118 protein-coding genes and 1 pseudogene (2 of these 119 cut by a window edge) are annotated in these 111,517 nt (G+C 68.5%); 76 read left to right on the top strand and 43 right to left on the bottom strand.

All coding sequences use genetic code 11. The features are described 5' to 3' along the window. Positions 1-525, top strand: partial view of an isocitrate lyase/phosphoenolpyruvate mutase family protein gene (locus HQ306_RS14015; RefSeq protein WP_027506251.1) — the 3' portion only. Its footprint begins 225 nt before the window's first position; only the last 525 of its 750 coding nucleotides appear in the window; its start codon lies off the left edge, out of view; its stop codon occupies positions 523-525. Between the two features lies 1 nt (position 526). On the opposite strand, the gene HQ306_RS14010 is transcribed toward HQ306_RS14015, so the two are convergent. Further along, positions 527-2,719: an AAA family ATPase gene (locus HQ306_RS14010; RefSeq protein ID WP_222632071.1), complete on the bottom strand. Its 2,193-nt coding sequence runs from the start codon at positions 2,717-2,719 to the stop codon at positions 527-529. A gap of 75 nt (positions 2,720-2,794) precedes the next feature. On the opposite strand from HQ306_RS14010, the gene HQ306_RS14005 reads away from it, so the two are divergent. Beyond that, entirely contained in the window at positions 2,795-3,505 is a 711-nt protein-coding gene (locus HQ306_RS14005; RefSeq protein WP_222632068.1) for a type 1 glutamine amidotransferase, read from the top strand. Here the strand turns inward: HQ306_RS14005 and HQ306_RS14000 are convergent. The 7 genes from HQ306_RS14000 to HQ306_RS13970 form a co-directional block, all read right to left on the bottom strand. Continuing rightward, positions 3,502-4,356: a phosphatidylcholine/phosphatidylserine synthase gene (locus HQ306_RS14000; protein WP_231476405.1), complete on the bottom strand. Its 855-nt coding sequence runs from the start codon at positions 4,354-4,356 to the stop codon at positions 3,502-3,504. The two genes, HQ306_RS14005 and HQ306_RS14000, sit on opposite strands and share 4 nt — an antisense overlap. A gap of 83 nt (positions 4,357-4,439) precedes the next feature. Further along, a complete protein-coding gene (locus tag HQ306_RS13995) occupies positions 4,440-5,153 on the bottom strand; it encodes a phosphatidylserine decarboxylase (RefSeq protein ID WP_222632066.1) in 714 nt (237 codons plus the stop codon). A gap of 110 nt (positions 5,154-5,263) precedes the next feature. After that, positions 5,264-5,536 (bottom strand): GlsB/YeaQ/YmgE family stress response membrane protein, encoded by a 273-nt coding sequence (locus HQ306_RS13990; RefSeq protein ID WP_056073977.1) that lies wholly within the window; start codon positions 5,534-5,536, stop codon positions 5,264-5,266. A gap of 141 nt (positions 5,537-5,677) precedes the next feature. After that, positions 5,678-6,892, bottom strand: coding sequence for a sorbosone dehydrogenase family protein (locus HQ306_RS13985; RefSeq protein WP_222632064.1), 1,215 nt, complete (start codon positions 6,890-6,892; stop codon positions 5,678-5,680). Beyond that, complete coding sequence (locus HQ306_RS13980) at positions 6,892-7,359, bottom strand: SRPBCC family protein (RefSeq protein ID WP_222632062.1); 468 nt, start codon at positions 7,357-7,359, stop codon at positions 6,892-6,894. Before HQ306_RS13980 ends, HQ306_RS13985 begins: the two co-directional genes overlap by 1 nt. Before the next feature lie 43 nt (positions 7,360-7,402). Beyond that, positions 7,403-7,855 carry a hypothetical protein gene (locus HQ306_RS13975; RefSeq protein ID WP_222632060.1) on the bottom strand — a complete coding sequence of 151 codons (453 nt, stop codon included), beginning with the start codon at positions 7,853-7,855 and terminating at the stop codon, positions 7,403-7,405. Then, positions 7,846-8,385, bottom strand: a complete 540-nt coding sequence (locus tag HQ306_RS13970; RefSeq protein ID WP_231476391.1) for an RNA polymerase sigma factor — start codon at positions 8,383-8,385, stop codon at positions 7,846-7,848. Before HQ306_RS13970 ends, HQ306_RS13975 begins: the two co-directional genes overlap by 10 nt. 122 nt (positions 8,386-8,507) lie before the next feature. Between HQ306_RS13970 and HQ306_RS13965 the strand changes: the two genes are divergently transcribed. Genes HQ306_RS13965 through HQ306_RS13940 form a run of 6 tightly spaced genes read left to right on the top strand, consistent with a single transcriptional unit; the run spans position 8,508 to position 11,261 of the window. Further along, positions 8,508-8,993, top strand: coding sequence for an Asp23/Gls24 family envelope stress response protein (locus HQ306_RS13965; protein ID WP_222632058.1), 486 nt, complete (start codon positions 8,508-8,510; stop codon positions 8,991-8,993). Continuing rightward, positions 8,990-9,376 carry a hypothetical protein gene (locus HQ306_RS13960; protein WP_231476392.1) on the top strand — a complete coding sequence of 129 codons (387 nt, stop codon included), beginning with the start codon at positions 8,990-8,992 and terminating at the stop codon, positions 9,374-9,376. Before HQ306_RS13965 ends, HQ306_RS13960 begins: the two co-directional genes overlap by 4 nt. Beyond that, entirely contained in the window at positions 9,373-9,693 is a 321-nt protein-coding gene (locus tag HQ306_RS13955) for a hypothetical protein (RefSeq protein ID WP_037186113.1), read from the top strand. Before HQ306_RS13960 ends, HQ306_RS13955 begins: the two co-directional genes overlap by 4 nt. 23 nt (positions 9,694-9,716) lie before the next feature. Then, a complete protein-coding gene (locus tag HQ306_RS13950; protein ID WP_027506261.1) occupies positions 9,717-9,896 on the top strand; it encodes a DUF2273 domain-containing protein in 180 nt (59 codons plus the stop codon). Then, positions 9,889-10,713 carry an Asp23/Gls24 family envelope stress response protein gene (locus tag HQ306_RS13945; RefSeq protein ID WP_222632056.1) on the top strand — a complete coding sequence of 275 codons (825 nt, stop codon included), beginning with the start codon at positions 9,889-9,891 and terminating at the stop codon, positions 10,711-10,713. The genes HQ306_RS13950 and HQ306_RS13945 overlap by 8 nt, the downstream gene beginning before the upstream one ends. Continuing rightward, the gene (locus HQ306_RS13940) at positions 10,710-11,261 is read left to right on the top strand and encodes a hypothetical protein (RefSeq protein ID WP_222632054.1); all 552 of its coding nucleotides are present in this window, start codon (positions 10,710-10,712) and stop codon (positions 11,259-11,261) included. The genes HQ306_RS13945 and HQ306_RS13940 overlap by 4 nt, the downstream gene beginning before the upstream one ends. 10 nt (positions 11,262-11,271) lie before the next feature. Here HQ306_RS13940 and HQ306_RS13935 read toward each other — a convergent pair whose 3' ends face one another. After that, positions 11,272-11,652, bottom strand: a complete 381-nt coding sequence (locus HQ306_RS13935) for a DUF1304 domain-containing protein (RefSeq protein ID WP_222632052.1) — start codon at positions 11,650-11,652, stop codon at positions 11,272-11,274. Between the two features lie 205 nt (positions 11,653-11,857). Between HQ306_RS13935 and HQ306_RS13930 the strand changes: the two genes are divergently transcribed. Next, positions 11,858-12,187, top strand: coding sequence for a hypothetical protein (locus tag HQ306_RS13930; protein ID WP_155957051.1), 330 nt, complete (start codon positions 11,858-11,860; stop codon positions 12,185-12,187). 25 nt (positions 12,188-12,212) lie between these two features. Here HQ306_RS13930 and HQ306_RS13925 read toward each other — a convergent pair whose 3' ends face one another. Further along, positions 12,213-12,623, bottom strand: coding sequence for a DUF5997 family protein (locus tag HQ306_RS13925; protein WP_056441446.1), 411 nt, complete (start codon positions 12,621-12,623; stop codon positions 12,213-12,215). A gap of 178 nt (positions 12,624-12,801) precedes the next feature. On the opposite strand from HQ306_RS13925, the gene HQ306_RS13920 reads away from it, so the two are divergent. The 8 genes from HQ306_RS13920 (at position 12,802) to HQ306_RS13885 (ending at position 20,550) form a co-directional block, all read left to right on the top strand. Continuing rightward, a complete protein-coding gene (locus HQ306_RS13920) occupies positions 12,802-13,728 on the top strand; it encodes a LysR family transcriptional regulator (RefSeq protein WP_222632050.1) in 927 nt (308 codons plus the stop codon). A gap of 38 nt (positions 13,729-13,766) precedes the next feature. Further along, on the top strand, positions 13,767-15,458 hold the full coding sequence (locus tag HQ306_RS13915) for an FAD-dependent oxidoreductase (protein WP_027506267.1): 1,692 nt from the start codon (positions 13,767-13,769) through the stop codon (positions 15,456-15,458). A 31-nt stretch (positions 15,459-15,489) separates the two neighbouring features. Next, positions 15,490-16,944, top strand: coding sequence for an ATP-binding protein (locus HQ306_RS13910; RefSeq protein WP_222632049.1), 1,455 nt, complete (start codon positions 15,490-15,492; stop codon positions 16,942-16,944). Next, positions 16,941-17,285, top strand: coding sequence for a UBP-type zinc finger domain-containing protein (locus tag HQ306_RS13905; protein ID WP_222632046.1), 345 nt, complete (start codon positions 16,941-16,943; stop codon positions 17,283-17,285). The genes HQ306_RS13910 and HQ306_RS13905 overlap by 4 nt, the downstream gene beginning before the upstream one ends. A 75-nt stretch (positions 17,286-17,360) precedes the next feature. Beyond that, positions 17,361-17,936, top strand: a complete 576-nt coding sequence (locus tag HQ306_RS13900; RefSeq protein WP_261769894.1) for a DUF6764 family protein — start codon at positions 17,361-17,363, stop codon at positions 17,934-17,936. 5 nt (positions 17,937-17,941) lie between these two features. After that, the gene (locus HQ306_RS13895) at positions 17,942-18,829 is read left to right on the top strand and encodes a DMT family transporter (RefSeq protein ID WP_222632044.1); all 888 of its coding nucleotides are present in this window, start codon (positions 17,942-17,944) and stop codon (positions 18,827-18,829) included. Between the two features lie 18 nt (positions 18,830-18,847). Beyond that, positions 18,848-19,642: an HAD-IIA family hydrolase gene (locus tag HQ306_RS13890; protein WP_222632042.1), complete on the top strand. Its 795-nt coding sequence runs from the start codon at positions 18,848-18,850 to the stop codon at positions 19,640-19,642. Further along, positions 19,642-20,550, top strand: a complete 909-nt coding sequence (locus HQ306_RS13885; protein ID WP_222632040.1) for a serine/threonine-protein kinase — start codon at positions 19,642-19,644, stop codon at positions 20,548-20,550. Before HQ306_RS13890 ends, HQ306_RS13885 begins: the two co-directional genes overlap by 1 nt. Here the strand turns inward: HQ306_RS13885 and HQ306_RS13880 are convergent. Then, a complete protein-coding gene (locus HQ306_RS13880; protein WP_197027817.1) occupies positions 20,547-21,998 on the bottom strand; it encodes an amino acid permease in 1,452 nt (483 codons plus the stop codon). The genes HQ306_RS13885 and HQ306_RS13880 overlap by 4 nt on opposite strands. Before the next feature lie 403 nt (positions 21,999-22,401). On the opposite strand from HQ306_RS13880, the gene groL reads away from it, so the two are divergent. Both groL and HQ306_RS13870 read left to right on the top strand, forming a co-directional pair. After that, on the top strand, positions 22,402-24,027 hold the full coding sequence (groL, locus tag HQ306_RS13875; RefSeq protein WP_027506274.1) for a chaperonin GroEL: 1,626 nt from the start codon (positions 22,402-22,404) through the stop codon (positions 24,025-24,027). A gap of 99 nt (positions 24,028-24,126) precedes the next feature. Continuing rightward, the gene (locus tag HQ306_RS13870; RefSeq protein ID WP_222632038.1) at positions 24,127-24,618 is read left to right on the top strand and encodes an alpha/beta hydrolase; all 492 of its coding nucleotides are present in this window, start codon (positions 24,127-24,129) and stop codon (positions 24,616-24,618) included. Positions 24,619-24,674: 56 nt separating this feature from the next. On the opposite strand, the gene HQ306_RS13865 is transcribed toward HQ306_RS13870, so the two are convergent. Together HQ306_RS13865 and HQ306_RS13860 are read right to left on the bottom strand one after the other, a co-directional pair. After that, complete coding sequence (locus HQ306_RS13865; protein ID WP_222632036.1) at positions 24,675-25,520, bottom strand: DUF559 domain-containing protein; 846 nt, start codon at positions 25,518-25,520, stop codon at positions 24,675-24,677. 172 nt (positions 25,521-25,692) lie between these two features. Then, positions 25,693-26,610, bottom strand: a complete 918-nt coding sequence (locus HQ306_RS13860) for an oxygenase MpaB family protein (RefSeq protein WP_222632034.1) — start codon at positions 26,608-26,610, stop codon at positions 25,693-25,695. Between the two features lie 53 nt (positions 26,611-26,663). Between HQ306_RS13860 and HQ306_RS13855 the strand changes: the two genes are divergently transcribed. Together HQ306_RS13855 and HQ306_RS13850 are read left to right on the top strand one after the other, a co-directional pair. Further along, complete coding sequence (locus HQ306_RS13855) at positions 26,664-27,242, top strand: TetR/AcrR family transcriptional regulator (protein ID WP_222632026.1); 579 nt, start codon at positions 26,664-26,666, stop codon at positions 27,240-27,242. 7 nt (positions 27,243-27,249) lie between these two features. Beyond that, positions 27,250-28,146 (top strand): alpha/beta fold hydrolase, encoded by an 897-nt coding sequence (locus HQ306_RS13850; RefSeq protein ID WP_222632023.1) that lies wholly within the window; start codon positions 27,250-27,252, stop codon positions 28,144-28,146. Here the strand turns inward: HQ306_RS13850 and HQ306_RS13845 are convergent. Next, a complete protein-coding gene (locus tag HQ306_RS13845) occupies positions 28,143-28,466 on the bottom strand; it encodes a putative quinol monooxygenase (protein WP_222632022.1) in 324 nt (107 codons plus the stop codon). The two genes, HQ306_RS13850 and HQ306_RS13845, sit on opposite strands and share 4 nt — an antisense overlap. A gap of 71 nt (positions 28,467-28,537) precedes the next feature. On the opposite strand from HQ306_RS13845, the gene ligD reads away from it, so the two are divergent. Continuing rightward, positions 28,538-29,491: a non-homologous end-joining DNA ligase gene (gene ligD / locus HQ306_RS13840; RefSeq protein ID WP_222632020.1), complete on the top strand. Its 954-nt coding sequence runs from the start codon at positions 28,538-28,540 to the stop codon at positions 29,489-29,491. On the opposite strand, the gene HQ306_RS13835 is transcribed toward ligD, so the two are convergent. Together HQ306_RS13835 and htpG are read right to left on the bottom strand one after the other, a co-directional pair. Further along, the gene (locus HQ306_RS13835) at positions 29,472-30,803 is read right to left on the bottom strand and encodes an NAD(P)/FAD-dependent oxidoreductase (protein ID WP_222632018.1); all 1,332 of its coding nucleotides are present in this window, start codon (positions 30,801-30,803) and stop codon (positions 29,472-29,474) included. The two genes, ligD and HQ306_RS13835, sit on opposite strands and share 20 nt — an antisense overlap. A gap of 69 nt (positions 30,804-30,872) precedes the next feature. Further along, positions 30,873-32,786, bottom strand: a complete 1,914-nt coding sequence (gene htpG, locus HQ306_RS13830) for a molecular chaperone HtpG (protein WP_222632016.1) — start codon at positions 32,784-32,786, stop codon at positions 30,873-30,875. A 146-nt stretch (positions 32,787-32,932) separates the two neighbouring features. On the opposite strand from htpG, the gene HQ306_RS13825 reads away from it, so the two are divergent. Continuing rightward, a complete protein-coding gene (locus tag HQ306_RS13825; RefSeq protein WP_222632014.1) occupies positions 32,933-33,229 on the top strand; it encodes a hypothetical protein in 297 nt (98 codons plus the stop codon). A gap of 120 nt (positions 33,230-33,349) precedes the next feature. Next, positions 33,350-34,033, top strand: coding sequence for a hypothetical protein (locus HQ306_RS13820; protein WP_222632012.1), 684 nt, complete (start codon positions 33,350-33,352; stop codon positions 34,031-34,033). Positions 34,034-34,039: 6 nt separating this feature from the next. Here the strand turns inward: HQ306_RS13820 and HQ306_RS13815 are convergent, their stop codons facing one another. Then, a complete protein-coding gene (locus HQ306_RS13815) occupies positions 34,040-34,642 on the bottom strand; it encodes a hypothetical protein (protein ID WP_222632010.1) in 603 nt (200 codons plus the stop codon). Positions 34,643-34,720: 78 nt separating this feature from the next. Between HQ306_RS13815 and HQ306_RS13810 the strand changes: the two genes are divergently transcribed. Then, positions 34,721-36,160, top strand: coding sequence for a glucose-6-phosphate dehydrogenase (NADP(+)) (locus HQ306_RS13810; RefSeq protein WP_222632008.1), 1,440 nt, complete (start codon positions 34,721-34,723; stop codon positions 36,158-36,160). A 148-nt stretch (positions 36,161-36,308) separates the two neighbouring features. After that, positions 36,309-36,458 carry a hypothetical protein gene (locus HQ306_RS13805; RefSeq protein WP_222632006.1) on the top strand — a complete coding sequence of 50 codons (150 nt, stop codon included), beginning with the start codon at positions 36,309-36,311 and terminating at the stop codon, positions 36,456-36,458. A 22-nt stretch (positions 36,459-36,480) separates the two neighbouring features. On the opposite strand, the gene HQ306_RS13800 is transcribed toward HQ306_RS13805, so the two are convergent. Continuing rightward, positions 36,481-36,711 (bottom strand): PspC domain-containing protein, encoded by a 231-nt coding sequence (locus tag HQ306_RS13800; protein WP_037186123.1) that lies wholly within the window; start codon positions 36,709-36,711, stop codon positions 36,481-36,483. A gap of 162 nt (positions 36,712-36,873) precedes the next feature. On the opposite strand from HQ306_RS13800, the gene ppk2 reads away from it, so the two are divergent. Further along, complete coding sequence (ppk2, locus tag HQ306_RS13795; protein ID WP_222632634.1) at positions 36,874-37,746, top strand: polyphosphate kinase 2; 873 nt, start codon at positions 36,874-36,876, stop codon at positions 37,744-37,746. A 1-nt stretch (position 37,747) separates the two neighbouring features. On the opposite strand, the gene HQ306_RS13790 is transcribed toward ppk2, so the two are convergent. Next, positions 37,748-39,811, bottom strand: a complete 2,064-nt coding sequence (locus tag HQ306_RS13790) for a prolyl oligopeptidase family protein (protein ID WP_222632004.1) — start codon at positions 39,809-39,811, stop codon at positions 37,748-37,750. Positions 39,812-39,863: 52 nt separating this feature from the next. Between HQ306_RS13790 and HQ306_RS13785 the strand changes: the two genes are divergently transcribed. Beyond that, entirely contained in the window at positions 39,864-40,481 is a 618-nt protein-coding gene (locus HQ306_RS13785) for a TMEM175 family protein (protein ID WP_222632001.1), read from the top strand. Continuing rightward, positions 40,478-41,437 carry a dipeptidase gene (locus tag HQ306_RS13780; RefSeq protein ID WP_027506297.1) on the top strand — a complete coding sequence of 320 codons (960 nt, stop codon included), beginning with the start codon at positions 40,478-40,480 and terminating at the stop codon, positions 41,435-41,437. The genes HQ306_RS13785 and HQ306_RS13780 overlap by 4 nt, the downstream gene beginning before the upstream one ends. A 21-nt stretch (positions 41,438-41,458) precedes the next feature. Here the strand turns inward: HQ306_RS13780 and HQ306_RS22770 are convergent. Further along, positions 41,459-41,881 (bottom strand): annotated as a pseudogene (locus HQ306_RS22770) (nitroreductase/quinone reductase family protein). 179 nt (positions 41,882-42,060) lie between these two features. Here HQ306_RS22770 and HQ306_RS13770 point away from each other — a divergent pair. Together HQ306_RS13770 and lpdA are read left to right on the top strand one after the other, a co-directional pair. Beyond that, a complete protein-coding gene (locus HQ306_RS13770) occupies positions 42,061-42,909 on the top strand; it encodes an aldo/keto reductase (RefSeq protein ID WP_222631999.1) in 849 nt (282 codons plus the stop codon). A 98-nt stretch (positions 42,910-43,007) separates the two neighbouring features. After that, a complete protein-coding gene (gene lpdA, locus HQ306_RS13765) occupies positions 43,008-44,411 on the top strand; it encodes a dihydrolipoyl dehydrogenase (RefSeq protein ID WP_027506300.1) in 1,404 nt (467 codons plus the stop codon). A 59-nt stretch (positions 44,412-44,470) separates the two neighbouring features. On the opposite strand, the gene HQ306_RS13760 is transcribed toward lpdA, so the two are convergent. Beyond that, entirely contained in the window at positions 44,471-45,007 is a 537-nt protein-coding gene (locus HQ306_RS13760) for a carboxymuconolactone decarboxylase family protein (protein WP_027506301.1), read from the bottom strand. A gap of 92 nt (positions 45,008-45,099) precedes the next feature. On the opposite strand from HQ306_RS13760, the gene HQ306_RS13755 reads away from it, so the two are divergent. Next, positions 45,100-45,333 (top strand): helix-turn-helix transcriptional regulator, encoded by a 234-nt coding sequence (locus HQ306_RS13755; protein WP_027506302.1) that lies wholly within the window; start codon positions 45,100-45,102, stop codon positions 45,331-45,333. Then, the gene (locus HQ306_RS13750) at positions 45,330-45,824 is read left to right on the top strand and encodes a DUF2029 domain-containing protein (protein WP_222631997.1); all 495 of its coding nucleotides are present in this window, start codon (positions 45,330-45,332) and stop codon (positions 45,822-45,824) included. Before HQ306_RS13755 ends, HQ306_RS13750 begins: the two co-directional genes overlap by 4 nt. Position 45,825: 1 nt before the next feature. Here the strand turns inward: HQ306_RS13750 and ramB are convergent, their stop codons facing one another. Beyond that, complete coding sequence (gene ramB / locus HQ306_RS13745) at positions 45,826-47,238, bottom strand: acetate metabolism transcriptional regulator RamB (protein ID WP_222631994.1); 1,413 nt, start codon at positions 47,236-47,238, stop codon at positions 45,826-45,828. 176 nt (positions 47,239-47,414) lie between these two features. On the opposite strand from ramB, the gene HQ306_RS13740 reads away from it, so the two are divergent. From HQ306_RS13740 to HQ306_RS13685, 12 genes are all read left to right on the top strand, one after another. Beyond that, a complete protein-coding gene (locus tag HQ306_RS13740) occupies positions 47,415-47,777 on the top strand; it encodes a hypothetical protein (RefSeq protein ID WP_037186125.1) in 363 nt (120 codons plus the stop codon). 350 nt (positions 47,778-48,127) lie between these two features. Next, complete coding sequence (gene aceA / locus HQ306_RS13735; protein WP_027506305.1) at positions 48,128-49,417, top strand: isocitrate lyase; 1,290 nt, start codon at positions 48,128-48,130, stop codon at positions 49,415-49,417. Positions 49,418-49,568: 151 nt separating this feature from the next. Next, positions 49,569-50,453, top strand: coding sequence for a 3-hydroxybutyryl-CoA dehydrogenase (locus HQ306_RS13730; protein WP_222631992.1), 885 nt, complete (start codon positions 49,569-49,571; stop codon positions 50,451-50,453). A gap of 131 nt (positions 50,454-50,584) precedes the next feature. Continuing rightward, a complete protein-coding gene (locus HQ306_RS13725; protein WP_051613460.1) occupies positions 50,585-51,388 on the top strand; it encodes an ABC transporter permease in 804 nt (267 codons plus the stop codon). Positions 51,389-51,392: 4 nt separating this feature from the next. Beyond that, entirely contained in the window at positions 51,393-52,262 is an 870-nt protein-coding gene (locus HQ306_RS13720) for an ABC transporter permease (protein ID WP_056441517.1), read from the top strand. A 6-nt stretch (positions 52,263-52,268) separates the two neighbouring features. Continuing rightward, a complete protein-coding gene (locus HQ306_RS13715) occupies positions 52,269-53,315 on the top strand; it encodes an MlaD family protein (protein ID WP_222631990.1) in 1,047 nt (348 codons plus the stop codon). After that, positions 53,312-54,337 (top strand): MCE family protein, encoded by a 1,026-nt coding sequence (locus tag HQ306_RS13710; protein ID WP_285184305.1) that lies wholly within the window; start codon positions 53,312-53,314, stop codon positions 54,335-54,337. Before HQ306_RS13715 ends, HQ306_RS13710 begins: the two co-directional genes overlap by 4 nt. Next, a complete protein-coding gene (locus tag HQ306_RS13705; protein WP_156380447.1) occupies positions 54,334-55,314 on the top strand; it encodes an MlaD family protein in 981 nt (326 codons plus the stop codon). The genes HQ306_RS13710 and HQ306_RS13705 overlap by 4 nt, the downstream gene beginning before the upstream one ends. Before the next feature lies 1 nt (position 55,315). After that, positions 55,316-56,380, top strand: a complete 1,065-nt coding sequence (locus tag HQ306_RS13700; protein ID WP_056441526.1) for an MCE family protein — start codon at positions 55,316-55,318, stop codon at positions 56,378-56,380. After that, positions 56,377-57,444 (top strand): MlaD family protein, encoded by a 1,068-nt coding sequence (locus HQ306_RS13695; protein WP_222631988.1) that lies wholly within the window; start codon positions 56,377-56,379, stop codon positions 57,442-57,444. The genes HQ306_RS13700 and HQ306_RS13695 overlap by 4 nt, the downstream gene beginning before the upstream one ends. Beyond that, the gene (locus HQ306_RS13690; RefSeq protein WP_222631986.1) at positions 57,441-58,391 is read left to right on the top strand and encodes an MlaD family protein; all 951 of its coding nucleotides are present in this window, start codon (positions 57,441-57,443) and stop codon (positions 58,389-58,391) included. Before HQ306_RS13695 ends, HQ306_RS13690 begins: the two co-directional genes overlap by 4 nt. A 40-nt stretch (positions 58,392-58,431) precedes the next feature. Continuing rightward, a complete protein-coding gene (locus HQ306_RS13685; protein ID WP_051613463.1) occupies positions 58,432-59,013 on the top strand; it encodes a hypothetical protein in 582 nt (193 codons plus the stop codon). Here the strand turns inward: HQ306_RS13685 and HQ306_RS13680 are convergent. Next, a complete protein-coding gene (locus tag HQ306_RS13680; RefSeq protein ID WP_261769890.1) occupies positions 58,986-59,843 on the bottom strand; it encodes a class I SAM-dependent methyltransferase in 858 nt (285 codons plus the stop codon). The two genes, HQ306_RS13685 and HQ306_RS13680, sit on opposite strands and share 28 nt — an antisense overlap. A gap of 104 nt (positions 59,844-59,947) precedes the next feature. Between HQ306_RS13680 and HQ306_RS13675 the strand changes: the two genes are divergently transcribed. Further along, positions 59,948-60,208 carry a hypothetical protein gene (locus HQ306_RS13675; protein ID WP_027506312.1) on the top strand — a complete coding sequence of 87 codons (261 nt, stop codon included), beginning with the start codon at positions 59,948-59,950 and terminating at the stop codon, positions 60,206-60,208. Positions 60,209-60,272: 64 nt separating this feature from the next. Next, positions 60,273-61,313 (top strand): NAD(P)-dependent alcohol dehydrogenase, encoded by a 1,041-nt coding sequence (locus tag HQ306_RS13670; RefSeq protein WP_027506313.1) that lies wholly within the window; start codon positions 60,273-60,275, stop codon positions 61,311-61,313. Between the two features lie 72 nt (positions 61,314-61,385). Here HQ306_RS13670 and HQ306_RS13665 read toward each other — a convergent pair whose 3' ends face one another. Genes HQ306_RS13665 through HQ306_RS13655 form a run of 3 tightly spaced genes read right to left on the bottom strand, consistent with a single transcriptional unit; the run spans position 61,386 to position 63,502 of the window. Beyond that, positions 61,386-62,252 carry a PPK2 family polyphosphate kinase gene (locus tag HQ306_RS13665; protein ID WP_056441540.1) on the bottom strand — a complete coding sequence of 289 codons (867 nt, stop codon included), beginning with the start codon at positions 62,250-62,252 and terminating at the stop codon, positions 61,386-61,388. A 30-nt stretch (positions 62,253-62,282) separates the two neighbouring features. After that, positions 62,283-63,074, bottom strand: a complete 792-nt coding sequence (locus HQ306_RS13660) for a SigB/SigF/SigG family RNA polymerase sigma factor (protein WP_027506315.1) — start codon at positions 63,072-63,074, stop codon at positions 62,283-62,285. Continuing rightward, positions 63,071-63,502 (bottom strand): ATP-binding protein, encoded by a 432-nt coding sequence (locus tag HQ306_RS13655; protein WP_056442299.1) that lies wholly within the window; start codon positions 63,500-63,502, stop codon positions 63,071-63,073. Before HQ306_RS13655 ends, HQ306_RS13660 begins: the two co-directional genes overlap by 4 nt. Before the next feature lie 347 nt (positions 63,503-63,849). Between HQ306_RS13655 and HQ306_RS13650 the strand changes: the two genes are divergently transcribed. From HQ306_RS13650 to HQ306_RS13640, 3 genes are all read left to right on the top strand, one after another. Beyond that, on the top strand, positions 63,850-64,215 hold the full coding sequence (locus HQ306_RS13650; RefSeq protein WP_222631984.1) for an STAS domain-containing protein: 366 nt from the start codon (positions 63,850-63,852) through the stop codon (positions 64,213-64,215). 120 nt (positions 64,216-64,335) lie between these two features. Continuing rightward, a complete protein-coding gene (locus HQ306_RS13645) occupies positions 64,336-65,370 on the top strand; it encodes a PHP domain-containing protein (RefSeq protein WP_222631982.1) in 1,035 nt (344 codons plus the stop codon). 119 nt (positions 65,371-65,489) lie between these two features. Then, positions 65,490-67,739 (top strand): EAL domain-containing protein, encoded by a 2,250-nt coding sequence (locus tag HQ306_RS13640; RefSeq protein WP_222631974.1) that lies wholly within the window; start codon positions 65,490-65,492, stop codon positions 67,737-67,739. Here HQ306_RS13640 and HQ306_RS22605 read toward each other — a convergent pair. After that, entirely contained in the window at positions 67,665-68,696 is a 1,032-nt protein-coding gene (locus HQ306_RS22605) for a GGDEF domain-containing protein (protein ID WP_222631972.1), read from the bottom strand. The two genes, HQ306_RS13640 and HQ306_RS22605, sit on opposite strands and share 75 nt — an antisense overlap. 126 nt (positions 68,697-68,822) lie before the next feature. Between HQ306_RS22605 and HQ306_RS13630 the strand changes: the two genes are divergently transcribed. Beyond that, positions 68,823-69,311 carry a PPOX class F420-dependent oxidoreductase gene (locus HQ306_RS13630; RefSeq protein ID WP_037186134.1) on the top strand — a complete coding sequence of 163 codons (489 nt, stop codon included), beginning with the start codon at positions 68,823-68,825 and terminating at the stop codon, positions 69,309-69,311. Positions 69,312-69,318: 7 nt separating this feature from the next. On the opposite strand, the gene HQ306_RS13625 is transcribed toward HQ306_RS13630, so the two are convergent. Continuing rightward, complete coding sequence (locus HQ306_RS13625) at positions 69,319-69,894, bottom strand: type 1 glutamine amidotransferase domain-containing protein (protein ID WP_155957057.1); 576 nt, start codon at positions 69,892-69,894, stop codon at positions 69,319-69,321. 204 nt (positions 69,895-70,098) lie between these two features. Between HQ306_RS13625 and HQ306_RS13620 the strand changes: the two genes are divergently transcribed. Together HQ306_RS13620 and HQ306_RS13615 are read left to right on the top strand one after the other, a co-directional pair. Next, a complete protein-coding gene (locus HQ306_RS13620; protein ID WP_155957058.1) occupies positions 70,099-70,353 on the top strand; it encodes a hypothetical protein in 255 nt (84 codons plus the stop codon). A gap of 44 nt (positions 70,354-70,397) precedes the next feature. Continuing rightward, a complete protein-coding gene (locus HQ306_RS13615; protein WP_222631971.1) occupies positions 70,398-70,580 on the top strand; it encodes a hypothetical protein in 183 nt (60 codons plus the stop codon). Positions 70,581-70,586: 6 nt separating this feature from the next. Here HQ306_RS13615 and HQ306_RS13610 read toward each other — a convergent pair whose 3' ends face one another. Then, positions 70,587-71,288: a TetR/AcrR family transcriptional regulator gene (locus tag HQ306_RS13610; RefSeq protein ID WP_027506322.1), complete on the bottom strand. Its 702-nt coding sequence runs from the start codon at positions 71,286-71,288 to the stop codon at positions 70,587-70,589. 276 nt (positions 71,289-71,564) lie between these two features. On the opposite strand from HQ306_RS13610, the gene HQ306_RS13605 reads away from it, so the two are divergent. From HQ306_RS13605 to HQ306_RS13590, 4 genes are all read left to right on the top strand, one after another. Next, positions 71,565-72,836 (top strand): DUF445 domain-containing protein, encoded by a 1,272-nt coding sequence (locus tag HQ306_RS13605; protein WP_027506323.1) that lies wholly within the window; start codon positions 71,565-71,567, stop codon positions 72,834-72,836. A gap of 207 nt (positions 72,837-73,043) precedes the next feature. Then, complete coding sequence (locus HQ306_RS13600; RefSeq protein ID WP_037186255.1) at positions 73,044-73,511, top strand: helix-turn-helix domain-containing protein; 468 nt, start codon at positions 73,044-73,046, stop codon at positions 73,509-73,511. Next, positions 73,508-74,377, top strand: a complete 870-nt coding sequence (locus HQ306_RS13595) for a heparin-binding hemagglutinin (RefSeq protein ID WP_056441562.1) — start codon at positions 73,508-73,510, stop codon at positions 74,375-74,377. Before HQ306_RS13600 ends, HQ306_RS13595 begins: the two co-directional genes overlap by 4 nt. Before the next feature lie 67 nt (positions 74,378-74,444). Beyond that, positions 74,445-74,738: a DUF2516 family protein gene (locus HQ306_RS13590; RefSeq protein ID WP_027506325.1), complete on the top strand. Its 294-nt coding sequence runs from the start codon at positions 74,445-74,447 to the stop codon at positions 74,736-74,738. Here the strand turns inward: HQ306_RS13590 and HQ306_RS13585 are convergent, their stop codons facing one another. The 3 genes from HQ306_RS13585 to HQ306_RS13575 form a co-directional block, all read right to left on the bottom strand. Beyond that, positions 74,739-75,995 carry an Nramp family divalent metal transporter gene (locus HQ306_RS13585; protein WP_222631969.1) on the bottom strand — a complete coding sequence of 419 codons (1,257 nt, stop codon included), beginning with the start codon at positions 75,993-75,995 and terminating at the stop codon, positions 74,739-74,741. A gap of 68 nt (positions 75,996-76,063) precedes the next feature. Beyond that, complete coding sequence (locus HQ306_RS13580; protein ID WP_027506327.1) at positions 76,064-76,276, bottom strand: helix-turn-helix transcriptional regulator; 213 nt, start codon at positions 76,274-76,276, stop codon at positions 76,064-76,066. Next, positions 76,276-76,755, bottom strand: coding sequence for a DUF2975 domain-containing protein (locus HQ306_RS13575; protein ID WP_222631967.1), 480 nt, complete (start codon positions 76,753-76,755; stop codon positions 76,276-76,278). The genes HQ306_RS13580 and HQ306_RS13575 overlap by 1 nt, the downstream gene beginning before the upstream one ends. Before the next feature lie 76 nt (positions 76,756-76,831). On the opposite strand from HQ306_RS13575, the gene HQ306_RS13570 reads away from it, so the two are divergent. From HQ306_RS13570 to HQ306_RS13560, 3 genes are read left to right on the top strand one after another with little or no spacing between them, the layout of a single operon-like run. Further along, positions 76,832-77,761: a MerR family transcriptional regulator gene (locus HQ306_RS13570; RefSeq protein ID WP_308115354.1), complete on the top strand. Its 930-nt coding sequence runs from the start codon at positions 76,832-76,834 to the stop codon at positions 77,759-77,761. Continuing rightward, positions 77,758-78,774: an alpha/beta fold hydrolase gene (locus tag HQ306_RS13565; protein WP_261769887.1), complete on the top strand. Its 1,017-nt coding sequence runs from the start codon at positions 77,758-77,760 to the stop codon at positions 78,772-78,774. Before HQ306_RS13570 ends, HQ306_RS13565 begins: the two co-directional genes overlap by 4 nt. After that, on the top strand, positions 78,771-79,364 hold the full coding sequence (locus HQ306_RS13560) for a bifunctional 2-polyprenyl-6-hydroxyphenol methylase/3-demethylubiquinol 3-O-methyltransferase UbiG (protein ID WP_222631965.1): 594 nt from the start codon (positions 78,771-78,773) through the stop codon (positions 79,362-79,364). The genes HQ306_RS13565 and HQ306_RS13560 overlap by 4 nt, the downstream gene beginning before the upstream one ends. 13 nt (positions 79,365-79,377) lie before the next feature. On the opposite strand, the gene purU is transcribed toward HQ306_RS13560, so the two are convergent. Beyond that, the gene (gene purU / locus HQ306_RS13555; protein WP_027506331.1) at positions 79,378-80,268 is read right to left on the bottom strand and encodes a formyltetrahydrofolate deformylase; all 891 of its coding nucleotides are present in this window, start codon (positions 80,266-80,268) and stop codon (positions 79,378-79,380) included. 75 nt (positions 80,269-80,343) lie between these two features. Here purU and deoC point away from each other — a divergent pair, with 75 nt between their 5' ends. Then, positions 80,344-81,021, top strand: a complete 678-nt coding sequence (deoC, locus tag HQ306_RS13550) for a deoxyribose-phosphate aldolase (RefSeq protein WP_222631963.1) — start codon at positions 80,344-80,346, stop codon at positions 81,019-81,021. Between the two features lie 18 nt (positions 81,022-81,039). On the opposite strand, the gene HQ306_RS13545 is transcribed toward deoC, so the two are convergent. Then, complete coding sequence (locus HQ306_RS13545) at positions 81,040-81,777, bottom strand: DUF2993 domain-containing protein (RefSeq protein WP_027506333.1); 738 nt, start codon at positions 81,775-81,777, stop codon at positions 81,040-81,042. 114 nt (positions 81,778-81,891) lie between these two features. Here HQ306_RS13545 and HQ306_RS13540 point away from each other — a divergent pair, with 114 nt between their 5' ends. Both HQ306_RS13540 and pabB read left to right on the top strand, forming a co-directional pair. Continuing rightward, a complete protein-coding gene (locus HQ306_RS13540) occupies positions 81,892-82,467 on the top strand; it encodes a hypothetical protein (RefSeq protein WP_222631959.1) in 576 nt (191 codons plus the stop codon). Between the two features lie 15 nt (positions 82,468-82,482). Beyond that, positions 82,483-84,555, top strand: coding sequence for an aminodeoxychorismate synthase component I (pabB, locus tag HQ306_RS13535; RefSeq protein WP_222631957.1), 2,073 nt, complete (start codon positions 82,483-82,485; stop codon positions 84,553-84,555). On the opposite strand, the gene HQ306_RS13530 is transcribed toward pabB, so the two are convergent. Genes HQ306_RS13530 through HQ306_RS13515 form a run of 4 tightly spaced genes read right to left on the bottom strand, consistent with a single transcriptional unit; the run spans position 84,514 to position 87,558 of the window. Further along, positions 84,514-85,305 carry a class I SAM-dependent methyltransferase gene (locus HQ306_RS13530; protein WP_373428253.1) on the bottom strand — a complete coding sequence of 264 codons (792 nt, stop codon included), beginning with the start codon at positions 85,303-85,305 and terminating at the stop codon, positions 84,514-84,516. The genes pabB and HQ306_RS13530 overlap by 42 nt on opposite strands. Before the next feature lie 54 nt (positions 85,306-85,359). After that, positions 85,360-85,863, bottom strand: coding sequence for a DUF2505 domain-containing protein (locus tag HQ306_RS13525; protein WP_027506337.1), 504 nt, complete (start codon positions 85,861-85,863; stop codon positions 85,360-85,362). Between the two features lie 22 nt (positions 85,864-85,885). Beyond that, positions 85,886-86,404 carry a DUF2505 domain-containing protein gene (locus HQ306_RS13520; protein ID WP_056441577.1) on the bottom strand — a complete coding sequence of 173 codons (519 nt, stop codon included), beginning with the start codon at positions 86,402-86,404 and terminating at the stop codon, positions 85,886-85,888. 44 nt (positions 86,405-86,448) lie between these two features. Beyond that, positions 86,449-87,558 carry a beta-mannosidase gene (locus HQ306_RS13515; RefSeq protein WP_261769886.1) on the bottom strand — a complete coding sequence of 370 codons (1,110 nt, stop codon included), beginning with the start codon at positions 87,556-87,558 and terminating at the stop codon, positions 86,449-86,451. 297 nt (positions 87,559-87,855) lie between these two features. On the opposite strand from HQ306_RS13515, the gene HQ306_RS13510 reads away from it, so the two are divergent. The 4 genes from HQ306_RS13510 to HQ306_RS13495 are packed head-to-tail and all read left to right on the top strand — an operon-like array spanning position 87,856 to position 94,503. After that, a complete protein-coding gene (locus HQ306_RS13510) occupies positions 87,856-89,886 on the top strand; it encodes a hypothetical protein (RefSeq protein WP_222631949.1) in 2,031 nt (676 codons plus the stop codon). Next, positions 89,883-91,343, top strand: coding sequence for a hypothetical protein (locus tag HQ306_RS13505; RefSeq protein ID WP_222631947.1), 1,461 nt, complete (start codon positions 89,883-89,885; stop codon positions 91,341-91,343). Before HQ306_RS13510 ends, HQ306_RS13505 begins: the two co-directional genes overlap by 4 nt. Beyond that, positions 91,340-92,842, top strand: coding sequence for a glycosyltransferase (locus HQ306_RS13500; RefSeq protein WP_222631944.1), 1,503 nt, complete (start codon positions 91,340-91,342; stop codon positions 92,840-92,842). Before HQ306_RS13505 ends, HQ306_RS13500 begins: the two co-directional genes overlap by 4 nt. Further along, on the top strand, positions 92,839-94,503 hold the full coding sequence (locus HQ306_RS13495; protein WP_308115353.1) for a glycosyltransferase family 39 protein: 1,665 nt from the start codon (positions 92,839-92,841) through the stop codon (positions 94,501-94,503). Before HQ306_RS13500 ends, HQ306_RS13495 begins: the two co-directional genes overlap by 4 nt. Here HQ306_RS13495 and HQ306_RS13490 read toward each other — a convergent pair. Then, complete coding sequence (locus HQ306_RS13490) at positions 94,476-96,065, bottom strand: MBL fold metallo-hydrolase (RefSeq protein WP_222631942.1); 1,590 nt, start codon at positions 96,063-96,065, stop codon at positions 94,476-94,478. The two genes, HQ306_RS13495 and HQ306_RS13490, sit on opposite strands and share 28 nt — an antisense overlap. A gap of 103 nt (positions 96,066-96,168) precedes the next feature. On the opposite strand from HQ306_RS13490, the gene HQ306_RS13485 reads away from it, so the two are divergent. Continuing rightward, positions 96,169-97,257 (top strand): UDP-N-acetylmuramate dehydrogenase, encoded by a 1,089-nt coding sequence (locus tag HQ306_RS13485; protein WP_222631938.1) that lies wholly within the window; start codon positions 96,169-96,171, stop codon positions 97,255-97,257. A 37-nt stretch (positions 97,258-97,294) separates the two neighbouring features. Further along, a complete protein-coding gene (locus tag HQ306_RS13480; RefSeq protein WP_222632617.1) occupies positions 97,295-98,476 on the top strand; it encodes an Ig-like domain-containing protein in 1,182 nt (393 codons plus the stop codon). 22 nt (positions 98,477-98,498) lie between these two features. On the opposite strand, the gene HQ306_RS13475 is transcribed toward HQ306_RS13480, so the two are convergent. Then, complete coding sequence (locus HQ306_RS13475; RefSeq protein ID WP_222631935.1) at positions 98,499-99,266, bottom strand: SDR family NAD(P)-dependent oxidoreductase; 768 nt, start codon at positions 99,264-99,266, stop codon at positions 98,499-98,501. Positions 99,267-99,286: 20 nt separating this feature from the next. Continuing rightward, positions 99,287-100,174: a TauD/TfdA family dioxygenase gene (locus HQ306_RS13470; protein ID WP_222631933.1), complete on the bottom strand. Its 888-nt coding sequence runs from the start codon at positions 100,172-100,174 to the stop codon at positions 99,287-99,289. A gap of 319 nt (positions 100,175-100,493) precedes the next feature. On the opposite strand from HQ306_RS13470, the gene HQ306_RS13465 reads away from it, so the two are divergent. Together HQ306_RS13465 and HQ306_RS13460 are read left to right on the top strand one after the other, a co-directional pair. Next, the gene (locus tag HQ306_RS13465; protein WP_222631930.1) at positions 100,494-101,822 is read left to right on the top strand and encodes an ROK family transcriptional regulator; all 1,329 of its coding nucleotides are present in this window, start codon (positions 100,494-100,496) and stop codon (positions 101,820-101,822) included. Positions 101,823-101,844: 22 nt separating this feature from the next. Beyond that, positions 101,845-102,573, top strand: coding sequence for a hypothetical protein (locus tag HQ306_RS13460; RefSeq protein WP_222631927.1), 729 nt, complete (start codon positions 101,845-101,847; stop codon positions 102,571-102,573). On the opposite strand, the gene HQ306_RS13455 is transcribed toward HQ306_RS13460, so the two are convergent. Further along, positions 102,574-103,797, bottom strand: coding sequence for an alkane 1-monooxygenase (locus tag HQ306_RS13455; RefSeq protein WP_307108226.1), 1,224 nt, complete (start codon positions 103,795-103,797; stop codon positions 102,574-102,576). 89 nt (positions 103,798-103,886) lie between these two features. Between HQ306_RS13455 and HQ306_RS13450 the strand changes: the two genes are divergently transcribed. Continuing rightward, positions 103,887-104,714 (top strand): alpha/beta fold hydrolase, encoded by an 828-nt coding sequence (locus HQ306_RS13450; RefSeq protein ID WP_027506347.1) that lies wholly within the window; start codon positions 103,887-103,889, stop codon positions 104,712-104,714. A 19-nt stretch (positions 104,715-104,733) separates the two neighbouring features. On the opposite strand, the gene HQ306_RS13445 is transcribed toward HQ306_RS13450, so the two are convergent. Further along, positions 104,734-106,230, bottom strand: coding sequence for a DUF222 domain-containing protein (locus HQ306_RS13445; protein WP_222631924.1), 1,497 nt, complete (start codon positions 106,228-106,230; stop codon positions 104,734-104,736). A 176-nt stretch (positions 106,231-106,406) separates the two neighbouring features. Between HQ306_RS13445 and mshA the strand changes: the two genes are divergently transcribed. The 4 genes from mshA to HQ306_RS13425 all read left to right on the top strand — a co-directional run. Further along, complete coding sequence (mshA, locus tag HQ306_RS13440) at positions 106,407-107,753, top strand: D-inositol-3-phosphate glycosyltransferase (RefSeq protein ID WP_222631922.1); 1,347 nt, start codon at positions 106,407-106,409, stop codon at positions 107,751-107,753. Then, positions 107,750-108,307, top strand: a complete 558-nt coding sequence (locus HQ306_RS13435) for a YbjN domain-containing protein (RefSeq protein WP_037186136.1) — start codon at positions 107,750-107,752, stop codon at positions 108,305-108,307. Before mshA ends, HQ306_RS13435 begins: the two co-directional genes overlap by 4 nt. A 130-nt stretch (positions 108,308-108,437) precedes the next feature. Continuing rightward, a complete protein-coding gene (locus HQ306_RS13430) occupies positions 108,438-110,039 on the top strand; it encodes an AMP-binding protein (protein ID WP_027506349.1) in 1,602 nt (533 codons plus the stop codon). Positions 110,040-110,137: 98 nt separating this feature from the next. Beyond that, on the top strand, positions 110,138-111,517 hold the 5' portion of the coding sequence (locus HQ306_RS13425) for a carboxylesterase/lipase family protein (protein ID WP_222631918.1). 87 nt of this gene lie beyond the right edge of the window; only the first 1,380 of its 1,467 coding nucleotides appear in the window; it begins with the start codon at positions 110,138-110,140; its stop codon lies beyond the right edge, outside the window.

Genomic DNA, 111,517 nt, shown 5'->3' with positions numbered 1-111,517 from the left:
GCCGTCGACGTGCCGATCTCCGTCGACATCGAGTCGGGCTACGGCGAGGACCCGAAGCGTCTCATCGAGGGACTGATCGACGCGGGTGCGGTGGGCCTGAACATCGAGGACACCGTGCACAGCGAGGGCGGCCGTCTGCGTGAGGCGCAGGAGCACGCCGACTTCGTCGGTGCACTGCGCGCAGCCTCGGATGCCACCGACGTCCACGTGGTGATCAATGCCCGTACCGACCTCTTCGTCAAGCAGATCGGTGACGAGAACGATCGCGTGGATCGCGCCATCGCCCGCCTGAAGCTGGCGGCCGCTGCCGGTGCCGACGTGCTCTACCCGGTCGGCTTCCACAGCGACGACGATCAGAAGCGACTCACCGCGGAGCTCCCGTTGCCGGTCAACGCCATCGGCCACCCGGTGAAGAACTCGAAGTCCGCCCTCGCGCAGCTGGGTGTCGGCCGTGTCAGCTTCGGCCCGATCTTCCAGATGGTGCTCGCCGAGCGCGCGAACGAGGTGCTCGCCGACTGGGCGTGACCTAGTCCCTCGTGCTGTAGGCCTCGAGAGCGGCCACCTGCACCGGATCGAGTGACGGCCGGACGGCGTCGCGCGCAGTCGCGACGTCGTCCGCTGTCACGACGGCGGTGTCGACGTCGCGGCGCATCGCGGCGAGAGCCGCCTCGCGCAGCAGTGCCGCACAGTCCGCGGCGGAGTACCCGTCGAGATCCTCGGCCAGAGAGTCGAGATCGACGTCGTCCGCCAGCGGCACCGAGGCTCCGGCCGTCGCGAGGATCGCGCGACGCGCCTCGGCGTCGGGCGGCGGTACGAACACCAATTTCTCCAGTCGTCCGGGCCTCAGCAGTGCCGGGTCGATGAGCTCGGGCCTGTTGGTCGCGCCGAGGATCACGACGTCCTGCAGCGGCTCGACGCCGTCCATCTCCGTGAGCAACGCGGCCACCACGCGATCTCCGACGCCGGAATCGCTGCTCTGCCCGCGGCGCGGTGCCAGGGCGTCGACCTCGTCGAGAAAGATGAGCGACGGTGCCGAGTCTCGTGCTCGCCGGAACAGTTCGCGGACGGCCTTCTCCGACGAGCCGACCCACTTGTCCATCAACTCCGCGCCTTTGACGGCGTGCACGCTGAGTTGCCCCGAGCTGGCGAGTGCCCGGACGACGAACGTCTTGCCGCACCCCGGCGGGCCGTAGAGCAACACGCCCCGCGGCGGCTCGACACCGAGCCGCGCGAAGGAGTCGGGATGGCGCAGCGGCCACAACACCGCTTCGGTCAGCGCACGCTTCGTCTCCACCATGTCGCCGACGTCGTCGAGGGTCAGGCTGCCGACCGCGAGTTCCTCGGTGCCCGACCGGGAGAGTGGCCGGATCACCGACAAGGCCCCGACCAGATCGTCCTGTGTGAGAACGGGATCGGCCGAGTCCCGGTGGGCACGCACCGCGGCCCGGACGGCTGCCTCCCGGCACAGGGCTGCGAGGTCCGCGACGACGAATCCGGGTGTGCGCAGGGCGATCTCGGCAGGGGTGATCTTCCGGGTCGGAACATCACGTAGCAGCGCCTCGAGCAACGCGGCGCGCTCGACCGACCCCGGAAGCGGGAGTGCGAGCTCGCGATCGCACAGATCAGGTCCGCGCAGACGCGGATCAGCGGCGTCCGGCCGTGACGTCGTGCAGATCAGGACGGTTCCCGGTGTCTGCACCACCTGTCGCAGGCGATCGAGGACGAGAGTCGACACCGGATCCGCCGCAGAGCCCCGTCCGTCGGCGGACAGGGGGAGCAGCGCATCCACGTTACCGACGAGAAGCACTGCACCGGTGGGACTGTCGGTCAGTCGATCGGCCGCGGCGACCACCGCGGCCAACCGGTCCTCGGGGGCGAGCGACCCGACCGACGGACCGTCGATCTCCACCAGCCTGCGACCGGCGGCGACGGCGCGGACGAAGGTGGACTTGCCCACGCCGCCCGGCCCGGTGACCAGGACGCCGAGCTGGGCCGACGCGCCGAGAGTGCGGAGCAGCTCGGGGCGATCGAGCGAGAGTTCGAGCCACTCCGTCAGTTTCGCCGCCTGGTCGCGTACACCGACCAGGTCGTCCACCGGAATCACGGGCTGGGGCGGAGCCTCGACGGGTCGGGGTGTCGCGCGGTAGTTCGACTGTCCGCGGGCAGCGGCGCCGCGCGTCACGGCCGTCGTGGGCTGGATGCTGACGATGCCGGCCGGGTCGGTCGACGTGACGGTGAGCAGTTCGGTGGTCCACGCGACACCGACCGTGCGCGAGAGCGTCTGCGAGACCGACGCGGTGGAGGTGCCCGGCCCCAGGTCGCGGGGCAGGAGCGACACGGCGTCGCCCGCGACGACCACCTTTCCCAGCAGTGCTCGGCGCAGCGTCGCGTCGTCGAGCGCGGTGGTCGTCGCGGATCCGTGCACCAGGACGGTGCGTGCCGCCTGCACCGAGACGGGAGCGACGACGACCGACGCGTTCTCCGTCAGTCCCGCGTTCGACATCGTCACGTCGTCGAGCAGCACGGTCCCCGTGGGCGTTCCGGCCGGTGCCTGTGCCACCACGGTGGCGGTACGCCTCGCGCCGATCAACTCGACGGCGTCCCACTCGCGCAGTCCGAGCGCGGTGAGCACCTCCGCGTGCACACGGACCACCCCGCGGCGGGCATCGGCGGCGGAGGTGGTGAGGCGAACGGTCAGGGCGAGATCGGGGGTGCTCACTCCCCGAGCCTATCGAGCCGACCGGCCCGGGCTCTCGCTCCAGCGTGTGCAGCCTGGCCCGTTTATGCTGCGCGCATGACCCGTGCCGCCCTCGTCTTCCACGAACGTGACCACGCCCTCGGCGTCCGGAACGTCGGCTCGATCGGCCCGGCTCTCCGCGATCGCGGATTCGAGACGACGACCTTCTCGTTCGAGGGTGACAGCCGCGATGCGGACCGGCCCACGGCCTCGTCGTTCGACCTGATCGTGCTGATGGGCTCACCCGACGCCGCCTACGACGATGCGCTCCCGTGGCTGGCGGAGGAGATCACCTGGCTCGGTGATGCTGTCGCGCAGCGCGTTCCGGTTCTCGGTGTGTGCTTCGGTGGTCAGCTGCTCGCGCGGGTGCTCGGCGGGACCGTCACACGTGCGGCCGAGTCGGAGCACGGATTCGTGACCGTACGGACGGAGTCCGACGAGCTGATCCCGCAGGGTCCCTGGATGCAGTTCCACGACGACACGTTCACGCTCCCGCCGGGCGCCGAGCCGCTCGCGACCACGGCGGCCGCACTGCAGGCCTTCGTCTCGGGACCGCACATCGGTCTGCAGTTCCACCCGGAGATCACGGTCGACGTGTTCGAGTCGTGGATCGAGGGGTGGGACGCACGGGGAGTGCGGGCGGAGGTGGAGGCGAGTGTGGACGTCCCCGCGATCCGCGCGGAGGTCGCGCGCCGGGAGCAGGCCTCCATCGAGGCCTGCTCCCGGTTGATCGACGCGGTCCTCGCTCGTGCGGGAGTGTCCAGCTAGATCTCGTCGCGGGGCGGGACGTCGGCTGCTCGGGCGCTCGGTGACCGAAGTCGGAGCCGAGCCGAACTCGCCGTGGCGCGGGCGGGACGCCGCCGCCGCGCGATACCGGTGCGTGCCGGGCGGTCCTTGCGCATCGCTCGTCGTACGGCCCGTCGCTCGGCGGGCTTGGCCTCCCACGTCTCGGGCCGCGCGGCCACCCATCGCTGCGACCGCACCGCGAACGGGATGTGGAGCAGATACAACACGATCAGTACCATGAGCAGCACGAACGGGAACGTGATCAGTGCCGCGCCCGCCAGGCCGACGAGGATCAGCAGCAACGTCGCCATTCTCGGCGGAACCGAGACGGTCTTGAACGCCATCGTCGGGATACGGCTGACGATGAGTAGGGCCGACAGCACCACCCAGGTGGCGACGACGTAGTACGAGGACCACCAGCCGTTGCCCCACTGCTCCTCCGCAGCGAGCGGGAGGAGTGTGACCAGGGCCCCCGCCGGAGCGGGGACACCCACGAAGTACTCGCCGGCGAACGCGGGCCGGGAGTCGTCGTCGAGAAGTGTGTTGAACCGGGCGAGGCGCAGCACGATGCTCACCGCGTAGATGAGGGCGATGACCCACCCGCCGCTGCTGCCTTCGAGGAGCGTCACGTACAGCACCAGGGCCGGCGCGACGCCGAAGGAGATGGCGTCGGCGAGCGAGTCGAGCTCGGCTCCCATCCGGCTGGTCGCGTCGAGCATGCGTGCGATGCGACCGTCGAGGGCGTCGAAGACGGCGGCTGCGCCGATCATGGCCAGCGACAACCCGAGTCGACCGTCGAGCGCGAACTTCACGGCGGACAGTCCTGCGCACATCGCCAGCACCGTGACGGCGCTGGGCAACAGGCGGACCGCGCCCTGGCGGCCGGTGGACTCGTCGGCCTGCTCGCGTGCCGCGCTCACGGAAGCTCGGCCAGAACCGTCTCGGCTCCGATGGCGCGCTGCCCGACGATCACCGCCGTCCGCGACCCCTCCGGGAAGTAGGTGTCGACGCGCGAACCGAAGCGGATCAGTCCGTAGGTGTCGCCGATGGTGAGCGAATCGCCCACGGACGTGGTGTTGACGATGCGTCGCGCGAGCAGTCCGGCGATCTGTACGACCGCCAGGTCGTGACCCGATGGTGTGCGCAGATGCATGCTGGTGCGTTCGTTGACCTCGCTGGCGTCGGCGAGGTCGGCCGACAGGAACTGTCCGGCCTTGTGCACCACGGCCTCGACCGTGCCGGACACCGGGACGCGCTGGACGTGGACGTCGAGCACGGACAGGAAGATGCTGACCCGCGGCAGCGGAGCGGTGCCGAGGTTCAACTCGGCGGGCGGCACCGCGTGGTCGACGAGTGCGACCTCACCGTCGGCGGGGGCCACGACAACCCCGGCCCGATTCGGCGGGACGCGCGGAGGGTGGCGGAAGAAGCCCGCCATGGCTCCGGCGGTGAGCAGCGAGGCGGTGCGGACGATCCGGTGGCGGCGGCCGAGTCCGGCGAGCGCCAACGGCACCGCGACGAACGGGGCACCGGCGGGATGCAGCGGCGGAATGCTGCGCCGCACCAGGTCCACGATGTGTCCTGCTCCGGTCGGTTCAGGCGTACCAGGGGGGACAGGTCTGCGGGCCACGGGCTCCTCTTACGTCGATTCGGGCACACTCTCACGGCCCGAGGGATGTGCGGACACGACTCGGGGCCCCTCACAGATTACGTGAGGGGCCCCGAGAGGTGGGGTCTGCGTCAGACGCGCGAACCGCGTCCCGTGACTGCCTTGACGATGAACAGCAGGATGATCGCGCCGACGAGGCACGTGACGAAGCTGAAGATGATGCCGCCGCCCTGGACGTCGACACCGAACGCGCGGAGCAGGAATCCACCCAGCAGGCCGCCGATGATGCCGACGACGATGTTGAGGATGATGCCCTGCTGCGCATCCGTCTTCATGATCTTGCTGCCGATCCATCCGGCGAGTCCGCCGATGATGATCCAACCGATGATGCCCAGACCCAACATGATGGAACCTCTTTCAGATCAGCTTTGCTGCCCGTGGACCGGGCATGACTACTGACCTTCTGTACCCGGCCCCGATACTCAGCAAACGTTAAGTCGGACGACGGCACATCACGATCCGGCCTCGACTGCGTGACGGCGGGCCTACTGCGGCGTGACCAGCAGGATCTGGTCGGTGTCGCCGTTGTCGGTCGTCACGAGCAGCGTCCCGTCCGGTTGTGCCGACACCGTGCGGATGCGGCCGTACTCGCTGAGAGCGGGAATCGTCGACTGCACGTCCACCGTGGTGCCGTCGTCGGAGAGATCGAGGAGCAGGACCTCCTGGCCCTTCTGCACGCCGACGGCGAGCATGCCGTTCCACGCGCCCCAGGCGTCACCGTCGAGGAACGTGGCCGACGCGGTGGCGATGGTGCTCGGGCCCGAGCTCCACACCGCGTTCCGGGCGCCGGGTACACGGTCCGGATCGGTCATCGCGACGGACTCGTCGTAGCCGCCGCCGCGGTCCGGGCGGTACCCGTAGTTGCCGCCCGCCGCGAGGAGGTTCACCTCGTCGTCCCGCGACGTGCCCTGTTCGACGGAGAAGATCTGATCGGTGCCGGGCCGGGCGGCCAGTCCCTGGACGTTGCGGTGGCCGAGTGTGAAGACCGGGCTCGCGGGGTCGGGATTGCCTGCGGCCGGTGCGCCCGTGGCGGCGTCGACCCGGAGGACCTTGCCGCCGAGCGACGTCGGGTCCTGCGGAACGGTGCCCTGAGCCGAGTCGCCGGTGCCGATGAACAGGGTGCCGTCGGCGTTCGCCAGCACCCGGCATCCGCCGTGGCGACCGGAGGTGACCGGGAACCCGGAGATGACGGTGCGCTCACGCGTGAGGCTCGCGTAGTCGTCGGCCACCGTCCATGCGACCACGCCGATGGTGGGGTCGTCGCCTCGAATGCCCTGGCAGGAGTACAGGGTCCGGTCGGTCTCGAAGGTCGGTGACAGTGCGAGGCCCATCAGACCGGTCTCCGATCCGACGAACAGATCGCCGAGATCGGCGCTGATCGGTGTCGGCTCACCACCGGGCCGGATCGCGGTGAAGCGGCCGGGGCGCTCGTCGAAGATCACGGTGCCGTCCGGCGCCCGGACCACGTCCCACGGATGATCGAGCCCCGTGGCCAGTGAGGAGACGACGACGTTCGGGACGGCGTCCGCGGCGTCCGCGGATGTCGGTCCCGGTGTCGTTGCCTGCGATGTCGGCGATTCGGGGGTGCCGGCCGCGGGGGAGGCGTCGGACTCGGTCGTGGTCGAGCACGCGGTCGTCGCCAGAGCAGCGGACAGGGCGAGGCCGGCGAGGGCGCGGGTCGTGCGGGCGCGAGGGGTCATCACTTCACGGTACGAGCAGAACTCTCGGCCGCGTCCTTGATCTTCGCCAGGGTGGACGCCATGCCCCGCTCGAGTTCGGCCTCGAAGTTGCGTGTGCCGCCCAGCACCAGTCGCACCGCGGTGTCGGAGACCCTGGTGGTGCCGCCGGGTGCCTCGCGACGCTCGGTCACGCGTGTGCCCGTCTCGGTCGGTTCCAGGAAGTAGGACCACACCGTGTGGTTCTCGGTGATGCGGAACGCGAGCAGTCGCTCGGGCTCGAGGCGCACGATCCGCGACGTCGTGGGCCACACGAGGGGTCCGCGCCGATTGACGTTGAGCGTGCGGGTGCCCACGCGCAGCGGGCCGAACACCTTCATCACCGCGCACTGGGGGCTCCACTCACCCATGCGCTTCAGGTCGGACACCACGGACCAGACCGCGCTCGGCGGTGCATCGATGTCGACGCTGACGGACAGGGGTGTGGCCATGGAGTTCTCCCGGTGTGTTCAGGCAGGCTGGGTGGTGACGCCGTCAGGGTAGTAGGACGTCCACGACGTGCACCGCGACGTCCTCCGCCGTGAGAGCGGTGCCGAGCGTGGTGTTCACCGCGTCGGCCGTCCTCCCGGTCAGTGTCACCGCCAGCGCGGCCATGTCCTGGCCGTACGTCACGGCGATGTCCAGGGACACCCCGGTACACCGGCGTCCGTCGACGTCGAGTTCGATGCCCTTGACCCCGCAGGGCAGTTCCGACAGGGCGTGGGCGATGGACAGGAGCACCAGGTGGTCGCCCACCCGCAGCGAGTCGCCGTCGACGAAACCCGGGTGCGAGGCGTCCAGCGCGCGTGTCCGCCGAGCCGTCGCGCGGAGTGCGGCGAGGATCGCCGTGCTGGCCTGGACCCAGGACGGCACCTCCTCGTCTCGGAGTTCCTGTGCGGCGCGGCTGAGCACGGGATCGTCCGGCTCGTCCGCCGTGTCTAACGCCATGACGCCATCCTCTCGCTCAGAGTGGTTCGTGCGCGGGTGACCTGACCGCGCACCGCGGACGGCGACATGGACAGGATCTCCCCGATCTCGACATGAGTCATTCCCTCGACCTCGCGGAGCAACCAGCACGAGCGCTGCATCTGTGGCAGTGCCCCGAGGGCCACGCGCAGCTCGGCGAGGAACCCCGATTCCGTCGCCCGCACCTCCGGATCGTCCGACACGTCGCTGACGGCGTCGTCGAACAGCCACTCCTCGTGCGGACGGGGGATGCGGCGCCGCGTGGCGTCGATGGCCTTGTGTGCGGTGATGCCGAACAGCCATGTGCGCAGCGCCGAGTCGGACCGGTAGTTGCCGAGGCTCTTCCAGGCCGCGACGAACGCGTCCTGGACCACCTCCTCCGCGACGCCGTCGTCACGCAACATGTTGCGGGCGTACCGGAACATCGCGGGACCGTGCGTGCGGACGATCTCCTCGAACGCGCCGCGGTCACCGATGACCGCAGCGTCGACGAGAGCCGCATCGCTGTCCACGGAGCAGATTCGAACCAGCGGGTGTGAAACGACAGTGGTGTGGCATACATCACATCCGCATACGTTTTCCTCGGTCCGCCTCGACTTACTCCCGACACAACGAACCCGAAAGGATGACGTAGATGACGACAGCACAGGGATCCACCACGTCCACCACCGCCACCGGCTCGAACGGTGCGCTGGACAAGAAGACCGACTCCACCGGTGCACTGGTCGCGTCCGACGGCCGCACCACCATCGCGGACGTCGTCGTGTCCAAGATCGCCGGCATCGCCACCCGTGAGGTCCAGGGCGTGCACGACGTGGGCGGCGGCGCGACCCGCGCCATCGGTGCACTGCGCGAGCGCATCCCCGGCGCCCGGGTCAACCACTCGCAGGGCGTGTCCGTGGAGGTCGGCGAGAGCCAGGCAGCCGTCGACATCGACATCGTGGCCGACTACGGCGTGTCCATCGCGGATCTCGCGGCGGGCATCCGTCGCAACGTGATCGACGCGGTCGAGCGGATGACCGGCCTGCAGGTCACCGAGGTCAACATCACCGTGCACGACGTCTTCCTGTTCGGGGAAGAAGACGAGCGCGACGACGCAGCACCCGCACGCGTTCGATGAGCCCCGCGGCACCGTCGGGCAGCGATCGCGCCGATCTCGTCGCGGACGCGGTCGTCGCGGTGGACGGAGTCGCCTCGTTGCACGGCGGGATGTTCGGCGAGATCGGCACCTACCTTCCCGGTAGGCGCGTCGCCGGGGTCGCGATCCGGGACGACGGGACCGAGATCCACATCGCCGTGACCCCGGACGCCGTCGTACGCGAGACGGCCGACGCGGTTCGCCGCGCCGTCCGTGCGGTGGTCGATGCCCCGGTGCACGTCGTGGTCGAGGACGTGGCGTCGCCGTCGGACGGCGGCGCCGACACAGGGTCCTCCGGACCGGAACCGACCGAGTCCTCCGAGCCGGGGTCGACCTCGGCTCCCGGGGGTACTCTCCGCCCGTGACCCAGCCTCGTCCGCCGCACGCCGACCCCGCCTATCGCGAGGCTCGGCGTGCGGCGGCGAGAGCGCACCATCCCGACGCCGGGGGCGACGCCGAGTCGCTCATCCGTGCGTTGCGCGACATCGACGCGAAGTTCTCCCGCGGGACCGTCGCGACGCAGGTGGTCGTCGGCGTATCCCGACGACGGCTCGCCGTTCGACGCCTGTCCCGGGTCCGTCGACTGCTGCCCACGCGGCGCACCTACGTCGACCTGCCCACGAGCTCGGCCGACCGGCCACCCAGACCCACGGACCCACGTTCTCCCTCCCGGGAGAACTGACCGCTCTCCACGATCGGAGCACCATGACTTCCTCGACCATCGGCCTTCTCGCCGGCCTCCTTCTGGCAGTCGCTGCCGCAGCCGGCGGATTCACCGGATTCCTCGTCGCTCTCGTCCTGGGTGCGATCGGGTTCGCCGTCGGCGCGTACCGCGACGGAAACTTCGACCCCGAGGCACTCCTGCGAGGTCGCGGCCGTGGCTGACACCGCCCCGAGCGACACGGCGGACGGAGCGGACACCGTCTCGAAAGACCTGTCCGACAGGCCCGACCCCGGGACGATCGACCCCGCGCAGCGTGGGTCGCTCACAGTCCTCGATCGCGCGGTCGAGTCCATCGCCGACGCCTCCCTCGGTCGCACCGACGGTGTCGTCACCTCCGGCGGGAGCTTCGGCCGCAAACCGTCCCGTGTGAAGGTGACGAAGCAGGACGACCGCGTACGCGCCGCCGTCGACGTGACCGTGGCGTGGCCGCGCTCGGCGGCGTCCGTCGCCGACGATCTCCGCCGCGACATCGCGCGCGGCATGACCGACTCGGGCCTGCGCACGGATTCCGTCGACGTACACGTCGGCGACTTCGGTTCCGTGTCCTCGTCCGCCGCGCCGGCGTCGGGCGCGACTCCGGCGCCGACCACCCGTCCGCTCGCGGCTCCGGCCGCGACCCCGATCGCGATCGTGGTGTCGCTGCTGCTCCTCGCCGGGGCCGGTGTGCTGATCCGCGACGCGCTGGTCGGATTCTCCGTCATCAGCGGTCGAGAGTGGACGGCGAGCGCACTCGACTGGATCGACGGACTCACACCCCTGTCCTGGATGTTCCCCGCGGGCATCGCCGTGGCGGTCGTCGGAGTTCTCGTCGTCCTGGCCTCGCTCAAGTGGCGCGCCCGTCGGTACCGGTCCAGCGGGATCGCGGACGACGTGTGGGTGCACAAGGCCGACCTGGCGAAGGTGACCGAGCCGGAACCCACGGTGGCGGCCGCACCCGAGACCACGGCCACCCCGACTGTCGCAGGAGGCGAGAAATGAAGCGGACCACGGTGTTCTTCGACCGCCTCGGTGTCCTGATCATCGGACTCGCGCTCGTGGCTGTCGGCGGTGGCGCCGCACTGTGGCAGCGCGATCGACTCCCGTTCGAACTCACCGAGGTCGACGCGTCGGTGGTGACCGACGCGCAGGACCAGCAGTGGTGGCCGTGGGCTCTCCTCGGCGCCGGAGTGCTGATCGCGCTGCTCGTGGTGTTCTCACTGGTACGAAGGCTGCCGTCCTCAGCGGGGCGCACCCTGTCGCTGCCGGTCACCGGCGATCCCGACGGCCGCGTGACCGTCGATCTGCGATCGGTCGCTCACAGGGCGGCCGACACCGCCCGCGAGGTCGACGGGGTGAAGTCCGCGCGTGCGCGTCTGCGCCACGAGCGGTCCGACGGTCGCCGTGTCCCGGTGATCACCGTGGTGGTGCGGGCCGAGGAGTCCGCATCGCTGCGCATCGTGGCGGAGAAGTTGACGGACGTGCGCAGCGCGGTCGCGTCGGTCGTCGGCGACGGTGCCGTCGGCGTTCGGGTACTGCTCTCGGCCTGACCCTCGCGGCTCAGAGCGCGAGTGCGGTGGCCACGACGGCCAGTCCTGCCGGGACGATCTGCACGAGCGCGCCCTTCATCATCCGACGGTCGGTGCCGAGCAGAACACTGCCGGCGCCGACCATCGATCCCGCGGACACGAAGACCAGGACAGCGCCGACGGTGTGATTCCCCGCCGCCAGGTTCACCGCGCCGACCGCGGCACCCACCGCGAGGAACAGGTTGTAGAAGCCCTGGTTGAAGGCCCACCGCTCGACGACGTCGACGTGGGAGTCCTCCCGCACGCCGAAGACGTGACGGCCCTTGGTGCGGAAGACCAAGGACTCCAGAACGAAGATGTACGCGTGGAGCGCGGCGGCGAGAGCGGCCAGAACAGCAGCGACGGCGGTCATGCCGGTCAGTATGCGCCGCACCTGCCACACGGCACGGGGCCAGCACCAGTTGTGTTTTCTCACGAAGTTGTCACAGGAGCCCCGGGACCCTCGTCCGGCGCGTACGCTTCGGCCCACGGACGAGATGGTGTATCGCTCCACGATCCCGCTTCGTTACACACAGATTCGGCGTCGTGTCGACGCCCCTCGTGTCGGGGAGAACCACATGCACGACCTTCTGGCGCACCGCTCACACGCGGTCAACACCGGCCACACCGAGATGATCCGCGCGGTCTTCTGCGATGAGTTCGAGATCGGCGTGGACCAGGACGTCCTGACCACCATCTCGTGCGGCGACATCGGGCAGTGGGTGTCCGATCTGCGGTTCACCGGCCTGTTCCTGCCGGGTGAGATCGAGGCCATCGAGCGCCAGTGGAACACCGACCCCGCAGGTCTGGTCGCCGCGCTCATGGGCGGCATCGACGAGGTCGGGCGGCGCCGCTCGGCGCATCAGGCTCCGCAGGTCGACGTGGTCGCCCAGCGCTTCGTCGGCTGACCCGGCTCGCCGGGCCGCGCGTCCGTCAGCGGTTCTTCGGGGGCCTGTTGGTCTGCGCCCGGCGCGCCTCTTCCTTCTCCTTCACGCGGACGGCCTCGCGCTGCACCTCCGCGTAGTTCTCGCGTTCGGCCTTCAGCCAGTCCGGTTCCTCGGCGGACAGCGCGTCGATCTCGGCCTGCGTCATCGAGTCGGACACGTCGTTGCGCGCCAGTGCGGTGTTGGTGACGCCGAGTTTGCGCGCCACGACGTCGCGGGGGAACGGCCCCGCCGTCCACAGATCGCTCAACCACTGCGGCGGGTTCTGGCGCAGAGCCTCGAGGTCGCCTCGCGTGATGGGCTGGGAGCGGAACTCCTCCGGCGCCGCCGGCAGGAAGATCCCGAGCTTGGCAGCAGCCGTCAGAGGCTTCATCGTCTGGGCGTTCAGGTCCTGGCTCACCGCGCCAGCGTAGCGCCCGCAGGGCCGACCACGGCCGACCACGGCCGAGCGCAGCGGGAAGTCGGCCGAGCGCAGCGGGAAGTCGGCCGAGCGCAGCGGGAAGTCGGCCGAGCGCAGCGGGAAGTCGGCCGAGCGCCGCGGGAAGTCGGCCGAGCGCAGCGGGGACTACGCTGGCCCGGTGAACGATGCGACCGTCCTGCGCTGGTACATCGAGGTCGCCGAGACGCTCGCGTTCGGGCGCGCGGCGAAGGCGCTGAACATCTCCCGGCTCCGACTGAGTGCCGCGGTCAAGGAACTCCAGGACGAGGTCGGCGAACCCCTGTTCGTTCCGGGCGACGGGCCCACCGAACTCACCGAGGCCGGACGGGCTCTGCTCGACCGGGCCCGCGACATCGTGGCGGAGGACGATCGCCGCCGCGCCGAGGAGGCTGCGGCAGCGCCGGCGCGGCCGACGCTGCGGGTCGGTTTCGTTCCGGGAGTGACGGTCACGAAATGGACCCGGATCTGGGCGGATCGCCACCCCGGCACCGACCTGCAGACGGTCGTCGTCGAGGAGTCGGACCAGCTCGACGCGCTGCGGACGGGTGTGGTCGACATGTGCTTCGTGCGGGAGCCCGCCGAGCGGGAGGGGCTGCACTGCGTCCCGCTGTACTCCGAGGTCGCCGTCGTGGTGGTGCCCAAGGACCATCCGGCCGCGGCCTACGACGCCGTCACGCTCGGTGATCTCGAGGGCGAGTCGCTGCAGGACGGCTCCGACCGATCCGAGGCGACGCTGCCGACGACGCTCGAGATGGTGGCCGCAGGTGTCGGCCCGGTGCTCGTGCCGCACTCGTTGGCCCGACTGCACAGTCGCAAGGACCTGCTCTACCGGCCCGTCACCGACGCGGACCCCACCCGGATCTTCCTGGCCTGGCCCACATCGGTCGCCGCACCCGAGGAGGGAACACTCGACCTGCCGCAGGAGTTCCTGGGGGTGGTGCGCGGACGGGCCGCGCACAGCTCGCGTACCGAGTCCGAACGCGGGACACCGCCGAGGAAGAAGAAGAAGGCAGCTGCTCCGGGGCCGGCCGCCAAGCGAAGTCAGGTGCCCCGCCGACGACGCTGACATACTGTCGCCGTCGTGACGAGTGGAAAGGCGGGTTCGTGAGCGACCCAGCTCCCCGAAGTTCGGCCGGCGCGAGCAAGCCGGCCATCCTCACCGTGGACGACGATCCCGGGGTGTCCCGCGCCGTCGCCCGCGATCTGCGGCGCAAGTACGGCGAGAAGTACCGCATCATCCGGGCGGAGTCCGGCGAGTCCGCCCTGGAGGCGTTGCGAGAGATCGCGTTGCGCGGTGACCAGGTCGCGGTATTGCTCGCGGACTACCGCATGCCGTCGATGAGCGGTCTCGAGTTCCTCGAGCAGGCCATGGACATCTTCCCGTTCGCGCGCCGCGTGCTCCTCACGGCGTACGCGGACACCGACGCCGCCATCGAGGCGATCAATGTCGTCGACCTCGACTACTACCTGCTCAAGCCGTGGGATCCGCCGGAGGAGAAGCTGTACCCGGTGGTGGACACGCTGCTCGACGCGTGGCACGCCGCCGACATCCGGCCCATCCTGGAGACCAAGATCATCGCGGGTCGGTGGGCGTCTCGATCGTCGGAGATGCGCGAGTTCCTCGCCCGCAACAGGCTGCCGTACCGGTGGTTCCTCGCGGACGAGCCCGAGGGAGCGCGTCTGTTGGCGGCGGCGGGTCACGACGATCGCACGCTGCCGGTGGTGGTGTGCGCGGACGGGTCGTGTCTGCTCGACCCCACCGACACCGAGTTGGCCGAGTACTTCGGTCTGGGCACCACGCCGACGGAGGACTTCTACGACCTCGTCGTCGTGGGCGGCGGGCCCGCCGGCCTGGGCGCGGCCGTCTACGGCGCGTCCGAGGGTCTCCGGACGGTCCTCGTCGAGCGCACCGCGACGGGTGGGCAGGCGGGCCAGAGCTCGCGCATCGAGAACTACCTCGGTTTCCCGGACGGGGTGTCCGGCGCACAGCTGGCCGAGCGTGCACGTCGGCAGGCCGAGAAGTTCGGCGCCGAACTCGTCACCACCCGCGAGGTCGCGGGTGTCGAGGTCGACGGGCCGGCGCGCGTGGTGCGTCTGACCGACGGCAGTGCGATCGCCGCGCACTCGATCATCCTCGCCACGGGTGTCTCCTACCGACGGCATCCGGCGCCGGGGGTCGACGAGTTCGCCGGTCGCGGCGTCTTCTACGGCTCCGCGGTCACCGAGGCGGTCGGCTGTACCGATCAGGACGTGTACATCGTGGGCGGCGCGAACTCCGCCGGTCAGGCAGCGATGTACCTGTCGAAGTGGGCGCGGTCGGTGACCATCGTGGTGCGCGCCGAGTCGCTGGAGGCCTCCATGTCGTACTACCTCGTGCAGCAGATCGAGAAGAACCCCGTCATCTCCGTCCGCCCCTGCACCGAGGTGACCGCCGCGCACGGCGACGGCCACCTCGAACAGATCACCCTGCGCGACAAGGTCTCCGGCGACGAGGAGACCGTCGACACGGGCTACCTGTTCCTCTTCATCGGGGCGGCGCCGCGGACCGAGTGGCTGGACGGCGTGGTGGTGCGCGACCGCCACGGCTTCGTCGTCTCGGGTCAGGACCTCACGGTCGACGGGGCCCGCCCGCCGGGCTGGTCGGTCGACCGCGCACCGCACCATCTCGAGACCAGCGTGCCCGGCATCTTCGCGGCGGGCGACGTGCGCGCGGACTCCGCCAAGCGCGTCGCGTCGGCCGTCGGTGAGGGTGCGATGGCCGTCATGCTCGTCCACCGCTATCTCGCCCAACCCTGACCACCGCACGCGTCCCGGAAGCTGGATCATCATGACCGAACTCGACTGCAGCACCGAGGAACTGAAGACGCTGTTCCTCTTCGAGTCGCTCGACGAGCACCAGCTCGCGCAGCTGTGCGAGAACGGGCACGTGGAGATGATCGAGGCCGGTCCCGTGTTCGCGGAGGGCGACGACGCCACGTGCTTCTACGTGCTCCTCGACGGGGAACTGGTGCTGACCAAGATGTCCGGCGGCGAGAAGATCGAGGTGAACCGCACGTCGTCGCGGGGCGTCTACGCGGGTGCGTGGCAGGCGTACCTCGGGGACCGCGCCCCGCAGAAGTACATGTCGGGCATGGACGTGACGCGTCCGTCCCGGTTCTTCGTGCTCGACGCCGAGCGGTTCGGAGACCTGGTTCGAGAGTGGTTCCCCATGGCGGTCCACATGCTCGAGGGACTGTTCTTCGGTCAGCAGAGCAGCAAGCAGGTCATCGACCAGCGGGAGCGGTTGCTGGCGCTGGGGTCGCTGTCGGCCGGTCTGACACATGAGCTGAACAACCCGGCCGCCGCGGCGGTCCGTGCGACGGCGGCGCTGCGGGACCGGGTGTCGCACATGCGCCGCAAACTCGGCGTCATCGCGTCGGGCGTCTACGACACCGACTCCCTGACGGGTCTGATCCGCCTGCAGGACGAGGCCGCCGAACTGGTGGGCAAAGCGCCGGAGCTCACTCCCATGGAGGCCTCCGACCGGGAGGACGCGCTGGGGGAGTGGTTCGAGGACCACGGCATCTCCGACGGGTGGGACCTCGCCCCGACCTTCGTGCAGGCCGGCATCGAGGCCGACTGGCTCGAGCGCGTCGCCGCGGACACGGGGGCGGAGCTTCTCGAGAGCACGATCCGCTGGCTGAACTACACCATCGAGACCGAACTGCTCATGAACGAGATCTCCGATTCCACCACACGGGTGTCGACGCTGGTCAACGCCGCGAAGCAGTACTCGCAGATGGACCGTGCGCCGTTCCAGAAGGTGGATCTGCGGGTCCTCCTCAAGAGCACCCTGGTGATGCTCGGTCGCAAGATCGGCGACGACATCACGGTGGTCAAGGACTTCGACCCGGCGCTGCCTCCCGTCGCGGCGTACGCCGCGGAGCTCAACCAGGTGTGGACCAACCTCATCGACAACGCCGTACAGGCCATGGACGGCCACGGAACGCTCACTCTGCGCACGGCGCGGGAGAACGACACGGCCCTCATCGAGATCGGGGACACCGGCCCGGGGGTTCCCGAGGCGATCCGGTCCCGCATCTTCGAACCGTTCTTCACCACCAAGCCTGTGGGCGAGGGCACCGGTCTGGGCCTCGACATCTCGTGGCGGATCGTGGTGAAGAAGCACGGCGGCGACCTACGGTTGCTGTCGGAGCCGGGAGACACCCGGTTCCAGGTACGAATACCGATCGACGGCCCGGCCGGGGCGCCGATGCCGACCGCAGAGGAGGAAGTCGGATGAGCACGAACGGAATCGACACCGCGGTACCGCCCAGCGGCACGGGCTGCGTGGAGTGCGACGCCACCGACGGGTGGTGGGTGCACCTGCGCCGGTGCGCTCAGTGCGGCCACGTCGGATGCTGTGACTCCTCACCGTCGCAGCACGCGAGTGCCCATGCCGCGACCAGCGGTCATCCCGTCGTGCAGTCGTTCGAACCCGGGGAGACGTGGTTCTGGAACTACGTCACCGAGGAGGGCTTCGACGGTCCCGAACTCGCTGCGCCGCAGCATCATCCGATGGAACAGACGGTGCCCGGACCGTCGTCTCGGGTCCCCTGGGACTGGCAGCGCCACGTCCGCTGAACCCAACATCGAATCGTTATGGAGTTACCCGCCGGTAGGGACGAGCGGGCGGTAAGGTCTGCGGTGCATTGCACGATGCATTCTCTCGCACAGCCTCAGGAGCCGTCCGTGTCGTTCATCCCCACCTCGTCCTTCTTCTCCAACGCCACGCGCTCGGATCGAAGTTCCTCTCGTGCAACGCGATTCGGCGCAGCCGTCGCGGTCGGCGCCATCATCGCCGCAGGGGCGATCCTCGGTACCGGGGTGGCGTCCGCGGCTCCGGTCACCTGCGTGTCCCCGCCCGCGGCCAACGACATCCAGGTGAGCGACACGGCCAGCTGCGGAGCCAAGGCCACCGGCGCCGGCGTCGCCACGTCGTCGGCGTCCGAGAGCGGTACCGCGGTCAGCGTCGCCGACGGCGGGCGCTCGACGTCGAACGCCACCGGCTTCGGCACGGCGCTGAGTGCCGTTCTGGGAGCGGGTACCTCGTACTCGTACTCCCTCGGTGGCGGCATCTCGCAGTCCTTCGCCACGAACGGAGCCACCTCCGTCGCCATCGCCGGGTACGGCGGCGGCGCGACGGCCAGCACGGTCACGGGCGTGAACTGCGCCGGTCTCAACTCCTTCGCTCTCGACCTCTCCACCGGGCGGTCCTGCATCGCCGGTCTGTAACCGTCGTGAACGCCACCGTCCTGGCGGTGCTCTGCGCCGTCGGGGCGGCGGTGTGCATCGCTGTCGGTACCGTCGTCCGCCAGCGGTCGGCGGCGTCGATTCCCGACGAGTCCGTCGGTCGGCTGGGACCCATCACCACGCTGATCCGCGAGCCGCTGTGGTGGATCGGCACGGTCGTCGGCATCGGCGGTTACGGCCTGCAGGCGGCGGCGTTGGGGCTCGGATCCCTTCTCCTGGTGCAGCCGCTCCTCGTGTTGTCCCTGCTGTTCGCGCTGCCGCTGGGTGCTCGGTTCTCCGGCCGCACCGTGTCGGCGAAGGACTGGCTGTGGGCTGCCGCGCTGACGGCGGCCATCGCGGTCCTCGTCGTCGTGGGCGATCCGCGGCCTGGCGTGGAACGCGCCGAGACGCGGCACTGGGTCGTCGTTCTCTGCGTCGGAATCCCGTTCGTTCTCGCCTGTGTTCTCGGCGCGCGCAGCGGCTCCCGGTCCCGGCGCGCCCTGCTGCTGGGACTGGCCGGCGGTGCGCTGTTCGGCGTCGCGGCCGTGCTGACGAAGAGTGTCGTCCACCTCGCCGGACGCGGACCGCAGCCGCTGCTGACCTCGTTCGAGCCGTACGCGCTCGTGGCCGTGGCCGTGGTCGCGATCTCGCTGCAGCAGGCGGCCTTCCAGGTGGGTGCGTTGCAGGCCTCGCTGCCCGCGACGACCGTGATGGAACCGATGGTCGCGTCGCTGCTGGGATTCGTCGTGCTGGGCGAGTACCTCGACGCCGATCGTGAGGTCACGGTGGTGCTGGTCGTCGCCCTGATTCTCGTGGTGGTCTCGGCGGTGGCCCTGGCCCGGTCCGCGGGCGCGGCCGAGAACGTCGAACCCGCCCATCCTGCCCCGAACCCGTAGCGGCACTAGGCTCGTCGCATGAGTCCGATCGGTGGGGTGCTGTTCGACATCGACGGTGTGCTCATGACCAGTTGGCGTCCCGTGCCCGGGGCCGCGGAGACGGTGAGCACGCTGCGCAGCAACGACGTGGCGTGCGCGTTCCTGACCAACACGACGTCGAAGACGCGGGAGCAGATCTCCGAGGCGCTCACCGATGCGGGCATCGAGGTGCACGCCGACGAGATCGTCACCGCGGCCACTCTCACCGCCGACCACCTGAGGACGCGGTACCCCGGTGCGCGGTGCGTCCTCCTCAACAGCGGCCGGATCGCCGACGATCTGCCCGGCGTGGAGTGGGTCGACAGCGATCCGGACGTGGTGGTGCTCGGCGGCGCCGGCGAGCAGTTCACTCACGAGGCGCTCAGCCGGGTCTACGACTGGATGTGTCAGGGCGTGCCCGTCGTCGCGATGCACCGCAGCCTCATGTGGACCACGGCCGAGGGGCTGCGCATCGACACGGGCATGTATCTGACGGGCATGGAATCGGCGTCCGGCCGCACGGCGACGGCCGTCGGCAAGCCGGCGCCGCTCGGTTTCCAGACGTCGGCGGAACGCATGGGCGTCGATCCGGACCTGGTGGTGATGGTCGGGGACGATCTCGACAACGACGTGCTCGCCGCCCAGGTCGTCGGCATGCGCGGCATGTTGGTCCGCACGGGCAAGTTCCGTCAGGAACGCCTCGACCGGCACGCACGCGACCAGTACGCGATGCAACCGGCGTTCGTCGTCGACTCCGTCGCGGACCTGCCGGCGGTGCTGGAGATCGGTCGGTAGTGGTCCTGCGGCCGGGATCCGAGTTCGCGGGGTTCCGCGTCGAGAGACTGCTCGGTCACGGCGGCACCGCCGAGGTGTATCTCGCCCGACGTGGATCGGCACCGCCGGAGACCCTGAAGATCCTGCGTGAGGACGCCCCGCGGGACGCGTTCGCGGCCGAGGTGCGGATCGGGGCCCTGCTGCAGCACCCGAACATCGTCGCGGCGCACGATCACGGCGAGTTCCGCGGGCGGCCGTGGATGTCGATGTCGCACGTCGACGGGTACAGCGCCGCCCGCCTCGTCGCGCGCGGACAGATCCCACTCGACGTCCACCGAGCCGCCCGCATCGTCGACGGCGTGGCGAGAGCCCTCGATCACGCGCACGGGCTCGGGATCGTCCACCGGGACGTCAAGCCGGCCAACATCCTGCTCGCGAGTGTCGCCGATGCGGACACCCGGGAGCAGATTCTGCTGTCCGACTGGGGAATCGCCCGGTCGACGTCCTCGCCGACACCGCTGGTGTCGGACGACGGGACGGTGCTGACGTCGATCGGCTACGCGGCACCCGAACTGCTGCGGGGCGGCACGCTCACCGCCCGCACCGACATCTACGCGCTCGGTGCCACCCTCGTCGAACTGCTCACGGGACGGCCGCCGTTCCCGCTGGCCACTCCGTTCGCCGTCATGGACGCCCAGCTGAGGCGGACCCCGCCGTCCGTCAGCTCGCGTCGGGCCGACCTGCCGACCCGCCTCGACGCCGTCGTGCAGCGCGCGCTGGCCAAGGAGCCGGCGGACCGGTTCGCGTCGTGCCACGACCTGAGCGTGGCGGTGGCGCGGGCACTGAGGGACCACACGCCACCTGATCCCGGCCGGCCTCCGGCCTCCCCGCCACCTGAGCCCGGCCGGCCCTGGTACCGACGTCGCTAGTCGCTCGGCGTCTCGGGATCCGTCGGCCGGTTCGCGACGACGGGGTACTTGCCCGTGTAGCCCATCCGCTCCTCGGCGACGCTGAGGACGCGGGCCCGGACGAGGAACCAGCCGCCGATGAGCATCGGCACGATGACGACGAGTGTGGCGACGGTCCACGTCCCGATCGGCGCGTCGAGCGCCATGAGCACCAGCACCGCAGCGAGGAACGCGAGCGTCGCGTAGCTCGTGTACGGCGCCCCGAAGAGCCGGAACGACGGCCGTTCGAGGATGCCCTTGCGGCTCCACCGGTAGAGCTGCAGCTGGCAGAGCACGATGGTCGCCCACGAGGCGATGATGCCGAGGGCCGACATGTTGAGCACGATCTCGAACGCCTCGCCGGGCTTGAACGCGTTGAGCGCCACGCCGAGCAGTGTCAGGGCGCCGGTGAGCAGGATGCCGCCGTAGGGGACACCGTTCCGGCTCATCCGCGCCGTGAACGACGGCGCGCTGCCGTTCATCGCCATCGACCGCAGGATGCGGCCCGTCGAGTACAGCCCGGCGTTGAGGCTGGACAGCGCCGCGGTGACCACGACGATGTTCATGATCGTCCCGGCGCCGTCGACGCCGATGCGGGAGAAGAACGTGACGAAGGGGCTCTCCCCGGCCCGGTAGGTCGTGTACGGCAACAGCAGCGCCAGCAGGATCAGCGATCCCACGTAGAACACCGCGATGCGGAAGATGACGGAGTTGATGGCCCGCGGCATGACCTTCGCCGGGTTCTCGGTCTCTCCGGCCGCGGTCCCGACCAGCTCGACGGCCGCGTAGGCGAAGACGACACCCGACGTGACGATGACCAGCGGCCACGCCCCGGTGGGGAAGAGGCCGCCGTTGCCCGAGATGACGCCGAAGCCGGTCGACTGGCCGTCGACGTCGAAACGACCGGCGAGGAAGACGGTGCCGACGACCAGGAAGGTCACCAGCGCCGCGACCTTGATCATGGCCGCCCAGAACTCCATCTCGCCGAACCACTTCACCGACACCAGGTTCACGGCGAGCACGATGGCCAGTGCGATCAGGGCGATGGTCCATTGCGGGATGCCCTTGAAGGCGCCCCAGTAGTGCATGTACGTCGCGACGGCCGTGACGTCGACGATCGCCGTCATCGCCCAGTTGAGGAAGTACATCCACCCGGCCGCGTAGGCGGCCTTCTCGCCGTAGAACTCGCGGGCGTAGGAGACGAACGATCCGGAGGACGGGCGGTGGAGCACCAGCTCGCCGAGCGCTCGGAGGATGAAGAAGACGAAGACGCCGCAGACGGCGTAGATGATGAACAGGCCCGGGCCCGCGGACTCGAGGCGGCCGCCCGCGCCGAGGAACAGGCCGGTGCCGATCGCGCCGCCGATGGCGATCATCTGCAGTTGCCGAGGCTTCAGGCCCTTGTCGTAGCCCTCCTCCTCGTGTGCCATCGCCGAGTTGTCGTAACCGGTGTCGACTGCATCGGACACGATGTGGTCCTTTCGTCCGCAGGGGTGGGCGGGTGTATATGTCCGATTCGCGTGTATTCTGTTGTGGCGCGCGACAACTGGTCGCGTCCCACATTCTTCTCACGCGTGAGTCGGTCGTCGTTCCGGCACGTGAACACCGTGTGAATCGCGACCACTCGACGACGACCTTGCACTCGACCACCTCGACTGCTAGAAATCTGGTTGGCACTCGCGTACTGTGAGTGCCAGGTCGAAGAGGTGAGATCGGGAATCATCGACACCCCTGGTCGTCCGTCGCGGGCACCGACTCGGCCGGATGTGGAAAGGGAGCGACCCACCCGCGGTCGCTTCGTGTGTCACCCCCAATCCGGAGGATCACTTCGCAATGGCCAAGATCATCGCGTTCGACGAAGAGGCACGCCGTGGCCTCGAACGGGGCTTGAACAGCCTCGCCGACGCAGTCAAGGTGACGTTGGGCCCCAAGGGTCGCAACGTCGTACTCGAGAAGAAGTGGGGCGCCCCCACGATCACCAACGATGGTGTGTCCATCGCCAAGGAGATCGAGCTGGAGGACCCGTACGAGAAGATCGGCGCAGAGCTGGTCAAAGAGGTCGCCAAGAAGACCGACGACGTCGCAGGTGACGGCACCACCACCGCGACCGTTCTCGCTCAGGCACTCGTCCGCGAAGGCCTGCGCAACGTCGCAGCCGGCGCGAACCCGCTCGGCCTCAAGCGCGGCATCGAGGCAGCCGTCGCCGCTGTCACCGAGTCCCTGCTGAAGTCCGCCAAGGAGATCGACACCAAGGAGCAGATCGCTGCGACCGCTGGTATCTCCGCAGGCGACGCGTCCATCGGCGAGCTCATCGCCGAGGCCATGGACAAGGTCGGCAAGGAAGGCGTCATCACGGTCGAGGAGTCCAACACCTTCGGCCTGCAGCTCGAGCTCACCGAGGGCATGCGCTTCGACAAGGGCTACATCTCGGGATACTTCGTCACCGACGCCGAGCGTCAGGAAGCCGTCCTCGAGGACGCGTACATCCTGCTCGTCAGCTCGAAGGTCTCCACCGTCAAGGACCTGCTGCCCCTGCTGGAGAAGGTCATCCAGTCCGGCAAGCCGCTCCTGATCATCGCCGAGGACGTCGAGGGCGAAGCGCTCTCCACCCTCGTCGTGAACAAGATCCGTGGCACCTTCAAGTCCGTCGCCGTCAAGGCACCGGGCTTCGGTGACCGTCGCAAGGCGCAGCTCGCCGACATCGCCATCCTCACCGGTGGCGAGGTCATCAGCGAAGAGGTCGGCCTCTCCCTCGAGGGTGCCGGACTCGAGCTGCTCGGCCAGGCTCGCAAGGTCGTCGTGACCAAGGACGAGACCACCATCATCGAGGGCTCCGGCGACGCCGACGCCATCGCGGGTCGTGTCTCGCAGATCCGTTCCGAGATCGAGAACTCCGACTCGGACTACGACCGTGAGAAGCTGCAGGAGCGCCTGGCCAAGCTGGCCGGTGGCGTTGCAGTCATCAAGGCCGGTGCCGCCACCGAGGTCGAGCTCAAGGAGCGCAAGCACCGCATCGAAGATGCCGTGCGCAACGCCAAGGCAGCTGTCGAGGAGGGCATCGTCGCCGGTGGTGGCGTCGCGCTGCTGCAGTCGGCTCCCGCACTCGAGAACCTGAACCTCACGGGCGACGAGGCCACCGGCGCGAACATCGTTCGCGTCGCCCTCGAGGCACCGCTGAAGCAGATCGCGTTCAACGCCGGCCTCGAGCCCGGCGTCGTCGCGGAGAAGGTGCGCAACCTCCCCCTCGGCCACGGCCTCAACGCCGCGACCAACGAGTACGAGGACCTGCTCGCCGCCGGCATCAACGACCCGGTCAAGGTCACCCGCTCGGCACTGCAGAACGCAGCGTCGATCGCGGCTCTGTTCCTCACCACCGAGGCCGTCGTCGCCGACAAGCCGGAGAAGGCCGGAGCGCCCGCGGGCGATCCGACCGGCGGCATGGGCGGCATGGACTTCTGAGTCCCGCTCCCTGATCGCACGAGAGCCGGTCACCCTCACGGGTGGCCGGCTCTCGGCGTTCCGCGGTGAGTTCCGGCGCCCCGTCGAGTCGGTATCGGTATGACGAGACTGCTGTTCGTCCACGGCGCCGGCGGCGAGGACGACGACGAGCCACTGGCGGAGGAGTTCGGCGCGCTGCTCGGCGCGACGGTCGACATGCCCCGCATCCCGAGCGACGACATGAGCGTCGAGGCGTGGGCGAGACCGATACGCCGCGGCCTCGAGGCGAGTCCCGACGTCGTGATCGCCCACTCCTTCGGCGCCACCGTCCTGCTGCACGTGCTCGCTTCGGTCCCGGTTCCCGCCGCCACGTTGCTCGCGATGCCCGACTGGAGTGCCGCGGGCTGGGACGTCCACCAGTACGAGTGGCCGACCGTCCCGCCGGAGGTCTCCCTGACGCTGCACCACTGCCGCGACGACGACGTGGTGCCGTTCGCGCACCTGGCACTGGCCTCCGCGCGGCTCCCGGGCGCTCGGGTGGTCGAGCACCAGCGGGGTGGGCACCAGTTCGAGGGTGCGCTCGCGGAGGTGGCGGCCTCGCTGCACGTGTAGGCACCCGATCATCGGTAATTCTGCGAAACGGCAGATTCGGGTGCGATCGGGTGCAGTCACGTGCGTCGTCGAGCCAAGGATCGTCGACGGCGCACGGTGGCGACTATCTCGTCCGCGACAGCGTCGACGTGTGCGGACACTGTCGCTGCGGAATATCGCAGCACCATCCATTCGTCCAGTACCAGTGCGTTCTGTCGGCGACGATCGCTGGTGAAGACGTCTACCGCCGTGTGGAACTCACGCCCATCGATCTCCACCACCACGCGCCCGCGCCGGTCCACCAGATCTCCGTAGTACGGGCCGACCTTGCCATTGATTTCCAGGTGCATGTTGCGGGCGGTGAGAGCTCGCGCCACCATGCGCTCGGGTTCGGACAGTGTGTGCGGGCAGGCTCGACGCAACTGGTCACGCAGCAGACGCATGCCGGTCATCCCCTTCGCCTCGTCGCACAGCTGAGCCAGGGAACGCCAGCTCACCGCTCGTGAGAGCGCACTGTCGATCACCTCTTCGAACTGCGGCCGGGTCAACGTGCCGGCGACGTCGAGGATCGCGTGTTCGAGGGACACGACAGGTATGTCCCCCAACCATCTGACGTTCGTCAGGGTTCGACGATGCAACCTCACCCAGTCGGGACCCCTCGTGGTGCCGGTCCTCGGAACAGTGGCGTGCACCAGGGCCGGCTCCTCGGGGAGAAGGTCCCACATCCACGCCGCGGTGTCGTGGCTGAACACTGCGTCGGGCTTCCAGAGCCCCACTGCCTCGCATCGTGTGGTGTACGTAGGCACTTCCGACGAGTAGACACCGGGAAGCACACGGTGAAGAGCGCCGCGTGCCGCCCGCCGGCTCACCGTCGAGCCGTCGATTCCGCCGGCGATGAGCTGGTGCCAGGTGAATACGTCCATCGCAACAGTGTCGCGACGCCCGTAGTGGCGGTAGTCCAACTAGGAGGTGCCCCTGTGGACTACCGATCGCTCATCAAGAGCCCTCCAGCGGCTGTTGCATCTGGAGCCACATTATGGTGCCGGAATCTGCCATTCCGCCGATTCGTCCGCGATCGGGTGCACTAACGTGCGGTCAGCGGCCGGGTACGTAATGCCGGGGGTTGTCCCGACGCCCGAGAGGCGGCAGGTTGCGGTCGGGGGTCTCCGCGAGCGGCGAGTTCGCGGGCTGCCGACCGGCAGCGATGTCGACGCCGGCTCGGGCCCGCGGGTGCATACGTCGGCGCGCCGGGACCATGCGGAAGGCGAGGTTCACCAGTGCACCGACGCGGCGAAGCCAACGCTCGTCCCTGTCGGTCCAGGTGTAGCCCAGAAGATCTCGGACCGCCGGGTCGTAGAGACCGACGGTCATCCGCACCGCGGACTTCTCGATGCCGGGGAGCAGAAGGGCCCACACTCGCTGGGGCAACCATGGGAGGAAGGGCGGGCGGGGGAGGGCCGACATGTCGAGCACCGAGCGTGCGGCGGCGGTGTCCTCGAGGACCTCGCGGCACATGTGGTCCCAGTAGTGCTGGAAGTCGGCCCAGGTCTCGGGAACCGGGCGCATGCTCATGCCGTACAGGGAGTACCACTGCCGGTGTTCGACGAACAGTTGCTCACGCTCGGCCTCGCTGATCCCGCCCACGAAGTAATCGGCGGTGAGCATCGTGCCGACGAAGAACGTGGCGTGCGCCCAGTAGAAGACATCGGGATCGAGGGCGTGGTACGGCTTCCCGTGGGCGTCGAGACCGCTGATGTCCTTGTGATAGTTGCGGATTCGGGCGCCGGTGTCCGCCGCACGGTCGCCGTCGAAGACCACGCCGCCGATGGGGTACAGCGACCGCATCACGCGCTGCCATCGCTCGGACTCGAAGGTCGAGTGCTCGGTCACGGCAGCGCCGAGTGCCGGGTGCATGTTCTGCATGGAGCCGGCCCAGGGCCCCTGTAGCATGCCGCGCCAGTCCCCGAAGTATCGCCAGGTGAGTGACTCCGGCCCCAACGACTGACTACGCATGTTGTCACCGTAGGGTGCAGGGTGGACGGTCGTCAACAGTGAGGTGTCGCAACGTGACCACGCTCGAGGCGCGGCGGGAGCAGCGGCGCGCAACCTTGCTGGCGGTCGGGGTGGAACTTCTCGGCTCGGTCGGTCGGCCCGCAGTCACCGTGCGCTCGGTGTGTTCGCGCGCGTCGCTCACCGAACGCTACTTCTACGAGAACTTCACCGATCGGGATACTTTCGTGCGCACCGTCTATCGCGATGTCGCCGAGGGTGCGCGCGAGGCACTGGTCACGGCCGTGGGTCAGGCCCGTCACCCGGACGAGCGCGCCCGCCGTGCCGTCACGGCGTTCGTGGAGTTGATGATCGACGAACCGGCTCGTGGCCGAGTGCTACTGACAGCGCCGTTCGTCGATCCCGCGTTGAGCACGCTGGGCATGACGACGATGCCCGTCTTCGTGTCGGTGGTGGGCGAGCAGCTCGAGTCCGACGAGGTGGACCGGCAGTTGACGGCGACCGGGGTCGTGGGGGCGCTCACGGCTCTGTTCACGATGTACCTCGACGGCGGAATCGAGGTCGATCGGCAGCGGTTCGTCGACCACTGCATCGGTGTCGTCACCTCGGCCGGCCGCGGTGGTCGACAGGCATGATGGACCCATGGCACCAGTGATCAGCGCCGTCAGGGCCGGGGTGCTCGACGTCGCCTACGAGCGCTACGGCGATCCGGCCGGCCGGGCCGTGGTGCTGCTGCACGGCTTCCCGTACGACCCCCGCTGCTACGACGACGTCGCGCGCATCCTGGCGAAGCAGGGATTCGATGTGGTCGTTCCGTATCTGCGCGGCTTCGGCCCGACACGCTTTGCCGACGCCGGAACGATGCGTTCGGGTGAGCAGGCGGCGCTCGGTCACGACCTGCGTGAACTGATCGCGGCGCTGGGCCTCGATCGGCCACTCGTCGCCGGGTACGACTGGGGCGGCCGGGCTGCGTGCGTCGTCGCCGCTGTCTGGCCGGAGTCGGTGTCGGGTCTTGTCAGCGTGTCCGGATACCTGGTGCAGGACCGTGCGGCGGCCGCCACGACGCCGGCCCCACCGCATCTGGAGAAGCGCTACTGGTACCAGTACTACCTCCATTCCGAGCGAGGTCGCGCCGGTCTGGCCGATTACCGCGCAGAGATCGCGCAGACGCTGTGGACCGACTGGTCGCCGACGTGGAGGTTCGGTGACTCCGAGTTCGCCGCCACGGCACCGTCGTTCGACAATCCAGATTTCGTGGACGTGGCAGTCCATTCGTACCGGCACCGGTACGGCCTGGTACTTGGCGACGACGTCTACGCCGAGACCGAACAGCTGTTGGCGGAACAGCCGCGAATCACGGTGCCCACCATCGTTGTCGATCCGACGGAGGACACCGTGGCGGCGCTGTACGGAACATCCGACCACTCGGCGCACTTCACCGATCTGATCGACGTCCGCGCCGTCGACGCCGGGCACAATCCGCCCCAGGAACTCCCGGGACAGTTCGCCGACGCCGTACGGACGCTGGCGGAGAACTAGTCGACCGCGAGCTCTCCCAGCTCGTTCCAGTCGGTCCCGTCCACTTCCTGACTGATGACCTTCGGGGTCTCCTGCAGGTACGGCGGGAGGTCCTTCTGCGCCTGCTTGAAGTGGTCCGACTGGACGTGGGCCGCGCCGGCGTCGGGATCGCGGAATGCCTCGACCAGGACGTACTCGGTGGGGTCGTCGAGCGTGCGCGACCAGAAGTACCAGAGGCATCCTTCTTCCGCCTGGCACGCCTCGGTGAAGGCGCGCGAGATCTGCGGCCAGTCGTCGGCATGCTCGGGCTTCACTCTGAACTTGGCGGTGATGAAAATCAACGGGGCTCCTTCGAACGTGCGGACCGGTCGACTCCCTGTGTACCCCCTCGGCCCGCACTAGTATCGCGAACATGGCAGCCACGTCACCGGCGATCGAGCTCGAAGTCCGCGGACGCACGGTGCGGGTGTCCAACCCCGACCGCGTGTACTTCCCTGCGAGCGGTGCCACCAAGCGCGATCTGGTCGAGTACTACCTGTCCGTGGGGGACGGCATCGTGCGCGCACTTCGCGAGCGGCCCTGCATGATGCACCGGTTCCCCGACGGTCTCGCCGGGGAGAAGGTGCACCAGAAGCGGTTGCCGAAAGGCGCTCCGGACTGGATGGAGACGGTGCGGGTCACCTTCCCGCGCTACAACCGCACCGCGGACGAACTCTGCGTCACCGAACTGGCGCACGTGATCTGGGCCGTGCAGATGTCGACGGTGGAGTTCCATCCGTGGAACAGCCGGCGCGCCGACGTGGAGAGTCCGGACGAGTGGCGCATCGATCTGGATCCGATGCCGGACTGCTCCTTCGACCGGGTGCGCCGGGTGGCGGCGGTGACGCGCGAGGTGCTCGACGAACTCGGTGCCGTCGGGTGGCCGAAGACGTCGGGCGGCAACGGGTTGCACGTGTACGTGCGTATCGCGCCGGAGCAGGGCTTCGCCGATGTCCGCAGGGCCGCACTGGCGTTCGCTCGGGAAGTGGAGCGGCGCGCGCCGGACGACGTGACCACGACGTGGTGGCGCAAGGACCGCGACCCGACGAAGTTGTTCGTCGACTACAACCAGAACGCCCGCGACCACACCATCGCGAGCGCGTACTCCGTGCGCGGCAATCAGGACGCGACGGTGTCGACGCCGATCACGTGGGACGAGATCGCCGACGTGGAGCCGCGGGACCTCACCATGTACACGGTGCCGTCCCGATTCGCGGATCTCGGTGATCTGCACGCCGGCATCGACGATGCCGTGTACTCGATCGCCCCGCTGATCGAGTGGGCCGAGCGCGACGAGCGGGCGGGGCTCACCGAACCGGACGAATGATCTCGCGGGCCGCTCGCCGACCGGACCGCACGGCTCCGTCGAGGTAGCCCGGCCACCGATCCGCCAGATCCGTTCCCGCCCAGTGCACTCGGCCGGCGGTCAGGTCGGCGGCCTCGAAGATGCCGCCGTACGGGGGGATGGCGGTGGGTGCGCCGCCCAGCCACGGTTGCTCCGACCAGGTGATGTCGTCGACCAGGTGTGGGGACGCCGCATGCGCGCCGAACAGGCGGACCAGCTCCGCGACGACGGTCTCACGACGGTCACTGCGGGAGAACAGGTCCGACGCCGCTCGCCCACCGCTGAAGGCGACGAGGACGCCGGGATCGTCCGCGCCGGGGTTACCGTCGACGACCATCTGCACGGGTCCGTCGACGTCGAGGACGGTTCCGGTGAGCCCGTCCTCGCGCCACCACGGCTCGTCGTACACCACGATGGTCTTCGCGTACTCGCCCATGCGTGAGTTCCGCATCCGATCACCGGCGCCGGCAGGGAGTGCGCCGTCGATGTCCGCAGCGCGGGGCAGGGGTACCGCGATCACCACGGCGGACGCTCGTAGAGTTCCGTCCTCGGTGACGACGTCGACTCCCGACCCATCGGCGCGGACGGCGGTGACGGGTGTCCGTAGACGAGGCTCCGACGAGAGTGGCTGTGCCACAGCGGCGACGAGAGCCCCGGCGCCGCCCACGAAGTAGCGTTCCTGCGCGCCGTCGCGTACTTCCGCGATTGCGCGCAGGCTGCCGGCCGCCCGCAAGTATTCGAGCGCGGCGCGGGCAGGGACCTCGTCGGGGTCGGCTCCGAAGATCAGGCGATAGAAGCAGGTGAGGATGTCGCGCCCGTACGCGGACCGGAACAGTCGATCGCCGATCGCGTTCGACATGTCGTGCTCGCCGGGACGCCAGGCGTCGAGTACGGGGACCGGGGTACTGCGGCTGCGTCGCACTGCCACGTCAAGTCCTGCGATTCCGAGTCCCACCGGCAGCCACTCCCGTGCCGGTATCGGTGGCACTTGCCCGTGATATCGGTGGACGCGTCCAGCGGCAGCGAAGAGCTCGTCGGCACCACGTCGACGACGCGGTTCGGGTGCGGTGGCGATGCCGAGTTCGTCGGCGAGGTCCAGGACAGCCGTCTGGTCCCCGCCGACCCAGTGCGCGCCGTAGTCGACGTGGTGCCCGTCGACATCTCGGGTGAGCACCTTCCCGCCGATGCGATCGGCAGCTTCGAGCACCGTGACGGACCGACCCGCTCGCTCGAGCTCCCGTGCAGCGACGAGCCCGCTGAGCCCCGCCCCGACCACGACCACGTCCCCCGACATGGGGCCCACTCTACGGGCAAGCCCCATGTCGGGCCGACTTCTTTACGACCGGCCTCCGGCCTGCCCGACTCACATCGTGCGTGTCAGCCTCTCCGCCAACAACTTCGCGAACGACGCCGGGTCCTCGAGCTCGCCACCTTCGGCGAGCAACGCGGTGCCGTAGAGAAGCTTCGCGGTCTCGGCCAGCGCCATCTCGTCCTTTTTCTCCGCATGGGCCTTCTCCAGCGCGGTCACCAACGCGTGGTCCGGGTTGAGCTCGAGGATGCGCTTGGTCTTGGGGACCGGCTGGCCGGAGGCGCGGTACATCTTCTCGAGCTGCGGGCTCAGGGAGAAGTCGTCGCCCACGATGCACGCGGGTGAGGTGGTCAGGCGTGAGGACAGGCGGACCTCCTTCACGTCGTCGGACAGCGTCTCGGCCATCCACGAGGTGAGGTCGGCGAACTGCGCTTTTCGTGCGTCCTTCTCCTCGGTCTCCGCCTCGTCGTCACCCAGATCGACGGCACCCTTCGCGATGGAACGGAACGGCTTCCCGTCGAACTCGGGTACGGACCCGGTCCACATCTCGTCGACGGCGTCGGTGAGGATCAGCACCTCGAGTCCCTTGGCGGTGAACGCCTCCATGTGCGGGGAGTTCTCCACCTGCTGGCGCGACTCGCCGGTCATGTAGTAGATCGCGTCCTGGCCGTCCTTCATCCGAGAGACGTACTCGGCCAACGTGGTCGGCTTCTCGTCGCTGTGGGTGCTGGCGAAGGACGACAGCTCGAGGAGAGTGGACTGGTTGTCGTGGTCGGAGAGCAGGCCCTCCTTGAGGGCGCGGCCGAACTCGGTCCAGAACGTCGTGTACTTCTCCGGCTGGTTCGCCTGAAGATCCTTGACTGTGCTCAGCACCTTCTTCGTCAGGCGGCGCCGGATGGCGCGGATCTGGCGATCCTGCTGCAGGATCTCGCGAGAGACGTTGAGGGACAGGTCCGCCGCGTCGACGACACCCTTGACGAAGCGCAGGTACTCGGGCACCAGCTCCTCGCAGTCGTCCATGATGAACACGCGCTTCACGTACAGCTGGATGCCGATCTTCGACTCCCGCATGAAGAGGTCGAACGGTGCGCGCGACGGAATGAACAGCAGCGCTTGGTATTCGAAGGTGCCCTCGGCCTTCATGGGGATGACCTCGAGCGGCTCGTCCCATGCATGGCTGACGTGGCGGTAGAACTCGGTGTACTCCTCGTCCGAGACCTCGTCCTTCGAGCGCGTCCACAGCGCCTTCATCGAGTTGACCGTCTCGTCCTCGAGCACCGTTGTGGCGTCGTCGCCCTCGCCGGTGGTCTTCTCGACCTGCATGCGGATGGGCCACGCGATGAAGTCCGAGTACCGCTTCACCAGTTCGCGGATCTTGTGCTCGGACGTGTAGTCGTAGAGGTGATCCTCGTCGTCGGCCGGCTTCAGGTGCAGGGTCACGGCGCTACCCTGAGGCGCGTCGGACACCTCCTCGATGGTGTATGTGCCCTCACCGCTGGACTCCCAGCGCGTCGCGGAGTCCTCACCCGCGCGCCGGGTCACGAGGGTGACCTTGTCGGCCACCATGAACGTGGAGTAGAAGCCGATGCCGAACTGGCCGATGAGCTCCTCGGACGCGGCCGCGTCCTTCGCTTCCTTCAGCTTCGCGCGGACCTCGGCGGTGCCCGACTTCGCGAGCGTGCCGATGAGATCGACGACCTCGTCGCGCGACATGCCGATGCCGTTGTCCCGCACGGTGAGGGTGCGGTTCTCCTTGTCGATCTCCAGGTCGATGTGGAGATCGGAGGTGTCGGCGCCGAGATCCTTGTTCTGGAACGACTCGAGTCGCAGCTTGTCCAGCGCGTCCGACGAGTTGGACACCAACTCGCGGAGGAACGAGTCCTTGTTGGAGTAGACCGAGTGGATCATCAGATCCAACAGCTGCCGGGTCTCGGCCTGGAACTGCATTTCTTCGACGTGCGCGGTCACGTGACTCCCCTGATCGAAACAAGTGCCTGGTGGACCCTCGTATTTTACGGCAACCGTGCCTGCGTTCCCGCATGCCTCTTCCCCCGTAACAGTCCGCACGGTACGGTTTTCGAAGGCCGGGGCTCTCTCATCGGAAGGTGTGTGTCATGGTGCGAATCGGACTACGGCGAGTGGTCGGTGGAGTGCTCGCCGCCGGAGCCGTCACGGCGGGATCGGTGCTGGCAGGGGCGGGAACCGCCTCCGCGGAGCCGACCTACGTCGGGCCGCTGTACTACGAGGTGGTGCCGGGGATCTTCCCCACGTGTCCGGACGTCGCTGCTGCGGAGCGCGCCAAGGGCACCACGATCCTGGTCGACTGCATTCTCTGGTTCGGACCTCAGCGTGGTTTCTCGCTGACTCCGTACCAACTCATCGCCGGCATCGCACCCCTCGACGGCAGTTAGCCGGCTCGTGTCCTGATCGTGACGTGAGTACAGGTAACGACGCCACGAAAGAGACCGATGGGTATGTCAGAGGGGGCGGCGATCGGCCGGCTCCGGACAGGAGTCGACATGTCGTTCTCGATGAGCACACGGGCTGCCGTCGCGGCCACCCTGGTCGCCGGCGCCGCGGTGCTGGGGGCATGTTCGGCTCCGGACCAGGTGACGTCGGCGACGGCGGTTCCGGCGCCCGCTGACACCTCGGTCGTGACGCCGACGGGGACATCGGTCGTGGCGCCGATCGAGCCGCCCACCGGTGCAGCGTCGGATCAGCCGGGCGCAGAGGAACAGCCGGTCGAGCAGTCGCCGTCGGCAGAGTCGGCAGACCCGGCGGACGCACTCCCGCGTCCGGGGTCGCAGGAGGTGTCGGTGGATCCCGAGCTCTTCCGCGACAGTGGCGGGGCGGGTGAGGGGTACTACTTCCGGACGCCGTCGGGGAATGTGTCGTGCGGGCTCTTCCCGAACGGAACCTCGGTCGGATTCCTGGGATGCCAGGCCGTGTCCAGTGTCGCTCCCGACGAGGGCGAGGTCTGCTCGAACGGTGCCACCAGCAAGTACGCCGTCCGTGTGGAGAGCGCCGGGCCGATCCACTACTGCACGAATCAGGGCTATTTCACCGGCTCTGAGAACATCCGCACACTGCAGTACGGCGAGGTGATCAACACGGGGCAGAGCTTCTGCGTCTCTCGGGAGGACGGAGTCGCGTGCGCCCGCGTCGGCTCGAACGCGTTCTTCCTCTCCCGTGACGAGAACACCACCCTGCGGTGACCTCGGTCAGCGGTGGTCGATCGTCGTGCGTATCCGCGTCGTCGACGGGGCCGCGGGTGTGGACCCGAATCCGAATCGCACCGGCGGCTCCACCGGCGACAGGTGTCCCAGATCGTCGCCCTTCCACGATGCCGTCGCGCCGACGATGCTGCGCTGCCCTCGCGTTCCGTAGTATTCGCGCCGCCCACCGCCGGCGGTGCCCCTGGTCCGCACGCCGCGCATCACGACCCGCGCGATCGGGTCGCTCACCGTACAGAACCAGGGTGCGGTGACCACCGACGTCGGTGCGAGGGTGAGCAGTCGACCCAGCAGTGTCGGGCCGCCGATCTGGAAGGACACCTCGAGATCACCCGCGGAGACGCCGACTCGGTCACCTCGGCGGTGATACGAGACGTCGGTGATGGTCGTCGTGTCGAAGTGGTAGGTCGCGGTGACGAACTCGCGGACCGCGTCGGACGGTGCCAGCAGAAGGCGCTCGCCGTCCGCGAACTCGACCATGACATCGGTGAAGTCGCCCAGCGGCGACGACGTCCAGTGGCCGACGACGATCCTGGTTCCGCTGGAGGTCCCGAGACCGGCGATGTCGCCGTCGAAGATCGATCGTGTCACCGGCTCGACAGTAGCGTCGACGCGGCACTGTGAGGCGATCGAGGTTCGGGGGAGCCCCCGACTGGGCATCATGGAGGCATGGCTGACACTGCGACATCCGAATCCGGCGGGGCTCCGACCATCTTTGTGCTCTTCGGGGCGACGGGAGACCTTGCCAAGCGCATGGTGCTGCCGGCGTTCTACGAACTTGCGCAGGAAGGACTGCTGCCCGAGCAGTGGGCGTTGGTGGGCAACGGTCGAGGTGAGAAGACCGACGACGAGTTCCGCGAGCACATCCGCGCGGCGCTCGAGGAGTTCGGTCCCGGGGAGGGTGTCGACAGCATCGACGAGAAGGTGTGGTCGTCGTTCGCGGACCGTGTTCGCTTCGCGGGCAACGGATTCACCGCCGACGATCCGGGTGACCTGCCGTCGGTCATCGGAGACGTGAAGGACGAGCTGGGCGGCGACGTGCAGCTCGTGCACTACATCGCGCTGCCGCCCTCGACCTTCATCGACTACACCGAGGCGCTCGGCGCACACGATCTCGCCGAGGGCGCGCGGGTGGTCTACGAGAAGCCGTTCGGCACGTCGCAGGAGAACTTCGAGAAGCTCGACGAGGCGGTCCATGCCATCGTCGACGAGAAGCAGGTCTATCGGATCGACCACTTCCTCGGCAAGGAGAACACCCAGAACCTGCACATCCTGCGCTTCGCGAACGGGATGATCGAGGGGATCTGGAACCGGGAACACGTGGAGCAGGTGCAGATCGACGTGCCGGAGACGCTGGACATCGACGACCGTGCCGAGTTCTACGACGCCACGGGTGCCGTGCTCGACATGTTGGTGACGCACCTGTTCCAGGTCGCGGCGGAGGTGGCCATGGAGCCCCCACTCAGCCTCGGTGCGGACGACCTGCAGACAGCCCGCGAGTCGGTCATCGCGGCGTTCCGCCCGCTCGACACGTCCGAGGTGGTCCTCGGTCAGTACCGCGGCTACCAGGACGTCGAGGGGATCGCGGACGATTCGTCGACCGACACGTTCGTCGCCGCACGCATGTGGGTCGACACCGACCGGTGGCGCGACGTTCCCTTCGTCCTGCGCACCGGCAAGATGCTGGGAACCAGCACGCAGCGGGTGTCGCTGGTGTTCCGTCGCCCCGAGGGACCGGTGAAGCACCTGCCGGCCGACGGCGCCGTGCTGACGTTCGACCTGTCGGGCGACGGCCGAGTGGACATCGCCATGACGGTCAAGGAGCCCGGCCCCGGCGAGGACCTCGGGATCGGTCGGATGTCGCTCGACCTGTCGACGGTGTCGGACGCCGAGCCGCTGTCGCCCTATTCACGACTCATTCTCGACGTACTCGACGGTGACCGGTCGTTGTTCACCCGTCCCGACGGACTGGCTCACGTGTGGGAGGTCGCCGCACCGTTGTTGACCTCTCCGCCGGCCGTGCTCCCGTACGAGCCCGGCTCGATGGGACCCGAGGCAGCGAACGACTTGGCCTCTCCCTGTGGTTGGTTGGTGACCGGAGACAAGTGACTCGACGGTAAGGTCGACCGCTCCCGAGAATCCGGACTTTTACGGCAGGAAACCATTCCTTTCACGGTCGCGGGCATTTACAGTCCAGCCCACGGCCATCGGGGCCGTCGCCGTCATTCCTGGCGCGGTGTAGGAGAAGGGACGACGGATGTTTCTCGATCTGATTCTCGGTGGTGGGACCGACGGTGGCCTGCTGAGTGGTGGACTGCTCGGTGGCGCACTGGATTCTGTGCTCGACGGTGTGGGAGGACTGCTCGACGGTCTTCTCGGAACCGGCGGGACCGGTAGCGGCAGCTGATCTCCGCGACGCCCCGCGATGGTCATGCTCGGGGAACGAGCATGACCATCGCGAGGTAGAGCAGGGCGACGGTGCCGAACGAGACGAGGGCGCCGACCACGGTGAGGGCGCGCACCAGGCTGGGATCCCATCCGGTGTACGCGGCGACACCGCCGCAGACCCCGGCGATCCAGGCGTCGTCTCGGCTTCGCGTCAGCTGCGTGGTGTGGTTCGGGTTCGGGTGGACGGTGGAGTTGCTCTCGTGGAATGTCATGTCTCCATCCTGAATTCCGCCCGGGCGCTGCACCATCGGTGACCACCCCGAGACGTACCCTGACACTCCGCCTGTCACGGCATCTGCTGTTCACCCCGTGATCACCGTCCCGTCTCCGGCGGCTCGTAGGTTCCTGGCGTGACCGCTCTCGATGACTTCGCCCTGTCCCGGATCGTGGACCTCTCGGACACCTCGTCGTTCAGCGTGCGGGACGACGACGACGACCCCGTGTTGCTGACCGGTGACGGAGTCCCGGTGGACACCTGGCGCCAGGCGTACCCGTACGACGAGCGGATGCCGCGCGCGGAATACGAAGGTACGAAACGTCTTCTGCAGATCGAGTTGCTGAAGCTGCAGATGTGGATCAAGGAGACCGGTGGCCGCCACGTCATCGTCTTCGAAGGTCGCGACGCCGCCGGCAAGGGCGGCACGATCAAGCGCTTCATGGAGCATCTCAACCCTCGCGGCGCGCGGGTGGTGGCACTCGAGAAGCCGTCGCCACGCGAGTCGACGGAGTGGTACTTCCAGCGGTACGTCACCCACCTACCGGCTGCCGGAGAGCTGGTCCTGTTCGACCGCTCCTGGTACAACCGGGCCGGCGTGGAACGTGTGATGGGATTCTGCAGCGACGAGCAGTATCACCGATTCCTCCACCAGGCACCGTTGTTCGAGCAGATGCTCGTCGACGACGGAGTGCAGCTGACCAAGTTCTGGTTCTCGGTGTCCCAGCTCGAACAGCGGACGCGCTTCGCCATCCGCCAGGTCGATCCGGTACGGCAGTGGAAGCTCTCGCCCATGGACCTCGCCTCCCTGGACAAGTGGGACGCGTACACGAGGGCCAAGGAGGACATGATCCGGTTCACCCACACCGATCACGCCCCCTGGACGACGGTGAAGAGCAACGACAAGAAACGCGCCCGCCTCGAGGCGATGCGCTTCGTGCTGAACAGCTTCGACTACTCGAACAAGGACCACGAGGTGGTGGGGCGCCCGGATCCGTCCATCGTCGGACTTGCGGAACCGGACACCGACTGACCTAGCGGGTGCCGCCCCCGAGCGTCCGCCACAGGAACGTGTACGCCAGCGCGGACTTGAATGCGGCCTGCGCGTTGTCGGCCGCACCGCCGTGGCCGCCCTCGATGTTCTCGTAGTAGGAGACGTCGTACCCGTACTCCTCGAGGAGGGCGTCCATCTTGCGCGCGTGCCCGGGGTGCACACGGTCGTCCCTCGTCGACGTCGTGATGAGGATCGGCGGATACACACCGATCGAGTTCCCCGGCGGTGAGACGTTCTGGTACGGGCTGTACTCGGAGATGAAGGCCCACTCGTCGGGATCGTCGGGATCTCCGTACTCGGCCATCCACGACGCCCCGGCCAGCAGGCGGTGATACCGCTTCATGTCCAGGAGCGGCACCTGACACACGATGGCGCCGAACGACTCCGGGTACTTGGTGAGCATGATGCCCATGAGCAGGCCGCCGTTGCTGCCGCCCTGCGCGCCCAACTGGTCCGGGGTGGTGATGCCGCGCTCCACCAGATCGCTCGCGACCGCCGCGAAGTCCTCGTGCACCTTGTGTCGACCGGACTTCAGCACCTCGGTGTGCCACGACGGCCCGTACTCGCCGCCGCCGCGGATGTTCGCCACCACGTAGGTACCGCCCCGAGCCAGCCAGGCCGCGCCGACCACGCCGCTGTACGAGGGGGTGAGTGAGACCTCGAAACCGCCGTATCCGTAGAGGAGGGTGGGGCCTGCGGCCGTCGGACGGTCCTGCGTTCCGGGGTTCCGTACGACGAAGTAGGGCACGCGTGTGCCGTCGAGTGAGGTGGCGAAGTACTGCTCGACCGCGAGGCCCGTGGTGTCGAAGAACGCGGGAGCGGACTTCAGGACCTCGGGTTCGGTCCCGACGGTGCCCACCAGAAGAGTGGACGGAGTGAGGTGGCCGCTCGCGTCGAGGAAGTACTCGTCACCGCCGAACTCGGGGTCGGTGCCGATGACGGTGACGTCGACGGCGTCCGGGAGTCCCTGCAGGCGTTCGGAGGTGACCGTGTCGCCCAGCGTCACCACGTGCACGCTGGAGCGGACGTCCTCGAGCAGCACCATCAGCAGATGGTTCTCGGTCCACGCGTACTGGTGCAGCGACGTGCGGGCGTCGGGAGCGAAGACGACGACCAGATCCCGTGCACCGGAGAGGAACTCGTCGATCTTCGCGGCCACCAGCGACCCTGCGGCGTACTCGGTGTCGTCGACGGTCCATGCGGTCGTCAGGCGAACGGTCAACCAGTTCTCGTGCAGGGACACCGAGGCATCGGTGGGCACGTCGAGGACCGTGGTCGATCCGTCGTCGTGAAGAATGGAGGTGACGGCATTGAAGAAGTCGGTGGCGCGCTGGACCAGGCTGCGCTCGAAGCCGGGCGTCGCATCGTGCGAGGCGGACACCGCGACGTCGGTCTGCTCACCCTCGTACACGACGGGAGCCTCCGCGAGAGGAGTTCCACGGAGCCACCGGTGTGCGCGCCGGGGGTACCCGGAATCGGTGAGCGACCCGGGTCCGAGATCCGTGCCGACGAAGACCGTGTCCGCGTCGATCCAGTCGATGTCCGTCTTGGCCTCGGGGACGACGAAGCCACCCTCGTCGGGTGCGACGAAGGAACGGGACGTGAGCGAGTACTCGCGGATCACCGATGCGTCCGCGCCGCCGCGCGACAGGGAGATCAGCGCGCGGTCGAACGACGGACGGAGCACCTGCGCGCTCTTCCACACCCAGTTCTCGCCCTCGGCCTCGGCGAGAGCATCGAGATCGATGATGACGTCCCAGGCGGGACTGTCCTTCCGGTACTCCTCCATGGTGGTGCGCCGCCACAGCCCGCGGGGGTGCGACGCGTCCTTCCAGAAGTTGTAGAGGTGGTCGCCGCGCTTGCGCGCGTACGGAATGCGCGCGTCGGTGTCGAGAATGCTCCGGATGTCGGTCTCGAGCGTCCGGAACTCGTCGTTCGCGGTGAACTCGTCGACCGTGCGCTCGTTACGGGCGCGCACCCACTCGAGGGCGGCGTCGCCGGTCACGTCTTCGAGCCACTCGTACTTGTCGGTCACGTCGCCCATTCTGCCCGCGGTCGCCCTCGCGCGAGCAGGACGGCGCACCTACAGTGTCGAGGTGACCGAACCCGACACCGAGGTGCGCTCTCAGCAGGGGCTGGACCGCATCGTGTTCTTCTCCGACGCGGTGGTGGCGATCGCCATCACGCTCGTCGTGCTCCCCCTCGTGGACAGTGCCCGCGACACCCCGGAGGGTGCGGGAGCGTTCCTGCGGGAGAACGGCTACGCACTCGTGGCCGCGGGCATCAGCTTCGCGGTCATCGCGGGGTTCTGGCGCGATCATCACGCGCTCTTCACTCGTGTCACGGGGTACGACGAGGTCGTCGTGCGGCTCAACCTCCTGTGGCTCGCCGGCATCGTGCTGATGCCCGTGGCGACCGTGCTGGAGGTCGCGGCTCCCCACGGGGACCCGTTGTCGGTGGGGCTGTACCTCGGGGTCATCGCCGTGACCATGATCGTGTCCCGTCTCCTCGCAGCACGCGTGCGCGCTGCGGGCTTCCTGCGTGGAGATCTGCGTCCCGGTGTGCGCGGCGCGGCGGTGCCCTGGGTTCCAGTCGTTCTGTTCCTGGTGGTCTCCGCGGTGGCGCTGCTCGTCCCGTCGGTGGGCCTCTACGCACTGCTCGCGATGCTGTTCGCCCCGTTGCTCTCTCGCGCGCTGGCCGGGGGTGCGCGGTGACAGCGCTGTGGGAACAGCACACCTGCCTGCCGCTGTACGCGGACACCGACATCACCGAACTGGCGCGGTACGAGGCGGGGAGCTACCTCTCCGTCAACGTCGGCTACTCGCCCCACACGAAGGCGTCGGCGACGGAGTTGGCCACGACGTGGAGTGCGCGGGCACTCGCGGACGGTCGCTTCCTTCCGGCGCGGAGCGTGGCCGACATCGACGAGGCCCGACGACGGGGACTGCGTGCCCTCGCCTTCGACCTCGAGGACTCCGCTCCTCTCGACGGCGACCTCGACAACGTGCGCTACTTCGTCGAACTGGGCGTGCGCTCGATGCTGCCCACCTACAACCATGCGAACGCCGCGGGATGCGGATGCCTCGACGCCGTCGACACGGGTCTCACCGCCCACGGACGCGACCTGATCCGGGCGATGAACGAGGCGGGCATGGCAGCGGACGGGTCGCACTGTTCCCGGCGGACGGGGCTCGACATCGCCGCGACGACGTCCCGGCCGATGATCTACAGTCATTCCAATTTCGCTGCGCTGTGGGAACATCCGCGGAACATCACCGACGAGCAGGCGCGTGCGTGCGCCGACACCGGCGGCGTGGTCGGCATCAACGGGGTGGGCATCTTCCTCGGCGTCAACGAACCCGAACGTCGCGCGGATCGGGTGCGCGCCATGGCCGACCACGTCGAGTACGGAGTCGACCTGGTCGGGATCGATCACATCGGTGTCGGCAGCGACTACTCCTTCGACCACGAGGACTTCAACACCGAGTTGGCGCTCCACCCCGAGGCGTTCTCCGAGGAGTACACGAGATACGGGGCACTGCAGTGGGTTCCGCCCGAGGACACCCACACGCTCCCGGCCGTGCTCGCCGAGCGCGGCTGGGACGAGAGTGCGGTGGCGGCTGTGTTCGGCGGCAACTTCCGCCGCGTGGCCGACGCCGTGTGGACCTGACGCCGGCTGGACCCGACCCTGTCAGGCGGGCGTCAGGCGGAAGATCGGGAACTGTCGCCCCTCCGCCGTCGTCGTGTACTCGAGGAAGCCGGGGGACGCCGAGGTGAACTTCGCCCAGTGAGTCTCCCATTCGTCGTCGGGCACCTCGGTGACGTCGACGGCGATGGTGCGTACGGTCGCGTCGTCGCCGGGGACCTCCATGTCGATGCGTGGGTGAGCCCGGAGGTTGTGCACCCACGCGGGATCCTTCACCGCCCCCGCCGCGGAGCCCACCACCAATCAGGTGCCGTTCTCGGAGATCGCGAAGAGCGGGTTCAGCCGCACCTCGCCGCTACGTGCACCGATCGAGTGCAGCACCACGAGGTTGTCGCCGAACCCGGCTGTCGCCACGTGTCCACCGTTGTCGCGGAACTCCGCGATGACCATCGAGTTGAAGTCGCTCATGGTGGTCATTCTGGTGTCCTCGTCGTCGCGACGACCATCGATCCGGAATAACGGTTCGACACACCCGTTGCACCAGAGGAGCGGGGCGCCCGCGGGTGGCTTCACCGCCCCCGTCGCGGGGTACTCCGCGCACACGAGCACGAACTCGGATCACGAACAACGAACAGGAGTTCACGCACATGAGCCACGTTCCTTCCCTCTCCCTCAACGACGGCCGGTCCATCCCCCAGCTGGGTTTCGGCGTCTTCCAGATCGAGCCGGAGAAGACCGCCGATGCCGTCCGCACCGCGATCGAGGTGGGCTACCGCCACCTGGACACCGCGCAGATGTACGGCAACGAGAAGGAGACCGGCCAGGGAGTGAAGGACTCGGGCGTCTCCCGTGACGACGTCTGGATCACCAGCAAGCTGAACAACGGCTTCCACCGCCCCGACGACGCCCGTCGCTCGTTCGACGAGACACTCGAGAAGTTGGGCACCGACTACATCGACCTGTTCCTCATCCACTGGCCGCTGCCGACGCAGTACGACGGTGACTACGTCTCCACCTGGAAGGTGCTCGAGGAGTTCGCGAAGGACGGACGGGCGCGCAGCATCGGTGTCTCGAACTTCCAGGTGCCGCACCTCCAGAAGTTGGCGCAGGAGACGGAGACCGTCCCGTCGGTCAACCAGATCGAGGTTCACCCGTACTTCTCGAACTACCAGGTGCGCGCGTACGGCGCGGAGCACGGAATCGCCACCGAGGCGTGGTCACCCATCGCGCAGGGCAAGGTTCTCGGTGACCCCGAGCTCGAGCGCATCGCGAAGGACGTCGGCAAGACCACCGCGCAGGTCACCCTCCGCTGGCACATCCAGCGCGGCGACATCATCTTCCCGAAGTCGGTCACGCGGGAGCGCGTCGAGGCGAACTTCGACATCTTCGACTTCGAACTCGACGACCGTCAGATCGCCGACATCTCGGCGCTGGACAAGGGTGAGGACGGCCGCACCGGCCCCAACCCCGATACGTTCGACATGATCCCCGACTGAATAGAGCCGCTGAAATAAAGACACGAAAGGTCCGGTTACCAGCCAGTAGCCGGACCTTTCGGTGTGTGTCCGGATCGACGGGACTAAGGTGGGCAACCGTGACCTCACACTATGACGTCGTCGTTCTCGGAGCCGGACCCGGTGGGTACGTCGCAGCCATCCGCGCGGCGCAGCTGGGCCTGAAGACCGCCATCATCGAGCAGAAGTACTGGGGCGGTGTCTGCCTCAACGTGGGCTGCATCCCGTCCAAGGCTCTGCTGCGCAACGCCGAACTGGCGCACCTGTTCACCAAGGAAGCCAAGCAGTTCGGCATCTCCGGTGACGTGTCGTTCGACTTCGGCGCTGCCTACGATCGCAGCCGCAAGGTCGCGGACGGTCGCGTCAAGGGCATCCACTTCCTGATGAAGAAGAACAAGATCGACCAGCTCGACGGCAAGGGGTCGTTCACCGACGCCAACACCATCGAGGTGGAGTTGACGAAGGGTGGCAGCGAGACCGTCACCTTCGACAATGCGATCATCTCCACCGGCAGCACCACGAAGCTGCTGCCCGGAACGTCGCTGAGCGAGAACGTCGTGACGTACGAAGAGCAGATCATGACGAAGGAGCTCCCGGGCTCCATCCTCATCGTCGGCGCGGGCGCCATCGGCATGGAGTTCGGGTACGTCCTGAAGAATTACGGCGTCGACGTCACCATCGTCGAGTTCCTCGATCGCGCGCTCCCGAACGAGGACGAGGACGTCTCCAAGGAGATCGCCAAGCAGTACAAGAAGCTCGGCGTGAAGATCATGACCGGCGCCGCGGTGCAGAGCATCGACGACGACGGCAGCAAGGTCACCGTCGCGATCAAGAACAACAAGAGCGGCGAGACCGAGACGGTCACCGTCGACAAGGTCATGCAGTCCGTCGGATTCGCTCCTCGTGTCGAGGGATTCGGGCTCGACAAGACGGGCGTCGAGGTCACCGATCGCGGGGCCATCGCCATCGACTCGGTCATGCGCACCAACGTGCCGCACATCTACGCGATCGGTGACGTGACGGCGAAGCTGCAGCTCGCCCACGTCGCCGAGGCACAGGGTGTCGTGGCGGCCGAGACCATCGGCGGCGCCGAGACGCTTCCCATCGACGACTACCGCTTCATGCCGCGCGCGACCTTCTGCCAGCCCCAGGTGGCCAGCTTCGGTCTCACCGAGCAGCAGGCCAAGGACGCCGGCCACGACATCAAGGTCGCGACGTTCCCCATGACGGCGAACGGCAAGGCACACGGACTCGGCGATCCCACCGGCTTCGTCAAGCTCATCGCCGACACGAAGCACGGCGAGCTGCTCGGCGGGCACCTCATCGGACCCGACGTCTCGGAGCTCCTCCCGGAGCTGACGCTCGCGCAGAAGTGGGACCTGACGGCCACCGAACTCGCGCGCAACGTGCACACGCACCCGACGCTGTCCGAGGCACTGCAGGAGGCCATCCACGGCCTCGCAGGGCACATGATCAACTTCTGATCTTCCGACGAGAACACCCCGGCCGCTCACGAGCGACCGGGGTGTTCTCGTCTGTGCAGCTACTGGTAGTCGCGGGGGATGCGCAGTGTCGTGATCGTGGTGGCGAGTCCGTCGTACTGGGTCACCAGCAGCACGAACTCGATGAGCGATCGGGACGACCAGACGGTCGTCAGCTCGGTCCACGTGGCGTCGGACAGATCGCGCGTCGACACCAGCTCGTCCACCGCCCGCAGGATCAGGGCGGTCCGACTGTCGAGACCCGGAGCGTCGGGACCGGCGGCGATGGCGTCGGCGAGGGCGTCGTCGATGCCGGCGCGCGCGCCCAGACGGAGGTGATGGTCCTGTTCGTACCGGCAGTCGCGGAGTGCGGCGACCCGCAGGATCACCGTCTCGGTGTCCTTGCGGGGCAACCCACCGAACGGCATCAGGCGGCCGCTGTAGAACAGCCAGGCGCGGAACAGGCCGCCCGTCTGTCCCAGAGTGGAGAACAGGTGCATGTCGCCGGTGCGGGTGACCGCGCCGGCCAGTCGGGCGATGCCCCAGTTGACGGGACGCAGCGAGCGGAGGGTGGCCGGAGGGGTGCGGTGTCCTGTCACGTCGCTGAGGCTAACACCCGAGTCGTCCGCCTCTCGGTGATCTGATGTCAAGAAGTCTTGACACCTAATGACAAGTGGAGTTGACTCGGATCATGGTCGTGACGAACCGGGTGCGGGAGTTCCGTAAGTCGTCGCGCCTGACCCAGGCGGAACTGGGGCGGGCGTGCGGAGTGAGCCGGCAGTCGATCGTCTCGGTCGAGGGTGGCGACTATTCGCCCAGCGTGTACCTGGCCCTGAAGCTGGCGGGAGCGCTCGACTCGACGGTCGAGGATCTCTTCCCGCTCACCCCCGATGATCGGCTCGAACCTGAGGAGGAATCGACATGAGCATCTTCACCTCGTCAATGCGAATGGTCGGCGATCTGGACAGCGAGTTCTATGACGACGAGCGTCAGAGAGACGTGTGGAACGAGGCAGCCGCCGTGGGTCTGCAATTGCACATCTTCGGCGGGCTGATCGCCGCCGCCGTCCTCCCATGGGTTGCCGGTCCGACAGGTGCGTGGATCGCGTTGGGCATCATCGTCTTCGGTGCGGTCGTGAACTACGCGACCATCGGGTACGCCAAGTCCAAGAACGTCGATCTGTTCGCAGAGTCGCGGTGGTTCACGGCGCGCGCCAACGTGACTGCCGCGTTGATGCTCGTCGCATTCGTCGGCATCGGCGTGACGCTCGCTCCCGACAAGTACCTGCCGAGCCGCGCGGGAGCCGACACGTGGGCGGGCTTGGTGGTCGGGGGGATCGTCGGCGGCGGAGCGGTGGCGCTGATGATCCGGCGCAGCCGCCGTCGCAAGCAGCAGTTCGAGACCGAAGAGGGCTGAGTCAGCGAATGGTGTACGGCGACACCGAGCTTCGATGTTCGTCGATGTCGAGTTCCTTGCCCAGCGGCGGGAACGCACGCTGCGGGCAGTGGGCACGCTCGCACACGCGGCATCCGGCGCCGATCGGCGTCGCCATGGAGGATCCGTCCAACTCCAGGCCGTCGGCGTAGACCAACCTATTTCCGTGACGCACTTCGCATCCCAGACCGATGGCGAAGGTCTTGCCGGGTTCGCCGTAGCGCGCCGCTCGCCGCTCCACCGTGCGCGCGATCCACAGGTAGCGCCGACCGTCGGGCATCTCGGCGATCTGGGTCATGATCTTGCCCGGGTAGGCGAACGTCTCGTACACGTTCCACAGCGGGCACGTGCCGCCGCTCGACGAGAAGTGGAACCCGGTGGCCGACTGGCGTTTGGACATGTTGCCGGCACGGTCGACCCGGACGAACGAGAACGGGACCCCGCGGAGCGACGGCCGCTGCAGCGTCGAGAGCCGGTGACAGATGGTCTCGTAACTCACCGCGTAGTAGGCGGAGAGTCGTTCGATGTCGTACCGGAAATCCTCCGCCACCTCGTGGAAGCGCGCGTACGGAAGCACGGTCGCCGCGGCGAAGTAGTTGGCGAAGCCGAGTCGTGCGAGTGCCCGCGACTCCGCGCCGGTGAAGCCCCCGTCCTCGACCATGCTGCGGATCAGGTCGCCGTTCTCCAGGTACGCGAGTTCGGCCGCGAAGCGGAACACCTTCTGGCCGGCCGACAGTCGCGGGGAGATCTCGAGAACACGGGTCCGCGCGTCGAAGCGGTGCAGGACGTTCTCGCCCAGGTCGATGCGCTCGATGACCTGGACGTCGTACAGATTGCGGAGCCGTTTGGCTATCTCGGCCGCGACGTCCGCCCGGTGGAAACGCAATCGGTTCGCCAGGTCCTCGGCCGCACGATCGAGTGCGTCGAGGTAGTTCTGGCGTTGGTAGAAGTAGTCGCGGACCTCCTCGTGCGGTTTCGAGATGGATCCGCTGCCGCTGCCGTCGGCGAAGCGGTCCTCGGTCGCCGCCGCGAGTTGGGCGGTGGTGTTGCGGTACCGGCGATGCATGGTGACCATCGCTCGCGCCATCGCCGGGTGGTCGGCCACGAGTTCGGCCAGCTCGTCGATGTCCGCGTCGACTCCGACGTCCTGGTCCAGGGTCACCTCGCGGAGTTCGGCGACGAGCCTCGTGTCGTCCTGGGTGGAGAAGAACGTGGTGTCGACTCCGAACACTGCGGTGATGCGCGTCAACACCGCTGACGACAGCGGTCGGACGTCGTGCTCGATCTGGTTGAGGTAGCTGGCCGAGATCGCGAGCTGCTTGGCGAGCGCCGCTTGGCTCAACCCTCGCTCGACCCTCAGCTGGCGAAGCCGGCCGCCGACGTAGGTCCGTGCCATGCGGACAGTCTAGGACGCCCCCGGCATTACCCCGTCTTTGCCAGGTCCTTGCAGGTGAGACGGGTTTCAGGTCTGGTCTGTCACACACGGGCGCGCCGGGGAAGACGGGCGCACACCGGGCGTTGCAGGGGGCAGATGTGCAGTGCACGTGAGAGACGACTGTGAGGAGAAGCGAGATGGCCCACTCGGTACGACAGGAAATTGCCCGCGACGCGGTGGTGCTGGTGGCAGGCACCGTTCTGGTGTTGTCGACGCTCTGGCTCCCGGTGCCCCACCGCAGCGAGGTGGCCGGCGCCATCCTCGTGCTGGGTCTGCTGGCGGCATTCTCGGCGCTGTGGGCCATGGGCAGTGCATCGCGCTCGAGCCATTGGGCCCACGTCGTACTCGGTGTCGTGCTGGCGACGTCACCCGTCGTCCTCGCATTCCCCGCCGGTGCGAGCACGGCGGACTACTACGCGCTCGTCGGCGGCGTCGTGATCGCGGCGATGGGTGTCCTGGGAGTGCTGACCGAGCGTCGTCGGGTCGCTGCGACGGCCTGACGCACCAGAAAACAGTACGAACGTACGGTGACGGTGGTCACAGCCGGCCGCGGGCGACGCCGGGAGTGAGCGTGTCGCACGGCGATCTCGTCGGTGTTCGGCATTGCGTGCATTTCGTTCCCGAACTGCGGTTATCAGGTTACTGACGGGTACGGAGTCGCCACGACACTCGCGACGTTCTTCGCAAGATTCGCAGAACGCGCGTACTGCTTAGCGTAGATTTACAGTCTCAGCAGGTAGACACCACTTTTTCTCTGTGCCATCGTGGGGTCGTACATCCGATATGCCTGGCAAGCCTGCGAAGCACGAGCACGCTGCCGACGCAGACGCAACAGAGACGGAGCTTTTCGATGTCGACCACCGGCACACCGAAGACCACGGAAGAGATCCAGAAGGACTGGGACACCAATCCCCGCTGGAAGGGCGTCACCCGCAACTTCACCGCACAGCAGGTGTCCGACCTGCAGGGCAGCGTCGTGGAGGAAGCCACGCTCGCGCGTCGCGGCTCGGAGATCCTCTGGGATCTCGTGAACAACGAGGACTACATCAACTCGCTGGGCGCCCTCACCGGCAACCAGGCCGTGCAGCAGGTGCGCGCCGGCCTCCAGGCCATCTACCTCTCCGGCTGGCAGGTCGCCGGTGATGCCAACCTCTCCGGCCACACCTACCCGGACCAGAGCCTCTACCCGGCCAACTCGGTTCCGAGCGTCGTGCGTCGCATCAACAACGCTCTTCTGCGCGCCGACGAGATCGCCAAGGTCGAGGGTGACTCGTCCGTGAAGAACTGGCTCGCGCCCGTCGTCGCGGACGCCGAGGCCGGCTTCGGTGGCGCGCTCAACGCCTACGAGCTGCAGAAGGCCATGATCGCGGCCGGCGCCGCAGGCGTGCACTGGGAGGACCAGCTCGCCTCGGAGAAGAAGTGCGGCCACCTCGGTGGCAAGGTGCTCATCCCCACCCAGCAGCACATCCGCACCCTGACCTCCGCGCGTCTCGCGTCGGACGTGGCCGACGTGCCGTCCGTCATCATCGCCCGCACCGACGCCGAGGCAGCCACGCTGATCACCTCGGACGTCGACGAGCGCGACCAGGAGTTCCTGGACGGAACCCGCACCGCCGAGGGCTTCTTCGGCGTGAAGAACGGCATCGAGCCCTGCATCGCTCGTGCGAAGGCCTACGCCCCGTACGCCGACCTCATCTGGATGGAGACCGGCGTGCCGGATCTCGAGGTCGCCAAGAAGTTCTCCGAGTCGGTCCGCAGCGAGTTCCCCGACCAGCTGCTCGCCTACAACTGCTCGCCCTCCTTCAACTGGAAGGCGCACCTGGACGACGCGACCATCGCGAAGTTCCAGAAGGAGCTCGGCGCGATGGGCTTCAAGTTCCAGTTCATCACCCTCGCCGGCTTCCACTCGCTCAACTACGGCATGTTCGATCTGGCGCACGGCTACGCCCGCGAGGGCATGACGGCGTTCGTCGACCTGCAGGAGCGCGAGTTCAAGGCGGCCGAGGAGCGTGGCTTCACCGCCATCAAGCACCAGCGTGAGGTCGGCGCCGGCTACTTCGACCGCATCGCCACCACCGTCGACCCCAACACGTCGACCGCAGCCCTGAAGGGCTCCACCGAAGAGGGCCAGTTTCATTAACCCCCACTCGGCGCTTTCTGCGCAATAGTCAGGCGGCTCGCAGCTTTCGTTGCGGGCCGCCTGTCTCGTACTCGGTGGGTTCGCCCGTCCCCCAGCAGAGTTACCCCCGCCTCGCCTTCGCGCGGGGAATCGTGAATCGTGAAGGAGAAACGTGAGCAGCGAGAAGATCGAGCGCGTCGGGATCGTCGGCGCCGGACAGATGGGGGCCGGAATCGCCGAGGTGTGCGCACGCGCCCACGTCGACGTGATCGTGTTCGAGCAGACACGCGAACTGGCTGCCGCGGGCAAGGCGCGCATCCTGAAGTCGCTCGACCGCGGCGTCAGCAGCGGCAAGATCACCGAGCGCGAACGTGAGCAGGCCGCCGCACGGTTGACCTTCACGTCCGAGCTGTCCGACTTCGCCGATCGCGAGATCGTCGTCGAGGCCGTGCTCGAGGACGAGGGGATCAAGACGGCTCTCTTCGTCGAGCTCGACAGAGTGGTCACGGATCCCGACGCGGTGCTCGCCTCCAACACCTCGTCGATCCCGATCATGAAGCTCGGCGTGGCCACGACCCGCCCCGAGCGGGTCATCGGCATGCACTTCTTCAACCCGGTGCCGGTTCTTCCTCTCGTGGAACTCATCTCGTCGCTGAAGACGTCCGATGCCGTCCTGGCACGCGCGGAACGTTTCGCGGCCGACGTCCTCGGCAAGCAGGTCGTCCGCGCGGCGGACAGGTCCGGCTTCGTCGTCAACGCTCTGCTGGTGCCGTACCTCCTCTCGGCGATCCGCATGGTCGAGTCGGGCTTCGCCACGCGCGACGACATCGACAAGGCCACGGTGCTGGGTCTCGCGCATCCCATGGGCCCGCTCGCACTGTCGGACCTCATCGGGCTCGACACCGTGAAGTCGATCGCCGACTCGATGTACGCCGAGTACAAGGAACCGCTGTACGCGCCGCCGCCTCTCCTGCTCCGCATGGTCGAGGCCGGCCTGCTGGGCAAGAAGACCAGTGCCGGGTTCTACGAGTACGTCAACGGTCGCATCGCGACCTAGTCCGGGGCCCGATGTTTGTCAGGCATCACTGAACTCCCGAGAAACCGACTCGATCCCCGTTCTGCCGCGCTAGTTTTCAGCGCGGCGCATCACCTGCGTCCGACTGACTCGAGACGTACGGGGGGATCGACATGGCGCGCAGCATGCCGCTCGTCTCCCGCGTCACCACCGGCACCCGCACGCTGGGTCGTTTCGCCGACCTCGTGGTCGCTGCGTTCGGCCATCTGGTGCGGGACCTGGTGGGCCTGCGCTTCGCCTGGCGCGAGTTCCTCGACCAGGCGTGGTTCATGGTCACGGTCACCGTGCTTCCCGCCGTTCTCGTCTCGGTGCCGTTCGGCGTCATCGTCTCGGTCCAGGTGGGCAGCCTGACCAATCAGATCGGTGCCACGTCCATCGCGGGCGCCGCGGGCGGCCTCGGAGTCATCCGCCAGGGAGCGCCCATCGTGACCGCGCTGTTGCTGGGCGGCGCAGCAGGATCCGCGATCGCGGCCGATCTCGGTGCCCGCACGGTGCGCGAGGAGATCGACGCGATGCGCGTCATGGGCATCGACCCGGTGCGTCGGCTCGCGACTCCCCGGCTCGCCGCCATGCTCGTCGTCGCACCGCTGCTGTGCTCGCTGGTCATCTTCATGGGTCTGGTGTCCGGGTACGTCGTCAACGTCGGGTTCCAGGGTGGTACGCCGGGCAGCTACCTGTCCTCCTTCGCGTCTTTCGCCTCGACCACCGATCTGGTCGTCGCGATGGTGAAGGCCGAGATCTTCGGCATCATCGTGGTTCTCGTCGCGTGCCAGCGCGGGTTCGAGGCCACGTCGGGCCCTCGCGGTGTCGCGAACGCGGTGAACGCTTCGGTCGTCGTCGGTGTGCTGTCGGCCTTCATCGTCAACGTCCTCGCCACCCAGTTGGTGTCGATGTTCCTTCCGCAGCGGCTCGGGTGACGCCATGACCGTCGCTCGCTACACCCCGCCCGGCACCGCGCCGCTCGTCCGCGGCGGCAAGCGCATCGCTCGCGTACCGCTCGGGCTGGTCGAACACCTCGGGCATCAGCTCACCTTCGTGTGGCAGGTGCTCGTCGCGATTCCGCACACCCTGCGTGCCTACCGGCGCCAGACCATGATCGTGCTCACCGACATCACCTGGGGCAGCGGTAATCTCGTGGTCGGCGGCGGTACCGTCTCGGTGCTGGTCATCCTCGGTGTGGCCGTGGGGTCGTCCATCGGGATCGAGGGTTACAACGCCCTGAATCTCGTCGGCATGGGTCCACTCACGGGCTTCATCTCGGCCTACGCCAGCACGCGGGAGCTCGCCCCGATGATCGCCGCGATCGGGTTCGCCTCCCAGGCGGGATGCCGCATGACGGCGGAGATCGGTGCGATGCGCATCTCCGAGGAGATCGACGCGCTCGAGGTAGTGGGGATCCGCTCGATCCCGTTCGTCGTCACCACGCGCGTCATCGCCGGCGTGGTCACGATCATCCCGCTGTACCTGCTCACGCTGATCCTGAGCTACGTCTCGTGTGCGTTCATCGTCGCCGCGTTCGGCGATCAGTCGTCGGGGACGTACGACCACTACTTCTCGGCGTTCCTGCAGCCGTCGGATCTGCTGTACTCGTTGCTCAAGGCCACCATCTTCGTCGGCGCCGTCATCATGATCCACGGCTACCAGGGCTACTACGCGACGGGCGGACCCGAGGGTGTCGGCCGTGCGTCGGGCCGCGCGATCCGCGCGTCGCTCATCGTCATCGTCGTCCTCGACATGATCCTCACCGTGGTCATCTGGGGAGTCGACGTCGGCATCAGGATCTCGGGGTAGGGGACCATGGCAGTCTTCGACGATCTGTCCCGCAGATCCGCGGGCCCTCGCTCGCTCCGGGTACGCGGCCTCGTGGTGGCCGTCGTGCTCGTGGTCCTCGGTGTGGTGCTCGGCAAGTACGCCACCGGTGACTTCGAGTCCCGGTTCGATCTCACGATCGACAGCACCGCCGTCGGTGACGGCCTCGCGGTCGGGTCGGACATCAAGTACCGCGGACTCCCCATAGGCCGTGTCGACGAGATCGAGCCGCTCGGGTTCGGATCGCAGCGAGTGCACGCCCACATCGAGCCGGCCGTCGCCTCGGTCCTGACCGACGACGTCACCGCGCGGTTCTCCTCCGCGACGGTCTTCGGAGCGACGGTCATCGAATTGTACTCGGAGGGAGAGGGATCCCCGCTGCGCGAGGACACCGTCCTGGCGCTGGGCGACGACACCGAGACGGCGACGGTCACCGGCGTCTTCCGCCGACTCGCCGATCTGACCGATGTGCTGGACGCGGACAACACCGAGCGGGTGCTCGACCTGGCGTCCCGCGTGTCGTCGGAGTTCGGCGACAGCCTGAAGCCCTTCTTCGACACCGCGCAGATGATGGCCGAGACCCAGCGTGCGCCGCTCGCCTGGAAGCTGCACCGCGGTGGTGAGTTGGCGGACGGGCTGGGCGCCTCCATCGGACCGGTCACCGACGTGATCGACCAGGTCGTCACCAGCAGTGAGTACTTCGAGAATCCGGAGAACAGTGCGCGGGCGATCACGGCCATGTCCGGACTCGGATCCGGCCTCTCGATCCCACTGGGAGATCTGTTGCGCGACAACGGTCCGTACCTCCGCCCGCTGCTCGACACCCTGCTGGACGTGTTGCTGCCGGTGGCGCTCTCGGCGGGAACGCTCGCGCCGGCATACCAGCGTGTGCCCGACGTGATCTCCGGCGTCGAGGACGCTTTCCCGAACGTCGACGGCCGGACCCAGCTGCAACTTCAGGTGATCGTGAAGAACATGCCCGCCATGGCCGGTCCGGCGGAAGCCTTCGCGGCGCGACTGGGCGGTGTGCTGTGACGCGCTCGTCGGTGGTGGGGACGCCGGTGGCGACCCTGGTGAAGCTCGGTGCGTTCGCGCTCGTGGCCGTGTTGTGTCTCGTCCTCGTGGGCGGCGCGCTGCGCAACGGCGGCGGCGACGACCGGTCGACGTTCGACGCGCGTTTCGACGACGTCTCCGGTCTCTACGCCGGTGACGACGTCCGCCTCTCGGGCGTGCTCGTGGGGTCGGTGAACGACATCGAACTCGACGGGAACCGGGCCAGGGTGTCCTTCGAGGTCGACTCCGACCGGCCGGTGCTCACGACCACGAAAGCTGCTGTGCGCTACCAGAACCTGTTGGGTCAGCGGTATCTCGAGCTCATCAGCACCGACGACTCGGGATCCGAGTTGGCACCGGGGTCCTCGCTGGCGGACGACATGACCGTGCCGTCGTTCGACATCACGACGCTCTTCGACGGGTTCCAGCCCATCTTCGAGACCATCGACACCGACCAGGTGAACCGGTTCGCGCAGAACGTGCTCGATCTCGTGCAGGGCGATGGGTCGGGCCTCGGGCCGGTCCTGCGCGACCTGGACGGGCTGACCACCTATGCCTCGCAGCGCGAGGACCTCATCGTGCTCCTCATCCGCAACCTGGGCGCCATCTCCGGTGTGGTGGCCGAGCGCTCGGAGCAACTGGGTCGACTGTTCGCCGAACTCGACCGCGTGGTGTCGACGTTCGCCGACAGGGCCGACACCCTGCTCTCGTCCGTCGACGACATCAATTCCGGTCAGGGACCGTTCATCTCGATCGGAGAGCAGTTGCGCGACACCTACGACTCCGAGTACGGCCCGGTGGACTCGGCGTTCAGGCGGCTCGTACCGGGAGCTCAGCAACTGGTGGACCTGCTCGCGATGGTGCCCAGTCTGCTGCGCGGTGTCGACCAGACGGTGCGCAACGCCCCCGAGGGGCAGGTCTCCGCGTGCTCGGCCGGCGACACCGAGATTCCCGGCATCGGCTCGGTCGTGCTCGGAACCCAGCGCCTGGTGGTGTGCCGATGAGCTCCGTACGTCAGGGAAGCCAGACCGTCTGGGGAATCGTGGGCGTGCTCGCGCTCGTCGTCGCCGTGGTGGCCGCCGTCGTCGTGTACTCGCTTCCCATCGGGCATCGCACGTACACAGCGGCATTCGAGACGACCGGCGGAGCGCACGCCGGGGACGACGTCCGCATCGCCGGTATCTCGGTGGGATCGGTGACGTCGATGAAGCTGGACGGCGACCACGTCCAGGTGGCCTTCGAGGTGGACGAGAACGTCGAACTGGGCGACGCGACGTCGCTCGGGGTGCGCCTGCTGACGCCGGTGGGGGGCCACTACTTCTCGCTGACTCCCGGCGGTACCGGAGAGCTGCAGGACGGGGAGATCCCGCTCGAGCACACCCGCGTGCCGTTCTCGCTGTCCGACACGGTCGAGGCGGCGACGCCGATCCTCCGCGATCTGGACGGAACGTCGTTGCGGCAGAACATCGCCGAGATCGATCGGGCCGTGCAGGCTCAGCCGGAGTCGATCCGTGACATCACCACGACCCTGACGTCCATGACCGGTGCGATCGCCGATCGCCAGGACGATCTCGACCGGAGCCTCGACGTGGCCGACGAGTACATCGGCGAACTGGCGACCGATCGCGAGATCCTGCTGGGGCTGCTGAAGCAGATCGGCATCATCACCTCCAAGCTGGGCGCGAAGCGCGCCGACGTCGCCGCGGCCGCCGACAAGCTCTACCGGCTGTTCTCGCTCCTGCACCGACCGATCATGGCGCTCGACGAGGGGCTCGGCCCCACGATCGACGAGGTCGAGAATCTCGTGGCGTCGCTGAAGGAGCGCACGGGGTCCATCGACGACGCGATCTCCGCGGGCCGCGAGTTCTCCGAGTCCATGGCCGGCCTTCTCGACACCGGCGCCGGGCCCGTCATCGACCGCAGTGCCGCCGTCGTCACCGGATCGACGCTGTGTGTCCCGGTTCCCGGAAAGGTGTGCTGACGTGGCCGCTCGCAGCAAGGTGGTGGCAGTGGCCGTCGCCGCCGTCGTCCTGGTCGGCGCCGGGACCGCGGCGTCGTCCGCAGCCCAGCTCGTCGGGACCCCGCGCTCGGATCTGTGCGCCGAGATGACCGATTCGGTCGGTCTCTACGAGGGGAACGACGTCACGCTCCTCGGCATCCCCGTGGGCGAGGTGACCGGCATCGAGCCTCGCGGCGACCACGTCCGGGTCACGATGTCCGTCGAGGACTCGCTCACGTTGCCGGCCGACGTGGGTGCGGTGACGATGTCGGACTCCATCGTCACCGATCGCCGGCTCGAACTGACCACGCCGTATCGCGACGGCGTGCCCCTCGATCGCGACGAGTGCATCCCGCTCGAGCGCACCCGCACCCCCATCGGGATCAGCGACACCCTCGAGGCGGTGAACAAGCTCGGCGCGGAGCTTCTCGGAACGACGTCGACGACCGATCCGGACAACCCGCGGCCGCCGGACGAGGAGATTCTCGGCGACACCCTGCGCTCGCTCGACACCGCACTCGACGGCAGCGGGGAGCAACTCGGGACCGCGCTGTCCCAGGTCTCCGATCTGGTCGGCAATCCGGCGAACAAGGACACCCAGGTGCGCCGCATGGTCGACAACGTCGACACGCTGACGGCGACCCTGGTGGACCGGTGGCCGGACATCACCCTGCTGATCGAGAACCTGAAGCAGGGGCTCGGGGCCGCGGGCGACTTCTCGGAGCGGTTCGCCCAGGCGATCGACCTGACGGTCGAGTTTCTCCCCGTCCTCGAGAAGACGCTGCCGAAGTTCGCACCCACGCTCTACCGCGTGCTCGACGTCGTCGTCCCGATCGTGGCGATCATCGTCAGCAGAGTCGGCGACATCGCGAGCATCCTGTCGCGGGTGCCGAAGCAGACGGAACAGCTCGCCTCCCTCCAGGATCCGGACACGCAGGCCGCCCGGCTGACGTTCGCACCTCCGCAGTTCGCGGTGCCCGTCGCGGGTGGGTCCACCGTGAACGTCGATCTGGTCCCGCTCGTGCTCGGATCGGCAGGGTCCCGGTGAAGCGGCTCCTGGCGGCGCTGACCGTGGCGGCCGCGGCCGTGACGGCGTCGGGCTGCGGTGCCTCGATCGCCGACCTGCCCGTGCCGGGCAGTTACGTTCCGGGCCCGACCTACCGGGTCGACATCGAGTTCTCGAGTGTGCTGAATCTGCCGGCGCGGGCCAAGGTGGTCCTCGACGGTGTGGACGTCGGGCTCCTGGAGTCGGTCACCCTCACCGGCTCGACCGCCGTCGCCGCCGTGAACGTCGATCGCACCGTCGCACTGCCGGCGCTCACGCGAGCGGAACTGCGCCAGGGCACGATCCTGGGCGAGATCTACGTCGCGTTGCAGCGTCCGGAGGACGGATCCGACACTTCGGGTGCCACCCTGCAGGACGGCGATGTCATCCCGCTCGAGCGGACGACGCCGGCGGACAACGTCGAAGACGTGCTGCGCGGGCTCTCCGAGGTGGTGGCCGGCGGGCACATCGTCGACTTCCAGCGGTCCATCGATCGGTTCAACCGGGCGATCCCGCCGGATCCGGCGACGGTCGACCTCATCAACGACAAGGCCCGAGAGGCGTTGCGGGACCTGGCGACCAACACGACGGAGCTCGACCGCATCCTGGGCGGCGCCGAGGCGGTGACCCGGTCGTTCGCCGAGAAGACGGACACGCTCGACACCATCCTGACGAGTGGTCCGGAACGTGTCGCGGGACTCGCGGACGCCCTGTTGGTCGTGGTCGACGCCCTGATCGATCTGGGGTACATGTCGCGGAACATCGGTGCCGTGATCAACCCGGTGGCGGGAGATCTGCACGACGTGATCGCCACTCTGCAGCCCATGATCCGCACTCTCGCCACGGCCGATCTGACGGCGCCGATGCTGGCGTCCCGCATGGACGCCCTGCTGCGCGAGAAGCTGGTGCCGTTCTTCACGTCGTCGCCGAACGTCCGCATCGCCTCCGTCTCGGGCGACACGCCCGCGGGAGAAGCACCCGACCGGGAAGGCCGGAGGCCGGCCGACGGCCTCGATCGAGCCGACGAGATGATTCAGGTTCTGCGATCGATCGGATTCGTGCGATGAGGGGTTCGATCCTGTCCGCCACGGCGCTCGCGGCGGTCGCCGTGCTGGGTGTCGGATATTTGTCGTTGAACGTCCTGGACATCGATCCGCGACACGACCACGCCGAGATCACCGTGCCGCTCACGACGTCCGGCGGCCTGATCGACACTTCTCAGGTGACGTTGCGAGGATTCGCCATCGGCAGGGTCGAGCGAATCGACGTCGAGGGCGGTGGACTTCGTGCCGTCGTCAGAGTGGATGCGGCGCAGAAGATTCCGGTCGACACCGAGGTGCGGGTCTCGAATCTCTCCGCGGCGGGCGAACAGTTCCTCGACTTCCGTCCGCACTCGGACTCCGGGCCGTACCTGGCGGACGGGGACGTGGTGGACGCGGCGGACGTCTCGGTCGCTCCCAGCGTCAGCGACACCCTCGCGGTCGCCGAGGCACTCACGCGCGAGATCGACACCGATGCGCTGGGCGGCATCGTCGACACGGTCGACACCGCCACGCGGGGCCGGGAGTCGGACATCGACAACGTCGTCGAGGTGTTGCGGCTGCTGTCCCTCACGTTGGCCGACAAGAAGGACGAGATCCGGCGGCTGTATCGCAACCTGCAGGTGCTCGGCGAGAACGCGTACGCCGATGCGCTGGGCCCGCGGCTCGCGGACGCGGTTCCCGAACTGAACGCCTCCGGAGCAGGTCTCGACCACCTGATCGGTTCGTACCAGGACTACTCGTACGTCGGCGAGACCGTGTGGGACGGCGAACTGGCCCGGTTGGTGCCCAAGATCGACGAGTACCTGAGTCAGTTGTCGCCGGACCTCGGCTTCATCGCCACCGTGCTGCGCCCGGTCACACAGCCGATCCGCCCGCTCCGGGTCGATGCCGGCGCCCTGGTGACGATGCTCGAGCAGGTCTTCCCGCGCGGCGGACCGGCTCGGGTGGCCGTGACCCTGCCCGGCAACTGACGTACCCCTCCTGCATCAGACGGACGACGAGAAGGCCATCATGACAACAGAACTCGACACCACCTCGACCGAGGACGACGCGGCGCCGGACACGGCGGTGCCCGCGGTGTCGTCCCGGACGCGCCTCGTGGCGATCGTCGCCACCGTGGTCGCCGTGCTCGCGACCGTCGCTGCCGTGGTGGCAGGAGTGCAGTGGCAGTCCGCCCACTCGGCCCTGGCCGCGGAACGCGGAGCCGATGCCGACCGCGCCACCGCCGAGAACACGGCGCGGGCGTACACGGAGCGGTCGTTGACCTACGACCACACGGACATCGACGGCTTCTTCGGGGGCGTCGAGGAGGGCACCACCGACGCTCTGCGTGAGCGCTTCGACGGTGTGCGCGAGGTGCTCACGCAGATCATGACCGACTCGCAGGTGGTGGCGTCGGGTCGGGTGAACGCAGCGACGGTCACGGCGCAGGAGGGCGACACCTACACGGTGTCGGTCTTCGCGACCCAGACCACGCAGAACCTGCAGCAGCCCGAACCCGGTGCCGTGCCGACGCTTCTGACGGTGACCGTCGAGCACACCGGCGACGAGTGGTTGGTCTCGGACTACGGAGCCGACACCGGCACGTCCTGATCGCTGCGGCTCAGCCGCCCGGTGACGAACTGGGCTGCGCCGTGGATGCGCTGCTCCACATGCTCGACCCCGCGTTCCCGCAGGACGTCGGTGATGTCGTCGCGTCGGAACATCTCCAGTCCCACGGTGCTCGCTGCCGCGGCGGTGACCGCCCCGACCGGCTGTGGGCCGCGCCGCACCGTCGTCATGAGCGCGATGCGGCCGCCCGGTCGCAGCACCCGGATCATCTCGTCGAGGACCCGGTACGGCTCCGGCACCAGGTACAGCGCGGCGTAGCAGCACACCGCGTCCACGGCGTCGTCCTCGAACGGGAGCTCTCGCGCGTCCCCGAGCAGGTAGGCGACGTGCTCGTCGTCGTCGGTGTCCGCCGACGCGCGGGCGATCATCGGCTCCGACGCGTCCAGGCCGATGACGAGAGGCTCCGACACGTCGAGCCCGGTCACGAGAGGCCGACCGTGCGCTCCGGTGAGCATGGCCTCGGCCAGCGATCGCGAGAAGTTGCCGGGTCCGCACGCGACGTCCAGGACGACCGACACGTCGGGGGACACGAGACCGAGGTCACGCACCGCGTAGGCCCGCTGTTCCTCCACGGAGGGCCCGCCGGCGCCCATCCACAGGCGGAACAGAGGCCGCCACGCGCGTTCGTAGACGGCCGCGAGGGGGGAGAAGGTCATCAGGCGCCCGGCGACGGACGATGCGGAGGCGGGGGACGCCTCTCGCGCTGTGGAGTCCGTCACCCGGACGTCGAGCACTCCGCGCATCGGCGACGACGCGTCGACACCCGTTCGGAGCAGTTCTCGGGTCCGCCGTACCGCGGGTGTCTCGGCCATACCGACCACGCTAGCGCGACCACGCCCACGGCGGTGCGGACGTTGCTACTGTGACCGACGTGGTCCGGTCGGACCCGTTCGCGTACAGGGGAGGACGTCACGTCATGGCTTCGATCACGGTGCCCACCATCGCTGGAATCGGTCTCGCTGCAACAGGTGCCGCGCACTTCGTGGCGCCCGACGCCTTCCGCTCGATCACCGAGCCGGCGTTCCCGAAGGACACTCGTACGTGGACCTACCGCAACGGTGCGTCGGAGCTCGTGATCGGCACCGCCATCGCCGTCCCGGCCACGCGCAAGGTCGGTCTCGTCGCGCTCGCGGGGTACCTCGGCTTCCTCGGGTACCGGATGGCCACCGCTCGCTGATCCGTCGCCGAGGACGAACCGGACATGGTTTACGAGTCAACGATGCACGGGTAGACATGTGTACATGTCCACAGCAACCGCATACGCCGCCACCGCACCCGACGCACCGCTCGAGAAGACCACCATCGAGCGACGAGAGCTCGGTCCGAACGACATCCTGATCGACGTCAAGTTCGCCGGTATCTGCCACTCGGACATCCACACCGCCCGCAACGAGTGGGGCGGCACCACGTACCCCGTCGTCCCCGGCCACGAGATCGCCGGCATCGTCGCCGAGGTCGGTTCCGACGTCACCAGCCGCAAGGTCGGCGATCGCGTCGGCGTCGGCTGCTTCGTCGACTCCTGCGGCACCTGTGAGGCCTGCAAGGACGGCGACGAGCAGTACTGCACCAAGGGCGTCGTCCAGACGTACAACTCGAAGACCTACGAGGGTGAGTTCACCCACGGTGGCTACTCGACGCAGATCGTCGTCACCGAGAAGTTCGTGCTGGGCATCCCCGAGGGCGTCGAGCTCGACGTCGCCGCGCCGCTGCTGTGCGCCGGCATCACCCTCTACTCGCCGCTGAAGCACTGGGGCGCGGGCCCCGACAAGAAGGTCGCCATCATCGGCATGGGCGGACTGGGCCACGTCGGCGTCAAGATCGCCCACGCGCTCGGCGCTCACGTCACCGTGCTCAGCCAGACGCTGAGCAAGGAGGAGGACGGCAAGCGACTCGGAGCCGACGAGTACTACGCCACGAAGGACACCACCGCGCTGAAGGACCTGCGCGGCAAGTTCGACCTCATCCTCAACACCGTCTCCGCGAACCTGCCGATGGGCGACTACCTCGGCCTGCTCGCCCGCAACGGCACGCTCGTCGAGTTGGGCGTTCCCGAGAAGCCCCTCGAGGTCCCGGCCTTCAACCTGCTGGCGAACCGTCGTTCGTTCGCGGGCTCCATGGTCGGCGGCATCGCCGAGACCCAGGAGATGCTGGACTTCTGCGCCGAGCACCACATCGGCGCCGAGATCGAGGTCATCTCCGGCGACCAGATCAACGAGGCGTACGACCGCGTCGTCAAGTCGGACGTGCGCTACCGCTTCGTGATCGACACCGCCACCCTCTGATCCACAGGCGCAGCGCCACAGCTGCGAACACCACCTTCGGGCGCCGACCTCGCGGTCGGCGCCCGTCGGCGTTCACGGCCGCGGCAGGGACGCCAGACGCTGCTTCTCGTGCTCCACGTCGAAGTCCGCGGGCGGCCACTGCAGGTCCAACGACGTCAGTGCTCCCGTCAGCAGCTCCGTGACGGCGAGCCGGCTGTACCACTTGTGATCGGACGGCACCACGTACCAGGGCGCCCACTGCGTGTCGGTGCGATCCAGGACCGCCTGGTACGCCTCCTGGTAGGCGACCCACTTCTCGCGCGCCTCGATGTCGCTCGGGTCGTACTTCCAGTACTTGTCCGGCCGGCGCAGTCGACGAGCGAGACGCTTGCCCTGCTGCTCCCACGACAGCGCCATGGCCACCTTGACGATGGTGGTGCCGCTCTCGACCACGCGGCGCTCGAAGTCGTTGATCTCGTCGTAGCGCGTGCGCCACACGCTGGGAGGAGCGAGTTCGTTCACACGGACGATGAGGACGTCCTCGTAGTGGGACCGATCGAAGACCCCGATCTGGCCCGGTCGCGGCAGCTTCTTCTCCACGCGCCACAGGAACGGGTGCGCCCGCTCCTCCTCCGTCGGGGTGCCGAAGGTCGCGTGATCGACACCCTGGGGCTCGACCATGCCGAGCACGTGCCGGACCATGCCGCCCTTGCCCGAGGTGTCCATCCCCTGCAGCACGAGCAGGACCGACCGGTGGTCGCCGCTCTTGCCGCAGGCGTACAGACGCTCCTGAAGTTCCGACAGGATCTTGCCGCGCGCCGACATCAACTCCTTGCCGGCGTCTTTGTCGCGATCGAAACCGGGCGTCGACGCGGCGTCCACCGTCGACCACGACGTGCCCGACGCGGCCAGGGCCGCGGGCAGATTCGTGGTGAAGCCGGGCGACGGTGAGCTGCTCATCCCGCGAGCGTAGGCGCACGCCCCGCTTCTCTAGTGCAGTTCCTCGCGGAGTTGGGCGAGTGTCCGGGCGAGGAGACGCGAGACGTGCATCTGCGAGATCCCCATCTTCTCGGCGATCTGCGTCTGCGTCATGTTTCCGAAGAAGCGCAGCAGCAGCACGTTGCGCTCACGCTCGGGGAGCTTCTCGAGCAGGGGACGGAGAGCCTCGTGGTTCTCGACGTTCTCCATCTCCTTGTCGTAGTCGCCGAGGGTGTCCGCCAACGACAGGCCCTCGGAATCGCTTCCGCTGGAAGCACTGTCGACCGAGAGTGTCTGGTAGGCGTTGCCGGCGGTGAGCCCCATCGCGACCTCGTCGCGGTCCAGGTCGAGATACTCGGCCAACTCGGAGACGGTCGGTGACCGCCCCTGCGTCTGCGACAGATCCGCGATGGCACGGGAGAGCTGCAGGTGCAGTTCCTTCATGCGCCGAGGGACGCGGACGGCCCATCCCGCGTCACGGAAGTGCCGGCGTACCTCGCCCATGATCGTGGGTACCGCGAAGGACACGAAATCGGATCCGCGTTCGACGTCGAAGCGATCGACCGCGTTGACCAGCCCGACGCGGGCGACCTGCACCAGATCGTCGTGCGCCTCACCGCGGCCGTCGAATCGGCGGGCGATGTGTTCGGCGAGTGGCAGGCACCGCGTCACCAGCTCGTCGCGCAGCTTGCCTCGCAGGGGATCGCCCTCGGGCAGCGTGCGGATGCGGGTGAAGCGCTCGGCGACGTCGGCGTACTCGTCCGCCGAGCGCCGTGACTTCGGCTTGCGTTCGCTTGTCGTCACTCGTCCCAGCCGTGCTTGCTCTTGGTGAACTCGATGGTGGTCGAGACGACACCGTGCTCGTCCTCGGACTGCGACGTCGACACGGAGTCGGTCAGGGCGTTGAGAACGTGCCAGCCGAAACCGCTGGCGTCCAGATCGGCGCCGGCCTCGGTCGTCGTCGTCACCGACACGTGGAGGGCGTCGTCCGCGGTGAGGAAACGGCACACCATGCGGGCACCCGGGGTGGCACGCACGATGAGGCGGCTGCAGGACTCGTCGATGGCGAGCCGGATGTCGGCGATGCTGTCCAGATCGAAGTCGTCCTGGGCGGCGAGTGTCGCGGCCACGGCGCGAGTGACCGACAGTTGGCTCGCGTCGGCGTGGACACCGAGTTCGATGGTGGCGTCGGCCCCCTCCGTGTTCGGCTCCGTCGTGATGGCCCGTGTCATGAGGTCTCCCACTTCTTCGTGTCGCGTGTCGGTTCAGGCGAACCTCGTACGTGTTCGACCGGTCGAGATTACCCGGGGGCCGTCGTCGCAAAACGTGCACCGTACCGGCGGCGTCTCCCGCGGCGTCGCTCGATGTTCACCAGGATCCTCACCGAAGTGGTTGGCAGACCGCTCCGGGTAGCGTAGGTTCAGAGACAGGTTGAGTCAGCAGCCGACGTACGAAGCACCGTCGATGGTCGCTCGGACTCCTTTCCATCAACCGCCACTCATTCTGCAGTCGCGGACGGGTTCTTTCACCTGCAGCACCATTGCTCTGCTTCTCCAGCTAGATCGGCATTTGGAGAATCATGACTGTTTCGACTTCACACGCATCCACCACCACCACTCTCGGCGACGACGTCGTCATGCTCGGCGGACTCATCTCCGTCGTGCGCACCGACTCGGAGACCACGTACCGCGTCACCGGCAGTGTGGACCTGTCCAACTCGTCCACTTTCTCGGACGTCGTGAGCAACGACGTCGAGGCGGAACGAAGCATCGTGCTCGATTTGTCCGGAGTCGACTTCTTCGGCACCGCAGCACTGTCCGTCGTGGCGGGTCTCGACGACCGCAGCGCGGCGAACGGTTCCCACCTGACCCTCGTGGTCGGCGACGCGGTCACCCGCGTCATGGGTGCCGCTCGGTGGGAGCCCACCGCACGCGTGGTCCGCTGACCACCCTGCACCGAAACTCGGCGTGATCCGGTTCGTCCGGGTCGTCGCTCCCCCCTGCCCCTGTCGCCGGTTCCCGGTGGCAGGGGCAGTGTCATGTCCGGGGCCGTAGGCTCTGACGGCATGGAACCTGTTGCCGCACTGCGAGAGGTGGCGTTCTGGCTCGAGCGGTCGCGGGCCGAGACGCGCCGGGTCAAGGCCTACCGCACCGCCGCCGACGTCCTGGCCGCACTGGACGCCGACAGGATGGCCGAGCTCGCTCGCACCGACGGCTGGACCACCCTGCGCGGCATCGGTCCGAAGACCTCCGCGGTCGCCGCGGCGGCCGCGGCCGGCGAGGTTCCCGAGTACCTCCTGCAACTGCGCGCCGAGGCACAGCCCATCGGTGTCGGCGGCGAGGAACTGCGAACAGCTCTGCGCGGGGATCTGCACACGCACTCCGACTGGTCGGACGGGGGAAGTCCGATCGAGGAGATGGCGGAGACCGCGCGCAGGATCGGGCACGAGTACTGGGTGCTCACCGACCATTCACCGCGTCTGACCGTCGCCCACGGGCTCTCCGCCGACCGACTGCGCGCCCAGCTCGAGGTCATGGACGAGGTGCAGCGACGCTTCGAGACCGACGGCGGGCGGCCGATGCGGGTGCTGACCGGCATCGAGGTCGACATCCTCGACGACGGTTCGCTGGACCAGGAGCCGGAGCTGCTCGACGACCTCGACATCGTCGTCGCGAGCGTCCACTCCCACCTGCGCGCGGACAGCGCCACGATGACGGCGCGCATGATCGCCGCGGTGACGAACCCGCAGGTCGACGTTCTCGGCCACTGCACCGGCCGTCTCGTCGAGGGCGGACGCGGCACCCGCCCCGAGTCGACGTTCGACGCCCGTGCCGTGTTCGAGGCGTGCCGTGACCACGGGACCGCGGTGGAGATCAACGCTCGTCCCGAGCGCCAGGACCCGCCGGAGCGGTTGATGGAACTCGCTCTGGAGGTCGGCTGCCTGTTCAGCATCGACACCGATGCGCACGCCCCCGGCCAACTGGACTGGCTCGGCCACGGTTGTGCACGTGCCACCGCGGTGGGCGTTCCGCCGGACCGTATCGTCACCACCTGGCCGGTCGACCGGTTGCTGGACTGGGCGTCGTCGGACGGAGCGTGACGCGGGCAGGTACCGGTCCCCGAGAGGAAAAGCGGGCAAAGAACGGGCAGAGTGCGTCGAAGGTGGAACAATCGCGAGGTGTTGCTGGGGGCGGAAACGGGTCTGGGGGCGGAGACGTGGTGACGGGAAGCCTGAACTCGGGTGGCCTGAACTCTGGTGGTTCGGACTCGGGCGACGCCGGCGACAGGCGCACCGTTCTGGCAGCGCTGACGGCGATCTCCGAGTCGTCCCAGGACGGTGTCGTGGTCTTCGATCGCAACACCTCCGTGCGGTACGCCAATGCCGCCGCCCGCACCATCCTCGAGTTCCCGGCCCACGAGAACCCGTCCGCGCGAGACCTCGTCGCGGACACGGCCGCCTCGACACTCGACCTCATTCTCGCCGAGCTGAATGCCACGGGAGCCTGGACCGGTCGGGTCGCGGTGGGAACTCCGGCCCGACCGATCCTGGTGTCCGCCTGGGTACTCGGGCCCACCGACGGCCACGAGGTCGTGGTCGCGACACTCGTGGACGGCTCCGAGCGGCAGGAGCGCGAGGAGGAGCTCGTCGACGCCCTCACCGCCGTCCGCCGCCGAGCGCGCGAGCAGCGCATCGTCGCCGGGCTCAACCGTGCGGCGCTCACCGGATCCTTCGACGACCTCGTGGCCACCGCTCTGCAGTCCATCGTGGACCTTGTCGGTGCCACGCACGCCGTGGTGTTCCGCCGACGCGGTGCGGACCGCCTGGCCGTCCACGCGGCCACCTTCGAGCCGCCGGACGAGGAGACCCTGCCCTCGGGCACCGCGACGCTGGCCGGCTACGCGCTCGAGCGCGAGGAGGTGATCGTGTGCGCGGACACCCGCGACGAGACCCGCTTCGACGTCACCCTGCTCGAGGACCACGACCTCCGCAGCGGTATCGCGGCTCCCGTCCGCGGGGGCGACGGCACGTGGGGTGTCCTCGTCGTCTATCGCACCGAGCCGCACACGCCGTCGGCCGACACGTTGTCCTTCGTCGTCACGGTGGCCGCGGTGCTGGCGTCCGCTGTGCGCCGGTCCGACCTCGAACGCGAGCTGCGATACCGCAGCCTGCACGACCCGCTGACGCAGTTGGCGAATCGCACGCTCGCGTACCAACGCATCGATTCCGCGCTCGGAGTCTCGCGCGAGGACGGGACGCTCACCGCGGTGATCCTGGTGGACCTCCACGACTTCCGCACCATCAACGACAGCTTCGGCCACGGGGCGGGGGACGCGGTGCTCACGGCGGTGGCGCCGATGCTCACCCGCACCGTCAGGCCCTCCGACACCGTCGCCCGCTTCGGCGGCGACGAGTTCCTGCTCGTGTGCCCGGGCCTGCGCAGCACCTTCGACGCCATCGGCGTCGCCCAGGGTGTGCTGGCCATGTTCCGCCGTCCGCTCACCATCGGGAACCGGACGACGACAGTCACCGCCTGCATGGGCATCTCGGTCGGTTACGGCGAGCACACCGCCGCGGAGATGGTCCGCCAGGCGGACGTCGCCATGGGCGGCGCGAAGAAGGAGGGGCCGGGGAGCTACGAGCTGTACGACAAGGTGCAGGGCGGAGAAGCGTTGCGGCGCTTGACCATCGCCTCGGAGCTCCGGTCCGCGATCGAGAACGACGACCTCGACGTGGCGTACCAACCCGTGTTCGACATCCGATCCGGACGCATGACCGGGGTCGAGGCGCTCGCGCGGTGGACCACGTCGAGTCTCGGCGTCGTCGGGCCCGACGAGTTCGTTCCCGCCGCCGAACGCGCGGGCCTGATCGGGCCGCTCGGCAGCTGGGTGCTGCGCCGGGCGTGCACCGAGGCCGCGCGCTGGCAGACCGGTGATCCGGTGGAACTTCGCGTCAACGTCAGTCCGCTGCAGCTTCGTCAGCGCACGTTCGCGTCGTCCCTCGCCGACACGCTCGAGCGCACCGGTCTCGCCCCGGATCTGCTGGGCATCGAGATCACCGAGACCCTGTGGCTCGAGGACACGTCCGCCGTGAAGAACAACCTCGACGAGCTGCACCGGATGGGCATCAAGATCCTGCTGGACGACTTCGGTGTCGGCCACAGCTCGCTGGACTACCTGACGCGCTTCCCGATCCTCGACGCCATCAAGATCGATCGATCGTTCGTCGCCGACCTGCCGACCGAGCAGTCGGAGGCGGTCATCCGCGCCGTCGTGTCGGTGGCCGACGCGTTCGGTCTCGACGTGGTGGGCGAGGGCGTGGAGACCACGGCCCAACTCGACAGCCTCGTCCGGTGCGGATGCGGGTACGCCCAGGGCTACCTGATGGCGCGACCACTACCGCCGGGCGACGTGACCGCCCTGGTGGCGTCCGGGGGTCGGATGAATGTCGATGCCGGACCTGCTCGGTGACCGACGCTTCGACACGTACATGTTCTCGTCCGCGAGCGACCACGACGCGGTGATGCTGCCGGCCTCGGTGACCGTGCTCCAGCCGACCGACATCGGCACGTCCGCCGCGTGGGCGGAGGACCCCAGGGCCGTGAGCATGCCGTCGACGTCGGTGGCGTCGCGGTCGAACACCAGGACTCCGAACTCGTCGCCGCCGAGACGGGCCACGACGTCCGACTCGTGAGCCCACGCCCGCAGCAGTTCGGCGGCGCGTCGGATCACCCGGTCTCCCGCGGCATGGCCGTGCCGGTCGTTCACCTGCTTCATCCCGTCGAGGTCGACGACCACCACGGCGCCGGGGTCGGCGAAGCGAGTCCAGCGCGCGTCCTCGGGCTCGAGCACCCGGTTCCATCCCCGCCTGTTGAAGAGTCCGGTGAGGGGGTCGGTCTCCGCCTCGCGCCGAGCCAGTTCGGCGGACCGCTCCGCGACCGCGCGGGCGTGGTCGGTCTCGAACACCGTGGTGAGCAGCCCGGACAGGAGATCGAGCAGCGCGGTCATGCCGGCGGGCAGCGGCCCGCTGATCGGCCGCGAGCCGAAACCGCACATCGTGCCGAACAGCGAGCCGTCCGCCCGCCGGATGGGCACACCGATGTACGACCGGACCGGGTCGTGCCCGGGAACGCCGATGCGCGGGATGCCCGCGTCGTCGAGGTCCTCCACGACGGACGGGATCTCGCCCTCGGTCATCGAATGGCACAGCGACTCGTTCCACCCCACGACGAGGCCGGTGTCGATCCCCAGGCCGTTGGTGTTGGTGCGCAGGAAGATCTGCTTGTCGTCGACGACGCGCGAGACGGCCCAGGCCGTGGCGGGAAGGATGCTGTCGAGATACGCGACGACGGCCGCGCCCGCGGCGTCGAAGGTGGAGAGCGCGGAGGGCGGCGGTGCGATCGAGGGGGGACGAGGTGGAACGGTCACGGTCTGTCCTGAGGGCGGAAGGTCGACCGCGGCACCCCCGGAACCGCGTGGCCGGTGAGTCCGGACCGAGTGTCGTCTGTCGGCACCGATTCTAGCCCCCGGCGGGCGAGCACCTACCCTCGAATCATGGCACCGACGTACGCAACAGCCGACCGAGTCGATCTCGATGCCCTGCATCGCTTCGTCGCCGAGCGGCATCACGCCACCCTGGTCACCACGAAGCAGTCCGGTGGACTGCAGATCTCACCCGTGACCTGCGGGCTCGACGCGCAGGGGCGCATCGTCGTCTCGACGTACCCGCAGCGCGCGAAGACCGTGAACATCCGTCGGTCCTCGGCCGTCACGCTCTGCATCCACTCCGACGACTGGAACGGCCCCTACGTGCAGATCGACGGCACCGCGGAGGTCATCGACCTGCCCGACTCCGTCGAGCCGCTCGTGGACTACTACCGGGCGATCGCGGGCGAGCACCCCGACTGGGACGAGTACCGGCAGGCGATGGTGACGCAGGGCAAGTCGATCATCCGGATCGCCATCGACACGTGGGGACCGATCGCGACCGGCGGATTCCCGCCGCCCGCGCAGGATCAGCCGGCCGACGAGTCGAACGGCTGACCCCGGCTCACTCGGCCGCGTCGAGAGCGGTGACGGCCTGGACCACGGCCTCGCAGAACGCGGGGATGTCGTCCGGGTTGCGGCTGGAGATCAGGTTGCCGTCCACGACGACCTCCTCGTCCACCACCGTGCCGCCGGCGTTCCTGATGTCGGTACGCACGCTCGGGTACGAGGTCAGCGTGCGACCGCGTACGACGTCGGCCTCGACGAGCGTCCACGGGCCGTGGCAGATCACCCCCACCGGCTTGCCGGAGTTCACGAAGTCGCGGACGAACGACACCGCGTCGGTGTCGAGGCGCAGCGTGTCGGGGTTGGTCGTTCCACCCGGCAGGACCAGCGCGTCGAAGTCGTCGACGGAGGCCTCGGCGACCAACTGGTCGACGGCGAAGGTGTCGGCAGGTTCGGTGTCGTTCTCGAAGGCCTGGATCTCACCGTGGGTCAGCGAGAGCAGCACCGTGGTCGCTCCGGCCTGATCGAGTGCCTCGCGGGGAGCGGTGAGCTCGATCTGCTCGACACCGTCCGTCGCGAGGAACGCCACGGTGCGGCGGGCCGACCCGGAGTCGGTGTTCGGGGTGTCAGTCATCGTGAACCTCTCTCGTTCTCGCCGTGTCGCGGGACGCGATGCGGCTGTCCCGATCTACCCGGCACCCGGTGGTGGGAAACGGCACACCCTCGGCGGGTTGGATCGGCCCGGGCGCGGGTATCTGCCCTTCGACCGGATGGTGAGCACGTCCGATCGAGGCACCGCTGCGTTCACCGAGAGGTGACGCGGGAGAGGGGAACACCAGTGAGCACACCGACAGTGGACGCGGCCGGAGCGGTCGTGCCCGACACCGCCGGCGATGCCGCCGAGGCACCCGTGATGACCTGCCTCTTCGAGCACACCACGGCGGGAATCGTCCTGATGGTCGCTCTGTGCGCCGGGATGGCGGCCTTCGTGGCGGCCGCGGTGAACTCCTTCGCCCTGGGAGCCCTGGTCGGTGTCCTCATGATCGGTATGGCCGGTATGGCCGTGGTGTTGGTTCCGGTCGAGCGCCGGTAACCTCGGAACGGCCCACGCAGACTCACCGAGGGAGGGAACGACAGATGCCCGATTTCACGAGCCCGGAACTTCCCGTCGAGGACGCTCTCGAGCAGGAGCAGGACACGGTGCGGGACGACGACACCGACGCGGTCACGCCCACGGTCGCCGTGACGTACGACGCTTCCGACGCGGACCTGCTCGAGCAGAGTCGCGACGTCCCGCTCGACGACGAGCACGACCGCTAGGCGCCTCTATTCGTCGACGAGTGGGTGGTCGACCGCGTTGAAGCGTGAGGGCGAACCGCCCGCTTCCGCGACACCGTGGATGCCGCCCCACACCATCATGGTGAGGTAGTCGATGAGGTCCGCTGCCGACATCGACCGGTTCGAGATCCACCAGTGCGTGGCCAACTGGACGCCGCCCACGATCCCGTACGACCAGGGCAGCGAGCCGCCCGAGTCCATCTCCATCCGGCGTAGGCGCTCACCGAGCACCGTCGCCAGCAGTTCGGCGATCATGCGCTCCGACTCGGCGACCACGTCGCGGTTCGGCCCCGAGCTGTTCGACATCGCGTACAGGTAGACCTCGGGGTCGTCCGCGACGGTCTCCACGTACGCGGCGACCACCTGGCGGGTGAGGTTGTACTCGTCGAGCTCGACGCTGATCGCGTCGTAGATCCGCGGTGCGAGAGTCGTCTCCACATATCGCTCGAGCGTCGCGTTGGTCAGATCGTTCTTGTCGTGGAAGTAGCGGTACAGGACGGTCTTCGAGATACCGATCTCGGTGGCGATCTCGTCCATGCCGATGTTGCGGCCGCGCAGCCGGATGGCGGCGAGAGTGCCGTCCACCAGTTCCTCGCGACGGGCGATCTTGTGCTCGCGCCAGCGTCGCTTGCGGCCGTCCGGCTTGTCCGTGCGGGCGTCGGTCGCGGTGTCGTCGGAATCCGGCTTCACCGTCTCGGCCCTGGCGGAACGGGTTCGCCCGGTCTTCCGGGCCCCGGTCTCGTCGGCGTCCTGGTCGGCGGTGTCCCCGTCGCTCTTCCTCGCTGCCGATCTGCTCGCCACGCGCGTGTACTCCGTCCCGATGTCCGACTGCGCTTCTGGCGCACTCGTGTGCGGCGGCGCATGTCACGTCGCCCACTCCAACAGTAGTGCCCGGCGCCGTCGGACCCGCGTCCGGGCGAGACGTCGTCGCCGGTCGGGGCACGAGTCGCGCGCCGACCCTGCACAATGGAGTCGGTGCAGCTCATGACATTCGACGAGGACGTCAAACGACGCGACCTCCGCAAGATGAAGATCGTCGCCACCGGCTTTCTGGTGTTCGCCTCCATCGTCTATCTCTTCTGCCGGTGGCAGGAGTCCCGCGGCGCCGGCGGCTGGGTCGGTTTCGTCCGGGCGGCGTCGGAGGCGGGCATGGTCGGCGCGCTCGCCGACTGGTTCGCCGTCACCGCTCTCTTCAAGCACCCCATGGGTCTGAAGATCCCGCACACCGCGATCATCAAGCGGAAGAAGGACCAGCTCGGCACCAGCCTCGGATCGTTCGTCGGGCAGAACTTCCTCGCCGTCGACGTGGTGTCGCAGAAGGTCGAGTCCGCGCGCATCCCGCTGCGCCTCGGCACCTGGCTCGCCGACCCGGCCCACGCCGACCGTGTCGCGGAGGAGACGGCGACCGTGCTGCGCGGCTTCCTCGACGTGCTCGACGACGAGGACATCCAGCAGGTCATCGACAACACCATCGTCAAGCGCCTCGGTGATCCGCAGTGGGGGCCGCCGATCGGACGCGTCCTGGGCTCGCTGCTCGAGGACAACCGGCAGAAGCCACTGATCGACCTGCTCGCCGAGCGCGCGCACGAATGGGCCCAGAACAGCCTGCCGACCATCGACCGGATCGTGTCGAGGGACTCTCCGTCCTGGTCGCCGAAGTTCGTCGATGTGCTTCTCGGAGAACGCATCCACCGCGAACTCGTGGAGTTCACGTGGAAGGTCCGGTCGAACCCGCAGCACGAGTTGCGGCTCGCGGCCGACAAGTTCCTCACCGACTTCGCCGACGACCTGCAGAACGACCCCGACACCATCGCCAAGGCCGAGTCGATCAAGTCGGAGATCATGGGCCGCGACGAGGTCACCGGCCTCGCGGCGGCATCGTGGAAGGTGGCCAAGCGGCTCATCGTCGACTCGGTGGACGACCCGAAGAGCACCCTGCGCGCCAAGATCAGCGAGAACGTGCAGAAGTTCGGGCTCCGCCTGCGCGACGACGACGCGATGCGCGGCAAGGCGGACGGTTGGCTGATGGCCGGCGTGCGCTACATCGTCGAGAACTACACCGACGAGATCACCACCGTCATCACCGACACCGTCGCCCGATGGGACGCCGACGAGGCCAGCCGCAAGATCGAGCTGCAGGTGGGACGGGACCTGCAGTTCATCCGCATCAACGGCACTGTGGTCGGCTCGCTCGCGGGTCTGGCGATCTACTCGATCTCGCACCTGTTGTTCGGGTAGCCGCCGCGGCCGTGCACGGGGTGCGTGAGGTGCCCACCCCTTTCCGCCGACTGGTCGGGGTGCGCAGCGCCGAGCAGGGTGTGTGGCTGGTCGACACCACCACCGCGTGCCCTGGGGTGTGGGTGCTAGCACAGTGCTTGCAATTGCTAGCACCCTTGGTTATCGTCGTTGGCGAGGCGCATTCGACATCAGTCAGGAGTGTTCGAGATGGCATCCGAGGAGAAGGAAGGCGACGACACCACAGTGGTGTCGGCAGCCGGAGATCTCGCCGCCCGCGTCGTCAGCACGGCGACACAGGACATCGGGAGTTTCATTCGGGCACAGCGAGAGTCGGCCCAGGTGTCCCTGCGGCAACTCGCACTCTCCGCCGGCGTCAGCAATCCCTACCTCAGCCAGATCGAGCGGGGCCTGCGCAAGCCGTCGGCAGAGGTTCTGAGTCAGATCGCCAAGGGTCTTCGTGTGTCCTCGGAGGTCCTGTACGTGCAAGCCGGTCTGCTCGAGGAACGGCCGCACAGTCCCATCATCGACGCGGTGCACGGTGACGACTCCATCACGGAGCGTCAGAAGCAGGTGCTCCTCGAGATCTACTACTCGTTCCGCCGCGAGAACGAGACCGGCACCCCCACGCTGCGATCAGAGATCAACCACGAAACGACATCAGGAGATCACACATGACCGACCCGAAGTTCGACACCGTCAAGACCCCGCTGTTCGCCGCCGTCGGCGCCGGTGACGCCGTGGTCCAGGCCGTGGCCGACGTCGTCGCCCAGGTCCGCCACCGCGCCGAGAGCACGCAGGCCGACGTCAACGACCGCGTCGACACCGCCCGCGCCCGCCTCGCCGACCTGCAGGAAGACGTCACCGAGAGCGTCGAGACGCTCCGCGGACGCCTGAACGCGCTGCCGCAGGAGCTGCCGGACGAGATCGCCGATCTCCGCGAGCGTTTCACCCCCGAGGAGCTCCGCAAGGTCGCCGAGGCCTACCTCAAGGTGGCGTCGGACCTCTACACCGCACTCGCCGAGCGCGGCGAGGAGACGGTCGAGCGCATCCGCAAGAACCCGGCGGTCGAGGACGGTCTCGAGCGCGCCAACGCCGTCGCCAACGACGCTGTCGACCTCACCGAGCAGACCCTCGGCACCGTCGCCTCGCAGACCCGCGCCGTCGGTGAGCGCGCCGCAGCCCTCGCGGGCCGCGCGTCCGATCGTGTGCAGGAAGGTGCCGACGAGGCCACCGACGCGATCAAGGAAGGCGCCGAGGACGCCGTCGACAATGTCGACGAGGCTGCCGACGAGCTGAGCGAGAAGATCGACGAGCTCGGCCAGAAGGCGAAGACCGCAGGCCAGAAGGCGTCGGATCGCGCCTCGGGTGCAGCCGGCACGGTCGAGGGCAAGACGCGCAACAACGCGGGCTCGCCCATCAAGAAGACCCCGGCCACGAAGTCGGCTCCCGCCAAGGCCACCCCGGCCAAGGCCTCGACTCCCGCCCCCGCCAAGAAGGCCACCCCGGCCAAGAAGGCTCCGGCCAAGAAGTCGACCAGCTAGTCGATCGCGACAATTCCGACCCCCGCGCTGACGAAGCGCGGGGGTCGGTGTCGTTTAGGATGACCGCATGCCCATGGCGTACAGCGCGACCAGCGCGATCATGAACATCCTGCAACTCATCGCTCTGGTGGGTGTGGCGTTCGCGCTCTTCCACGCCATCCGCCAGCGCCCCGACGCCTTCACCGCCGCGGACAAGCTGAACAAGCCGGGGTGGGTGGCCATTCTCGCGGTCGCGCTGCTGATCCTGCTCGTCTTCCCGGTGGTGGGCTTCGTCGGCATCATCGCCGTCGTCGCCATCGGTGTGTACCTCGTGGACGTGCGGCCCAAGGTCGACGACATCCAGCGCGGACCGCGCTGGTAGCTACCCCTGGCCGGTGACCGTGAGCCAGAGCAGCGCCGCGTTGAGCGCCACGATCAGGCCGGTGGTGACGACGGCGAGGACCACGGTGGTCCGTGAGTTGATGCGGGTGCCCATCACCGCGCTGCTGGAGGTCATCCGCACAAGCGGGATCAGCGCGAACGGAATGCACAGGCTCAGCACCACCTGACTCAGCACCAGCGCCAGCGTCGGATCGACGCCGATACCCAGGACCACCAGCGCGGGAATCAACGTGACGACGCGGCGCACCTGGATCGGGATCCGCTTCTGCAGCAGTCCCTTCATGATCTCGGCACCGGCGGCGCAGCCCACCGAGGTCGACGCGAGACCCGAGGCGAGCAGGCCGACGGCGAAGATCGCGGCGACCGCGGGCCCGAGATTGTTCTCGATGGCCGCGTGCGCGCCGTCGATGGTGTCGGTGCCCTCCTCGCCGCGGAACGCCGATGCGGCGAGCAGCAGCATGCCGATGTTGACGCTGCCGGCGATGATGAGCGCGAACGTGACGTCCCACTTGGTCGCGCGCAGCAGGCGGTCGAGCTTGCCGGAGTCCTTCTCGACGCCGTGTCGGTCGCGGGCGAGCGCGGAGTGCAGGTAGATGGCGTGCGGCATGACCGTCGCGCCCAGCATGCTGGCCGCGAGCAGGACCGATCCGGAGCCGTCGAACCCCGGTACGAGACCGCCGGCGACACCGCCCGCGTCGATGTCGGTGAACAGCAGGCCGGTGAGGAAGCCGATCGTGATGATGGCGAGCATGCCGATGACGACGAACTCGAAGGTGCGCTGACCCCGCCGTGACTGGACGGCCAGGATCACCATCGACACGACGCCGGTGATGAGACCGCCGACGAAGAGCGGAACGCCGAACAGGAGGTTGAGCGCGATGGCGCCGCCGATCACCTCGGCGAGGTCCGTCGCGATCGCCACGGCCTCGGCCTGCACCCAGAACGCCCGGCGGGGCCAGGGACGCATGCGGTCGCCGAGCATCTCCGGCAGTGATCGTCCGGAGACCAGGCCCAGCTTGGCCGAGAGGTACTGGATCAGTACCGCCATCGCATTGGCGGCCACGAGTACCCACACGAGGAGGTAGCCGTAGCGCGCGCCCGCGGTGAGATTCGCGGCGACGTTGCCCGGGTCGACGTAGGCGATGGCGGCGACGAACGCGGGGCCGAGCAGCGTGAACAGCCGGACGGGAGTGATGCCTCCGGATGTGGGTAGACGAGTTCCGATGCGGTCGACCATGACGGAAGTGTAGGGCACCCGGCGCGATCGTGTTCGCCGGGCCGTACCGATAAGTTAGGGCACCCGCATCATGTCTCGTCGTCCACCCATTCGAGCAGGTCACCCGGCTGGCACTCCAGCACCCGGCACATGGTCTCCAGGGTGCTGAACCGCACCGCGCGGGCCCGCCCGTTCTTGAGTACGGCGACGTTGGCGGGGGTCAGTCCGACGCGCTCGGCGAACTCGCCGACGCTCATCTTGCGCTTGGCCAGCTCCACGTCGATGCGGACGACGATGGGCATCAGATGACGCCCTCGAGGTCGGCGCGCAGGTCGCTCGCCTTCCGCAGCAGGGCACGCATGACCATCATCAGCAGTGCGGCGACGCCGACGATCATGCAGAGCAGGAACAGCAGGAGCACGGGCCCCGGATCGTCCGCGCGGAACCCGACGACGAGGAACACGACACCGAGCGACACACCGGCGGCCACGATCGCGCGGACGATCGCGTCGACCCACACGAACGCGGCACCGGAGAAGATGCGATCCCGGCGGACGAGAGTGAGCAGCTTCCAGGTGGCGATGACGACGATCTGCACGCACACCACCCAGAAGATGGTGAGCGCGGTGAGGGGCCATCGGAGGTACGCGGATTCCGGGTTCTCGCTGGCCATGTGCGCGAACTGTCCCGGCAGCGACATGACCTGGAACAGGACGAGCAGGGCGAACAGGCCGGCGAGGAACACCCTGAGTGTCGCGACGACGCGTCTTTCCGTGATCATGCATCGAGTATCGGTCAGGATCTATCGAAAATCAATAGGTACTGGTGCGGGAGGGCGGCAGGGTTAAGGTCTGAGGGTGCCGGACTCCCCACTCGACGATGCTCGCTCGCGTGATCCCCGGGATCTCCGCCGAGTCGGCCTGACCGAGTACCGGATCGACGACCTCGCCAGGGAAGCCGGCGTGAGCGTCCGCAACGTGCGCGTCTATCAGGACCGCGGTCTGCTGCCGCCCCCGCGCAAGGTGGGTCGGACGGGCTGGTACGACGAGTCGCACCTCGCTCGGCTGCAGATGATCTCGCGCATGCTCGACCGTGGCTACACCTTCGTCACCATCAGCGAACTCCTCACCGCGGCGCAGTACGGACTCCGCGTCGAGGACGTCCTGGGCACTGAGGATCCCGACGGCGCCGCCAACGTCGACCACCCGGCGCGGCTGACCCGCGACGAGATCGACACCATGTTCGACGGACGGATCAGCGACGACGATCTGACGCGTGCGGAAGCGCTCGACGTCTTCTCCCGCGACGGGGACGGCTACCGCATCGAGAACCCCGCCCTGGTCCGCGCGGCCAAGGTGCTGTTCGACGCGGGTCTCGCGCTGCCGGACATCCTGTCCCGCACCGAGCGCGTCCACCAGGATCTGACGAGCGTGTCCCAGCAGTTCGTGCGTCTGGTCGTCGACAGGTTCGTTCCGGGCGGCGCCGATCCGTTCACGCTCGACCCCAGCGAGCTCTCGGCCATGGCGGACCTCATCACCACCCTGCGTCCGCTGGCCAGCCGTGCCGTGCAGGCGCTCTTCTCCGAGACCATGGACGCCGAGATCGTGCACGCGATGGAGAAGGCGCTCAGCGGCGACGCCGCCACGGCGCTCAGCGGCGACGCCGCCACGGCGCTCAGCGGCGACGCCGCCACGGAGGACAGCGGCGACGCCGCCACGGCGGACACCGACGACAGTGACGGCAACGGCGCGAGCACCAGCTCGAGCAGCAGGACAGGAGACCGATGAACACTCGTGGTGCAGTGGTGACCGCTGCCGTGGCCGCGGTCGCGGTGGCCGGTGCAGCCTCGATCCGGGCGACTCGACGGGCGTCACCGCCCTCGGCGCGGATGGCGGACACCGATGTACTGCTGGCGCGTCCGGAGCTCACCCCACGGGTGCGCACGGTCGTCGCCGAGGACGGTGCCGCGCTGCACGTGCGCGAGTACGGCGACCCGGACGCCGCGCCGATCGTCCTCAGTCACGGATGGACCTGCTCCGCCGACTTCTGGGCGCCGCAGATCAACGACCTCGCCGGACGGTACCGCGTCGTCGTGTACGACCAGCGCGGGCACGGAGCCAGTGAGGTGGGGACCCGGCCACTCGGTGCCGACGTCCTGGGGGACGATCTCGCCGCGGTGCTCGACGCGACGGTCGACTCGGACGCCAAGGCCGTCGTCGCCGGACACAGCATGGGCGGCATGTCCGTGATGAGTTGGGCGGCACAGTATCCCGCGCAGGTGCGCCACTACGTGAAGGCGATACTGCTGGCCAACACGGCCACCGACAGTCTGGTCCGCGAGACCACTGTCATCCCGTTGCCACCCGGTGTCGCGCAGGTGCCGGCGCGGGTGGCGTCGAGCGTGCTCGGATCGGCACTGCCCATCCCGTCGAGTCCGTTCTCCGCTCGTGCTCTGAAGTACGTGACGATGGGCGCCGAGTCCACTCCGGCGCAGGTGGCGTTCTGCGAACGCATCGTGCGCGAGTGCTCCCCTCGAACGCGGGGCATGTGGGGATCGGCGCTGTCCGCGTTGGACATTCACGACGCGCTGGAGAACATCGACGTCCCGACGTCGGTGATCGTCGGTACTCGCGACCGCCTGACGCCGCCGGTGCACGCCCGCAAGCTCGCCGATCAACTCTCCCGCGCCGGAGTGCTGGGCCGGTTCCTCGAACTCGACGGTGTCGGACACATGAGCTCGGTGGAATCGATCGCGGAGTTCGACGCCGAGCTGGTCCGGCTGGCGGAGCTGCCGGCATGAGCGACGACACCAGAGGGGACGCCTACACCGAGCGGCTGCGCGAGCTGCAGGGTGCGCGGTGGAAACGCGTTCTGCGCGTGCAGGCTCCGTACCAGTGGAACATCCGACGCCATCTCGCTGGGCGGCGCGTTCTCGACGTCGGCTGCGGCATCGGCCGGAATCTGCGCAACCTTCCCGCGGGCAGCGTCGGTGTGGATCACAACGTCGCGTCCGTCGAGTTCTGCCGCTCGCAGGGCATGACCGCGTACACACCCGAGGAGTTCCACGCCCTCGGTGACACGGGCTTCGACGGCATGCTCATGGCCCACCTGCTCGAGCACCTGCCGCCGGGCGCGGAGGGTGAGGTGCTGACGGAGTACCTGCCGTGTCTGCAGCCGGACTCCGTCGTCATGATCGTGTGCCCACAGGAAGTCGGGTTCGCCAGCGACCCGACGCACACGAGCTGGTTGGACGCCGCCGACCTGCTCGCCCTCTGCGCTGCCGCCGGCATCGAGCGCACGACGTCCGCCTCGTTCCCGTTTCCGCGTCCGGTGGGAAAGCTGTTCGTCTACAACGAGACCGTCGTGGTGGGTCGAACCCCAGCCGGCTGATACGACCAGCCGTCTAGTCGAACACCACTGTCTTGCGGCCGTGCACCAGCACACGGTCCTCGAGGTGCCAGCGCAGTCCGCGCGCGAGCACCATCTTCTCGATGTCCCGGCCCTGACGGACCATGTCGGCGACCGCGTCCGCATGGTCGATGCGGATGACGTCCTGCTCGATGATGGGTCCGGCATCGAGCTCGGCGGTGACGAAGTGGCACGTCGCGCCGATGAGCTTGACCCCTCGTGCGAACGCCTGGTGATACGGCCGGGCGCCGACGAACGACGGCAGGAAGCTGTGGTGGATGTTGATCGCGCGCCCGGACCAGTGCTCGCACAACGACTCCGGCAGCACCTGCATGAAGCGCGCCAGCACCACCGCGTCGGGGGAGTAGCCGTCGACGAGGTCGCGGAGCGCGTCGAAGGAGGGCCCCCGCTCGCTGGGGTCCTCGGGGAACGGAACATGGTGGAACTGCACACCGTGTGCGCGCGTGACGGATTCGAGATCAGGGTGGTTTCCGATGACCGCTTCGATGGTCGCCGGCAGTTCTCCGCCGGCGGCGCGCCCGAGCAGATCGTGGAGGCAGTGTCCCTCCTTGCTCACCAGGAGCACGACCTTCTTGCGCTCTCCGGAATCGTGCAGCGACCACTCGGATTCCGGGCCGATCTCCGCGGCGACCGCCGCGAACCGTGCGCGCAGCTCGTCGACTCCGATGTCGATCGACGAGGCCGCGACGGCCTGACGGGTGAAGAACCAGCCACTGTCCGCGTCGGCGTGATAGGCGGCCTCGACGATCGAGCCCCCGAGATCGGCCAGGAAGGTCGAGATGCGCGCGACGATGCCCGTGCGGTCGGGGCAGCCCAGGGTGAGGACGTAGCGGCGAGAGTCGGAGCGTGGAGATTCGGGCGGCATGGGCGCCATTGTCTCACTGACACCCGTCCCTTCCTGACCGATCCCGACCGGCCTCCGTCTGGAAAGGTGGAGCGCATGACAACCCTCACGCGCACCGACGTCGCCCGCATGGTCGATCACACTCTGCTCAAGCCCGAGGCGACGGTCGCCGACGTCCGGGCGCTCGTCGCGGAGGCGAAGGATCTGGGCGTCCTCGCGGTCTGCGTGTCGCCGTCGATGCTCCCGGTTCGTGACACGGGTGACCTGGTGGTCGCCGCGGTGGCGGGGTTCCCGTCCGGAAAGCACCACTCGTTGATCAAGGGTTCGGAGGCGCGTCTGGCGGTGCAGCACGGGGCGCGCGAGGTCGACATGGTGATCGACGTCGGCGCCGCGGTGGAGGGTGACTTCAACGCCGTCCTGGCGGACATCATCACCGTCCGGGAGGCGATGGGCGAGAACGCCGTCCTGAAGGTGATCATCGAGTCGGCGGCGCTGCTCGCGTCGGCGGACGGTGAGCGCGCGGTGATCGAGTGCTGCCGGGCGGCGGAGCGGGCCGGCGCGAACTATGTCAAGACGTCCACGGGGTTCCATCCCGCGGGTGGAGCGTCGACGGAGGCCGTGAGTCTGATGGCCCGCACCGTCGGTGGCCGCCTGGGTGTCAAGGCGTCGGGCGGCATCCGCGATGCGGACACCGCCCGAGCGATGATCGAGGCCGGCGCCACCCGACTGGGCCTGTCCGGGACCCGCAGCGTGTTGGACGGGTTCACCGAATGACCGGACTGCGTTCGCCTCTCAGCAGGTGACCTGCTGCTGACCGCCCTGCGCGGCGGGGATCGTGTACTGGCCGCCGCTGAGGGTCATGTGGATCCCGGTGTCGGTGACCTCGAGGGCGTCCGGCGTCATGCCGAGCGGGTACGCCTGCAGGCTGTCCGTGAGCACCGAGACGACGCTGTCCGCGAGGTCGGTGGGAATGCCGATGCCGAGGATCGACGCGTCCGTGGTCTGGACCTCGATCGTGTCGCCCTGCACCACGGGCTTCACGGTGAGTTCCGCGAGTCCACCGACGATGGCGAACTTCAGCGTTCCGGCGGCGGGATCGCTGGTCACACCGGACACGACGCTGCCGACGCCCTGCTCCTGCAGGGTCGCGAGGATGCCGCCGGTCGACCACGTGACGTCGGCCGAACTGCTGCCGATCTGACCGGACGTGGTGTCCGTGGAGGTGAGGTCGACGTCGTTCACGGTCGCCTGGACCTGCATGTCCTGTGCGGGCCCGAACTTCGTGTCGTCGCTCGAGATGTCGACGGACGAGAACTTCTCGGTCGCGAGGGAGAACAGGACGGGCTGCAGGCCGAGGCCGACGTCGATCTGTGAGCCGAGTTCGCTCTCGAACTGGGTCGTGAGGCAGTTCTCGACGCGGTTGCGGGCATAGAACTCGCCGCCGACGAGTGCCGCGATGACGACGATGACCAGCACTCCGGCGATGAGAGGCACCCGGGAGCGTCGTCTGGGTGCGGTGTCGTGAGTCATGAGAGACAGTGTGGACGACATCTCTGAGGTTCCTCTGTGGACCGGCCGATCGGGTGCACGGCGACAGCGCCATTTCTCTGTGACGCGTGACACAACCACGTAGGCTCTTCGAGCATGGCGGGCGACGATGTGGCGGAACGTCTGGACGGCGTGGTCGCCGAACAGGACGGGTACTTCACCGCAGCTCACGCGCTCGATGCCGGGTATCTGCCGTCCGAGATCGAGGCGCACGTCGCCGACGGATCCTGGACGCGGGTCGAGACCGATCTGCTGCGGTTGTCGGACTGGCCGAGCCACGATCTCGAGGAGTACTCGAAGTGGTGCGTGTGGCTGGGCGCCACCGCGGTGATCTCCCACCAGAGTGCGGCCGAGTTGCACGGCATGGGCAGCCTGCACCCGCAGTTCGTCCACGTCCGGGTCAGCGGGACGGCGCGAGCGCACGACCAGCGCCTCGCGATCCATCGGGGACGCCTGACGGGCGCGGACATCGAGCTCTCCGGTGCCTTCCGTATGACCACGCCGGTCCGCACCGTGCTGGATCTCGCGGCGGGTGGCATCTCGCAGTTCACCCTCGACGAAGTGGTAGCCGACGGTCTGGTGCTCGGACGACTGGTCGTCGACGACCTCTTCGAGCAGGCTGTGGAGTGCGGTGACCGGGTGGCCGAGCGGGTGGAGACAGCGCTGCGCTGAGAGGATGTTCATCTCATGCGCACGCTGCTGATCGACAACTACGACTCGTTCACCCACAACCTGGCCCAGTACCTGGAGCAGGTGTCCGGCACCGCCCCCATCGTCGTGCACAACGACGTCCCGTGGTCCTTCCTCCCGCTGGACCGGGTGGACGCCGTCGTCGTCTCGCCAGGCCCGGGCCGCCCGAGTCGCCCGGCCGACATGGGCGTCAGCAGCAGGGTGGTCCGGGACGGTGGTCTGCCGCTTCTCGGGGTGTGTCTGGGGCATCAGGGCATCGCGGACAGCTGTGGTGGCGTCGTCGATCTGGCACCCGAGCCCATGCACGGCCGGATGTCCGACGTGCAGCACGACGGCACCGATCTCTTCGCCGGCCTGCCGTCGCCCCTGCGCGTGGTGCGGTACCACTCCCTCACCGTCACGGCCCTGCCCGACGAGCTCGAGGCGACGGCGTGGACCGACGACGGGGTGATGATGGCGCTGCGTCATCGGTCACGGCCGCTGTGGGGAGTGCAGTTCCATCCCGAGTCGATCGGCACGGAACGTGGACTGCAGGTGATCGCCAACTTTCTCGACCTCGCGCGGGACGCCCGCCCGAGCACCCACACCTCCGCGCCGACCGTGGCGCCGCGTGACCCGGTCGTGCGCGACCCCCGCTACCGGGTGCTCGTGCGCCGTCTCGACGTTCTGCCGGACCCCGAGGAGGTGGCGCGCCCACTCCGCGGACGGTCCACGTTCTGGCTCGACTCGAGCGCCGAGCTCGACGGCAGTGCCCGGTTCTCCTACCTCGGACCCGGTGACGGCCCACTGGCGGAGGACGTGTCGTACGACGTCGCCACCTCGTGCGTGACGACGACGACCGCCGACGGCACGACCGAGGAGACGGTCACGTCGTTCCTCGACCACCTCGGGGAACAGATCGCGGCGCGGGCCGTCGACCGGGTGCCCGCGGTGCCGTTCGACTTCGCACTCGGCTACGTCGGTCACCTCGGCTACGAGCTCAAGGCCGAGACGGGCGGAGCGGCGGCGCATGCGTCGCCGACGGCCGATGCGCGAATGATGTTCGCGGACAGGCTCATCGCGCTCGACCACCGCGATCGGTGCACCTATCTGCTCACCCTCACACTCGTCGGTGGCGACGACACCGCGGCGCTCGGATGGTTGGACGAGACCGCCGCGGCCGTGACCGCGCTGCCCCGTTCGGAGCGCGGTCGCCCGGCCGTGTCCGACACCCCCCTCGGCGCGCTGCCGTCGGTGATCGACACCCGGCACGACGACGGCGCGTATCGCGCGGCGATCGCGGACTGCCTGGAGCAGATCACGATGGGGGAGAGCTACGAGATCTGTCTGACCAACGAGATGAGCGTGCCGTTCGACGGCGACGCCGCCGACCTCTACCTCGCGGTGCGGCGCGCCAGTCCCGCCCCGTACGCGGCGTTCCTGCGATTCCCCGGGCTGGCGATACTCAGCGCGTCACCGGAGCGCTTCCTGCGGATCACGGCGTCGGGCGTCGTGGACTCCAAGCCCATCAAGGGAACTCGGGCTCGCGGGCGCACGCCGGCGGAGGACGCGGCCGCGCGCCTGGACCTCGCGACGAGCGAGAAGGACCGCGCCGAGAACATCATGATCGTCGATCTCGTCCGCAACGACCTGAATCAGGTGTGCGTGCCCGGGTCGGTGCACGTGCCGGTGCTCTTCGACGTGGAGAGCCACACCCATGTGCACCAACTGGTCTCGACGGTCGAGGGTCGGGTGCGCCCGGGGCTCTCGGCCGTCGACTGTGTGCGCGCGGCGTTCCCGGGCGGATCGATGACCGGCGCCCCGAAGCGCCGCACGATGGAGATCATCGACCGCCTCGAGGGCGGGCCGCGCGGCGTGTACTCCGGTGCACTGGGCTGGTTCTCGCTCACCGGCGCGGCGGACCTGTCCATCGTCATCCGGACCGTGGTGCTCGCGGACGGCCGGGCGTCGGTGGGAACGGGCGGCGCCGTCGTCTCGCTGTCCGACCCGCAGGACGAGGTGGACGAGATGCACCTCAAGGCCGACGCGCTACTGCGTGTCCTCGGCGGGAGCGACGGCCGACCACGGTAACGCGAGCACGTTGTCCCGCAGTCGTCGGCGCGGCACGGTGACCGGAAGTCCCTGCGCCGCCAGGGCTGTCAGCGCCGCACGCCACCGCACGCGGGGTCCGAACGGTGCCAGCGGCGCCGCCACGTCCCACGCCCGATCGGCCGCCCGCAGCACCTCGTGCACGCGCTCGCCCGCGACGTTGCGGTGGATCAGGACCTTCGGCAGCCGCTCCGCGATGTCCGACGGCCGCTCCACCGTGAACGGATCCCACGCGATGGTCAGACTGCGCGGTCCCGACGCGTCCACGGTGACCCACGTGGCCCGACGCCCCAGTTCGTCGCACGTGCCGTCGACGAGGAGGCCGCCGTCCGCGAGAGCGGAGGTGATGCGTGCCCACGCACCCGGTACCGCGTCCTCGGGATACTGACGCAGCACGTTGAACGCGCGCACCAGGTGTGGCCGCAGTCCTGCGAGTTCGAAGCCGCCGCGGCGGAAGGAGACACCGTCCCGATCGGGGACGACGCGGGACGGCTCGATCTCCAGCCCGACGACGGCGACGTCCGCACGGACGGTGCGCAGTCGCGCGGCCAACTCCAGAGTGGTGACCGGACTGGCGCCGTAGCCCAGGTCGACGACCAGGGGACGCGTCGCGCCGCGGAGCAACGCTCGGACGTCGGGATCGTGCACCAGCCGGCGATCACTGCGCCGCAACCGGTTGATGTTGGTCGTCCCTCGAGTGACCACACCCTCGGGACCGATCCGGGAGATCACAGTGCCCAGCAGTTCGTTCCGCTCATCCCGACCGGCCTCCGGCCTACCCGCCGGTCAGGCGTTCTTCGTGAGCCAGTCGTGCGTGACCTCGCCCTCGCCCCGCCACAGATCGACGAGGTTGACGAGCATCAACTGTTCGAGCTTTCCGCCGATGAAGGGGATGTACACCTTGGCCTCGGACGTGGTGCGCAACGTGGAGCCGGCCTCGGTGGCGAAGAGGGACGTCGTGCCGGTGAGGCTGCCCGGGCCGGCGGGAATCGACGCGTCGTACTTCCCGGCGGTGGTCTCCGAGTACGCGTCGTGATGGATGTTGCGGGTGATGACCATGTCCTTCTTCATCACCGCCTGCGCGACGTCGGGCAGCGTGTCGCGCGGAATGATGTGCCGCATGACCACGTCGACACCGTCCGCCGTGACCTCGAAGCGCGTGAGCTCGTTCTCCGAGTACTTGCGCAGCTCCTCGATCACCGCGTCCCAGTAGTCACGCGTCGTCAGCGCCCCGTACACCTGCTCTGTGGTGAACGGGAGACGAGCCGAGTAGTTCATGCGACGTGCCATGGTCGATGAGGTTACCGGTGAGTCAGAGGTGCTCCGGCGCCCAGGTGTCGGTGAACTCCTGCTCGGCGTCGATCAGCGCGAGAACCTGCTCGATGACCGCCTGCTCGATCTTGCCGCCGAAGATCGGCACCTTGACCTCGGCCTGACCCGTCGCCGTCAGGCTCGATGCGGAGCCCTTCGAGCGCAGTGCCAGGGTGCCCGTGATGGACGCCGGGGCGCCCTCGACCTTGGCCTCGAAGGTGCCCGAGGCGCCCTGCGCGTCGAGGGAACCCCACGACTCGGTCCGGTGGATGATCAGATCGCCCGGGCGGATGCTGGTGATGGCGCCGGGCAGGAACTCCTCCGCGATGGCCTGGGTCATCGACACCGACACCGTGCGGCTGTCCGCGTCGTCGCCCGCGACGGTCACGTCGTTCAGCTGTGCCTTGGGGCCGCCGACGGCCTCGAGCCGATCGGTCCAGTACTGCTCGGTGGTGAGGGCGGCGTGGACGTCGGACGCGGCGAGCGTGGACGGGACCGTGTGATCGAACCTGCGTGGCATGAGCTGAGATTAGCCTGTTGCGCGTCTGCCGAACCCCGTGCGGGTCACCCGGAACCGAGGCGCGCGACCGTCGACCACAGCGGATCGTCGTAGCCGATGTCGAAGGTGCAGTCATCGGGGCGTGGATCGGGGACGAACGCCCAGAGCAGGAACCCGGCGGTGCCCGCGGCGCGCTGACCGACCACTTTGGTCTCGATGTTCTCCGCCCGGTGATCGAGCGAAGCGCAGGGACCGGCGTTCTGCCCTATCTCTCCCATCAGCAGCGGCTTCCCCACCTCGGACGCCTGTGCGAGACGGCGCTCGAGCCCGTTCCACCGGTCGCCGGGAAGCGGCACGCCGTCTGCGCCGTAGTCGTGGTACTGCACGATGTCGACGTACGGGGACGCGGCGATGTCGCGGTACTCGTCGCCCTGCGTTCCGCACTGCCCGCCGCCGGTGAGGCCGGCCGTGATCGGTGTGGAGGCGTCCAGTGAGCGGACGAGCGCGCCGGTGTCGTCGACGAAGTGGCGCAGCACCGATGCCGCGTCGGTGGGGCACGTCCTGTCGGTCCAGTCGCAGGTCGCGCCGCACACGCCCGGTTCGGGTTCGCCCACCACCTCCCACGCGGCGAGCGCCGAGTCTCCGCGCCACCGGGTGACCGCTCTCGCCACCCAGTCCTCGAAGCTGACGAGAGCACGCGCGTCGGCGACGTCCCGCCATCCTTCCGCGTACCAGTAGCGGTCCTTGAACTGTTCGTCCTCGCACGCGCCGTCCTGGGCGGCGAGCACCGGTACCACCAACTGACCGTGCGTCCGGGCGGCCTCCATGACCGCATCCATCGGCGCGAAGTTCAGGGTGCCCGTGGTGCGGTCGATCGCGAGCGCCTGGAAGGCGTCGAATCGAGTGATGGAGCGGGGCGGCAGGGCGGCGAAGTACCGGTCGAGATCGACCATCGCGCCGCAGCCCTCGTTGATCGACCAGTCCGTCGCCAGTTGGTAGGCGTTGAACCCCGAGGGCCACCAGGGTCTGCCGTCCAGGGTGAGGCCGTCCGCGGACGCGGCGACGCGGGCCGGGACCTCCGGCGGTGCGGCGACGGAAGGAACGGCCTGCGTGCAGCTCGTCACGAGCAGAACCACGACGACGGCTGCGCGCAGCACGGAGGCTGCGAACGACATTGCGTCACTGTATCTCCGGACATGCCCACGGAAAGTGCGACGCGTCCCGACATGGGCGCCCCGTTCGGCGACGATAAACGGGGCGATTCGATACTTTCGATGCCATTCTCACCGTGATTGGTCTGCGTAGTTGAACGGACGCAGTCGCAATATCGTTGCGGCACTCGTAATTCCGCACGGGCACCGGATCTGCGACGCCGAGAGAACCCGAGCGGCCTCGTTTATGATCATCGGAATACGCATTGTTGTGCGGTGTGTGGTCCCCATTGTTGTTCTCGAGAAAGACGTGCTGCGCCGATGCGTGTGGTTCTCAGTCGTCGACGCGCCCTCGCTGCGTCCGTCGTCGCGTTCTCCCTGCTTCTCTCCGCCCCCGTTCCGGCCTCCGCACAGGAGGAGTCGGACAGCGCGCCGGTGTCGACACCCCTGAGCTTCGGCGCGCTGGGGCTCGGCGGCTCGATCGCCCTGTCCGGTCAGCGCGGGTCCGCCGTCGTCACGTTGCCGGTGCCCCCCGGGACCGTCCCCACCTCCCTGCGGGGCATCATCGAGGTACCCGCCGGAATCGAGCGCGGGTGGCTCGACATCTCGCATCGAGACCGGATCGTGGGGCGGGTCGATCTGCCCACCGGCGTTCCCACAGCACCGGTCGACATCCCCCTCACCGGTCTCGACGTCGTCGACGACACCGTGACCCTCCAGATGACGACGACCATGGTGCCGTCCGCCGGTTACTGCCTCGACACCCGGGAGTCGTCGACGGTGCGGCTCCAGGATCCTGTGATGGACGTCGTCGGAACACCCGCGAATCCGACTGTCGTGGCCGACTTCCTGCCACCCGTGCTCTCCGGACTGCGGATCTTCGTGCCGGACGAGCCGACGGCGGATCAGTCGACGGCAGCGCTCACCCTGGCCACCTCGGTGGTCGACTACTACGGTTCGCAGCCCGTCCGAGTGACCGTCGTCCCGGCGAGCTCACTCGGTGGCGCGGCCCCCGACGGCCCGTTCGACCGTTCGGTGGTGCTGACGCCGAACACCGATCCCGACGCCCGATTGATCTATCCCACGACTCCCGGCGCTCCGCCGCAGTTGTTCGTCGCAGGTGACGGAACCACCCTCGTGGACCAGATCGCGCTGCTGACGAGCGACGTGTCCGCACTGGCGGTCTCGACCAGGGTGTCGGCCGGTGCCGTCCCGGAGCGACCCACTCTGAGTTCCGACTCGATGACTCTCGCGGACATGTCGCTCGGACCGCTGACAGCGTCGGGGCCCGGTGAGGTGACGGTGACGATCCCGGTCGATCAGACACGTCTGGGACGGGCGGCGTCCGACCTCCGCGTCCACGTCCTGGGCGATTACACCCCGCTCTCCTCGGAGATCGCGGGCGCACTCCGGATCTCGATCGGCGCGAGCGATCTGGTCACCTGGCCGGCCGACGAGACCGGGAAGATCGATCAGTGGGTCGATGTTCCGTCCGGGCTGGTCGATCGAGTGACGTCGCTGGACGTCGTCATGCAGACGTCGGGCAACGGAGACACCTGCTCCACCGGTGGGTCGCTGACGGTGACGGTCGCCGGCGGCACGACGATCGAGAGTGCCGCCGGGACGCCCGCCGCGCGCGGATTCGCTTCCATCCCACAGGCACTCATGCCGACCGTGGACGTGGCGCTCGCGCAGCAGGATCTGCCGAACACCGTTCGCGCCGCGACCATGTTGACGGGACTGCAGCGGCTGTCCGCCCGTGCACTGGCGCCGGCCGTGGTTCCCGTGGAGCAACTGCTCGACGGGTCGGGCCCCGGACTGCTGGTCGCGCCCGACGGCATCGAGGATCTCGGTGTCGACACCGACCTGGCCCTGCCACTGGCCACGACCGGGACCAGCATCCTGACGCTGCGCGACGCGGCGGCCGCCGACGACGGCGCACAGGTCACCGTCGACAGCGACGTGCCGTTCGCCTCGGTGCAGGTCGCCCGCGACGGCGACCGCACTCTGCTCGTGGCGACGGCGTCGGACCCCGACCAGCTCGATGGACTGGTGGCGTGGCTGGGAGAGGACCCGACCCGGTGGGAAGGCCTGACCGGAGACGTGGTCCTCGGTGCGGGTGATCGGGAACCGGTGTCGCTGTCGTCGTCCGCCGACGTTCCGGAGACGGAGCCGGTGGCCGCCGGCTCGACGGCCCCGTCCGGGGTGGTCGCGATCCTGATCGCAGGGCTCGTCGCGGTGCTCGTCGGCGTGGTCGCCGCGATCCTCGTGTTCGTGCGCAGTCGTGGCCGTCAGGACGAGGTGCCGCCCGTTCGGACGGACTCGAGTGGCGGCGAGTCGGAGGCTCCGTGACGCACCCGGTCCGCATCCTCGTGGTGCGGTGGGCCGTTCTCGTCGTCTGTGTCGCATTCGCCTTCGCGCCGACGTGGACACGGCTCGCAGAGGAAGCGCGCAGCGGTGCCGTCACCGCCTACGTCTTCGTCTTTCCCGCTCTCGCGGTGGTGGCCGGGCAGGGAATCGCCCGTCGGCGGGAAGGGGAGCTGCCGATCCACGACCGCCAGACCGACCTGATCGTCGGCGGCATCGGTGCCCTGCTGGCCCTGGCCGTCCAGGCCCTGTGGCTCCCGCGGTACTCGGACCAGTACGCGTTGCTGCACATCGACGTGGCGGCGATCGTTCTGTTCACGCTCAGCGGCGCGATCATGCTCTTCGGTCTGCGGCCGGTCGGTCGGTTCTGGCCGATCCTGGTGCTCGCCTTCACCATGTCGCCGGTGCTCTACCGGCTCGTCGCGGTGTCACTGGGCGGCAGCCGTTTCGCGTACGGCCTGGTCCTCGTGCTCGTGGCGGGAGTCGCCGGTGCCATCGCGGTGGGACGGACCCGACGGCGTGCAGCGCTGGGATTCCTCACCACCGTGGCCGTCGGTGCCGCCGTGCTGAGGCTGGTGCTGTTCCTGGACCCGACCATCGACATCATCGCGCTGCAGCTGATCCCGACAGTCGGTGCGGCGGCCTCGACGGGGACCCTGTTCTATCTCCTCGCGCGGCGCGGACGGTCCAAGCGGGTGCTCGGCCGCCCGGTCGGTGCGCCGTCGGTGAAGTCCGCACGATCGGCCATGATCACGCTGGTGGTCGTCGCGGTCGCAGTGGTCACCAGACCGCTGCCCGCTCCGCCGCCGCCCGTGGACACGGTCGGTCCCCCCGGAGCCGTCGCGGCCGCACTGGCCGTCCCCACGGGATGGCGCCTCATCGACGACGAGTCGTTTCCGTGGGTCCGGTCGTACTTCGGTCAGAGCTCCTCCCTCGTGCGTCAGGAACTGCAGGCGGCGGTGGCGACTCCGGAGTGGGACGTGCGCGGTCGTCCGCGCACCGTCGTCGTGGACACGCTGACGACCACGAATGCCGCGTCGCTCGCCGTCTACCCGGAGCGGACGCTCTACCACCTGGCGAGCACCCGCACCAGTACGGCACTGCCCGTCGAACTCGGACACGGCGTGACGGCCTCGCTCTACACCTCGGTGGACGACACCCTGCTGCTCACCTGGACCAAGCTGGTCTTCGACTGGGTGCGCGACGGCGTGTTCCAGCGGATCACCGTGATCAGCGTGGACAACCACGACCCGGATGCGACGTTCCCCGAACCCACTCCGTCCATGGCATCGAACCTCTCGGCGGTGTTCGCGGTCTTCCTGCGGGGCAACACCATCGTCGGGGACGACGATCCCGACTTCGACGATCGCGGTCTGCTGGCCTCGGTGGGCACGGCCCTCGTCGACGCGCAGTTCCCCGTCGGCGTCCAGGATCCCCGATGACGGCCGAGATCGGACGGGCGCGGCCACCGCGGATCGGTACCGAGACCGCCGAGTTCCGCGCTGCCGCACTGGAGGACGCGATCGACGGCCTCGCCCGGCGCGACCCGCTTGCGTCGGCCGCGGTGGCGTTCGTCCCCTGGCAGCGCAACCTCGGACTGAGCGTCGTCGCCGTGGCGGTGGCGGCGCTCGTCCTGGCACCGATCGCCACTCTCGTGGCAGTCAGCGTCGTCTGCACTCTCGGGTACATCGCGATGATGGTGGACCGGGTGCTGCTCTTCGCGCGGGGTCTCGACGCGTCGGCCATCGTCACGGTCACCGACGCCGAGGCGCACGCCGTGCCCGACGAGGAGTTGCCGGACTACACGATTCTCGTTCCCGCGTACAACGAGCCGGAGGTGGTGGGCGATCTGATCGCCGCCATGACGGCTCTGAACTACCCGCCGGAGAAATTGCAGGTCCTTCTCCTGCTCGAGGAGGACGACGACGTCACCATCGAGGCAGCCAGGCGCGCCGGCGTCAGCCAGGTGGTCGAGGTCGTCCTCGTTCCCGCCGGTGATCCCCGGACCAAGCCCAAGGCCTGCAACTACGGACTGCACTTCGCCACCGGCACCATCGTGACGATCTTCGATGCCGAGGACCTCCCCGAACCGCTGCAACTGCGGCGCGTCGTGGCGGCCTTCGCCCGGCTGCCGTCGACCGTGGCATGTGTCCAGGCGAAATTGGCCTTCCACAACGGATCTCAGAATCTGCTCACCGGGTGGTTCACGGCCGACTACGCCCTCTGGTTCGGTTACCTGCTTCCGGGGCTGATGAAGAGCCGATCCCCGATCCCGTTGGGCGGCACGTCGAATCACCTGCGCGCCGACGTCATCGCCGAGGTGGGTGCGTGGGACGGCTTCAACGTGACCGAGGACGCGGATCTCGGCGTGCGGATAGCGGCGTCCGGGTACTCCACGGCCGTCCTCGACTCGACCACGCTCGAGGAGGCCAACAGCGATCCCATCAACTGGGTACGGCAGCGATCCCGGTGGTACAAGGGGTATCTGCAGACCTGGCTGGTGCACATGCGTCGTCCGCGCCGCACCGTGCGCGCACTGGGCTGGGTGGGCACCTACCGCTTCACCCTCCTGCTCGCCGGTACGCCCGTCACCGCCTGCATCAACATGGTCTTCTGGTTCACCACCGCGGCCTGGATCCTGGGACAGCCGAGTGTGATCGTGGCGCTGTTCCCGCCGTACATCTACTACTTCTCGCTCGTCTCACTGATTCTCGGCAACGTCGCCACCATCTACATGTATCTCGTCGCGAGTCGGGAGAGCGGCAACGCCTATCTGCTCGTCCCGAGCCTCACCATGCCGCTCTACTGGGTGATGATGAGCGTCGCCGCGTTGAAGGGGTGCTGGCAGCTGCTGCGGAACCCGTCGTACTGGGAGAAGACCTTCCATGGTCTGTCGACGCCCGCCAGGGACACCGGCTCCACCGAGGACGCGCCGCCGTGAGCCCACGCCGACCGTCCACGGCGGCCCTGTGGTTCGTGTGCCTCGCCGCCGCCTACGGCCTCGTGGGAACCGTGCTCTCCCTGCGCTACGGATACCTCATGGGCGATGCCCTCAGCCGCACGTACGCCGCACAGGCGGTGTTGCACAGTCGGGATCCGCACGTGGCGGCCATCGGCTTCGTCTTCACGCCGTTGACCGCACTGCTGCAGCTTCCACTGGTCGTGTTCTCGGACCTGCTGCCCGCGATCACCCGGTGGAACCTCTCCGGTATCGCGGTGTCCGCTCTCTTCATGGCGGGCACCGTGATGATGGTGCGGGGAATCTGCCGGGACCGCGGCAGCGGCCCTGTCCTGACCGCCGCTCTCACCGTGGTGTTCGCGGTGAACCCGATGATCGTGTTCTACGGCGCGAACGGGATGAGCGAGGCCGTCTTCCTGTTCTTCCTGTGCTGGACGGCTCGACGCCTGCTGCGCTGGATCAGCACCGACGACGTCCATGACCTGCTCGTCGCCGGAATCGCCCTGGCACTGGCGTATCTCACGCGCTACGACGCGGTGGCCGCCATCGCGGCGGCAGCCTTCCTCGTGTTCGGCGTGACGCTGTGGCGTCGTGGCCGGTCGGGGTGGCGACAGATGCGCCGACAGGCCGTGCTCGATGCGGTGCTGGTGGCCGGACCGGGCCTGATCGCGTTCGTGGTGTGGGCGGCGATCAGTTGGATCATCACCGGACAGGCCTTCGCCCAGTTCTCCTCGACGTACGGCAACGCGGCGATCCTCGCGCAGTCCGGCGGGCCCACCGGAGACCCCGTCGGCAACGCGGCCTACGTGGCCACCGCCGTCCTCGCGTTGGGGCCGGCCATTCCGCTGCTGCTGCCCACCCTGGCCGGATTGTCCTGGCGGCGCCGCGATCTCGAGTTCCTGGTGGCACCTGCTCTGTTCGGGGCCGTCCTCGCGTTCCAGGCACTCACCTACATCGGCGGATCGACGTTCGGATTCCTGCGCTTCTTCATCGCCGCGATTCCCCTGGCGCTCATCGGATGCATCCAGTTGCTCTCCGCGCGCGGAGCCGTCCCGAGCCGTCGTCCCGGGGGGTTCGCGCACGACCGGCGTCGACCCGAGGCCCCCACCGACCGCACCCGGTTCCGCCGCATCGTGGCGACGGGCACGGTGGTCCTGTCGGTGGCGTCGCTGCCCGTGACCACCTACGCGCTCCTGCAGCCGTCGCTGTCGCCGCAGCAGTACGCGGTGGGGCAGCTGCTGAGTCGGCAGAGGTCGGACGAGGCGCAGCGGATCATTGCGTCGTTCTCGACGGAGCGCGGCCTGGCCGACTACCTGGACGCGCAGAACCTGCCCGACGGTTCCGTTCTGGTGGACTCGGTCTACGGGTTCGCGATCGTCGCCGCGTCACGTCACCCGAAGCAGTTCGTGGTGCCCTCCGACGAGGACTTCACGACTGTTCTCAACGATCCCGCCGAGGCGGGCGTGCGACTGATGCTCACCGTGCCCAACGTCGGGCGCGGCGAGTCCGACGCGCTCAATCGCCGCTACCCCACGATCTGGGAGAACGGCGCCGAGGTGGGCACCCTGGTCGTCGAGGTGCCCAACGACGGTGCGGATCAACCTGTCTGGCGGGTCTACCGGGTGTTCGGTGTGGCCGACTGACCCTCGGGTCGGGCGCGCTCGGCCCGCAGCGGGTGGCCCTTCGACGTGAGGCACTTGCCCGTCTCGAGGTTCCAGTCCCAACCGTGCAGGTTGCAGGTGAGCGTGTTCCCCTCGATCACTCCGAATTTCGACAGATCCGCCTTGAGGTGCGGGCACCGTCGCTGTATCTCCCAGCCGTCCTTGACGATGGTGGCCGTGTCGTCGTGTGCCTCGGCGAACCAGCCGTCCGCGTAGGCGATGCGCTCGTCGGTGAGGCACTTGAAGAACGTGTACAGGAACTCGTTGTAGCCACCGACCCGCTTCGCCCGGAACCGCGTCGACAGGAAGATCGAGTTGACCCAGTCGGACTCGCCGTCCCGCAGCACCGTGCGGACCAGCTCGGCCGGGATCTCGAACGTGTAGCGGAACTTCTCGTCCTGGATCGGTTCGCGGACGATCCGCTTCGGAAAGTCGAGCACGACCCGATCTGCACCCTGCAGGTTGAGCTCCACCGGGTAGCCGATGCCGTCGGAGATCTGGTCGGTCTGCGCCATGATCGGTTCGAACAGCGCGCGCAACGGTCCCAGCAGCGGCTCACCCGACGCGGTCGCCCACGACGCCTTCTCGGCCGCGATGACGTCGGCCTGACGCTGCGCGTACGCCTCGATGTAGTCGGCCTTGCCGGTGGTGAAGATGGCCTCCACCTCGTCGGTGGGCAGCGGGTGCTCCAGCTCGTTCAAGTCGGAACCCGCGAAGTCCGCCGTGGTTCCCGGCATCATCAGCAGGCCCTTGTCGTGGCCGTGGCGGCGCATCTGGTCCAGGAAGACCATCTGGTCGGGGAAGATGTTCGCCGGATCGCCGTAGACATCGTTGAGCGAGCGCAACTCGTCGTCGAGGAAGCACGGGGGACCGGCGGACGGGATGACCCACGTCGCGCCGACCTGCTCGATGTACTGCCGACACCGGTCCATCTGACGCTGCCGCTTCTGCGTCCCGAACGCGTCCTTGGCGCGCTGCGGCATGTCGTAGACCATCGGGTACCAGATGGCGCCCGAGTACTGCAGCATGTGCACGTCGATGTGGCCGAAGGCCTCGGTCATCATGTCCAGATCGACGGGCCGGGCATCGTTCATGTTGAACGCGGTCGTCTCACCGTCGCTCACCACCAGGCCCGAGTCGCCGATGGGTCCGTCGGCCGGGGCACGCAGCGCCACGATCATGACGTCCAGGTCGCCCTTGGGGCCGGACACCGTGTGCTTGACCGAGTCCGTCGTCTCGAAGAACTTCGTGAAGCCGAGCTTCTCCAGCTCCGTGCGCAGGTCCGGCACCGGGTAGTCCGGCAGCAACACGACCGCGTCCTTGTTCACGTGCTTCGCCAGGTGCTTCGGGTCGAAGTGGTCCTTGTGCAGGTGCGAGACGTAGAGGTAGTCGCAGTTGCCCAGGTCGTCCCAGTCCAGCTGGGAGTTGTCGGGGAACGGGAACCAGGACGTGAAGTACGCCGGATTGACCCACGGGTCGCACAGAATGGACCCCGCAGACGTCTGGATGTGAAATCCCGCGTGTCCGACACTGGTGACCTGCACGTGAATCCTCCCGAAATATGGAACCTGGTTCGGTGACCATGGTAGGCGCGAACACCCGGTGCTCACGACGAGGCGGGGGGACAGCCGGGTAGCGTTCACCCCCGTGACGAGCAGTCCCCTCCAGTCCGCGACGGCTCCGGAGACCGGCGATCCCGGCTCCGCGACGGCCGCGCACCGCCCCGTGTCCTTCGCCGACCTCACCACGATCCACGTCGGTGGCCCCGTCGGACGTCTCGTCGAGGCGACCACCTCGCAGGAGCTCGTCGACGCCGTACGCAGCGCCGACGCGGCCGGAACTCCGGTGCTCGTCATCGGCGGCGGCTCGAACCTGCTGGTCGGAGACGACGGTTTCGACGGCACCGTCGTCCGCGTCGCGACGTCCGGGCTCCGGGTCGAGGGCACCAGGATGCACGTGGACGCCGGAGTCGAGTGGGATCTGGTCGTCCGCACCGCGCTCGATCACGGGCTCGCCGGCATCGAGGCACTCTCCGGCATCCCGGGCAGCACCGGCGGAACGCCCGTGCAGAACGTCGGCGCGTACGGCGCCTCCACCTCGGACTGGCTCGAGTCGGTGACGGTGCTCGACCGGGAGAGCGGGGAGGTCGAGGTGTGGGACAACGCACGCTGCGGATTCGGCTCGCACCGCTCGTCGGCCTTCAAGTACACCGATCGCTACGTCGTGGTGGATGTCACGTTCGCGCTCCGACGCAGCGACGAGTCGGCGCCGGTGCGTTACGCGGCGCTCGCCGAGCGGCTCGGCGTGCGCATCGGAGAGAGCGTCTCGGCGCGCGAGGTGCGCGACGCCGTGATCGCTCTGCGGACCGATCGCGGCATGGTGTGGGACGAGGCGGAGCACGACTCGTGGAGTGTCGGGTCCTTCTTCCTGAACCCGATCGTGTCGTCCGTACCGCCCGAGGCGCTCGGATCGCCGCAGTTCACGGACCCGAAGGGCATCAAGCTCAGTGCTGCCTGGCTCATCGAGCACGCCGGGTTCTCCCGCGGGTACGGCGAGCGCGTCGGCACCGGACGGGCCACCCTCTCCACCCGCCACGTCCTGGCCGTCACCAACCGGGGCGGCGCGAGTGCAGCGGACGTCACCGCCCTCGCGTCGCACGTGCGCGCGGGTGTGCAGGAGAAGTACGGCATCACGCTGATCCCCGAGTGCCGCCTGGTGAACTGCACGCTCGACTGATCGGTCTGTTGCCACAGGTAACGTCGTCCCCGTGAAGATGCAGGGGAGAACACCGTACGCAGCCGTCCTGGCCGTGCTGGCACTCGTGATCGCGCTGGTCGCGGGGTGCTCCGGCACACCCGGGTCCTCGGAGAGCGCCGCGCCGACCACCGAGGCCGCGCCCGTGGCGGCGGTGACCTACGCACCGGCGGCCGGTGCGACCGACGTCTCACCCACCGCTCCGATCTCCGTCTCGGTCGCGAACGGCACCTTCGAGGCCGTGTCGCTCACCACCGCCGACGGCCGCGCCGTCGCGGGAACGCTGGACCCGGCGAAGACGACGTTCACCGTCACCGAGCCCCTCGGATACGACGCGGTCTACACGTGGGCCGGGACGGCAGTCGGCAGCGACGGCAAGCCGGTGCCGGTCGAGGGCACTCTCGGCACGGTGGCGCCGCAGTCGATCACGTCGGTCTCCACCAACATCGGTGACGGCCAGGAGGTCGGTGTCGCGGCGCCGATCATCCTGAAGTTCGACGACGCGATCGTCGACAAGAAGGCGGTCGAGAAGGCGCTGACGGTGACCACGAACCCGCCGACGGCCGGCTCGTGGGCCTGGCTGCCCGACGACGGCGGGTCCCGCGTGCACTGGCGTCCGCAGAACTACTGGGCCCCCGGCACCACCGTCGACGTGTCGGCGAAGCTCTACGGCGTGAACTACGGCGGCGGCGCCTACGGCGACTCGGACGTCACGGTGAACTTCACCATCGGTCGGAGCCAGGTCGTCGTCGCCGATGCGACCAGCCACCGCATGCAGGTGGTGCGCGACGGCCAGACCGTCATGGACATCCCGGTGAGTTACGGCGAGGGCAACGAGGATCGCAACGTCACGCGCAGCGGCATCCACGTCGTCACCGAGAAGTACGAGGACTTCCTGATGTCCAACCCGCCGTACTACGAGAACGTGCGGGAACGGTGGGCCACCCGTATCTCGAACAACGGCGAGTTCATCCACGCCAATTCGCTGACCACGGGAGTACAGGGCTCGTCCAACGTGACCAACGGCTGCATCAACCTCTCCACCGAGGATGCGCAGACGTACTTCCAGATGGCCGTCTACGGTGACCCCGTCGAGGTCACCGGCACGCGCATCGATCTCTCGGCGGCGGACGGCGACATCTACGACTGGGCGCTCGACTGGCCCACATGGCAGAGCATGAGCGCCCTGACTGCCGCGTGAGAGTCGGACTGCCGCGTGAGAATCAGGTCCGGCGGCTGAAACGGCCGTTCGGGGCCTGATCGCGCGGGCGCACGACGATGGTGTCGAGGTTCACGTGCGAGGGGCGGGACGCCACGAAGCCGATGATCTCGGCGATGTCGGCGGCCACCAACGGGTCGATGCCCTCGTAGACCTTCGCGGCCTTCTCCTCGTCACCGTCGAAGCGGACGAGGGAGAACTCCGTCTCCACCGCGCCCGGAGCGATCTCGGTCAGACGCACGGGCGTGCCCAGCAATTCGCCGCGGAGCGTCCGGTGCAGCACGCCCTGTGCGTGCTTGGCCGTGGTGTACCCGGCGCCGTTGTCGTACGTCTCGAAGGCGGCGATGGACGTGATGGTCACGACGAGACCGTTGCCGGACTCGATCAGTTTGGGCAGCAGCGCCTTGGTCATGCGCAGCGTGCCGACGACGTTGGTCTCCCACATCCACTGCCAGTCGTCGAGGTCCGCCTCGAGGATCGGGGCGAGGCCCTTCGCGCCGCCCGCGTTGTTCACCAGGACGTCCACACGCGGCAGCACCGAGGTGAAGGCCGCGACGGAGTCCTCGTCGGTCACGTCGAGGGCGAGGGCGGTGCCGTCGATCTCCTCGGCCAGTGCCTCGAGGCGGTCGACGCGGCGGGCGCCCACGACCACGTGATAGCCGCCGGCGGCGAGTGTCCGCGCGGTGGCGGCGCCGATCCCGGAGCTGGCTCCGGTGACGACGGCGGTGGGGCGGTCGGTCTGGGTCGACGGTGTCGTCGGAACGCTGGTCATGGGAACCAGGCTAGATCGCGTCAGCTCGCGATCGCGCTGTAGCCCGACGCGTCGCCGGCGACGACGCGCGAGTACTCGCCCTGCACGCTGACGGGAACGTCGCCCGCGAGGGTGATGCGCTCGAGGCGGCGGTACTGGTCGTCGTAGTCGGAGACGGCGTAGTGCTGGGTCGACCGGTTGTCCCAGATGGCGATGTCGCCGAGCTCCCACGACCACCGGATGGTGTTCTCCAGGCGGGTCACCCGGTCCTGCAGCAGCTCGAAGAGTGCGCGGAACTCCTTGGAGGAGAGGCCCGGGAACGACTCGGCGAAGTGGCCCAGCAGGATCGCGCGCTTCCCCGTCTCGGGATGCACGCGCACCACGGGATGCTCGACCTCGAAGTACTCGCTGCGGAACTCCGCGCGGTAGCGCTCGGCCGTCGACGTGACGGACTTCTCGGCAGCGGTCGCCGCGTAGTCGTAGATGTTGGTGTGCACGGCCCACAGCGACTCCGCGAGGGCCTTCATCGCGGGCGGCAGCTGCTCGTAGCCGGCGGTCGCCGACGCCCACGTGGTGGTGCCGCCGTACGGGGGCAGGTGCACGGCCCGCAGGATCGACGCCTTCGGCACGCGGTCGACGAACGTCACGTCCGTGTGCCAGCTGTCCGCCTTGTCGTACGTGGAATCGATGGCGAGAGTGCGGGTTCCGCGCGACCGGACCGTGGGGTGCGGGGTGGTGGGGATCCCGAGCCGCTCGGCGAACGCGTACTGCACCTTCTCGTCCACGTGATGCTGGCCGCGGAAGAACACGACCTCGTGCTCGAGCAGCGCCTCGTTGATCTCGTGCACGATCTCGTCCGGGAGATCGCCGCCGATCCGCACGTCGTCGATGCGTGCGCCGATGTTCGCGCCCAGTTTCACGGTCTTCATGGGCTCACTGTGATGCCGAAGTCGCAGGTTGTCCACCCTTCGAATCACCTCGAGCGAAACAGGCGATTCTGCAGCGCGGCGACATCGGTGCTACTTTTCGGTCATGGCTCCAGCGAGGAAGTCCGCACCGCGGGTCACGTATGTGACCGCCGCGCTCGGTTCCCGTCTGCCTCTCGCTCGCGAACTCTGTTGTCGACGCGGTCTCTCACGAGTCTGATCGCGCGTCGACGGACGACCTCCATGTGAGGTCTGACGATCGGGTGTGACCGGCCTCGTTCCCAGGCTCCCGGCCCACCCGTCTCGCTTTCGAGGGATTCCCATGTCTGCCCCCACCGTTCTCGCCCAGAGTTCTGCTCCTCGTACGCCGGGTTCCGCCACGCGGTCCCCGTACGGACGTCCCCACCGGCCGAGGCCGGCGCGCGTCGTCGCGCCCGAACTGCGCGTCAGCGACACTCCGGCCGCCGTCGTCCTGCGCGCCGTGGTGCAGCGCGGCCCCGTGTCGCGCGACGTCATCGTCTCGGCCACCGGCATCAGCACCGCCACCGTCAATCGCCACGTCAGTGCGCTCATCGCCGCAGGGCTGCTGCGTGAGCGTGCCGATCTGTCCACGTCCGGCGCCGTCGGGCGTCCCCGCGTTCCGGTGGAGGTGGACCACGAGGGGCAGTGCACCCTCGGGGTGCACATCGGCGCGACCACCACGCGCATCGTCGCCGTCGACCTGCGCGGCACCGTGCTCGGCGGCGTCGAGATCGCCACACCCTCCGGCCCGCACGCCGGCGCACTGCGCTCCATCGCGGAGAGTGCCGCGTCCTTCGCCGCACGGTGGCACCGGCGCCGCATCCTGTTCGTGGGTGTCGCCATCGGTGGCCGCGTGAACGTGCAGAAGGGCACCGTCGATCACCCTCGCCTCGCCTGGTCCGACGCCCCGGTGGGCGCGGTCCTGGGCGAGCGGCTCGGTGCCGTGGTGGCCGTGGCGCCCCACGTCGAGGCGATGGCGGCGTCGGAGTTGCTGCTCGCGACGGAGTCGGCCCCCGAGGATGCTGGAAGGCCGGAGGCCGGTGGGTCTGTCGGCGGCCGGCCGGGTACGTCGCTGTACTTCTATGCGCGGGAGATGACGGGGTTGGCGCTGACCATCGACGGTCGGGTGCACACCCCAGCGGGCGGCCCGGGGTCGATCGCTCATCTACCGACCGGCTCGGACGTCGTGTGCGACTGCGGGCGTACGGGATGCCTCGAGGCGACCGTGAGCGATCGGGCCGTCGTGGCCGCGGCGCAGCGCGCCGGACTGCTGGACGAGTCGGAGCGTTCCATCGCTGCGGTGTACCTGGCGGCGCGCACGGGTTCCACTGTGGCACAGGGACTTCTGAACGACCGCGCCGATGCGCTGGGTCGCGCACTGGCGTTGGTGCACGATGTCGTCAACCCCGACAGCGTGCAGGTGGGCGGTCAGGCGTTCACCGCGTATCCGGCGGCGATGGAGCGTGTCGAGGCCGCGTTCGAGTCCTCCAGTTCGGTCGCGACGTCGCGGCGAGTGCGGGTCACCAGCTTCGGCAAGCGCGTGCAGGACCACGCCGCGGCGGCGGTGTCCCTCGGCTCGCTCTACGCCGATCCCGTGGTGACGATGCGGAAGATCGACGCTCAGCGCTGACCGCACGGGGAATACTGCGGACATGACAGCACCCGATCTCCGGTTCTACTTCGACCCGGTGTGCCCGTTCGCCTGGATGACCAGCAGGTGGGTCCGCCTCGTCCAGGCGCAACGGGACTACACCGTCGACTGGAGTTTCATCTCCCTGCGACAACTCAACGCGCACATCGACTACGCGACGCACTTCCCGCCGGAGTACGAGGCGGGACACACTGCGGGACTCCGGCTGCTCCGGGCTGCCGCGAGCGTGCGGGCCGAGCACGGCCGGGAGGCGATGGGCCCGCTGTACGCCGCGCTCGGCGCGCGGATCTTCGATGCGGAGCCGGTGCCCGACGAGGCCGGTGCTCACGCGCACCGCGGAACGGCCGAGTTCCTCGCACCGATCCTCGCCGGCCTCGGCCTGCCCGAGCATCACGTCCGGGCACTGGAAGACACGTCGTTCGACGAGGAGATCCAGGCGTCGACAGACGAGGCGCTGTCGCTCACGGGCAAGGACGTCGGAACACCGATCATCCACGTCGAGCCGCCCGAGGGCGTGGCGTTCTTCGGCCCGGTCATCAGCCGGCTCCCGTCGGACGACGACGCGGTCGAGTTGTGGGACCACGTCGTGGGACTGGCACGGTTCCCGGGATTCGCGGAGCTGAAGCGCAGTCTGCGGGAGCTACCCCAGCTGCGGGCTCTCGGTGTGAGCGAGGACGAGGCGGGTGTGCAGCAGGACTGGCACGGCGGTAGTCGGCGCCGGAAGAAGTAGCTACCGCGTCGGCGCGGGGAACTTCGCGAGATACTTCTCCCGCTTCGCGGGCTGGATGTTGGAGCGCCGGAGGTCGCCGTCGTAGTGCGCGACCACGCGCTTGTCCATCAGCGCCCGCCACAGGAACGGGAAGTACGACACGAGGATCAGGGGCGCGTAACCCGCTGGGAGCTGCGGAGATTCGGGCATGCTCCGCAGCACCTGGTACCGGCGCGTGGGGTTGGCGTGATGGTCGCTGTGTCGTTGCAGGTGGTAGAGGAAGATGTCGGAGACGGCGTAGTCGCTGTTCCAGCTGTGTTCCGGAGTGCAGCGCTCGTAGCGTCCGTTCTCCTTGGTGCGCCGCAGCAGCCCGTAGTGCTCGAGGTAGTTGACGGCCTCGAGCAGCGAGATCCCGTACACCGCCTGCAGAACCAGGAACGGCAGCAGTTCGACACCGAACACGCCGACCAGCGCACCCCACAGGGCGAGGCTCATGAGCCAGGCGGTGAGATTCGCGTTCGAGAAGGAGAAGGTGCGCTTCCCGGTGCGGTGCAGACGATCTCGCTCGAGTGCCCACCCGGAACGGAATCCGCCGAGAACGCTGCGGGGGTAGAACTGCCACAGGGTCTCACCGAGACGCGAGCTCGCCGGATCCTCCGGAGTGGCGACCCGGACGTGATGCCCGCGATTGTGTTCGACGTAGAAGTGCCCGTAGAAGCTCTGCGCGAGCACGATGCGCGAGAGCCACTGTTCGTACTCGACCTTCTTGTGACCGAGCTCGTGCGCCGTGTTGATGCCGATGCCGCCGACGAGTCCGATGGTCAGCGCCACGCCGATCTTCGAGGCGAGTGACAGGCCGTTCTCGAGCCCGAGCCACGAGAGGTCGTCGGCCGTCAGTAGATGGGACGACAGCCCGATGCCGAAGAACTGCATGGGGATGTAGGCGTAGACGCAGCCGCGATACCAGAAGTCGGCCTCGAGAGACTCGACCAGATCCTCGGGCGGATTCTCGTCGAACGGGACGACGATGCGATCCGCGATGGGGACCACGACGTAGAGGAACAGGGGACCCGACCACCACGCGACCTGTGACACTCCCGGTGCCCACCACTGCAGCCCGAAGACGATGCCCACGGAGATGAGCGGAAGCATCGGAGCGATGAGAGCCCACGGCCAGTAGTACCGGTTGAGGTCACGCCATTCGCCCGTCTTCGGCGAGATGGAGCGCTGGTGTGTTTCGGTCACGACGGAACTTTACCGACGAGTCGACGCTGCTCAGGCCGCTGCACGAGCCCTTCTGAGATCCCACAACGTGCGCCCAATATGTTGGTGGCATGGCAATACGAGAGACGCTTGGGCGCGACGGAACATCTCTGGTCTACCGCGTCACGGGAGACGTCTCGGCTCGACCGTTGGTGCTGCTGCACGGCTGGGCCCAGACCGGAGCCTGCTGGGGCGACGACCTCCTCGCCGACCTGTCCGAGCGGTACCGCGTCATCGCGGTGGACCTGCGCGGGCACGGCATGTCCGGTGCCCCCGACGTCGGTTACGACCGGTCCGCGCTGTGGGCCGGGGACGTGCACGCCGTTCTCGAGCAGGAGGGCATCCGCTCGGGTGCGGTCCTGCTGGGCTGGTCCTACGGCGGTCTGGTGCTGTGCGATTACCTGTCGGTGTACGGCACCGGTGCGGTGGCGGGTGTCGTGTTCGTCGCGGCGATCACCGCGATCGGTCCGGACCGACCCGGCGGCGCCGTCGGCACGGCGATGCGTGCGGCGATCCCCGGCGCGATGAGCGAGGACTCGCGCGTGGCCATCAGGGCGCTCGCGAGTTTCGGCAACGCCCTCACCGGACCCGGCGAAGGACACGGCGCCGCAGCTCAGGCACTGTTCGGCGCCAGCCTGGCGACGCGTCCACGCGTGCGGTCCGCGGTGTTCCGGCGCGACGTGGGACACGACGAGACGCTGGCGGCGCTGGACGTCCCCACCCTGGTGATGCACGGCACGGCGGACACGGTGGTGGACGTCGGCGCGGGTCGGCACACCGCCTCCGTCGTGCCCGGTGCGTCGACCTCGTGGTGGGAGGGCGTCGATCACGGTCCGTTCGTCGCGGACCCGGCCCGCTTCCTGTCCGAGCTGGCGGGTTTCGTCGACTCTCTGGGTTAGTCCACACACGTGATGCATGTCAGAACGGTGGGGGGTCGTCGGTGTCGGCGACTTCGCGGGCCCGTCGGTTGCGGTTGCGTTCGTTCCTCCGGCGGGCATGTTTGTCCGCCAGACGTGTGCGGCGTCTGCTGGGGGGAGTGCGGGGCGGACTCGGTGGTGGAGGATCGGGCGTCTCGAAGGTGACGTCGGCGAGTCCGGGGTGGATGTCGTATCCGTTGTGTGCCGGCCCCGGGACGACGAGGCCCTCGGGCGTGGTGACGGTGGAGACGACGCGTCCCGTGTCGTCCTCGGTGTACTGATCGTCGACGAAGTCGCCGAACGTCTTCAAGTTGTGGTGGAACCTGCATTTGCCGCCGAGGTTGACGTCGGTCGTCTGGCCGCCGCCGTCGGGATTCTCATGGTCGTACTCCGCGATGTGGTCGAGATCGCCGGTCCACACCCCACGGTTGCAGCCGGGCCAGGTGCAGTACTGGTCGCGAATGCGCACGAACGTGTCGAGGGCGCTGGAGGGGCGGTACGGATCGGCGGGCTGTGATGCGGGGTTGGTGGTCGAGACGGGGCGGATGACGGCGTCGGCACGATCGGCGAGGTCGGCGACGTGGTCGGGCGAGATGACGCCGTGGCCGACGAGGAACCCTGGATTGCCGTCGGCGGCGGTGTCGCCGGCCATGGTGGTGGAGTCCGTGACGACGTGCACGATGAATGACGTGAGCAGGCCGTCCTCACCGGTCCACCCGGGCGCGGAGCAGTCCGGATCGTCGCACTGGCACTCGTACGCTGTGCGGGTGGCGAGGGCGAACAGGGCGTCGCTGGAACGGGCGCCCTTGCTGCGAGGATCCTTGCGACACACGCGTCCGGCCAACTCCTCCACCGCGGCAGCGACGACGACGGCATTGTCGGCTGTCATGGTTGCGCCCAGGTATGCCATGCCGTCGGGTCCCGCGTCGATCCAGAAGCTGCGGTTGTTCTCGGCGAGCACACGTCGCTGCCTGACGCCGTCGGGATCGTGGCGGTAGACGATGCGGTCGATCATGTCCCGCATGCGTGTGTCCGACCACGAGCCGCGTCGCTGTAGGGCCGCGGCGATCTCGGTGTCGACTTCCCGCACGTACGTGGTGCCGTCGACGAGGTCGGTTCGGCCGATGATGGTGTGGACGTGTTTGGGGGCGATGAGGCCGTCGCGGAGGCACTCGGCTACGCGGGGAAGCCGGTCTCGGAGTGCAATTGCGCGGGTCAGGATGCCTTCTCCGGCGCCCTGGCTGACGGACAGGACGGCCGAGATGCGGGCGGCGCAGTGAGTCGTCGCATCCATCCGGCGGTGATCGGACATCTCGTGAGGAACGACGAGTTGAATGTGCAGTTCCGCTGCGGCCCGGTATCGGGTCCATTCGAGATAGGACAGTCCGGCCGAGGTGTAGGACATCGTGGACAGGAGGGTGTTCACGGGTGCGTCGAGGAGCGTTCCGGGTAGGCCCATGGCCTCCGGATCCTGCGTCGCCCACCCCTGTTCGAACATGTGTGCGAAGTTAGCAGGGTCCTCCGACATGTTTCCATGACTCCCGCGGGGCAGTGGCGTACGTGTTCCCGGCCTGTGAATGTCGGCGGGTTCCCGCGCATGTGTCGGCACGCTCGTAGGGGGATGGCCGGGTAGGCGGGGGCCTGCGACGCAATCGGACAGGGCACACTGGAGCGGTGGTCCGCCGTCACAGCCCGCATCGGGTAGCCGTGTTGTCGCTGCACACGTCTCCGCTGGCGCAGCCCGGCACGGGGGACGCGGGCGGCATGAACGTGTACGTCCTGCAGACCGCCGTGCAGATGGCGGCGCGCGGAGTCGAGGTGGAGATCTTCACCCGGGCCACGTCCTCCCGTGACGAACCCGTGGTCGAGGCCGCGCCCGGCGTACTGGTGCGCAGCATCGCGGCCGGCCCGTTCGAGGGTCTCGACAAGCACGACCTGCCCACCCAGCTCTGCGCCTTCGCCGCGGGCGTCCTGCGCGAGGAGGCACGGCACGAGCCGGGCCACTACGACATGATCCACTCGCACTACTGGTTGTCGGGGCAGGTCGGCTGGCTCGCCCGCGACCGGTGGAAGGTCCCCCTGGTGCACACCGCGCACACGCTCGCCGCGGTGAAGAACCTGTCGGTGGCGGCGGGGGACAAGCCGGAACCGGCGGCCCGTCGCATCGGTGAGAAGCAGGTCGTCGAGGAAGCCGATCGGCTCACGGCCAACACTCTCGACGAGGCCCGCGCCCTCGTCGATCTGTACGACGCGGCCGAGGACAAGATCGACGTCGTCGCGCCGGGAGCGGACCTGAGCATGTTCCGGCCGGGCGATCGCGCCGCCGCTCGACGCTCCCTGGGTCTGGACGCCGACGACCCTCTCGTGACGTTCGTGGGACGGATCCAACCTCTCAAGGCGCCGGACGTCCTCGTCGCGGCCGTCGCCGAGATCCACCGGCGGGACCCGTCGTCGCGCGTGCGCGTGCTGGTGGTCGGTGGCCCGTCGGGCACCGGTCTGGAACGGCCCGACTCCCTCATCGAGCTGAGTCGCCGGCTGGGCATCGAGGATCGGGTGACGTTCCTCCCGCCGCAACCGCCGGACAGGCTTGCGGACGTCTACCGCGCGTCGGATCTCGTTGCTGTGCCCAGTTATTCGGAGTCCTTCGGTCTCGTGGCCATCGAGGCCCAGGCGTGCGGTGTCCCGGTGGTCGCCGCGGACGTCGGGGGCCTCGGTGTGGCCGTGCGGGACGGGGAGACCGGCGTGCTGGTGCAGGGCCACGATCCGGCCGACTGGGCCACCGCGGTGCAGTCGTTGCTCGCCGACGACCGTCTGCGCACCGTGATGGCGTCGAATGCCTCACGACATGCGGAGAACTTCTCGTGGGAACACACCTCGGACGCGTTGCTGGACACCTACGCCCGCGCGGCGTGGAGATTCGGCCGTACCGCGGGTGTCGAGAGACCGACGGGTGAGTTCTCGCCTCGCAGACCCCGTGGTCTGTGGCGACTACGACGGACAGGACCGGTGAGAGCGCTGTGACGACGACCGACCAGGTGACGGAACTGATCGACTCGGTGTTGGCCGACCGGGAGTTGGACTACTCCCGGGCCACCGACACGCAGTTCGTCGTGGACCTTCCCGGTGAGAAGAAGCTCAAGACCTCGACGATGCTGACGGTCGGCAACCACGGCGTGCGCATCGAGGCCTTCGTGTGCCGCAAGCCCGACGAGAACTTCGAGGGCGTGTACCGATACCTGTTGCGGCGCAACCGCCGTCTGTACGGAGTGCACTACACGATCGACAAGATCGGCGACATCTACCTCGTCGGCAAGATGTCGACGCACGCGGTCACGGGAGACGAGATCGACCGCATCCTCGGGCAGGTGCTCGAGGCGGCCGACGGCGATTTCAACGTGCTGCTCGAACTGGGCTTCGCCGAGTCCATCCGCCGCGAGTGGGCGTGGCGCGTCTCGCGCGGCGAGTCGCTGAACAACCTGAAGGCGTTCGAGCATCTGGTGAACGGCAGGCCGGACGACGGGCCCACGTCCTGGGTGCAGCCGGCGGACCGAGCGGACGACGACGACCGGGACTGATTCGGACACCGTGCAGGTAGGCTCCTTCATGTGATGGCTGTCACCCGGAATGTCCGAAGGATGTTTATGTGACCGCCCGACACATTAAGGTTGCCTTTCTGTCGTCCCTGCTGTGCCGATGAGGAGTTCCATGAGTTTCCGCAGCCCGTACCCCGACGTCGAGATTCCCGAGCAGAGCGTCTACGAGTTCCTCTTCGGTGACCTCACCGAGGACGACCTCGCGCGCCCCGCCCTGATCGACGGCCCCAGCGGCGCCGTCACCGACTACCGCACTCTCGTCGGTCAGATCAACGGAGTCGCAGGCGCACTCGCCTCGCGCGGAGTGAAGGTCGGCGACGTGGTCGCGGTGCACTCGCCCAACGTGCCGGCGTTCGCGTCGGTGTTCCACGGCATCCTGCGCGCCGGTGCGATCGCCACGACGATCAATGCTCTGTACAACGCCGAGGACATCGCGAAGCAGCTCACGGACTCGTCCGCGACCATGATCTTCACGGTCTCGCCGCTGCTCCCGCAGGCGAAGGCCGCAGCGGAGCAGGTCGGTCTGTCGGCCGATCGCATCGTCGTGCTCGACGGCGCGGAGGGCCACGAGTCGCTGCGCGACCTCCTCACCGAGGGTGCACAGGCGCCCGACGTCAGCTTCGACCCGTCGACCCACCTCGCGGTGCTGCCCTACTCCTCGGGCACCACGGGACGGCCGAAGGGCGTCATGCTCACGCACCGCAACCTGGTGGCCAACGTGTCGCAGATCGAGCCGCGCATGGGCGCGAACCGGGACGACGTCCTGCTCGCCGTGCTGCCGTTCTTCCACATCTACGGCATGACCGTGCTGCTCAACCTCGGCCTCAAGGTGCGCGCGTCGCTGGTCACGATGCCGCGCTTCGATCTCGAACAGTTCCTGAGCCTCACCACCGAGAAGAAGATCACCTACCTCTTCATCGCGCCGCCCGTCGCCGTCGCACTGGCCAAGCACCCGATGGTGGACCAGTACGACATCTCCAGCGTGCGAATGGTGTTCTCCGGTGCCGCCGCCCTCGACGAGAACCTGGGCAACGCCGTCGCGAAGCGACTGAAGACCAAGGTGCGTCAGGGTTACGGCATGAGCGAGCTGAGCCCCGTCTCGCACGCCATCCCGTTCGACGGCGACGACATGCCGCTGAGCAGCTGCGGCACCGCCGTCGCCAACTCGGAGAACAAGCTCGTCGATCCGGCCACCGGCGAGGAGGTGGCCTACCCGGAGCCCGGCTCGGACAAGGTCAGCGAGCCCGGTGAGCTGTGGATCAAGGGCCCGAACGTGATGGCCGGATACCTGAACAACGACGCTGCGACGGCCGAGACGCTCGACGCCGACGGGTATCTGCACACCGGCGACATCGCCGTCGTCGACGGTCGTGGGTGCGTCAGCATCGTGGACCGGCTCAAGGAGCTGATCAAGTACAAGGGCTACCAGGTGCCGCCCGCCGAGCTCGAGTCGCTGCTGCTCACGCACCCGCAGATCGCCGACGCGGCCGTCATCGGCGTGCTCGACGACGAGGGCGAAGAGGTACCGAAGGCGTTCGTCGTGCTGCAGCAGGGCGCCGAGCTCACCGAGGACGACGTCATGACGTTCGTGTCCGAGAAGGTGTCGCCGCACAAGAAGGTTCGCCGCGTGCAGTTCATCGACACGGTGCCGAAGTCGGCGTCCGGCAAGATCCTGCGCAAGGATCTGCGCGCGGCCGAGCCTGCCGCCGGCTGACACTCCCTTTACCACCCGAACACCCTCTCCAGCGTGCTGGAGAGGGTGTTCGCGTCATGTGAGGGGTGTGGGGGCACTCGGGGTGGTACTCATGAGCCATGGACACGATCACCGTCGACACAGCCCAGGGCCAGGTGCGCGGTCGCACCGACAACGGCATCGCCTCGTTCCTCGGAGTTCCCTATGCCGAGGCGCCGTTCGGACCGCACCGATTCCAAGCGCCGACCGCGCCGCCGCGGTGGTTCGGCACGCGCGACGCCCTCGAGCACGGCGCCACCGTCCCGAAGGTCGGGTACCGGCCGCCCACCAGCGAGATCCTCAGCGAGCCCGTGGTGCCCGGCGAGGAGTGCCTCAACGTGAACGTCTACAGCCCCGATGTAGAGGGGTCGGCTCCGGTCTTCGTCTGGATCCACGGCGGCGCCTTCGTCAACGGCAGCAACGCCGTCCCCGCCTACGACGGCACCGCCTTCGCGCGGGACGGCGTCGTCGCCGTGGTGATCAACTACCGGCTCGGCGTGGACGGCTTCGCGCAGATCGAGGGCGCTCCCGCCAATCGTGGTCTGCTGGACCAGGTCGCGGCGCTCGAATGGGTCCGGGACCACATCGCGTCGTACGGCGGCGATCCGGCGCGGGTGACCGTCGCGGGAGAGTCCGCGGGTGCCATGAGCGTCGGCACGCTGCTGTCGATGCCCCGCGCGGAGGGGCTGTTCCACCGCGCGGTCCTGCAGAGCGGCGCAGGCCATCACGTCATCTCGGCGGAGACCGCGGGCACCGTCTCGGCCGCGCTGGCGTCGGCCCTCGGCGTTCCGGCGACGGTGGAGGGGCTCGGCTCGGTACCCGTCGACGCCCTCGTCGACGCCCAGCGCACCCTGTCCGATCGCATCGCCGCGGAGGCATCGAGCGGCGCGTGGGGTGAGGTGGCACTGAACATGATGGCGTTCGAGCCGTGCATCGACGGTGATGTCGTTCCTGCGCTACCGTATTCGCGCATCGCCGACGGTGCGGGCGCCGACGTCGAACTCCTGCTCGGCACCACCAGTGAGGAGCACGCGTTCTTTCTCGTGCCCGCCGGCATCGTTCCGCACATCACCGAGAACTACCTGCGGACGGTGCTCGTCGGGTATCGACTGGACCCGTCGGTGCTGGACACGTACCGCGATCGGTATCCGGACGCCTCGCCCGGTGAACTCATGATCGCGGTCATGACCGACTGGTTCTTCCGCATCCCCGCCGTGCGCGTCGCCGAGGCGCACCCTGCTCACGTCTACGAGTTCACCTGGCGCTCGCCGCTGTTCGACGGGAACCTCGGCGCGTGCCATGCGCTCGAGATCCCGTTCGTCTTCGACGTGCTGGGCAAGCCCGAGACCGCTCGCATCACGGGGCCGAACCCGCCGCAGGCGGTCGCCGACGAGATGCACCGTGCCTGGGTCGACTTCGTGCGCGACGGCGATCCCGGCTGGGCGCAGTACGGGTCCGAG

Source organism: Rhodococcus sp. BP-160 (genome assembly GCF_019836205.1).
Lineage (GTDB): Bacteria > Actinomycetota > Actinomycetes > Mycobacteriales > Mycobacteriaceae > Rhodococcoides.
This window is presented reverse-complemented; position numbering and strand designations above follow the sequence as displayed.

Coding starts and splice junctions, on each gene's coding strand:
- ligD (WP_222632020.1), top strand. CDS start 28,538: ATGGCAGCCACGTCACCGGCGATCGAGCTCGAAGTCCGCGGACGCACG.
- HQ306_RS13515 (WP_261769886.1), bottom strand. CDS start 87,558: ATGTCGTTCGCAGCCTCCGTGCTGCGCGCAGCCGTCGTCGTGGTTCTG.
- HQ306_RS13860 (WP_222632034.1), bottom strand. CDS start 26,610: ATGCGTAGTCAGTCGTTGGGGCCGGAGTCACTCACCTGGCGATACTTC.
- HQ306_RS14000 (WP_231476405.1), bottom strand. CDS start 4,356: ATGTGCGCAGGACTGTCCGCCGTGAAGTTCGCGCTCGACGGTCGACTC.
- HQ306_RS13565 (WP_261769887.1), top strand. CDS start 77,758: ATGAACACTCGTGGTGCAGTGGTGACCGCTGCCGTGGCCGCGGTCGCG.
- HQ306_RS13930 (WP_155957051.1), top strand. CDS start 11,858: ATGCACGACCTTCTGGCGCACCGCTCACACGCGGTCAACACCGGCCAC.
- HQ306_RS13595 (WP_056441562.1), top strand. CDS start 73,508: ATGACCGACCCGAAGTTCGACACCGTCAAGACCCCGCTGTTCGCCGCC.
- HQ306_RS13715 (WP_222631990.1), top strand. CDS start 52,269: ATGGCAGTCTTCGACGATCTGTCCCGCAGATCCGCGGGCCCTCGCTCG.
- HQ306_RS13465 (WP_222631930.1), top strand. CDS start 100,494: ATGTCTGCCCCCACCGTTCTCGCCCAGAGTTCTGCTCCTCGTACGCCG.
- HQ306_RS13935 (WP_222632052.1), bottom strand. CDS start 11,652: ATGACCGCCGTCGCTGCTGTTCTGGCCGCTCTCGCCGCCGCGCTCCAC.
- HQ306_RS13520 (WP_056441577.1), bottom strand. CDS start 86,404: ATGCCACGCAGGTTCGATCACACGGTCCCGTCCACGCTCGCCGCGTCC.
- deoC (WP_222631963.1), top strand. CDS start 80,344: ATGACAACCCTCACGCGCACCGACGTCGCCCGCATGGTCGATCACACT.
- HQ306_RS13605 (WP_027506323.1), top strand. CDS start 71,565: ATGGAGTCGGTGCAGCTCATGACATTCGACGAGGACGTCAAACGACGC.
- HQ306_RS13705 (WP_156380447.1), top strand. CDS start 54,334: ATGAGCTCCGTACGTCAGGGAAGCCAGACCGTCTGGGGAATCGTGGGC.
- HQ306_RS13965 (WP_222632058.1), top strand. CDS start 8,508: ATGACGACAGCACAGGGATCCACCACGTCCACCACCGCCACCGGCTCG.
- HQ306_RS13800 (WP_037186123.1), bottom strand. CDS start 36,711: ATGACATTCCACGAGAGCAACTCCACCGTCCACCCGAACCCGAACCAC.
- HQ306_RS13650 (WP_222631984.1), top strand. CDS start 63,850: ATGACTGTTTCGACTTCACACGCATCCACCACCACCACTCTCGGCGAC.
- HQ306_RS13850 (WP_222632023.1), top strand. CDS start 27,250: ATGGCACCAGTGATCAGCGCCGTCAGGGCCGGGGTGCTCGACGTCGCC.
- HQ306_RS13680 (WP_261769890.1), bottom strand. CDS start 59,843: ATGGCCGAGACACCCGCGGTACGGCGGACCCGAGAACTGCTCCGAACG.
- HQ306_RS13960 (WP_231476392.1), top strand. CDS start 8,990: ATGAGCCCCGCGGCACCGTCGGGCAGCGATCGCGCCGATCTCGTCGCG.
- HQ306_RS13865 (WP_222632036.1), bottom strand. CDS start 25,520: ATGGACGTATTCACCTGGCACCAGCTCATCGCCGGCGGAATCGACGGC.
- HQ306_RS13525 (WP_027506337.1), bottom strand. CDS start 85,863: ATGGCACGTCGCATGAACTACTCGGCTCGTCTCCCGTTCACCACAGAG.
- HQ306_RS13675 (WP_027506312.1), top strand. CDS start 59,948: ATGGCTTCGATCACGGTGCCCACCATCGCTGGAATCGGTCTCGCTGCA.
- HQ306_RS13725 (WP_051613460.1), top strand. CDS start 50,585: ATGGCGCGCAGCATGCCGCTCGTCTCCCGCGTCACCACCGGCACCCGC.
- HQ306_RS13805 (WP_222632006.1), top strand. CDS start 36,309: ATGTTTCTCGATCTGATTCTCGGTGGTGGGACCGACGGTGGCCTGCTG.
- HQ306_RS13585 (WP_222631969.1), bottom strand. CDS start 75,995: ATGGTCGACCGCATCGGAACTCGTCTACCCACATCCGGAGGCATCACT.
- HQ306_RS13980 (WP_222632062.1), bottom strand. CDS start 7,359: ATGGCCACACCCCTGTCCGTCAGCGTCGACATCGATGCACCGCCGAGC.
- HQ306_RS13560 (WP_222631965.1), top strand. CDS start 78,771: ATGAGCGACGACACCAGAGGGGACGCCTACACCGAGCGGCTGCGCGAG.
- HQ306_RS13835 (WP_222632018.1), bottom strand. CDS start 30,803: ATGTCGGGGGACGTGGTCGTGGTCGGGGCGGGGCTCAGCGGGCTCGTC.
- HQ306_RS13770 (WP_222631999.1), top strand. CDS start 42,061: ATGAGCCACGTTCCTTCCCTCTCCCTCAACGACGGCCGGTCCATCCCC.
- HQ306_RS13460 (WP_222631927.1), top strand. CDS start 101,845: ATGACAGCACCCGATCTCCGGTTCTACTTCGACCCGGTGTGCCCGTTC.
- HQ306_RS13600 (WP_037186255.1), top strand. CDS start 73,044: ATGGCATCCGAGGAGAAGGAAGGCGACGACACCACAGTGGTGTCGGCA.
- HQ306_RS13430 (WP_027506349.1), top strand. CDS start 108,438: ATGAGTTTCCGCAGCCCGTACCCCGACGTCGAGATTCCCGAGCAGAGC.
- HQ306_RS13615 (WP_222631971.1), top strand. CDS start 70,398: ATGCCCGATTTCACGAGCCCGGAACTTCCCGTCGAGGACGCTCTCGAG.
- groL (WP_027506274.1), top strand. CDS start 22,402: ATGGCCAAGATCATCGCGTTCGACGAAGAGGCACGCCGTGGCCTCGAA.
- HQ306_RS14005 (WP_222632068.1), top strand. CDS start 2,795: ATGACCCGTGCCGCCCTCGTCTTCCACGAACGTGACCACGCCCTCGGC.
- HQ306_RS13750 (WP_222631997.1), top strand. CDS start 45,330: ATGAGCATCTTCACCTCGTCAATGCGAATGGTCGGCGATCTGGACAGC.
- HQ306_RS13825 (WP_222632014.1), top strand. CDS start 32,933: ATGGTGCGAATCGGACTACGGCGAGTGGTCGGTGGAGTGCTCGCCGCC.
- HQ306_RS13475 (WP_222631935.1), bottom strand. CDS start 99,266: ATGACCAGCGTTCCGACGACACCGTCGACCCAGACCGACCGCCCCACC.
- HQ306_RS13890 (WP_222632042.1), top strand. CDS start 18,848: ATGAGTCCGATCGGTGGGGTGCTGTTCGACATCGACGGTGTGCTCATG.
- HQ306_RS13870 (WP_222632038.1), top strand. CDS start 24,127: ATGACGAGACTGCTGTTCGTCCACGGCGCCGGCGGCGAGGACGACGAC.
- HQ306_RS13625 (WP_155957057.1), bottom strand. CDS start 69,894: ATGACTGACACCCCGAACACCGACTCCGGGTCGGCCCGCCGCACCGTG.
- HQ306_RS13630 (WP_037186134.1), top strand. CDS start 68,823: ATGGCACCGACGTACGCAACAGCCGACCGAGTCGATCTCGATGCCCTG.
- HQ306_RS13900 (WP_261769894.1), top strand. CDS start 17,361: ATGCATTCTCTCGCACAGCCTCAGGAGCCGTCCGTGTCGTTCATCCCC.
- HQ306_RS13905 (WP_222632046.1), top strand. CDS start 16,941: ATGAGCACGAACGGAATCGACACCGCGGTACCGCCCAGCGGCACGGGC.
- HQ306_RS13810 (WP_222632008.1), top strand. CDS start 34,721: ATGGCTGACACTGCGACATCCGAATCCGGCGGGGCTCCGACCATCTTT.
- HQ306_RS13510 (WP_222631949.1), top strand. CDS start 87,856: ATGCGTGTGGTTCTCAGTCGTCGACGCGCCCTCGCTGCGTCCGTCGTC.
- HQ306_RS13480 (WP_222632617.1), top strand. CDS start 97,295: ATGCAGGGGAGAACACCGTACGCAGCCGTCCTGGCCGTGCTGGCACTC.
- ramB (WP_222631994.1), bottom strand. CDS start 47,238: ATGGCACGGACCTACGTCGGCGGCCGGCTTCGCCAGCTGAGGGTCGAG.
- HQ306_RS13740 (WP_037186125.1), top strand. CDS start 47,415: ATGGCCCACTCGGTACGACAGGAAATTGCCCGCGACGCGGTGGTGCTG.
- HQ306_RS13655 (WP_056442299.1), bottom strand. CDS start 63,502: ATGACACGGGCCATCACGACGGAGCCGAACACGGAGGGGGCCGACGCC.
- HQ306_RS13670 (WP_027506313.1), top strand. CDS start 60,273: ATGTCCACAGCAACCGCATACGCCGCCACCGCACCCGACGCACCGCTC.
- HQ306_RS13755 (WP_027506302.1), top strand. CDS start 45,100: ATGGTCGTGACGAACCGGGTGCGGGAGTTCCGTAAGTCGTCGCGCCTG.
- HQ306_RS13580 (WP_027506327.1), bottom strand. CDS start 76,276: ATGCCCATCGTCGTCCGCATCGACGTGGAGCTGGCCAAGCGCAAGATG.
- HQ306_RS13790 (WP_222632004.1), bottom strand. CDS start 39,811: ATGGGCGACGTGACCGACAAGTACGAGTGGCTCGAAGACGTGACCGGC.
- HQ306_RS13880 (WP_197027817.1), bottom strand. CDS start 21,998: ATGGCACACGAGGAGGAGGGCTACGACAAGGGCCTGAAGCCTCGGCAA.
- HQ306_RS13910 (WP_222632049.1), top strand. CDS start 15,490: ATGACCGAACTCGACTGCAGCACCGAGGAACTGAAGACGCTGTTCCTC.
- HQ306_RS13540 (WP_222631959.1), top strand. CDS start 81,892: ATGGCGGGCGACGATGTGGCGGAACGTCTGGACGGCGTGGTCGCCGAA.
- HQ306_RS13690 (WP_222631986.1), top strand. CDS start 57,441: ATGAGGGGTTCGATCCTGTCCGCCACGGCGCTCGCGGCGGTCGCCGTG.
- HQ306_RS13665 (WP_056441540.1), bottom strand. CDS start 62,252: ATGAGCAGCTCACCGTCGCCCGGCTTCACCACGAATCTGCCCGCGGCC.
- pabB (WP_222631957.1), top strand. CDS start 82,483: ATGCGCACGCTGCTGATCGACAACTACGACTCGTTCACCCACAACCTG.
- HQ306_RS13545 (WP_027506333.1), bottom strand. CDS start 81,777: ATGACTCACGACACCGCACCCAGACGACGCTCCCGGGTGCCTCTCATC.
- HQ306_RS13445 (WP_222631924.1), bottom strand. CDS start 106,230: ATGTTCGAACAGGGGTGGGCGACGCAGGATCCGGAGGCCATGGGCCTA.
- HQ306_RS13470 (WP_222631933.1), bottom strand. CDS start 100,174: ATGAAGACCGTGAAACTGGGCGCGAACATCGGCGCACGCATCGACGAC.
- HQ306_RS13450 (WP_027506347.1), top strand. CDS start 103,887: ATGGCAATACGAGAGACGCTTGGGCGCGACGGAACATCTCTGGTCTAC.
- HQ306_RS13590 (WP_027506325.1), top strand. CDS start 74,445: ATGCCCATGGCGTACAGCGCGACCAGCGCGATCATGAACATCCTGCAA.
- HQ306_RS13940 (WP_222632054.1), top strand. CDS start 10,710: ATGAAGCGGACCACGGTGTTCTTCGACCGCCTCGGTGTCCTGATCATC.
- HQ306_RS13820 (WP_222632012.1), top strand. CDS start 33,350: ATGAGCACACGGGCTGCCGTCGCGGCCACCCTGGTCGCCGGCGCCGCG.
- purU (WP_027506331.1), bottom strand. CDS start 80,268: ATGCCGCCCGAATCTCCACGCTCCGACTCTCGCCGCTACGTCCTCACC.
- HQ306_RS13575 (WP_222631967.1), bottom strand. CDS start 76,755: ATGATCACGGAAAGACGCGTCGTCGCGACACTCAGGGTGTTCCTCGCC.
- HQ306_RS13685 (WP_051613463.1), top strand. CDS start 58,432: ATGACAACAGAACTCGACACCACCTCGACCGAGGACGACGCGGCGCCG.
- HQ306_RS13645 (WP_222631982.1), top strand. CDS start 64,336: ATGGAACCTGTTGCCGCACTGCGAGAGGTGGCGTTCTGGCTCGAGCGG.
- HQ306_RS13990 (WP_056073977.1), bottom strand. CDS start 5,536: ATGTTGGGTCTGGGCATCATCGGTTGGATCATCATCGGCGGACTCGCC.
- HQ306_RS13975 (WP_222632060.1), bottom strand. CDS start 7,855: ATGGCGTTAGACACGGCGGACGAGCCGGACGATCCCGTGCTCAGCCGC.
- HQ306_RS13985 (WP_222632064.1), bottom strand. CDS start 6,892: ATGACCCCTCGCGCCCGCACGACCCGCGCCCTCGCCGGCCTCGCCCTG.
- HQ306_RS13950 (WP_027506261.1), top strand. CDS start 9,717: ATGACTTCCTCGACCATCGGCCTTCTCGCCGGCCTCCTTCTGGCAGTC.
- HQ306_RS13720 (WP_056441517.1), top strand. CDS start 51,393: ATGACCGTCGCTCGCTACACCCCGCCCGGCACCGCGCCGCTCGTCCGC.
- aceA (WP_027506305.1), top strand. CDS start 48,128: ATGTCGACCACCGGCACACCGAAGACCACGGAAGAGATCCAGAAGGAC.
- HQ306_RS13500 (WP_222631944.1), top strand. CDS start 91,340: ATGACGGCCGAGATCGGACGGGCGCGGCCACCGCGGATCGGTACCGAG.